Genomic DNA, 112,957 nt, shown 5'->3' on the forward strand with positions numbered 1-112,957 from the left:
TTCGGCGAAGTCGGTGCTGGCGGCGCTGGTGGCCCGCCACGGTGTGGAGTTGATCGCCGTCGGCAACGGCACGGCGTCCCGCGAGACCGACGCGCTGGCCGCGGAGCTGATCGCCGACATCCGGGCCGCCGGCGCCGAGGCGCCGGCCAAGGCGATGGTCAGCGAGGCGGGCGCCTCGGTCTACTCCGCATCCGCATACGCCGCGCGCGAGTTGCCGACGCTGGACGTGACCCTGCGCGGGGCGGTGTCGATCGCGCGCCGGCTGCAGGATCCGCTGGCCGAGCTGGTCAAGATCGAGCCGAAGTCGATCGGGGTCGGTCAGTACCAGCACGACGTGACGCCGGGGACGCTGGCCCGCAGCCTCGATGCGGTGGTCGAGGACGCGGTGAACGCCGTCGGAGTCGACCTCAACACCGCCTCGGTGCCACTGCTCGCCCGCGTGTCCGGCGTGTCGGAGACCCTGGCCGAGGCGATCGTGGCATACCGCGACAAGACCGGGCCGTTCCGCAACCGCAAGGCGCTGCTCGAGGTTCCGCGGTTGGGCGCCAAAGCATTCGAGCAGTGCGCCGGGTTCCTGCGGATCCGCGGCGGTGACGATCCGATCGACGCCTCCGGGGTGCACCCGGAGGCCTATCCCGTGGTGCGCCGCATCTTGGACCGCTCCGGGATCACGCTGGCTGAGTTGATCGGCAACGAACGCGCACTGCGGTCACTGAAGCCCGGCGAGTTCGCCGACGACCGGTTCGGCGTTCCGACCGTCACCGACATCCTCGCCGAACTCGAGAAGCCCGGGCGTGACCCGCGGCCCGCGTTCACCACGGCCACCTTCGCCGCCGGTGTCGAGAAGATCGCCGACCTGAAGGTGGGTATGGTGCTCGAGGGCGTGGTCACCAACGTCGCCGCGTTCGGCGCCTTCGTCGACGTCGGCGTGCACCAGGACGGCCTCGTGCACGTCTCGGCGATGGCCGACCGGTTCGTCTCCGACCCGCACGAGGTGGTGCGCTCCGGGCAGGTGGTGCGCGTCAAGGTGGTCGACGTCGACGTCGACCGCCAGCGCATCGGGTTGAGCCTGCGCCTGAACGACACGCCGCAGCGCGACAAGGCCAAGCGCCCAGAACGCGGAACACCACCACGGAAACCGCGTCGGGACAAGGACTCCGGTCGCCGGTCCACTCCGCCGGCGGGGTCGATGGCCGACGCTCTGCGCAAGGCCGGCTTCGGCAAGTGACGGGCTGCCGTCACAGGTCGGCGATGATGCGCTCGCGCTTCGCCGCGTACTCCTCCTCGCTGACGTCTCCTGCGGACCGCAGCGCCTCGAGTTCGTGCAGCCGTTGGGCCGTCGACACCGCCGCGGTGCGTGCCGGCTCGGGCTGAGCGCCGCGCACAACCGACGGATACTGCACGGCCACGCGCTTGATGTGATCCCGGATCTGTTGCCTGGCAGCCGGGTTCGCCCGTAAGGCGCCCTCGTCGGTCAGCGCGATGCCGTGCGACATCAGGATGCGCAACACGTCCATCAGCGGCTCGATGTGACCGCTGAGGTCGAAGGTGCGGTCGTCGTCGAGGAGGGTGAACTCCGCGGGCATCACACCGGTGAGCAGAGCGCTTCGCTGCCAATCGATATCGAACTTCTTGGTCGCCGGATCGACCAGCGCGGCCAGGTTGCGGTTGGTGATCATCTGCAGCTGCACGGGAGAGGCGGTCACCCGCGTCCGGCTGACGAACGGCTCGAGGCCGGGGCCCGAGAAGTTGAGCTCGAGTTTGAGCAGCGGCCGCTCGTTGATGTAGGTGCCGGTCTCCTCGATGCCGGTGACCTCGGCCAGGGCCAGCACGCCGGTCTTCTCGAGGCCGGCGATCCGGGTGGCTGTGCGTTGGCCCTTCATGACGACCGTGACCGAATACACCACGGTGAGCGCGGTGACGGCGAGCCCGGACCAGAAGAACCACACCAGGAACGGGTCACGCCCGGACGCGAAGTACAGGATCATGAACAGCGGTCCTACTGCGCCGCACAGCAATGCGAACGACTGCACCTTCAGGTATTGGCTCAACATGGGTTGTCCCCTTCTGTCGGCCGAACACGCACCCCTCGTCTGACGTGTTCGGTGTTCCTAATGAGGCACCGGTCCCTGCACACCGGGCGGGCACGGCGACGGCAGGAACAGGCCCCAGCACCAGCCCGGCGGGATCGGTGGCGGCGGGCGGAAACCCTGCCCCGGCGGGGGTCCCGGCGGGTTGGGTCCGTCCCAGATGTTCTGCGCGACGTTGCCCTGGCCGTGGTAGACGAACCAGTACTCGTGGCAGATGCTCTCGTCCCAGCGCACGGGATTGAACTTCTTGTTTCCCGTTTCCACCGGCGGATCGCCGGGACACCAGGTGAACGGGCCGCCGGGCGGAGTCTGCGCCGCAGCGACACCCGGGGCGACGCCGGCACCGAAGGCCGCGACGCCCAGCGATATCAGCGCCCCGGCGAAGATCCTCGAGGCCTTCGAAGCTGTTCTCATGAATGTTCCTTCTCGTCACCCGCGACCGGCGTCGCGTCGGTAGGCCCAGTACAGGGCTGCCCGACGGCTACCGATCCCAAGAACATTCACAGCTTCGCGCAGCAAACGGCCGCGCGCGTGAGGTGATCACCTCATATTTGGCCGATCACGGCCGCGGGCGTTCAGCGCTCCGATTCGAGCCAGACGCCCGCGGCGACGAATGCGACCGCGAGCAGCGTGCCCGGCAGCAGGCGCCGGGCGGGCACGGGGCCGAGCGCGACGAGCGAGCCCGCGACGTCGCCAAGGTCGGCGACGACCCCCGCGCGTGACCATGACGTGTCACCGGACGGCGCAGCCAGCAGCCCCGCGCCCAGCGCGACGTCGCGCGCCCCGATGCTGCGGAACAGCAACCCGACCCCGGCGTTGTCGCCGTCGGGGCCGAGCCAGGCGCGGGCCGCGACGCGGGGCGTCGCGAACAGCACCGCGCCCAGGCCGACGCGGGCCCAGCCGACCACTCGACGCGCTCGCGTCCGATCCACACTCACCAGATTTCTCCTCAGCGGGTCGCTTTCTTTTCAGATGCTTCGGCGAAGCACCGGCATGACGTCGAGGTCCACGATCGCCGCGTTCGCCCGTTCCACACTCTTGGCGACGTTCTCCGGGGCCTGCAGACCCGGCCACACCAGCGTTATCGCCGCGGAGTCCCACGCGTCGAAGGCGAACAGGCACAGCGCATCCCAGGCTTGATCACGTGTCGGCACGGCGGGAACGCCGTTGCGCGCGAGCGTCTCGAGGTAGGTCTGCAGCAGTTCGTCGGTGTGCGCCCGGCGCACCTCCACGGGCACCGAGGTCACGAGGAAGTAGGCGACATCGCGCATACCCGGCGCCCGGTACAGCACCTGCCAGTCCAGCAGGCCGACGCCTCCGTCACCGAGCCCGAACGTGTTGCCCAGATGGGTGTCACCGTGGATGACGGTCTGCGGGCCCTTATCCCAGTTCGCGTGCAGCGCCCAGTCGTTGGCGTTGACGAACGCGGCCATCTCGCGCACCTCACGCGGCAGCTCGTACTCGGCCGATTTGAGCAGCTTCGAGCGCACCTGCCGAAACTGCCGCAGCAGCAACGGAAAACCCGGCCGTTCCCGCTCCGGGCGGACGAAATCGAGGTCACCGCGCAGCCGCGGTGAGTCCCAGAACGTCGCGTGCAGTTCGCCCAGGGTGACCATCATCGCCCTGGCGTAACCGGCGTCGACGTCGTCGCACAGCGCCTTGGGCTCCCCGCCGCGGTCCGTGAGGTCCTCCAACACGAGCAGGTGCCGCGCACCCATGCCCGCGTGCGCCGAGAAGCAACGCGGAGCGCTCCGCTCGCTGAGCGCGGACCGGGCGTGCCGATAGAACAGCGCCTCGTTGCGGGCCAGCGCCAGCGCCGCGACCATCGTGCGGTTCTTGGCGCTCGTGGGGGTGCTCTTGATGAACACGTGCCGTGGCAGGTCGCCGCTGTCGCGGTCCCAGCTGAGGTCGAGCCGAACGCGATCGGTCGTGCCGCTGGTACCGCCCACCGGCCGCGCGGCGACCACGGTGGCCCCTCCGGCGACGTCGCGCAGCGCACGGGTGAGAAAGCCGGGGTCGACGTCCGCGGCGGTGAGCGGGAAGTCCGCCCGCACCCAGCGCAGCGGCAGCACCGCTGCTGCGGCTTCGGCGAGCGCCCGGCCCGTCCGCACCGCACCGTCGATTCCGGCGGTTCGATCGGTGACGACGTCCACGCGGCCTCCAAGGTGAACTAGGGGACCCCGCCACCATACAGTGAAGCATCCTTCACTAAAAGGAGACGGTCAGGCGGTGCGGCCGTCGGCGACCCGTGGCACGCGATCCTCGGCGGCGGCGTCCAGCACCATCGCCGCCACCCGGTCCCGGTGCTGCTCGGCGCTGCCCAGCAGCACCGCGTCGGTCGTGGCGCGCTTGTAGTAGAGGTGCGCCTGGTGCTCCCACGTGAAGCCGATGCCACCGTGCACCTGGATGGTGTCGGTGGCGACATGGGTGAGCGCCGCCGAGCACACCGCCTGAGCGATGCTGGTCGCCAGCGCGGGATCGTCCGAGCCGTTCGCCAATGCCCACACCGCGTGATACGCAGTCGATCTGGCATGTTCGACATCCACCAGCAGATTCGCGAGGCGGTGCTTGACCGCCTGGAAGGACCCGATCGGCCTGCCGAACTGCAACCGGGACTTCGCGTACTCGACGGACAGATCGAGCAGATGCTGGGCGGCGCCGACCTGTTCGACGGCCAGCAGCGCCGCGCCGACCTGGAACGCATGCTCGACCACCCGCGGCGCCTCGTCGGCGCCGGCGATCAGCCGCGCGGGCGCGTCGGCGAACGTGACGTCCGCCTGAGAGCGGGTGAGATCGAGGGTGGCCAACGGTGTGCGCTGCACCCCGGCGTTGTCGGCCTCGACCGCATACAGGCCGATGCCGTCGGAGCCGCGCGCCGCGACCAGCAGGACGTCGGCGATACCGCCATCGACCACGCGGTCGACCGTGCCCGACAACGTCTCCCCCGCCGCGGTGACGGTGACCGCGTCGGCGTCGAAGGCCGCGGCCCGGTCCTGCGCCGCGACCGCCGCCGTGCGTCGACCCTCGACGAGGTCGGCGAGGAGTTCGTCGCGAACTGCACCCGCCGGGGCGGCGACGAGCGCCGGGATCGCCAGATACACCGTGCCGAACAGCGGCCCGCACGCCAGCCGCGCGCCGAGTTCCTCGATGGCGACCGCCTGGTCGATCAGTGTGCCGCCGACACCGCCGTCGGCTTCGGGCACCGACAGACCGAGCACTCCGAGCTCGCCGCCGAGCCGGGACCACACCTTCGCGTCGAACGGCGGGTCGGACTCCATGAGCTCGCGGACCTTCTCCTCGGAGAAGTGCTCGGCGCTGAATTTGCGTACCGCGTCACGCAATTGGGCCTGCTCGTCGGTGAACCTGTACTCATACTGGTCAGCCACATTGTCGGGCTGATCCGCAAGCTCCTCAGCCACGCGGGATCTCCTTCCACGGCATACCCGAATCGGCCCGCAGATCGCCGGGCAGCCCGAGGATCCGTTCGCCGAGGATGTTGCGCATCACCTCGGAGGTGCCGCCCTCGATGGTGTTGGCGCGGCTGCGCAGGAACCGCTGCTGGATCGGGCCCTGCCAGTCTCCGTCACCGGTACCCCGGCCCTGCTGGTACCCGTGGTACAGAAGGCCTTCTGGCCCAAGAAAATCCATGCACCACTGGTAGATGTCCTGGTTGAGTTCGGCGCCGACCAGCTTGCCGATCGAGCCTTCGGGGCCGGGTCCGCCGACGGTGGCCGCCGCGCGGGACCGCTCCGAGGTGAGCCGCTGCGCCTCCGAACGCAGCCACAGCTGGGTCAGCCGGTCGCGCAGGACCGTGGTCCGGCGTTCGGGCCGTGACGTCCACAAGCCGGTGGCGTCGGCGATCGTGCCCGCACCGCGGCGACTTCCGCTGCCGCCGAGCGCGGTTCGCTCGTTCATCAGCGTGGTCATCGCGACGTTCCAGCCGTTGCCGACGTCACCGAGGCGGTGCTTGTCGGGGATGCGGGCGTCGGTGAAGTACACCTCGTTGAACTCGGCCTGACCGGTCATCTGCCGCAGCGGCCGGGTCTCGACGCCTGGGCCGTGCATGTCGATCACGAAGTACGTGAGCCCCTTGTGCTTGGGCACGTCGGGATTGGTCCGCGCCAGCAGCAGGCCCCAACGGGCGCGATGCGCGAGGCTGGTCCACACCTTCTGGCCGTTGATCACCCACTCGTCCCCGTCGCGCACCGCCGAGGTGGCCAGTCCGGCGAGGTCGGATCCGGCGCCGGGCTCGGAGAACAACTGGCACCACAGGTCTTCGGTGGTGGCCAGGGGCCGCAGCCACTGCCGTTTCACGTCCTCGGTCTGCGCGTGTTCGCGGATGGTCGGCGCGGCCATTCCGTAGCCCATCGGGTTCAGCCCGAGCGGGACCGGTCCGCCCGCGCCCTGCAGGATGCGGTCGGCGACCGCCTGCAGCCCGCGGGAGACGCCGAGCCCGCCGAGTCCTTCGGGGAAGTGCACCCAGGACAGGCCCGCGTCGTAACAGGCCCCAAGGAAGTCAGGGATCGGCACCGTCTTGGGGTCATGCCCGGTGACGACTTCACGCGCCAGCCCGGCGACCCGTTCGGCGTCAGCGTCGTCGCTCATACCCGTCACCATAGAAGGTGCGTCAGGCGGTGCTGCGGCGGGCGATGTTGTAGAACCGCACCTCCTGGTATTCGTCGAGTCCCTCGCTGCTGCCTTCGCGGCCGATGCCGGACTGCTTGGTGCCACCGAACGGCGCCGCGGCGTTGGACGGCACCCCCTGGTTGATTCCCACCAGCCCGGTCTCGAGGCGGTCGGCGACGTTGAACGCCCGATCCAGGCTCTCGGTGAACACGTAACCGGCCAAACCGAATTCGGTGGCGTTGGCCCGGGTGATCGCCTCCTCCTCGGTGCGGAACCGCTGCACCGCGGCGATCGGCCCGAAGATCTCGGTGGTGGCGGCCAGCGAATCGGGGGCTGACCTCCGACAGCACCGTCGGCTCGAAGAAGTGCCCTTCCGACGGCAGCCTCGATCCTCCTGTCCGCACCGAGGCGCCCCGGTCGCACGCGTCGGCGACCAGCCGCTCCATCGACGCGACCGCCCGGTCGTCGATCAGCGGTCCGAGCCCCACCTGTGGGGCGAACCCGCTGCCCACGACGACCGCCGCCATCGCCTCGACCAACCCTTCGACGAACGCGTCGTGGATGCCGTCCTGCACGAGGATGCGGTTCGCGGCGATGCAGGACTGTCCGCCGTTGCGCATCTTGGCGTTGAACGTTCCGGTGACCGCCCGCTCGAGGTCTGCGTCGTCGAAGACCAGCAGCGGTGCGTTGCCGCCGAGTTCCATCGAGGTTCGTAACACGTTGTGCGAGGCCAGGTTCAGCAGGGTCCGACCGACCGGCGTGGAACCCGTGAACGACACCTTCCGCACCCTCGGGTCGCGCAGCACCGTCTCGCGGAACGCCGCGGGCGCGTTCCACGTCGGCCGGGGACCCGTGCGGGAGGCACTCAAGCGACTCACCGAGCAGGGTCTGCTGGTCTCCGAACGCAACCGCGGGGTCTTCGTGCCGGTGTTGTCGACCGCCGACGTGGAGGACATCTACCGGCTGCGTGAGGCGGTGGAGCTCGCGGCGCTCAAGTACCTCGTGCAGAACCCCGACCCGCAGGTGTTCGCCAAGCTGTGGGACATCCTCCGGCAGTACCGGGAGAACCTCGCGATCCAGGACTGGGACAACGCCGACGAGAACGACATGGCGTTTCACCGCGAGCTCGTGCATGCCACCGGCAGCCGACGGCTCATCCAGGCGTTCGACACAGTCGTCGTCGAGACACGAATGTGCCTGCGAGCGCTGGTTTTTCACCATCCCGACCATCCCGATATGGAAAGTTGGCACGCCGACATCCTGCGGGCCGCCGAGCGGGGTGATCTACCCGCGGCTCAGCACGCGCTCGAGTTCCACAACTCGACGGTCATCGCCGATATCAAGCGCGGCCACGAGACGGGCGCATAAGTCCTTCAGCGACGGTACTTTTCGACCTTGTCGGCGAAATCGTCGAGTATCCGCAGAGATTCGTCGAGCGGTTTGGTCGGCAGCAACAAGTTGGCCTGCCGGTAGCCCAGCGTCTGCAGGCTGTCCCAGTACGACGGGTTCGCCGGGGTGCCGAAGGTGGTCAACGGGACGTCGTGCTCCGCGCCGGCGCGCATCTGCTCGATACGTTTGGTCAGCCGCTCCACCGGCAGCGGGTTCGACATCCAGCCCGCCCGGTGCCGGATCACCCGCTTGACCGTCGCGTCGGAGTCACCGCCGATCAGGATGGGCGGGTGCGGCTTCTGCACGGGCTTCGGCCGCAGATAGGACGGATCGAAATCGACGAACCGGCCGTGGTACTCCGCGGGTTCGTCGGTCCACAGCGCCTGGATGGCTTCGATGCGTTCGTCGAGCAGCGCGCCGCGGGTCTTCGGGTCGGTGCCGTGATGCCGCAACTCCTCGATGTTCCAGCCCGCGCCGACACCGAACACGAAGCGGCCGCCGGAGAGGAGGTCGATGCTGGCCGCCTCCTTGGCCGTGATGATCGGGTCGCGCTGGATGAGCAGCGCGATCCCGGTGATCAGCTCGATGCGCGACGTGACCGCCGCGGCGGCGGCCAACGTGACGAACGGGTCCAACGTGCGGTAGTAGATGCTGGGCAGTTCACCGCCCATCGGATAAGCCGATTCCCGACTGGCCGGGATGTGGGTGTGCTCGGCGATCGTCAGCGCGTGGAAGCCGCGCTCCTCGATCGCCTTCGCCAGCGAAACCGTGTCGATGGTGTCGTCGTTGACGAACGTCGAGATCCCGAATTCCATGTCCCTACCTCACCGTGGTGTTTCGGCGCAGTCAACGTGTGCGCAGCGGGGGCTATTCCTCAGCCCAGCGGTCGGCCCGCCTTGGTCAGGACCCGCCATTCGCCGCCGAACATGTCGAGGCCCTGGCCGTTGGCGTCGATGTCCAACGTGTCCCCTGCGTAGCGGTACAGCGGAATGCCCCGGTAGGTCACCTGGCTCCCGCCGTCGCGCCGGGCGGTGGTCTTGGCTGCGGCGGCGTCGATTCCGATACCGCCCGCGGGATCGCTGTCGGACAGCAGCGGCATCCAGGTCGCGGCGCAGTCGCCGTAACAGGTGGGCTCGTTGGCCGGGTCCTTGGAGAACGCGTAGACGGTGCGCCCGCTGCTGTCGACGATGATCTCGCCGAGGTCCCCCCTGTCTTCGATCGCCAGCGACACGTCACCCGTCGGCGGGATCTGCTCGGTCGACGGCGGCGGATTGGGCGCGGCGGTGAGCGGTTCGGTGCGCGGCGCCGTCACCGGGCTCTGCGTGCTCGTGGCGTCGGAACTGTTCGCGTTCTGGTTCTCGACTGCGGCGCATCCGGTCAGCGCCAGGACGCCGAGCACCAGAACCGAACCGGCGGCTGTCGGTCTGAGCATGCCTGGTTCATTTCCGCCGACGGCGACGCTCAAACGACGGTCTGCTTGAAACCTCGGTGAGCTGGGTACGAGACGTGGGCGCCGTTACAGATCCGTCCACGACTGTCGCGTGCGCTGACCCTCGAACCACACGGAGGATGACCGATGTCGCCTGATGAACGTCCAGACGAGACCGAGGAAGTGCTGACCACGCCGGCGACGCCCGGCGCCGAGGCCCTGCCGACCGAGGCCGACGACGAGGACGAGTCCTAGTACCCGGCGTTGCGCGCCAGCTCGACCACGTACTGGTTGACGAAGTCACCCGCGGGCGGATCACCCTTGCCGCAGGTGCCGTCGGATTCGCCGGGACGCTTGATCCACAGGTAGGCGTCGGCGTGCGGGCCCGCGGTCACCGAGGTGGGCGGGACGCCCAGCGCGCGGCCGCTCGGGTTGCACCAGTAGAGCTCACCTTCCGCGGGTCCGGCGCCGTTGCGCGACGTGTCGATCACGTAGTTCTTGCCGCCTGTCAAGCCGGAAATGGCTTCGCCGTAACCGATCTCGTCCTCGGTGGTGAAGAAGTTCGCGACGTTGAGACTGAAGCCGCGGGCGCGCTCGACGCCGGCCTGACCGAGCCGGGCCGCCATCTCCTCGGGGCTGTGCCACTTGAGGTGACCGGCGTCGACGTACACCGCGGTGGCCGGATTGCGGCTCAGCGAGTCCACGGCGTAGCGGATCAGATCGAACCGCTCTTGACGCTGATCTCCCGACAGGCAGTCCGCCATGGCGAGCGCATCGGGCTCGAGGATGACGGCGGCGGGGACCGGGCCGATATCGGCGGCGATGCCGTCGATCCACTGGCGGTAGGCCTCGCCGGATCCGTGACCGCCGGCGGCGAAGCTGCCGCAGTCGCGGTGCGGGATCCCGTAGATGGCGAAGACCGGTATCGCGCCCGCGGCCTGCGCGTCGCCGGCGTACTTGGCGACCGTCGATGCCGACGAGCCAGGGACCAGCCAGTAGGCCTGCGGTGTGTTGGCGACCGCGGTCAGTTCCGGGCTGGGCGGGTTCGCGGCCTGCGCGGCGCGCATCGCCTTCGACGCCGGGTTGACATAGAACGGCTTGCCGGCGAACGGGTTGGCCTCACTGGTCAGGCGCACGGCCGGAGCCGGCCCGGCCGGAGTCGGGTCGGCGGCCACGCCCAGCGCGGCGACGGCGGCCAGGGCGACAACGGGCGCGGTCCACCGCGCGACTGCACGTGCAGCTGAGGACATCACTCCAGGGAAATTAATGGTTCGCTCTGGCGGGCGCCAATCCGCCCCACGGCTGGGTCTACTCCCCCGACGGATCTTCCTCGCCGCCGGCGTCGGTCGATTCGGTGTCGGGGGCCGAGACCTCACCGGCCGGCGCCGTGACCTCACCAGCCTCGGCGTTCTCGTCGTCGCCGCTGTCGGCCGCTGCGCCCTCGGTCTCGGCCGCCGCGGCGGGCTCGACTTTGTTGCCGTCGGTCAGATCCGTTGCGCCGTTGCCGGATACCGCACCGTCCACGGAGGCCTCCGGCTCGCCGCCATCCGGTTGGGCCTCGATCGAATCAGCTTCGGGCGACGCCGAATTCGTGGTCAACGTGACCGTTCGGGCGGCGGGGGGCAACGACGAGGACGCCGAATCGGAGCCCGCGTTGTCGACAGCGACCGACACCCGGGCTTCGGGCTGATCGGGCGGCGCCGCGAGCGCACTGAAAGGCAGGGCGCCGCCCAAGGCACCCGCGATCTTCTCGATCGACTCCAGCGCCGATGCGACCGCGACCGATACCGCGTCGATGACGCCGGTCAAGGCGGCCACCGGCGACAATCCGTCGTCGATGACCTGGGCGAACAGGGAAAGCACGGTGGTGCCTGCGACGAACGGTGTGTTGATGGCGAGTTTGAGGAACTCGTTGATCACGCCGCTCGTGGTGCCGAACGGCAGCGGCAACGCGTTCATCACCGCGACCGCGAACGGGGCGATGGGCGTGAGCGTTCCGGTGTAGACCGTGTTGGCCGCCAGTACCGCCAGGTGCGCGAACTTGCCGGCCGCCACCAGGGACAGCGCGGCGGCGGGTAGCTGCTCGGTGAACACCTTCACGGTCTCGGTGATCGCGGGTCCGAACGCCTTCACGAGTTCGACTGCGAGCGTTTCGAGTTCGGCGGGCAACGGCAGCGGCTGAAGGACGGTCTGCAGGACGAGGCCCGCGACTTCGGGAACCGCCGCGATCAGAATGGGCGGTCGGTGGGCCACCTGGAGTTGTTCTTCGACCTCGTGTTCGTGTACGCGATGTCGCAGGTCACCCACCTGATGCTCGAGGACATCTCCTGGCAGGGATTCGGGCGGGGTGTGCTGGCTCTGCTCGCCGTGTGGTGGGCGTGGGTGTGCTACGCCTGGCTGACCAACACGTTCGAAACGGCGCGGGTGATCCAGCGGACTTTGATCATCGTCGCGATGGCGGCGATGCTCATCGCGGCGATTGCACTGCCGACCGCGTTCACCACCGGGGCCCTGGTTTTCGGGCTCGCATTGCTCGCCGTGCGCCTCATCAACGCCGGTATGTTCCTCGACTCGTCGTCGCGAGACGAGGATGGATTGGCGTCGGCGATCCGCCGACTGGCGCCGGGGCTGCTCGTCGGGCCGGCCCTGATCGTTGCCGCCGCATTTGTGGCCTCCCCCTACCGTGAGTTGCTGTGGGTCGTGGCGGCGGCGGTCGACTTCGGCAGTCCCCTGATAGCGGGAATCAGCGGACTTCGGGTCGTACCTTCGTATTTCATCGAGCGCCACGGTTTGGTCATCATCATCGCGCTGGGTGAGACGATCGTCGAGCTGGGAGCGGGGGCAACCGAAAACCTGCGCCATCCCGGTGTCCTCGGCGCGGTGGTTCTCGGGGTGCTGATCTCGGCCACCTTGTGGTGGACCTACTTCGGCCTGACCCCCGGCGCCGAAGAACGTATGCAGCGGACATCCGGTGTCGATCGGGCGCGGTTGGCGCGCGACGCCTACAGCTACCTGCATCTGCCGCTCGTCGCGGGGATTGTCTTCTTCGCCCTCGGGGCGCGGGTTTCGGTGGAACACATCGATGAGCCGCTGGCGCCGCTGGCCGCCCTAGCCCTCACCGGTGGGGTGGCACTGTTCTACGCCGCCGAGGTGGCCTACCGATGGCGTGACCACCATCAGCTCACAGTCGATCGGCTCCTCGCCGCCGCCGCGGCGCTGCTGGTGTATCCGGTGGCGGTTTCTGTCCCCGCCGTCTTGTCGCTGACCGTTCTTACCGCGATCGGAGTCCTGCGACTCGCATGGGAACTGTGGCGGCGCCCCCAGATCGGCGCCGGCACAGCGGGAACCGTGCAGTGAGAACGACTCCCGCCGAAGCAAGCACCGCCTAGCTGACAGGTCGTTCGGGGGGATCAGACACGTCCACACCTTCGCGGGGCAGGATACTGATCATCCCATTGGGCTCCAGGTAAGTCCGCGCGACCTCCGTGGGGTCCGAAATGCCGTGCAACCGTAGCTGAGACAGCACATCGTCCTCGGTCATGAACTCGCGTCTCATCAGCCGGCGATTGAACTGCCCGTCTGAGATCAATGGTCGTGGCCGCGCCTTTATCAACCCGGCAACTCGCGGGCAGCGGTATGCCACCGCGTCGAGCACAACGCTCCAGAACACCATGGTGATCACCACGACGAGACCGTCGGCGATCGTAGTGGCGTCACCGATGAGCCCCGCACCCGCCGCCTCGGCGACCAATACGACCACGAGAATATCGGTGAGCCCGAGGCCACCCGACTCTCGCTGACCCACGACCCGAATCAGCAGGCCCAAGGCCAGGTACATGACGCTTCCGCGGACGATCAGCCCAACCAACGCCGTGCTCGGCAGCACGACTTCGTTCCAGTCCATAATCGCCTCGACCTTGTCGACGGGCGCACAACCGCCTATTCGGCGGGAGTATCCGCCAGGCGGGCCGGAGAAACATCAGGAGCTGGGCACATGGCCGAACGTGACTGCGACGAACGGCCGCCCCCGAAGCGCCCGCCCGCGCGACGCTCTGGGTCGACCGTTACCGCAAGGGAGTACGGGCATTCCGCGTATCCCGAATGAAAGGTTCCCCAGTTTCCATGTTCGGGGTCGTGTCTGCTCACGCCGAGAGCACCGGTCGACCGAGCGTCGCCTCAGGACGCAGTTCGACGGCCAGCTCCGCGCCGAGGGCTGCCTGCGCGAGCGCTTGGCCGAGCCCGGGGGCCTGCTTGAACAGATTGTGACCGGCGATGAAGTAGATGCCGTCGGCCTCCCAGATCGCCACTCCGTCCTCACTCCAGGGCAGGTCGGTCACCCAGCAGTGGCGGTAGTCCACCGGCTCGGGATCCAGCCCCGGCAGAGCCCGGCGCACGTAGTCACCGGCCCGGTCGGCCAGCGCGGCGAGCTGGGCCGGATCGACGAAGCTGCCGTCGTCGCGCAGGCCGAGGGTCTCACTGAGTCCCACCGCGTACTGCCGGTTGCCGGGCATCGCCGCGGCGTAAATGCCGGTCTCACCGAAGTCGCCGCTGCTGTCCTGCAGGCATGCAAGTCGCTGAAACCGCTCGCGCACATCGAAGGTCACCCGTACGTGCGCAGCCGAGCGCACCGGAAGCGATATCCCCACCCCGCGCGCGAGCCGCGCGGTGCCCTGGCCCGCGCACACCACCACCGCTGCGTGTTCGACCCGTTCGCCGCCGGTCTGGACCTCGATGGTGCCCCGCCCGGTGGGCGCTACCGATAGCACCTCGTCAGCCACCAGAGCGTCCCCGATCCAACTGACGAGCCCATCGATCGCGGCCCGCGTCCGGATGGCCCCACCCGCCTCATCGAGCATCGCCGGGCCGTCGTAGCCGGCCAACAGCGGCATCCGCTGCGCCAGTTCGTCGGGCTCGATGCGACGCGCGCGCACCCCACCGACCCGCTGCAGGATCGTCAGCCGCTGCTCAACGCTGGCACCGATCGCGACCACGCCGTCAGCCGAGATCAGCTCTCGGCCTAGCCGCTGCGCCCATTCGTCCCAGATGGCACGGCTGTCCCGGGCCAACGCCACCAGCCGCGGGTCGTCATGGGCATGGCGAAAGATTCGAGCTTCACCGCCAGACTGGGCATTGCCCGGCAACCCCCGTTCGTACACCCGGACCGACTCGCCCGCGCTCAGCAGCGCGTAGGCGGTGGACAGCCCGACGATGCCCGCGCCGATGACCCCGATATCCGCAGCGTTCATGGTGGTCTACACCTGCGCCCGCCACATCCAGTGCAGCTGCTCGAGGCGCGCCGTGACGGGCGATGAGCAGGTCCTGTGTGTCTTTCGTCCACCCTTCGCCGAATCCCTTTGCATTCGTATCCTGGCCACGGTGGCCGCCCGGCCATTGGGGCTCACTCCGATCGCGGTGGCACGTTCGGCGGCGTCGTCAGTGAATTCGCGTGCGGCGCTGACCAATTCGTCCAAACCCAGGTGCACCGATCGGAAGTTCGTGCCGATGACGTTCCAGTGCGCGTGTTTGGCGATGAGGGTCAGGTCGATGAGGTCGACGAGCGTCCCTTGCAGGGCTTCTCCGGCGACCCTCTGTTGGGTGGCATCCAGTGTGCTGGTGTTCGGATTAACCGTGACGCACTCCTCGTTTCCGATTCGGTTCGGACGCTATTTCGGGAGCTTGTGGGCGAGGACGTCGACGTTCTCGATGGCCGGCGGCTCGCTGAACAGCTCGTCGGCGCGTTGCATCAACGCTGTGCCTACCCCGCCCGACAGGTGGGCCTGGCGGCCGTCGTCGTCGGGGAAAGCGTCGAAGATGCCGAAGCTGGACGGGCCGAACCGCACCGCAAACCATGCCACCGTGGCCGGTTCGCCCTCCACGATCGGCAGGCCGTCCCGTAGGAACCGCTCGACCTCGTCCTCCTTGCCGGGTTTGGCTTCCACCCGGACCAGCAGCGCGACGTTGACCATATGAGTTCTCCTTGGGTGTGTGGGTTGACGCTGATCCATTCGAGGTTTCTCAGAACGCCGCCGCGGCGGCGCCCACTACGTCGCCGTTTTGCTGGAGCGGGATGCCTCCGGCGAAGATCATGATCCGGCCGCCATTGGAAGCATGGATCCCGAAAAACTGCTCGCCTGGCCCCGCGTCGGCGGCAAGATCCTTCGTCGCGATGTCGAGCGCCCGGCTCGTAAATGTCTTGTTGATCGAGATGTCGATGCTGCCGATCCACGCGCCGTCCATTCGGACGTGAGCCACCAGGTTGCCGCCGACGTCGACGACCGCGATGTTGGAGGGTTGCCCGTTCTCCTCCGCCTGGGCTTGCCCGGCGGCGATCACACGTTGGGCATCGTCGAGGGAAACAGACTGAAGCTGCGTGGTCATGATGCACCGGCCGGTGTCTTGGCGAACTGCTCGACGATCGTCGCGCAAAACGCGGGCAGGTCGTCGGGTGAGCGGCTCGAAATCAGATTCCCGTCGATGACGACCTCCTCGTCAACGACGTCGGCTCCGGCGTTACGCAGGTCGGTTCGCACACTCGGATACGACGTGAGCGTGCGACCCCGGGCGACGCCGGCCTCGATCAGCGTCCACGGGCCGTGGCAGATCACCGCGACCGGCTTGCCGGACTGAACAAAATCACGGACGAACGCGACCGCCTGCTCATCTATCCGCAGCTTGTCGGGGTTGACGGTCCCGCCGGGCAGCAGCAGCGCGTCGAACTCGTCGACCGATGCGTCTCCCACCGCCTTGTCGACGCTGAACGTGCCGGCCGGATCGAGGTCATGGTCCCGAGCTTGGATCTCGCCGGTCTGCACAGACAGCACTTCGGTTTGGCCGCCGGCCTGCTGCACCGCCTCACGGGGTTCCTCGAGCTCGACTCGCTCCACGCCGTCGGCGGCGAGGATCGCAATCCTTTTGTTCTGCAATGTGTTTGCCATGGCAGATCCTTTCGTCGTTTGCAGCGACGTCGCTGTCAGGATGCGGCCAGCTGCGGTTTCAGGACGACCTTGGTCCAGCCGTCTTCGCGCGCGTCGAAGTGCCGGTAGGCGTCCGGGGCCTTGTCCAGCGGCAGCTCGTGCGAGACGATCCAGGACGGCTTGGCTTTGCCAGCGTGAATGAGCGCGCGCAGTTGGCGGTTATAGCGCTTAACAGGGGCTTGGCCGTTGCCCAGCGTCTGGCCCTTGAGCCAGTGCAGGCCATAGTCGAACGCGATCTGGCCCTGTTTGCCGAGTTCGTCAGAGCTGCCGGGATCCTGGGGCAGGAACACACCGACCGAGCCGATACCGCCGATAAACTTCACCGACTGAACGAGGCTGTTCATGGTCAGATTGGGGTTTTCCTGCCCCTGCGGATCGTGCGCCTGATAGCCCACGCATTCGCAGCCCCGGTCGGCGCCGACGCCGTCGGTATGGTTCAGCACTTGCTCGACGGGGTCGCCCTTGGAATCGTCGATGGGAATGGCGCCGATCTCCTCGGCCAGCCGCAGACGATCGGGGTGACGATCGACGACCATGATCTTCTCCGCGCCCTTGATCGAAGCGGAAAGCGCCGCCATGAGGCCCACCGGCCCGCCGCCATAGATCACGATCGATTCACCCGGCTTCATGCCGGACATCTCGACGGCGTGCCAGCCGGTCGGGAAGATATCGGAGAGCATCGCGTAGTCGTTTTCCTTCTCGCGCGCGTCCTCAGGTAAGCGCAGGCAGTTGAAGTCGCCGTAGGGCACGTGCAGATACTCGGCCTGCCCGCCGTCGTAGGGGCCCATGGCGGCGAAACCGTAGGCCGCGCCGGCCATGCCCTCATTGGGCTGCATGGTGATGCAGTAGTTGGTAAAGGTGGTCTCGCAGTTCCGACAATGACCGCAGCCGATGTTGAACGGCAAAGCGACCATGTCGCCGACCTTGATCTTGTCGACGCCGTTGCCGATCTCGACTACCTCGCCCAGATTTTCGTGGCCGAAGATCCGGCCCTTCTCGAAGTCGGTGCGGCCTTCGTACATGTGCAGGTCGGAGCCACAGATGTTGGTGGTTGTCATCTTGACGATGAGGTCGGTTGGCCGCTTGATCTCCGGATCGGGCACGTTGTCGACGCTGACGTCGCGTGGCCCGTTGTAGACGACTGCTTTCATGGCGATCCTTAATTGGGAGTTCGGGTTCAGGTGAATATCGCGAATGGGTACCCACTGTGCTGACGGGTAATCCCTGTGCTAATCGGAATCTGAGCGACGCATGGTCGTCCGTCGCTAGTCGAGACTCGTAGTCGGCGAGGACCGGGGTGCGCCATCACCTCTGGCGGGCGCGCTGGTGTTCGCCGGTCTTAGCCACATGTTCTGGGGCGGCGAGAGTTTTCAGCCTCATTCGCCTCGCCATCGTCGTTTGTCTGCGCGTTCTGCATGATCTGGGCGATGGTGTCGATGGACACCGGGGCGAGGTTCCATGCGTCGAGGCCGACGTGGATCGACTTGCCGCGGCGTCGGATTGAATCGTGGCTGTGGCCGTGCAGCAGCCAGGCTCCCATCCCCGGTAGGCGCCATTGGTCGAATCTGCTGTCGGTTTCGACGTATGGACCGAGTGCGGCAGTGCGGTAGGGGAAGTGTGAAAGCAGCAGCGTCTGGCCGGCCAGCTTGCGCCGCGCGGACTGCTGCACGGAAGCGAACACCTCCAAGTATGTCGACAGCATCTTGTGGGTGTCGATGTGCATGGGATGAACGCTGTCGTGGTTACCAGCGATCAGATGCTTCACCCCGGGTCGTTCCGACAGCCACTCCAGTGCGCGCCGCTGCCCCCCGCGACCACCGGCCGAGATGTCGCCGAGCACCCACACGGTGTCCCCGGCGCTCACGTCGTTGTCCCACCGCCTGGCGAGTTCCGCGTCATGATCGTCCGAGTCGTCGAAGCCCCGCAGCCCCGCGATCAAGCGGTGCCCAATATGCAAGTCCGATGTGTACCAAACCTGCGCGCGGCGAGGCTGCCGCGTCAGGTTGGCTCCATCGAGCTGGCCGGTCATCCTGCAACTCTGACTACGCCGAGGCGTCTTGGCAACGGACTTCATGCTGGCTGCACGATGCACGGCGTAGCCGAGCCACCGCTGTGTTCCGGTACTGCGACAAGCTCGGCGATGTTGCGGATCGCTGACAGCATCGCCCAAGCTCGACAATGGTGGCAGGTATCGCCACTGCGTGTGCAAACCCAGCTTGGCTCCGTCGTCACGAAAATGCGGCCCCCACCTCCCAAAGCGCCAGCGGGCAGGCGCACGGCAGCGCCCAGCTCATTTAGCGCGATCCCAGCTAGCCACTGTGACCACCTCGGGAACAAAAAGGCTTTCTGGTGCTGGTTCAGTCAGTCGGCAGCACAACGTTGGCCCACAAATTGCACTCAGACCCGATTGAGTGGGCGGCGCGGGCAAGGATTCTCGCCTCCCGAGACAGGTCGTGGGGGAACGTTCTATCGGCGCCATTGGCGAGATGACTGTGCATGTCGGCCAAGTCGCCCAGCCTGACTCCCCGCGTCCGGTCTTTGCGAAGTCGCCGCGCGGCGAGAATGGGTTTCGAAATCGCCCAAAAACGGATTTCGGCTTCGATGTCGCCGAGTAGCGCCGCCATGGACTGCGAACGTGCGTCCTGCGGCGGGAGCTTCAGAAGGGTCACAGTGACCAGATCCTGAAGGTCGGCACGACGGTAGACGGTAGCCCCCGCGGCTCCCTGATTGAACCCTTCCGCCGAGTCGGTCACCCCTGGAGTTCAAGGAGGCCGCCACGTCAGAGGGCCGCTGGGCCGTATGCCATTTGCGGTGGCCATGAGTTCGTAGGCGTTCCGAAAGGACGAATTGTGCTTCTCATCGATCCGCAGGCGCATTGTTGGCCAGGCTGGAAGGTGCTCGGCCGGAATCGCGTATGGCGAAGCCGCGTAGCGGATGTCACCTCCGGTGAAGAGCTCCCAGTAGCGGCGCACGACGTTGTGGAACTGCTCACGGCCCATCGTGCGGCTGTTGGCACCCGCACGATTCAACGCCCGTATCAGTCGTCGTGGATCGTCGGCGATGATGCGCCGCTGCTGGTAGTCGATCGGGGGTGGGTTGTGGCGAAGCTGTTCCTTCAGATTCGTCAGCGAGGCAAGGGCGTCGGTCCAGTGGCCGTTGCGGACGACCCAACGCCAGTACTGCGTCACCGGCAGTGCGATGCCTTTCGGCGGGCCGATATCCAGGGCGATGATCGTCCACGGCCGCGTATCGCCGATCTTGCTCACTGCCATCGCCTGGGCCGCAGCAGCGAGCGCGGTGGTGTCTCCGTGACCTGCCCACACGACGCCGGGCCAGAGCACCTGTGGGATCCGTGCGGGGTCGAGTTCGGGCAACACGGGGTGGTGCCATCTCGTTGGCCAGGCCCTTGAGGTGGTTCGACACGTCGATGCCGTGGCGGTGCTTGAAGTCCACGAAGTGCAGGTCGTCGATCACGATCAGCCTCGTCGCGCACGACGTCGCGCAGTCGACGGCCAACGCGCCCAGCTTCGACGTGGAGGCCCGATCGACGGCGGGATGCCCGTAGAACCGCAGGATCTGCTGGTTGAGGCCCTTCAGTGTGATGCCGGCGCTGAGCGGGACGAACGCCACCGGGAGTCGTTGATGGCCTTCAGGGGTGCGCGGGCCTTCGCGTCGGTAGACGCGGCGATGAAAGTCGCGGGCATATCGGATCGCGATGGTGGTTTTGCCCAGCCCGGGTTCGGCGTCGATGACCACTGCGCCGCGCAGCTTGTCCCCGTCCCGGTGACTTGAGGCCATGACCTGGTCGATGATCCCGTAGGCCATGTCCAGCTGCATCGTCTTGACCGTCGGCAGGTTGGCGTTCCAGACGAACCGTGCCTGGTTGTAGTCCTCGAGTTCTTCGGCGGATAACTCGGCCATCTGCGGGCGGGTCAACACCTCCAACGATTGCCTGGGTGCGGCGTTGACGAACGCATCCCAACCTTGTTTGCGTGACAGCTGATAGCGCGCAGTGCCGTTGGCCGCCAGCCACCGTGCCCACGGGTTGCTCACTCCTCGAACACCTCCAACCCAGCGGTGTCGGGGTGCTCGACGAAGTACCGCTCGAACACGTCGATGTCATCGACGACCTCCAACGCAGCGCGTCGTTCGCGGCGCTCCAACAGATCGACCACGCCGGGAAGCGAAGCGACCATCCTGGCGTCCTCGGTCGGTTCGTCCTCGCCGGGTTCGGGAGCGACGATGGAGGCGCGTTGAGCGCTCAGGCGGCGCGCGAGGCTGCGTTCGCGTCGGGTTTCAACCTCGCCGCAGCTCCACTCGGTCAGCAGATCGTGGACCGCTTGAGCCGGGTCGACATGCCTGTTGCGGCGCAAACACAACTGTTTGACGTAGTCCACCGCGTCCTGGCTGAACGGCTGGTGCAACGCGGCGGCATGCTCCCAATCCAGACGATGCCAGCCCCGGGAGTCGGGGTCCTGGAACCAGGCATGGCGGACATCGTGAACGTCGACGAAGATCGGCCACTTGCCGGCGCGGATACCGCCGTAGGCGGAGCGGCGGCCGCGGTAGCGGAGCGGTTCAACGCCGCGCCGTCATAGCGCAGCCCGTCGACCTCAACACCGTAGTGCTGGATGGTGCGCCACCGGACATCAAGAAACTCGAACGCCAGATCGGGGTTCGACGGAAGTAACAGACCGCCAGCCTTGGCGATGCCGATCTCGAACATCTCCATCGGCGCCAAGCCCACCCCTGGCAGCTCCGGAACGCAGAGCCCGGAATGCTTGGTGCGGTGGTACACCGTGGCGACCCATTCGCGGATGATCTGCTCGAGCTCGCTGACGTAGTAGAAGGCCTGGCCCTCGACATCCTTTCCGCGCGAGTACACATCCGGACCCTTGTACGCCGGAAGATACTGCAACAAGGATTCGCGCAGCGTGCGGAAAAACCGCTCAACTGTCGGCTTGTCGGTCGGCTTATTCGGAATGGCCGGCTGCACCGTAATCCCCAGCCGATTACAGGCGCCCAAAATGTGCGCCGACAGAAACGGGCGGCCGTGGTCGACGACGATGGTCTCCGGCACTACCGCCGGAGCACCCGCAGTTGCGGGGGGATTCTCGCCGCCGATCAGCACCATTTTGGGTACGCCATGAAACGGCCACCCGTGGTCTGGTTGCGAATGGGTTGTCACGCACTGGTACAAGACGTTGGCCACGTCGATCGACTTGGTCGACACCGGGGACAGCCGCAAGCCCAACACACAACGGTCGAACAAATCCATCGCGACGGTCAACTCGACACCCACCCACCGCAACGTGACCGGCTCCATCGCGAAGACGTCCAGCGGGGTCGAGTCCAAGACGACGTACTCGCCAGGGCGTGTGCCGTGTAACCGCCCGAACGGGCCCGGCGCCCGATTGTCGACCGAGCGGCGGGCCTTGGCGCTGCCAAACGAGTACTTGCCCCTGGCCAACTCGTCGACCCGACGATAGGCGGTCGCCCGCGACGGTATCGGCACCACCGCCGGGCCGTGTTCGGCTTCCACCCGGCGCGCGACGGCGGCGATGATCGCACCCTTGGTCGGTGTCGATCGGTCGGTGTGGCGGCGCAGCTCTGCCAGACATGCCTCATCCCACAACGGATCCACCGCGCTACGGATCCCCCGACGCAACCGCGCGTCCACCAGGCCGGCCACCCCGGCCGCGTCGTAGGCGGCCTTCCAGCGTCGAACGGTCTTCTCCGAGACCCCGAGTTCGGCCGCTGTCGCCGCGATCCGTTCGGTCGCTTCACGGGCACCGGTGACCGGTTCTGAGAGCCGACGCATGTGAGCGGCCTTGGCTTCCAACTCCCGCAACACCTCGGCGGGCAAGCTGCTCAACACCACCGGGACCGGATCTGAATCCGGCCGGTCCAACTGCGCGGTGTCCACAGGTTGGGCATGCCGAGCCAAATGAGCTGTCGACACCCGGATCAATCGGTCACCGGACACCAGCACGGCATCACCGCCGTCAAACTGGTGAACGGTCCAGATGTCGCCGTCCATCCACAACTTGGTTCCCGTCGTCACGCTCACGCTGCCGGGCAAGGTGACACCTTCCCCAGCGCCAGCACCGACGAGCGGTCCAGCGGACGAGTCAGGTCGGCTTGCCACCTCGCGCGCCACAACATTGCGGCGATCACCGCACCGGCGGCCCGGCATCCTGCAGCCGCGAGGTCATCAGCGACTTCGCTCCACGGGCGGCCCGCCGGGTCCAAATCCGCGGCCGTCCGCATCTCATGCTCCGGAACCAAGTAGTCGCGACGGGCATAGGCCAAGTGACGGATGTTCGCGAGCAGCACATCATCACCACCGCCGTACACCTCGTAACGCCAGCCCTTCGCCGCGCACGCGCGTGACGTCCAGTCGAGCACCGCCGCCACGTCCGGATCGGACTGGAACTCGGTCGGCTTGACGTCCACAACGACGAACTCGCCCGACGCCAGCTTCAACATCACGTCCGGCACATGGCGCCGACGAGTTCCCCCGTCCTCGCCGCACAGCCAGAACGGTTGCGTCGCGATCCACACCACGTCGGAATCGAAGTCCGCCAACCAGAGTCGATCCAGCTCCAAGCGGCTCTCGTAGACCACACTGCCGCCCGTCGTGGCCGACCAGAACCAGCCGCAGTAATTCCGCTGCCCAGCATGACTGCGGACACGCCGCACCGGCAGGCCCCGCACCACGCGATCCGCGGTCACCGATTCCAGCGTCGTCTCCACAACCACGCCGTCATCAGCCTGGTAGCTGACCGCATTATCCAGCAGGTGCCGCCTACCCACGACCACACGCTGATACGAGGACAACAAGATGAGACGCGGACACGCCGGGACACAAACATGAGAAAAGGACAAGTTGGATGAGAACCGACAGCGAGCGCGGGCGTTACTGTGCTTGGGTCGGCCTCAGCGACAAGCCGGCAGAAGAGTTGAGCAGACGTATGACAACTTCCGCAGAGACCTCGGCGCTGGAAGCGCGGGTCGGCCACCACTACCAGATGGACGGCACCTACCTGGTGGGCCGCGAGAAGCTGCGCGAATACGCCCGCGCCGTGCAGGACTACCACCCCGCGCACTGGGATGTCGCCGCGGCGGCCGAACTGGGTTATCCGGACGTCGTCGCGCCGCTGACCTTCACCTCCGCCCCCGGGATGCAGTGCAACCGGCGCATGTTCGAAGAGATCGTGGTCGGCTACGACACCTACCTGCAGACCGAGGAGGTCTTCGAGCAGCACCGCCCGATCGTCGCCGGTGACGAACTGGTCATCGACGTCGAACTCTCCTCGGTGCGCCGCACGGCCGGGCGCGAATTCATCACCGTGACCAACACGTTCACCGACACCCACGGCGAGCGGGTGCACACGCTGCACACCACCGTCGTCGGGGTGACCGCCGAGGACATCGACGCCGGAGTCAAGACCGCCGTGCAGAACGCGATGATGCACGACATGAACATCCTCGACATCGGCGCCAACGCCGCGGCCTACGAGAAGACCGTGCGCCCAGAGGGTGCGATCACGATCTCCGAGGGCGGGCTGACCCGCACGCCGGGCACCCGCTCGTTCGACGAGGTCACGGCCGGTGAGGAACTGCCTGCCCACCACGCGCGCCTGGCCCGCGGCGACCTGGTGAACTATGCCGGCGTCGCCGGTGACGCCAACCCGATCCACTGGGACGAGGACATCGCCAAACTCGCGGGGCTGCCGGACGTCATCGCCCACGGGATGCTCACGATGGGCCTGGGTGCCGGGTTCGTCTCCGCGTGGTCCGGCGACCCCGGTGCCGTCACGAAGTACTCGGTGCGGCTGTCACAGCCGGCGATCGTGTCGGCCAAGGAAGGCGCCGACATCGAGTTCAGCGGCAAGGTCAAGTCGTTGGATCCGGAGACCCGCTCCGGGGTCGTCATCGTCGGCGCGAAATCCGCGGGCAAGAAAATCTTCGGCCTGGCCACGTTGCAGATCCGCTTCCGCTGACGAACGCGTCAGGTCAGCACAGCTTGATGACGGCGCCGCTCACGATGTCCATGGCGACGCCGACGTTGACCTCCAGATCGCGCATCACCATGCCCGCGGCATCCGGCGACAGCGTGCCGGCGTCGGTGACGGCGCAGACCCGGTAGCCCGCGTCGAGCAGCTGCTCGGGCGTCAGGAACCGGTACCGATCCTGCAGCTCGTGCAGATAGTCGCCCTCCTCGGCCGACGCGCCCGGCGCCGTCATCACCGCGGAGATGGCGAGGGCGGCCAGCGCACGCATGATCGTCGACATACGAACCTCCACCGGGTCGGGTTCCCCTGTGAACCTAGGCCGATGGTAGATCTACAGATGTTCGCTCAAGGGCATTTCAGCAAACAGGCTGCCGGGCCTTGCTGATACGTGGCGGTACTGTAGCTCGATGACTACAGCTGGTGGTGGCACGGCTGCGGGTGCGCGTATCCGGCCAATCGTGCTGTCGCATGCCGCAGACCTGTTCGCCGACCGGGGCCCGGCAGCAACATCGCTGCGCGACATCGCCGCTCGCTCCGGGGTGAACGCGGGGCTGATCTTCCGGCACATCGGCAACAAGGACGCGTTGGTCTCGGCCGTGCTGGACTACCTGGCCGACGACCTGGCGTCCGCGCGTGACGCCGACGCGCCGCGCGCGGTGGTGGAGGCGCGCGCCGAGCGCAGTTGGAAGGTGATCGCCCGCGCGCTGTTGGACGGCTTCGATCTCGGCCGGCTGCAGCACCGTTTCCCGAACGTCGAGCAACTGGTGGCGGCCGCTGGAGGGGGTGACCCACACGCGGCTCGTCTCGCCACCGCGGACGCGTTGGCTCTGCACCTCGGTTGGCGATTGTTCGGCCCGTTCCTGAAGGCCGCCACGGGTCTGTCCGACGACGACCCGCGACCCTTCACCGACATCGCCGACGCCCTGGCGGCGCTGCTGGGCGGCGGCGACACGACTCGGTGAGCGCCGGTCACTCAGGGCAGCCCGGCGGCAGCGGCGTGGCGTCGAAGAGACCGTGCGGGTCGAATCTGCGCTTGATCGCGAGCAGCCGTGCGGTGTTGGCGCCGTACGCCTGCGCGATCTGGTCCGGGCTTTCCGGTCCGAGGAGATTGACGTATCCGCCCGGCATCGCGTAGGGCTCGAGCGCTGCATGCACGTGCTCGAGCCATCGTTGGTGGGGGGTGTCGACCGTGTCGGCAGGCCGACTGTCGTTGTCCCACAACGCGATCAGCTCGGCCATGGAGTGCGGTTCGCGCAGGGCGAATGCGGTGGCGTCCAGCGGCACGCGGGTGGGAGCACCGTGGAACTGGTGCAACAGGAGCGCCGAGAACGGTGAGCTGAAGTTGCGTGCCGCCCGTTCGAGGACATCGCCGACCGGCTCGGAGATCCCCGGGAGCATGCGGGTGCGGATCGCTCCTCTCCGCCCGAAAGGAAACATGGCGGTCGTCGCCGCGAGCGGCACGGACCGGGCGACCGGCGCGATGTCGGCCAACACCGGTGTGCCGAGCCGAGTGAGCGTGTGCACCGGACCGCCTGGTGCATCCCCTCGCCGAACGTCACCCGACCAGGTGGGCGCGACGTACACCGTGGGTGATCCGTCGGCGCCGGGCAGGAAACCGACGTCGACCGTCAACTCGTCCGGCGCGCCGGCGAGGATGTCGTGCAGGCCGGCGAGGACGCTGCGCGCCTGCGTGACCGGGTAGAGGATCGTGCCGCTCACGACGACCGGCACCGGGTGCAACTGGATGCGCGCCGAGGTCACCACCCCGAAGTTCCCGCCCCCACCGCGCGACGCCCACAACAGATCCGGCTCGGTGTCGGTGTCGACGAGCGCACCGTCGGCAAGGACGACCTGCGCGCCGAGCAGGTTGTCGGCCGCCAGGCCGAAACGTCCGGTCAACGGGCCGTATCCGCCGCCCAGCGTCAATCCGACGATGCCCACGGTGCCGACGGTCCCGGTGACGGCAGTCAGTCCGGCTTTCTCCGCGGCGCGCACCACATCCGAGGACAGCGCGCCGCCTTCGACGGTCGCGATCCGCCTGTCCTCGTCGACCCGGACCGCGCGCATCGCGGACAGATCCAGCACCAACCCGTCGCTGCGTAGTCCACGTCCCCAGAAGTCGTTGGCGCCGCCGCGGACCGATAACGGGATGGTGTGTTCCCGGGCCACGCGGATCGCAACCTGCACGTCAGGGGCGGACTCGCATCGGACGACGACGGCGGGCCGGATGTGGACCGCACCATTGAACTGGTGCAGCGCCGCGTCGAATTCCGGGCCGTCGACGAGCACGCGGTCGGGCGCGATCGCCGACCGCAGGTCGGTCAGGATGGTCATACTTCAGCGCACCGGTTGCGTCGCCGGCGAGGTCGGCGTGCCGACCTCGCGTCCGCGGCGCGTCAGCGCGATGGTCAACCAGACACCGGACACCACGAAGTAGAAGGCGCCGAAAGCGGCGTAGGGGGCGATGTCGGCGACGCCGGGTGTCTGCGGGGCTCCGGCCTTCTGCAGGAACAGTGCGCCGGCGGCCGCGGACTGCAGGCCACTGATGGCCATCAACCACTGCGCGCCAACGGATTTCCACCGGCGCACCGCGGTCGCCAGCTGAAGTAGCCCCGACAGCACCGCCCAGATTCCGAAGACCCCGAGAACGGCGTTGAGACTCGCAGCGAGCGCGAAGGCCACCGCGACGGTGGTCAGGCTGCTCGCGGCGGCGTTGACGGCTTGGGTCCGGTTGCCACGCAGGCCACCATTGCGCCGCGCGTCTGCCACATTGGCCAACGCGTCCCATGCGGGATAGATCAGCAGCAGGATGTCGGCGGCCACCTGCCATCGTGCGCCGATGGTCAGCGCCGCGGCGACCCACACAAGTGAGAATCCGCCACGCACCAGGTAGTAGGAGCGCAGCCAGCGGTCGGTGGTGACGGGTCCGTGGTTCGACATGTTTTCTCCTCGATCGGCGTTCGGACGGCAACGACGACGCCCTCGGGTGAACAGCAGGGGGCCGGTTGGCCCCGGCGGCTGTAGTCACGCGACTACAACCTACCGTAGTCGCGTGACTACATTGCGCGCACCGACGCTACCAGTTAGTTTGACGTTATGTCGATTTATAGTCGACAGCCCGTCGAATAAGGACCGCTGACGAGGAGGCATCCATGAAGACGTTTTTCATCACCGGCGTGAGCACCGGACTCGGCGCCGCGTTCGCCGCAGCAGCCGTCGAGGCCGGCCACCAGGTGGCAGGCACCGTCCGCCGACGTGAGGACGCCGCTGCGTTCGAGGCGCTGGAGCCGGGCCGGGCCCACGCCAGATTGCTCGACGTCACCGACGATGACGCGGTGCTCCGCACCGTGGCCGACGTCGAATCGACGGTGGGACCCATCGACGTCGTCATCGCCAACGCCGGTTACGGCGTCGAGGGCATCTTCGAAGAGACCGCGCTGTCGGATTTCCGAGCACAGTTCTCCACCAACGTTTTCGGCGTGGCGGCCACGCTGCAGGCGGTGCTGCCCTATATGCGACGACGCCGCGCCGGCCACCTCATGGCCGTGACGTCAATGGGTGGACTGATGGCCGTACCCGGGATGGCTGCCTACTGTGCGAGCAAGTTCGCGGTCGAGGGCATGCTGGACAGCCTGCGCCAGGAGGTCGCCGCCTTCGGCATCCACGTCACCGCCATCGAACCCGGCTCCTTCCGCACCGACTGGGCGGGGCGCTCGATGACGCGCGCGCAACGCTCGATCACCGACTACGACGCGCTGTTCGAGCCCATCCGCGCGGCACGCCTCGCGGCCAGCGGAAACCAGTTGGGCAATCCCGAGAAGGCCGCCCAAGCGGTGCTGTCGATCCTCGACGTCGAGGAGCCGCCGGCGCACCTGGTGCTGGGCTCCGACGCCCTGCGGCTCGTCACCGCTGCCCGTAGCGCTGTCGACTCCGACATCCGGCGGTGGGAGGATCTGTCCCGCAGCACCGATTTCCCCGAGGGAGCACAACTTGCCGCGAACTGAGGCACCCGGTATGCGCCGATGACGAAATCCTGGCCGTCGCGCCGCCGGGAGCCGCAGGCCGTGCGCAAAGGCGACGTCCGCGAACAGCAGATCCTCGATGCCGCCGAGAAGCTGCTGACGACACGGGGTTTCGTGCAGATGACGATAGCCGAGATCGCCGAGGCAGTGGGGATGACCCGCAGCGCGCTGTACTTCTACTTCGCGTCGAAGCAGGACATTCTGGTTGCTCTGGTCGCGCGGACGGTCGGGGCACTGCGGGAGGGTTCTGCTGACGTGCTGGCGCGTCCGGGTCCCGTCGCCGAGGTCATCGCGGCAGCGTTGGAGAACACCGCGCAGCAGTGGCGTGAGCACGGTGTGGTCATGCGCGCGGCTGTGGACTTCGGCTCCACCGTTCCCGAGGTCGACCGCGTGTGGACCGAGGCGGCACACGCGATCGCCGACGCGGTGGCCGCCCTGTTGGTGCGCGGCGGACTGTCGCCCGGCGACGCACCCGACCAGGCGGGCGCGGTCGCCCGCATGCTGTGCTGGATGGTGGAGCGCAGCTTCTACCAGGCGTCGCGGATCTCGGTGGAGGAGTTGGACGCCACCCGGCAGTCGTGCGAGTCGGTGTGGCTGCGCGTACTGGCCGCCGGATGACAGGCTGAGAGTTCGCTGTCAAACAGGCGGTATTGCAACAGCTTTCGTTACCATGGCTTGGTGATAACGCAGAGCCGGTGGCGAAAACCCGGAAGATGCAACATGTTCGGAGTTGGAGTACTGCTCACACTGGTGCCGCTGCAGGTGTCGACGGCGCCGCAAGCCGCCGCCACCGCGCCCGTCGGGGTCGACTCCACAGTGTTGTCGCAGCAGGTCCGCGACGGCAAGGACTACATCGTCGCCGACATCACGATCGCGCCGGGCGGGAGCACCGGGTGGCATACCCATCGCGGCGTGATCTATGGAATCGTCGAGGTCGGTGAGCTGACCCACTATTCGGCCGACTGCCGACAGGACGGGCTCTACCGGGCCGGTGACCCGATCACCGACCCCACCGGACCCGACCATGTCCACGACGCACGAAACCTGGGTACCACGCCGGTGGTGCTCGAGGTGACCTACGTCGACCCCGCCGGCGCCCCGACCTCCGACAGCGCGCCCGACCCGGGATGCGGCTTCGGGTGACGGGTCAGCCGGTGAACAACAGCACCGTCACGACGGCGAATGCGAAGCTCACCGTCGCGCCACCGAGCAGCAGCACCTCGCGGCGCGGGTCCACGGCGGCGGTCCGGATCCGGCGGGAGCGCCGATACCCCAGCGCGAGAACCACCAGCGCCAGCACCACCGCGATGGCCGCCAACAGTGTTCGCGCGTGACCCAGCGGACCGTGTTGACGGAGCAGGATCAGCGCCCCGCCGACGAGAAACCCGAATGAGCTTCGCTCCCATGACAATAGGGTGCGTTCGGCCGCCAGCCCGGGTTTCGTCGGTTCGCGCCGAGGCATCTCACTGCCCGGTCGGTGGCCAGATGACCAGCACTATCAGGACCACCACGGTGACCACGAACAGCGCGCCCCCGAGCAGGGCCGGCACCTGGGTCGGCGGCAGTTCCTCGTCGCGGCGCATCGCGGCCTGCACCTGGCGCCAGCGCCGAACGGCCAACGCGGCCAACACACCGCCGGCCGCGACCAGGGCGACGCTGAGCGCATGGCGCACGCCAGGAACACCCAGCGACGGCACGAACTGGACGACGGCGATCCCACCGGCGATCAACGCCAGCGAGGTGCGGATCCAGGCCAGGAAGGTGCGTTCGTTGGCCAACGTGAAGCGATAGTCCGGCTCTTGCTCGTCCATCGCCGATCAGCGTACGTTCTCGCGCTTCGAATTCCCGTGACCGCGACCGGTCCCCTACCGTGACTGCTGTGAACGACCCCCGGATCCGCCGAGCCACCGCCGGCGATGTGCCGGCCATCGAGCGCCTGGTGCGCGACGCGTTCGACATGTACGTGGCTCGCATCGGCAAGCCCCCGGCGCCGATGCTGACCGACTACGCCGACGCGGTCGCGACCGCACGGGTCTGGGTACTGGAGGCGGACGGCCGGATCGTCGGGGCGCTCGTCAACGAGGTCGGTGACGGCCACCTGCTGCTGGACACCGTCGCTGTCGCGCCGGGCACGCAGGGCCGCGGGTACGGGGCGCGATTGCTCGAGCGCGCCGAAGACGACGCACGCGAGCTCGGCCTGCCCGAGGTGCGGCTCTACACCCACCGTGCGATGACCGAGAACCAGACGTTCTATCCGCGCCACGGGTACCAGGAGACGGGTCGGGGCAACCAGGACGGGTACGACCGGGTTTTCTACCGCAAACGCGTCGAATTGCGCTGAGCGCGGGTCACCGGCCCCGCAGGCCGAGCGTGCGGCGCCCGGCCGCGATCAACTGCTCGCGCAGCGATGCCTCGTCGAGGTCGCCGTAGTCCGCGCCCGCGGCGGACGCGATCCCCGACATCACGAGCGCGGCTTTCACCTGCCCGCCCAGTCCGGGCGCGACTCCGGCCAACAGTGCCATCTGCCGTTCGACGACGGCGGCCCAGTCCGTTCGCGTCCGCAGCAGGGCGATGACGGCGGGATCACCGGTGAACAGCGGGATCAGCTCGCGGTTGGCGGCGGCGAGCGCGGCGTAGTCACGCAGCAGGTGATCGGCGCGGGCGTGCGGCCCGCGCCGGGTCTCGGCGGCGGCGACCATTGCGGCCACCTCGCTGATGAGCGGTTCCATCACCGCGGTGAGAAGTTCGTCGCGGGTGCGGAAGTGGTGGTAGATCGCGGACTTGGTCAGACCCAGTTCGTCGGAGATCATCTGCAACGAGGTACCGGCGACGCTGTGTTGTTTGAACAGCTCGACGGCCACGTCGATGAGTCGTCGCCGGGTCGGTCCGCCGGCCTCCGCCGGGTGGCTGCTCACGGCGCCGCCTCTCCGTGTGGGATTGCTGACATCGGTCACTCTAGCTGACCATTCGTACAGTTTTCTCCTGTACGTTTGGTCAGGAGATTCGCACGATAGAGGAGAACCGTGTCGTTTGACTTCGACCGCAGGGACCGCACGGCGTTCGACTTGTCCGGCAAGGTGGTCGTCGTGGTCGGAGCCGGGCAAAGCGCCGGACCGGGCATGGGCAACGGGCGGGCCATCTCGATCCTCGCGGCGCGCCACGGCGCGCAGGTCGTCGCGGTGGACCTGAACCCCGACGCGGTCTCCGAGACCGTCGACATGATCGCCACCGAGGGCGGCAGCGCCTACGCCGTCGAAGCGAACGTCGCCGACAAGGACGACTGTCAACGCATCTTCGACACGGCGATGGCGACGAGCGGCCGGGTGGACGGCATGGTCTACAGCGTCGCGACGAACCCGCCGTTCGACTTCGAGTCCAACTCGATGACCGTCGAGAACTTCAACTACGGCATCAACGTCAACATGCTCGGGTGTTATCACTGCAATCTCTTTGCCGCGCAATGCATGGAGAAGAACGCAGGCGACACCACCGGCAGCATCGTCAACATCTCGTCGATCGCGAGCGTCAAGAACGAGCTCGGGCTCAACATCGGCATCATGCCCTACGCGTTGGGCAAGTGCGGGTTGAACCAGATCACCGAACTGACCGCCGTGCAGTACGCGGAGATGGGCATCCGCGTCAACACGCTGATGCTCGGCCCGATCAACTCGGTGCTGGCCAATCGGGAATCCCAGTCGCTGTTCGGCCTGGATCCCGACGAGGCGACCGAACGGCACAACGAGGTCGTCAAGCTCAAGATGGGCCGCGGCACCGTGTGGGAATCCGCTTATGCCGCCGTGTATCTGCTCGCCGACGAGTCACGCTTCATGACCGGCCAGCAGATCCGCCTCGACGGCGGCGCCACCCTGGTGCGGTGACGCGAGTCAGAACCGTCAGGCGGCCACCACCCGGTCCCACACCCGGTGTCGCCCGAGCGCGTTGAGCAGATCCTGGGCCAGTGTCGCCGCATCGGAGCCGGAGAACACGCCCGGCCCGTCGGTCGGAACCGCTGCGGCGGTGGCCAGCTCAGTCCCCTCGGGCAGGACCGCGATCGCCTTGTGGTGCCGGAACGTCTCGTCGACAATCGTTTTCGCCTTGGCGTTATCCGGCGATCCCGCGATGAGGATCGCGTCGAACTCCACCGAACGGGCGGTCGCATAGGTGCGCGACACCGGGATGGTGCCGCCGTCGTGCTCCAGGGTGCCGCCGTGGGCGGCGACGACGAACGGCACGTTCTTGGCGTTGGCGATCGCCATGACGGCGGCCGCCACGCCGGCGAGGTCGGAGTCCGGGCCCGTGAGGATGCCGATCTGGCGGCCCTCCACCGGCCATTCCGCACCGACCTGAGACAACGCGGCACTGAGCACCTCGGCGTCAGCGGGGACCACGGTCGGAGTCGGCGCCTCGAGGCCCAGCCCATCGGCCACCTTCGCGCACAGGTCGGCGTCGATGTTGGCCAACGCCACCAGTTGACGCTCCTTGATGGCCTGCTCGTAGCACTTGCCGAGTTCGAAGGTGTAGGCCTCGGCGACGTGTTCCTGTTCGGCCGCGCTCAGGCTGCGGTAGAACATGGTCACCTGGCTGAAGTGGTCGTCGTAGGTGGCCGGTGCGTCGCGGCGCTTGGTGGATTCGGGCACGACGGTGGGCACCTCGATGAACGCGCCGGTGTCCGCGCCCGCGAGGAACGGGCAACCGCCGTCGAGGGAGTTCGGCTTGTACGGCGCCACGCCGGGATGCACACCGGACTGGTGGAATCCGTCGCGGAACATGTCGTTGACCGGAGCGTGCGGCCGGTTGATCGGGATGTGGCTGAAATTCGGGCCGGCCAGCCTGGTGATCTGCGTGTCGAGGTACGAGAAGAGCCGAGCGTGCAGCAGCGGGTCATCGGTGATGTCGATACCGGGCACCAGGTGGCCGGGATGAAAGGCGACCTGTTCGGTTTCGGCGAAGAAGTTCGTCACGTTGCGGTTGAGCTGGAGCGTTCCGATGACCTGCACCGGTGCCAGTTCCTCGGGCACGATCTTCGTCGGGTCGAGGAGATCGATGCCCTCGAACATCTGCTCCGGGGTGTCCGGGAACACCTGCACCCCGAGGTCCCACTCCGGGTAGACGCCCTTCTCGATCGCGTCCGCGAGGTCACGGCGGTGGAAATCCGGATCCACCCCCGCAGTGATCTGGGCTTCTTCCCAGACCTGTGAGTGCACACCGAGGCGGGGCTTCCAGTGGAACTTCACCAGCGACGTCGATCCGTCCGGCGCGGTCAGCCGGAACGTGTGCACGCCGAACCCCTCCATCATCCGGTACGACCGCGGAATTCCGCGGTCGGACATGTTCCACATGGTGTGGAACTGGGCTTCGGTGTGCAGCGACACGAAATCCCAGAAGGTGTCGTGCGCGCTCTGCGCCTGCGGGATCTCGCGGTCCGGATGTGGCTTGGCGGCGTGCACGACGTCGGGGAACTTGATGCCGTCCTGGATGAAGAACACCGGGATGTTGTTCCCGACGAGGTCGAAGGTGCCTTCCTGCGTGTAGAACTTGGTGGCGAAGCCGCGGGTGTCGCGTACCGTGTCGGCCGAGCCGCGTGAACCGAGCACCGTCGAGAAGCGGACGAAGACGTCGGTTTCCTCGCCGGACTTCAAAAACTGTGCCTTGCAGATCTTTTCGGCTGCGCCATTGCCGCGGAACACACCGTGCGCGGCGGCGCCGCGCGCGTGCACGACCCGCTCCGGGATGCGTTCGTGGTCGAAGTGGGTGATCTTTTCGCGAAGGTGGTGGTCCTGCAGCAGGGTCGGCCCGCGCTCGCCGGCCTTCAGGGAGTGGTCGGTGTCGTAGAGCCTCGCGCCCTGTGCGGTGGTGAGGTACGCACCTTGCTGTCCACGAGCGGTCACTGGTCCCTCGGCAGGAGCACCCGTCGCGGTGCGCAGTTCAGGCGCGACCTGATCGGCCTTCGGCGGCAGTGGGTCGCGCGGAGCCGTCGGCTCATCGATCGACGGCGCCTCCGGCCCGGGCGCACCGGGGATGTAGGACGGATTGTGTTGTTCGGCCTGGCCCTCGCGCTTGAGCTCTTCGTTGCCGATCAGCGTGCCGGCCGCCTCCTTGGCCTTGCCCTTGGCCTCCTCGACGATGCCCTTGACGGCTTCCTTGGGTGCGCGGTCATCCGCCATCGATCTCTCCCTATCGCGACTGTGTCGGTGCCGATAACCGTCATCGACGGCAGGCCTGCTCGCGACGGCGGGTTTCCCATCCGGAGCCGCTTGAAACGTTTCCGACGCATCTGTGGCGCCGAAGACCGCTACCGCGGCAGCCCACGGCAGTAGCGTGGTGCGCACCGAGCAACGGAGGTCGCCATGCCCTATGACGTCATCATTCGCGATGGCCTGTGGTTCGACGGAACAGGCGCGGCACCCCAGGTGCGCACGCTGGGCATCCGCGACGGCGTGGTCGCGACCGTCTCCACCGGACCGCTCGACACGACCGGCTGCCCCGACGTCGTCGACGCCGGCGGCAAATGGGTGGTCCCCGGGTTCATCGACGTGCGCACCCACTACGACGCCGAGATCCTGCTCGACCCGGGACTGCGCGAATCGGTGCGGCACGGCGTGACCACGGTGCTGCTCGGCATGTGCTCGCTGTCGACGGTGTACGCCGACACCGAGGACGCCGCCGACTTGTTCAGCCGCGTCGAGGCGGTGCCGCGCCACTACGTCCTGGGCGCACTACAGTCGCACAAGACGTGGTCGGGCCCGCGCGAGTACATCGAGGCCATCGACGCACTGCCGCTGGGCCCGAACATCGCGTCACTACTGGGACATTCGGATCTACGGGCATCGGTGCTCGGCCTCGACCGCGCTACCACCCCCGGTGTGACACCGACCGACTCAGAACTCGAAGAGATGGCCGACAAGCTCGACGAGGCATTGACCGCGGGCATGCTCGGCATGTCGGGCATGGATGCGGCGATCGACAAGCTCGACGGGGACCGGTTCCGTTCGCGCGCACTGCCGTCGACGTTCGCGACGTGGCGGGAACGCCGGCGGCTCATCAAGGTGCTGCGTGCCCGCGGCCGCATCCTGCAGAGCGCGCCCAACGTCGCCAAGTCACACGAGACGCTGAATTTCTTCCTGCAGAGCAGCGGCCTGTTCGGCCGCCGCCGCGGCGTGCGGATGAGCCTGCTGGTCTCGGCCGACGCGAAATCCTCGCCCGGCGCAGCGCAGGTGATCGGGTTCGGCACCCGGCTGTTGAACAAGGTCCTCGACGCCGAGGTGCGCTTCCAGCATCTGCCGGTGCCGTTCGTGCTGTATTCGGACGGCATCGACCTGCCGGTGTTGGAGGAGTTCGGCGCAGGCACCGCCGCGCTGCATCTGCGTGATCAGCTCGAACGCAACACGCTGCTCGCCGACCCCGAGTACCGCCGCCGGTTCCGCCGCTCGTTCGACCGCCGCAAGCTCGGACCGACGTTGTGGCATCGCGACTTTCACGACGCCACGATCGTCGAATGCCCGGACGAGAGTTTGGTCGGCAAGAGCTTCGGGCAGATCGCCGACGAGCGGGGCAGCCATCCGCTGGACGCGTTCCTCGACGTGCTCGTCGACAACGGTGAACGCAACGTCCGCTGGACGACGATCGTCGCCAACCACCGGCCCGAGGTGCTCGACAAACTGGCCCGCGATCCGGCCGTGCACATGGGCTTCTCCGATGCCGGTGCGCACCTGCGCAACATGGCGTTCTACAACTATCCGCTGCGCCTGCTCAAACGTGTCCGCGACGCACAGTCGGCCGGGCGCCCCTTCCTCACCACCGAGCGGGCGGTGCACCGGCTGACCGCCGAGGTCGCCGACTGGTTCGGGGTGAACGCGGGCACCCTGCGGCAGGGCGACCGAGCCGACTTCGTGGTGATCGACCCCGCGGGCCTCAATGCCGACGTCGACGCGTACCGCGAGGAGGCGGTGCCGTTCTACGGCGGATTGAGCCGCATGGTCAACCGCAACGACGACGCGGTCGTGGCGACCGGGGTCAACGGTGAGATCGTGTTCCGCAGCGGAACGTTCCGCGACGGCTACGGCGACACCGTGCGGTCGGGCCGATACCTGCGCGCTCAGGACGACGCAGGAGCCGACTCGTCCTCCTCTCGCAGCAGCGTGCGCACCGACGTCCGCGTCCCGTAGGGCCGCAGCATCCGACTGGCCGGCCGCGGCCGCACGTTGAGCGGCCACCAGAACCACCGCCCCAGCAGCGCCGCGATCGACGGTGTCATGAACGAGCGCACGATCAACGTGTCGAACAACAGACCAAGGCCGATCGTGGTGCCGATCTGCCCCAGCACGATCAGATCGCTGAAGACGAACGACGACATCGTCGCCGCGAACACCAGCCCCGCCGCGGTCACCACCCCGCCGGTGCCTGCCATGGCGCGGATGATGCCGGTGTTCAAGCCGGCGCCGACCTCCTCCTTGAACCGCGATATCAGCAGCAGGTTGTAGTCGGCGCCGACCGCGAGCAGCAGGATGACCGCCAACGCCAGCACGATCCAGTACAGCGGTATCCCGAAGATGTACTGCCACACCAGAACCGACAGCCCGAACGACGCACCCAGCGACAGCGCCACCGTGCCCACGATGACGACGGCAGCGACCAAGCTGCGGGTGATGAACATCATGATCAGCAGGATCAGCGCCATCGCGGCCAGCGCCACGATCAGCAGGTCGTACTTGGCCCCGTCCTGGATGTCCTTGTAGGTCGAGGCCGTGCCCGCCACGTAGATCTTGGCGTCGGACAACGGGGTGGCCTTGATCGCGTCGAACGCCGCGTCCTTGATCGCGTCGATGTGTGAGATCCCCGCCGGGGTGGCCGGCTTTCCGTCGTGGGTGATGATCATCCGGGCGGCTTTGCCGTCGGGTGACAGGAACAGTTTCAGGCCGCGCTTGAAGTCCGGATTGTCGAAGGCTTCCGGCGGCAGATAGAACGAGTCGTCGTTCTTGGCGGCGTCGAACGCCTGCCCCATCGCGGTCGAATTACGCAGCGCCTCATCACTTTGCGCGTTGGTGCCGGTCGTGGTGGCGTAGTTGGACAGGATGAGGTCGCGGTTGCGCTCCTGGATCGCGATCTGCGGCGGCAACAGCGCCAGCAGCTGCGGTTGCAGCGCGTCGAGCTTGTCCAGGCTCGCGGTGATGCTGCCGAATTGTTCGGCGAGCTGGCTGATTCCGTCGAGCGAGTCGAACACCGACCTGAGCGCCGAGCACATCGGGATGTCGAAACAGTGTGGTTCCCAGTAGAAGTAGTTGCGCAGCGGCCGGAACTGGTCGTCGAAGTTGGCGAGCTTGTCGCGGAGGTCGTTGACGATGGTGACCGTGTCGTGGAACGCCTGGGTCTGCTCATGGGTGGCGTCGGCACTGGCCTGCTGCAGCGTCACCTGCTGGCGGAGGATGTCGACGGTGTTGCTGATCTCGTTGGCCTGTTTGAGCAGATCGGCTCCGCGCGCCTGTTGGTAGCTCAGGTTCATGATCTGGCTGGCGCTCTGAGCGCTGATCTGAAACGGGATGGAGCTGTGGCTGATCGGCGTGCCCAGTGGCCGGGTGATCGACTGGACGAGGTTGATGCCCTTGGTGTGCAACACGCTTTTCGCGATGCGTTCGAGGATCAGCATGTCGGCGGGATTGCGCAGGTCGTGGTCGGCCTCGACCATCAGCAGTTCCGGGTTGAGCCGCGCCTCGGAGAAGTGGCGCTCGGCGGCGGCGTAACCGGTGACCGCGGGCGCCGAATCCGGAAGATAGGGCCTGGCGTCGTAACTGGTCTTGTAGCCGGGCAGCGCGACCAGGCCGACCAGCGCCAGCAGGAGCGAGACAGCCAGGATCGGCCCGGGCCACCGCACGATCGCGGTACCGATGCGGCGCCAACCGCGGGTGTTCGTCTTGCGTTTGGACTCCATCAGTCCGAACCGCGTCGCGATGAGCAGCACCGCGGGCCCCAGCGTCAGCGCCGCGGCCAGCGTCACGAGGACCCCGATCGCGGCCGGGATGCCCAGCGTCTGGAAGTAGGGCAGCCGGGTGAAGGACAGACACGCCACCGCGCCGGCGATGGTCAACCCCGACCCGACGATCACGTGCACGGTGCCGCGGAACATGTCGTGGTAGGCGGCGACGCGGTCCATCCCCTTGTGGCGCGCCTCGTGGTACCGGCCGACGACGAAGATCGCGTAGTCGGTGCCCGCCGCGATCGCCAGCAGCGTCAGCAGGTTCGTCGCGTAGGTGGTCAGGCCGATGAGCCCGTTGTCCGCAAGCATCGACACCACACCGCGCGCCGCCGACAGTTCAACGAAGACCATGACCAGCACGATCAGCGTGGAGACGATCGAGCGATAGACGATCAGCAGCATCACCGCGATCACCAGAAACGTGATGGCGGTGACCTTTTCGGTGCCTTCGCTGCCGACTTCGAAGTTGTCCGTGATCAACGGGGCGGCGCCGGTCACGTAGACCTTGAGCCCGGGCGGGGGCGGCGTGTTGTCGACGATCTCACGCACGGCATCGACGGACTCGTTGGCCAGCGCCTCGCCCTGATTGCCTGCGAGGTACAGCTGGACCAGCGCGGCCTTGCCGTCCTTGCTCTGCGAACCGCCCGCGGTCAGCGGGTCTCCCCAGAAGTCCTGGATGTGCTCGACGTGCTTGGTGTCTGCGGCCAGCCGGCGCACCAGCCCGTCGTAGTACTCGTGCGCCTCGGCGCCGAGGGGCTGGTCGCTTTCCAGCACGATCATGGCCGCGCTGTCGGAATCGTACTCGTCGAAGACCTGCCCGATGTGGCGCATCGCCATGATCGACGGCGAGTCGGCCGCGTTCTGCGACACGGACCGTTCGGCGCCGACGATCTCGAGCTGCGGGGCAGCGATGTTGGTGATCGCGGCGACGGCGAGCCACAGCAGCAGGATGGGCAGGGCAAGGCGACGGATGAGGCGCGCGGGCCGGGAGCCCTCGACCGCCGCGTCGGCGCGGTGCTCGCTCATGCGGTCTTGTCCAGGCACGAAATGTATCCGTTCAAGTTGTCGGTGGACCTTTCGTCCTTGACCACCCCGTTGACGGTGATGCGGCAGCCGATCGTGGCACCGTCACCCTGTGCGCGCAGGTCGGCGAACAGGGTCGGTTCGTCGGTGGTCAGTTCGTGCGACCACGGCAGCGGCACGTCGTCGACCCGCTGCGGTTGGGCGTCGGCATCGAGGTAGTTGATGGTGGCGACGGAGCCGGGGGTCCCGAAGACCTCGAACAGCACGTGCTTGGGATTGAACCCGGTGTTCTCCAGCGCCTCCGAACCGGTCCGCGACACCACGTTGTTCGAGCCGAAGATGCCGTGCAGCCGGTGGATGCTGAAGCCGACGATCGCCACCACGATGATCGCGACGATGGCGGTCCATCTCCGCCGCACCAGCTTGCCTACCGAGAAACCGCTCACCCGAGGCCCTTTCGCTCTCCGACCGACGGCTCCGGCCCTTGGAGAAATGCCCGCTCCACGCATGTGGAGACCAACAGGGAACGGTACGGTACCGTACTGCCCGTCGCAACCGCTACGTTGGTGGCGTTCGTCGAAGTGGGAGGAGGACCCGTGGCCGGATCGGGCAGCGATGTGCCGGCACGATCGCGGTGGTCCGCGCGGGAAGCCGAGTTGCTGGCGATCACCCTGCAGCTACTGCAGCAACACGGCTACGACCGCCTGACGGTGGAAGCCGTTGCGACACAGGCGAAGGCCAGCAAAGCCACCGTGTACCGGCGCTGGCCGTCGAAGGCGGACCTGGTGTTGGCGGCGTTCATCGAGGGCACGCGCCTGACCGTCGTCCCGCCGAACACCGGCTCCCTGCGCGGCGACCTGCTGGCGCTAGGCACGCAGGTGTGCCGGCAGGCGTGCGAACACGGCAGCACCATGCGAGCCGTGCTCAACGAAATGTCACACAATCCCGGGCTCAAAGAGGCGCTGCAGAACGAGTTCGTCCATCAGCGCAGGCTGGTTATCGACCAGGTCCTCGCAGACGCCGTGGCACGCGGGGAGGCCGATCCCGCCAAGTTCAACGACGAGATCTACGACCTGCTGCCCGGGTACCTCGTGTTCCGCTCCCTGCTGTCGGCGCGGGAGCCGACCGACGAGACCGTCCGCATCCTGGTCGACGAGGTCCTGCTACCCATCCTGCGGTGACCACCGTCGTCAGCCGCGCAGGTAGGTCAGCACGGCGAGCACGCGGCGGTGTTGTTCGTCGTCGCGCGGCAGCATCAGCTTGGTGAAGATGTTGCCGATGTGCTTCTCGACCGTGCCGTCGCTGACCACCAGGGTCCGGGCGATCTTCGTGTTCGAATGGCCCTCGGCCATCAGCGCGAGCACTTCCCGCTCGCGCTCGGTCATCTGCCGCAACGGATCGTCCCGGCGGCGGCGCACCAGCAGTTGCGCGACGACCTCGCGGTCGAGCACCGTGCCGCCCGCCGCCACCCGGACCGCCGCGTCGAGGAACTCGTCGATCGCGCTCACCCGGTCTTTCAGCAGATAGCCGACGGCGCCGGACGCGTCGGCGAGCAGGTCGTCGGCGTAGGAGACCTCGACGTACTGGGAGAGGATCAGCACCGGTGAACCCGGGACCAGGCGGCGCGCCTCGACCGCGGCGCGCAGCCCCTCGTCGGTGTGCGACGGCGGCATCCGCACGTCGACCACCGACAGGTCCGGCCGGTGCTGCTCGACGGCGCGCACCAGCGATGGGCCGTCGGCCACCGCGGCCACCACCTCGTGGCCGTTCTCGGAGAGCAGCCGAATCAGGCCCTCCCGCAACAGTACTGAGTCGTCGGCCACCACCACTTTCAGCACGGCATCTCCACCCCGATGGTTGTGGGCCCGCCCGGCGGACTGCTCACCGTCAGCCTTCCGCCGGTCGCCCGCGCCCGGTCGGCCAGGCCGGACAGGCCGTGGCCCTTCGCGACGTGGGCGCCGCCGCGCCCGTCGTCGACGATCTCGGTGCGCACGCGACCGGGTCCGTGCGCGACGGTGACCCAGCAGTTCGCCGCATCGCTGTGCTTGGCGACATTGGTCAGTGCCTCGGCGACCGCGAAGTACACCGCGGTCTCGACCGCCGCGTCGAGTCGGCCCTCGGGCGAGCCGAGGTCGGGATCGACGACGAGTTCGACCGGCACCGTACACCGAACAGCCAGCGCCGCAAGCGCACTGGGCAGTCCGCGGTCGGTCAGCACTGGCGGCGCGATACCCCGCGACAGCGCCCGTAGTTCGTCGAGGGTCTCCTGGGTCTGGTTGAGCGCCTCGTCGAGCGCCCCGCGCAGCGCGTCGGGATCGCGGTCGACGTGCCGGCGGGCGCGGCTCAGATCCATCGCGAGCCGGATGAGCCGCTGCTGCGGACCGTCGTGGATATCGCGTTCCAGCCGGCGCAACGCGGTGGCCTCGGCAGAGGCCGCGGCCGCCTTCTGTTCGGTCAGCACCGTGATCGTCTCGCGCATCTGCGCGACCCCCGTCAGCAGCAACCTGCTGAAGTACGCCGAGAACGCCGCGCACCCGCGCGCTACGACGGGAAGCGTGATCAGGCAGACCACGCCGATGGCGGTCTGCAGCCCGATGCGCGCGACGGCGCCGTCGCCGAGCCCGACCAACTCGGCGAGCGAACGGTTCTCGGGGCCCCGCGGGATCGCCCAGTCCCAGGCGATGGTCAGCGTGCCGCCGATCGCCGCGGCCCACCAACTGACGACGATGCAGAACGTCGTCACGGCGATCGGGAAGTACAAGACGGCGTGCAGGACGTCGAGCCAGAACTGAAACTGACCGAGCGGCAGGATGGTTCGCTTCCACCAACCGGCGTTCTCACCGGCGGTTCGGTACACGGGCCGGGTCACCGGTCGGCGGAGGACGGGGGCGATCCGCATGCGTTCGATGTCGGCGAAGAAGCGCGCGACCAGCAGCGTGCCGGCGAGGATGGGCACGCCGATGACGACCACCAGCGTGCCGAGCCCCGCCGACACACCCGTCACCACCAGGCTGAAACTCAAGGTGGCCAGCGGGAGGCCGAGCAGCAGGTAACCGGTGTCGGACACGAGCCGGTGAAGCAGGCTGGGCTGCGCAACGGCGGGCAACGCGCTGGCAGTGCTCATGCTCTCGACGCTAGGCATCCGCCGACATCGCTCCCATCCAGTGCGCCCGTGTCTTCAGGGTAGGGCTGTCCCTACCTTCGCGGGCCGTGATGTGGTTTCGTCGGCACCGTGACCACGCATCAGCCGAGCCCCGCTGTCGAGCGCCGGACGCTGACCAAGGTCACCCGCCGGTTGATCCCGTTCCTCGTCCTGCTCTATTTCGTCAACTACCTCGACCGGGTCAACATCGCGTTCGCCGGACCCAACGGCATGAACGAGGAGCTCGGGATGAGCGCCGAACTGTTCGGGTTCGCGTCGGGCATCTTCTTCCTCGGTTACCTGTTGTTGGAGGTGCCCAGCAACATCGCCCTGCACCGCTTCGGCGGACGGCGCTGGCTGGCGCGGATCATGATGAGCTGGGGAATCATCAGCGCCGCAATCGCATTCGTGCCCAACGCCGAGACGCTGATCGTGTTGCGGTTCCTGCTCGGCGTCGCCGAGGCCGGGTTCTTCCCCGGCATCATCCTGTATCTCACCTTCTGGTTCCCCGAGAAGCAGCGGTCGCGGGCCATTTCACTGTTCATGATGGCGGTACCGGTGTCGACGGCCGTGGGGTCGACGATCTCGTCGCTGATCATCGAATGGGGTCACGGGGTGTTCGGGCTGGCCGGCTGGCGGTTCATGTTCCTCGTCGAGGGTCTGCCCGCCGTCGTGCTCGCGGTCGTCTGCTGGTTCTACCTCACCGACCGTCCCGGCCTGGCGCCATGGCTCGATGATGACGAAAAGCGTTGGCTGCAGGCGACGTTGGATGATGAGCGGGCGGCCGCCGAGAGTGCCGGGCACTGGCCGCTGAAGCGGGCCCTGCTGCATCCGCGGATCCTCGCGCTGGCGTTCATCTACTTCGGCATCACCTACGGGCTCTACGCCGTCGGGTTCTTCCTGCCCACCATCGTCGCGGGCTTCCAGCAGGAGTAAGGAGTGCACCTCGACGTGATCGAACGCGGCCTGGTGACCGCGGTGCCCTACCTCGTGGCCGCCGTCGTGATGGTGCCGTGGGCGCGGCACTCCGACCGGACCGGCGAACGGGTCTGGCACGTCGCGATTCCGGCGATCGCCGGTGGCATCGCGATCCCCGCGGCGCTCTACATGACCAACGTGTACCTCGCGATGCTGGCGGTCACCGTGTGCACGTGTGCGGTCATGTGCGCCCTGCCGGTGTTCTGGTCGCTGCCGTCGGCGTTCCTCACCGGGGCGGCCGCGGCCGGCGGCATCGCGCTGATCAACTCGCTGGGCAACCTCAGCGGCTTCGGCGGCCCCTACATCACCGGTTGGCTGACCGACCTGACCGGCAGCAGCAAGGTCGCGCTGTGGGTGGTGGGAGCGCTGTCGCTGGCGGCGGCGGTCCTGGTCGTCGTGCTGGGCAGAACTCAGCCCCGGGCCGCCAGCGCCGACTCGAAGAAGCCCAACTCCAACCGCATCGCGCGCCGATAGGCCGTCCGCACGGCAGGGCTGTCACCGCCATGCTGGTCGAGCAGTTTCTCGAGCACGGCGGCCACCTCCTCGAAGCCGGGGTCGGCGTAGGTCTGCACCCACTCGGCGTACGGTCCAGCGCTCGCGGCGTCCAGCGTCGTCCCGATGTGCGCGTACAACCGCATGCACGGTGTCATCGCGGCGCACACCACTCCCAGGTCTGCAGTGGCGGCGGTGGCCAACAGGAACTCGGTGTAGGCCAGCGTCGCCGCTGCGGGCTCGACGCCACCCATGTCGATACCCCACGACGCGGCATAGGACGCGTGCAGTCTCAGTTCGTCGCGCACGCCGCCGAGCAACTCCGCGAGCGCCAGCAGCGTGGCCGTGTCGCCGCTGCGGGCGATCGCCAAACCATATGCGCGGGCGAAGGATTCGAGGAAGAACGCGTCCTGGGCGATGTAGCCGGCGAACAGGTCGCGGTCCAGCGAGCCGTCGCCGATGCCCCGGACGAACGGGTGGGCCAGCACGTCGGCCACCACGTCGGCGTTGTCGGTCCACAGCTGAGCTGCCAGCGTCATGCCCGCACTCTAGCCGCGGCCGGTTCGGCGGGTGGCTGCCCGCCCGGGTGGGTACCCGGTAGCCCATGGCAGACAAGGAACCCCGCGCCGACGAGTCCGATGACCGACCCGCGGTGGTCATCTTCGCCCCGTTACCCGTCCTCACCGTGACCGTCGAGGAGCGCTCCGGGGCAGCCGACATCCACGTCCACGCCGGCGGTCAGGGCGTCTGGCAGTCGCGCATGATGTCCTCACTCGGCGTGCCGGTCGTACTGTGCTCGGCGCTCGGCGGAGAGACCGGCGATGTCCTGGGGCACCTGCTGCCGATCCGCGACGTCACCGTGCGCACCGTGCCGGTCAGCGCGCGCAACGGCTCCTACGTACACGACCGCCGCTCGGGCGACCGGGAGGTCATCGCCGAGGCCGCCGGTAGCCCGCTGGACCGCCACGAACTCGACTCGTTGTACGAGCTCACGCTGACCGAGGGGCTGACGCACGGCCGAGTCCTGCTGTCCGGCCCCCAGGAAGACGATGTGGTGCCCGCCGACCTCTACCGCCGGCTGTCGACCGACCTCGCCGCCAACGGCTGCAAGGTCGCCGCCGACCTCGCGGGCGAGCGGCTGGAAGCGGTACTGGCGGGCAAGCCGGACCTGATCAAGGTCAGCCACGAGGAACTGCTCGACGACGGCCGGGCGAAATCGGAGGACGCCAAGGACCTCGTCTCGGCCATGCGCTCGATCCGCAAGGACGGCGCGAACACGGTCGTGGTGTCGCGGGCCGGTTCCGCGCCGGCGCTGGCCTTGCTCGCCGACAGCGACGATGTCGTCGAGATCTGCATGCCGACATTGGAACCCGCCGACTCGGCGGGCGCCGGAGACTCGATGACGGCGGGCATCGTCGCCGCACTGGCGGGCGGTCGCCCACTGCCCGAGGCGTTGCAGGTCGGCGCGGCGTGCGGCGCTCTCAACGTGGTGCGGCACGGGCTGGGTACCGGCGGGGCGCGGGCCGTCGAGACGCTCGCCGAACGGGTCGAACTGCACGCGTGGAAATGAAGGAGGGCGTTCCGTGCCGCTCGCACTGGTGACCAATGACGACGGAATCGACGCTGCCGGCCTGCACGCGCTGGCGGCCGCGGCGCTGGAGGCGGGGCTGGATGTGATCGTGGCTGCGCCGGCCGAGCAGGCCAGCGGGGCGAGCGCGGCGCTCAGCGCGGTCCGCCGCGACGGCCGCACGGTCATCGATCGCCGGGAGTTACCCGGCCTCGACGTTCCGGCGTGGGCGGTGCAAGCCCAGCCCGGGCACATCGTCGCCGCCGCACTCAACGGCTGGTTCGACCCGCGTCCTGACCTGGTGCTGTCGGGAATCAACCACGGCGCCAACGTCGGTCGGGCCATCCTGCACTCCGGCACGGTCGGCGCGGCGCTCACCGCCAAGATCAGCGACACCCGCGCGCTGGCCGTCTCGCTCGCCGTCGACCTGCACCCGACCGGCGTGCGGCATTGGAAGACCGCCGCCGGTCTGGTCGCGCCGGTGCTGGAGTTGCTGTTCGACGCACCCGACGGGACCGTGCTGTCGCTCAACGTTCCGGACCGGCCCGCCGCGGAGGTGGGTCCGCTGCGCCACGCGCGGCTCGCCCCCGGCGGAGCGGTGCAGACGCGGGTCGAGGAGGTCGGTGACGGCGGGGTGCGGCTGAGTGAGGTCGAGGTGCCCGACATGCCCGAGCCGGATACCGACAGCGCCCTGCTCGACGCCGGTCACCCGACGCTGACGGAGTTGCGGTCGGTCGAGGCGGACGACGGCGAGCTCGTGCAGAAGTGGCTCGCGGGCCGCGATTGAGGGCACTTCAGGTTCGTCGAAGAGCACGACTCGAGGGGCTGTGGCGCACGTGGTAGCGCGCCGCACTGGCAGTGTGGGGGTCAGGGGTGCAAAGACTGAAAACCTCACCGGCGCATGCCTCTGCCCCGGAGACTCTTCCGGTGTCTCCGGGTGAGAGGTTTCGGGCCGGCGGTCAGGCCGCTTCGCCGTCTGGTGGTGACGGTCCGCCGTGGTGGTCGGCGGGGCCAGCCCGGGTGGTCGTTTCGGTGTCGATCGGCGTTGTTGCTTCGGCATCGTCGGGTGGGCGTAGGAGGAGTTCGGGGCGGTGGTGGTAGTTGAGGCGGGCTTGGCCGGTGTCCAGTCGGGGCGGGGGATGCCATTCGACGTCGTGGCGCTCGCTCATGCGGGTGGTCCAGCCGTTGTCGTCGTCGACGGCGCGGTTATCGGCCCCGCAGGCCAGCCCGAGGTCATCAACGTTGGTGTTGCCGCCGTCGGCCCAGTCGCGGCTGACGTGATGGACCTGGCAGCCGTAAGCCCCGACGGTGCAGCCCGGTTTGGTACAGCCGCCGTCGCGGGCGATAAGCATGATCCGCTGCGCCGGCGAAGCGACGCGCCGAGCCCTGAACAGCTCGAGTGCACTGCCGGTGGCGCGGTCGAACACCGCCAGATAGTGATTGGCGTGCGCGGCCATGCGCACCACGTCACGGATGGGGACCACGGTGCCCCCGCCGGTGGTGCCCACCCCGGCGCGGGATTCCAGGTCTTGCAAGGTGGTGCGGATGATCACCGAGACCGGCAGCCCGTTGAGCTGACCCAGATCGCCACTCATCAGCGCAATGCGCCCGATCGCGATCATCGCATCATGCTGGCGCTGGGCCAGGCTGCGGTGATCGTTGTCGATCTGGGCCTGCGTCGGCGTCCCCGACACACACGGTTCATCATCGTCGGGGTTGCACATCCCGGGGGCGGCGTACTTGGCGAACAGCACTTCCCAGATCGCCCACGCCTCCGGGGTCAGCCTGGCCCGCAGCTCGATCATCCCGTCCTCGCCCTGTTTGGACTTGGTCACCGCCCGCTTGCGGGCCCGTTCGGTGTCATCGGGTTCGGGGCCGTCCTGATCCATCAGGAATAGCTTCAGATCCGCGCTGTCTTGCAGTTCTTTGGGCCCAGCCGCGGCCGCGGTGCGCACCAGGTCCAGTTCGAACCGCTCGCGGGTCGCGTTGTCGACGAACCCGGGCAGCTTGTTCATCGATTTGCGGATGACCTCGACATGCTCGCCGGTGATCAACCCGTGCGCCTGAGCGGCCGCGGTCGCCGGTAGCAGCGGTGGCAGCGCCGGACCCGTCACCGCTTGGCGCGGAGCCAACAACGTGGCCTCGGTCAGGCGCCGGTTTGCCTCACTGGTCGATATCCGCCACCGCACACTCAAGACCTGCCTCCAGGACTTGGCGCCCATCTGCTGCGGCGTGGTCTCGGTCTGCAACCGCGCCAACACCCGATGCCCCACAGCGGGCAGCCGACAGCCCTGGGTTTCCAGAGCGTCGAGGACCTCCACCAACTCAGGGGCGGTGGACAAGTCAAAATCGCAAGCGAGCAGGTCATCGACAGCAGCACGCAATGCCGCCACCGCCGCCTGCACCTGACCCTCTGACATATTTCGAACATACATTCGAACACCGACAAGTCCGGAATGGCCGGCAGATGCGGTCGACTCCGTCAGCAGGGCACGTCGACAAGCACCGCGTCGATGATCGCCGCTGCCGTGCGGGCGGCCTGCTCGCCGTCGCCGGCGGCGATGTGATCGATCAGCACACCGTGATCGACGACGTGCACCGCCGCCTCGTGCCCGGTCGCGACGCTGGCCGTGATCGCCTCCATCAGGCCCCGGTACAACTCGGTGAGCGTGGCGTTGTGCGAGCTGCGGACGACGGCGAGGTGGAATTCGGCGTCCGCGCGGGCGAATTCGTCGGCGTCCGCGCTCCGGCAGTTGTCGCGACGCGCCAGCAGTGCCCGCAGTGCGGCGAGGTCGTCGTCGGTGCGGCGCGCCGCGGCGGCACGCGCTCCTTCGACCTCGAGGGCGCGCCGGACCTGCAGCACGTCGCGCCACTCGGCGCCGCACAGCCGGCGCAGCGCACCCGACACCTCGCTGGTGGCCCGCACGTAGGTGCCGTCGCCTTGCCGCACCTCGAGGATCCCGGCGTGCGCGAGGGCGCGGACCGCTTCGCGCACCGTGTTGCGGCCGACGCCGAGCGACTCCACGAGGACGGTCTCGTTGGGGATGCGCCGGCCGACGGGCCACTCACCGGAGGCCACCGAGGTCCGGATCTGCTCGATGACCTGATCGACGAGACCCGAGCGGCGCGCGGTGACCAATGGCACAGAGACGTCCTTTCAACCAATCATGGGATGTATGGCAGATTAGCAAGGTGGCAGTCGGTCAGCAGGATGAACAAGCGGTGTCGACGGCGCCGCTGACCCGCGTCGCCGGGGGCGCGCTGCTCGCGGCCGCCGTCGTGCTGACCGCCCTGAACCTGCGGCCCGCGGTCACCAGCGTGGCGCCGCTGCTCGGCGAGATGCGCACCGACCTCGGGGTGTCGGCGACGTGGGCGGGCGTGCTCACCACCCTGCCCACGCTGTGCTTCGCGGCCGCCGGGCTCACCGCACCCCGGCTGGCCGCACGCCTCGGCCTCGGGCGCACCATCTCGATCGCGTTGGCGGTGATCACGGTCGGACTGCTCGGGCGGATCATCGACGGCCCGCATGTGGTGACCGCCGCGACGCTGGTCGCGTGCGCGGGCATCGCACTGGCCAACGTGTTGATCCCGGTCGTGATCAAGCAGTCGTTTCCGGCCCGGATCGGGCTAATGACGGGCATCTACACCGCGGCGCTGCAGAGCGGTGGCGCGCTGGGCTCGGCCCTGACCCCCGGCCTCGAGGGCCCGCTCGGGGGATGGCGGGGGGCGCTGGCCGCCTGGGCGGTGGTGTCGCTCATCGCGCTGATCGCGTGGCTGCCGACGTCGCGGCGGCACGGCCCACACTGGGCGGCGAACACCACGCCGATCAGCGGCAGGCGTTCGCTGCTGCGCAACCGGCTGGCGTGGACGGTGACGTTGTTCTTCGGGTGCCAGTCGATGATGGCCTACATCGTGATGGGTTGGCTGCCCCAGGTGTTCATCGACAACGGGGTCGGCAAGACGCAGGCGGGCCTGCTGGTCGGTCTGACGTCGCTGATCGGCGTGCCCATCGCGTTGGTGGTCGCTCCGTTGGCCGCCCGCAGCCGCGGCCAGAGCGGGTGGATCGTCGGGCTGGGCGTCGTGGGTCTGATCGGCACCGTCGGGCTGACCGTCGCGCCCGCGGCGCAACCGGTGTTGTGGAGCGTGCTGATCGGTATCGGTATGGGCGTGTTCGCCCTTGCGCTGGCGGTGATCGCGCTGCGCGCCCGCGACGCCGAGGACACCGCTCAACTGTCCGGGATGGCGCAGGGGTTCGGCTATCTGATCGCGGGGGTCGGCCCGTTCCTGTTCGGCCTGCTGCACGACGTCACCCACGGCTGGACGGTGCCGTGGACGATGTTCCTGGCCGTCTACGTCCTCCAGATCCTTCTCGGCGCCCAGGCCGGCCGCGCCCGGTACGTCTGAGCTGGAAGCCTCCACCTCTCAGCAGTGAGGAAACCGGTCGTATCCGGCCGGATGTCCGTTCCCGCAGGATCCGTTCTCAGAAGCGCACATCCGCTGGAAAGGACTCCTCATGAGCGAACAACCGAAAGTCGCCATCATCACCGGCGCGTCCCGCGGGATCGGCGCAGCACTGATCCCCGCGTACCGCAAACTGGGTTTCGCCGTCGTCGCGGCGGCGAGATCGATTGATGATCAACATGATCCAGAACTTCTCACCGTCTCGGCCGATGTGTCGGTACCCGGCGACGGCGCACGCATCGTGGACGCGGCGCTGCAGCGCTTCGGCCGGGTCGACACGGTGGTCAACAACGCCGGCATCTTCGTGGCCAAACCCTTCACCGAGTACACCGATGACGACTACGACGCCGTCACCGGGGTGAACCTGAGGGGCTTCTTCGACGTGTCCCGCAGCGCGGTCGCCGCCATGACCCAACAGGGCGGCGGCCACCTGGTCACCGTCTCGACCAGCCTCGTCGACCATGCCAACTCCGCCGTACCGTCGGCGCTGGCGTCGCTGACCAAAGGTGGCCTCAACGCTGTCACCAAGGCGTTGGCCATCGAGTACGCCGACCGCGGGATCCGCGCCAACGCGGTATCTCTCGGGGTGATCCGCACACCCATGCATCCCCCGTCCACCCACGCCGCCCTGGCCCGGTTGCATCCGCTGGGCCGGATGGGCGACATCGACGACGTCGTGGAGGCCATCATGTATCTCGAGCAGGCGCCGTTCGTCACCGGCGAGATCCTGCACGTCGACGGCGGACAGAGCGCGGGCCACTGATGACCGGAGGAGCAGCGATGAACAGTCCCTTGACGAATCTGAACGTGACGCTTCCGGTCATCGCCGCCCCGATGGCGGGCGGACCCACCACGCCGGCCATGGTCATCGCGGCGTCCGGGGCCGGCAGCCTGGGTCTGCTGGCGGCCGGATACAAGGCCCCGGACGCCGTGCAGTCGGAGATCGCGGCCGTCCGCGCGGCGTCAGTTCCGTTCGGAGTGAATGTCTTTGCGCCGAACCCGGTTCCGATCGATGAGCAAACCTACCGGCGTTACGCCGACGCGGTACAACGCGAAGCCGACCGCTTCGATGTCCGCCTGCCCGCCGGCCCGGTGGACGATGACGACGCGTTCCGCGCGAAGATCGAGCTGCTGCTGTCGGATCCGGTACCGGTCGTGAGCTTCACGTTCGGCCTGCCCGGCGACGACGTGGTCCGCGCGCTGCAAAAGGCGGGCACCACCGTCGTGCAAACCGTCACGACCGTCGACGAGGCGAAGGCCGCCGCGGCTGCCGGTGTCGACATGCTCGCGGTGCAGGCCTCGGTCGCCGGTGGCCACTCGGGCACGTTCACCCCGGACCGGTTACCGGCGCCGGTACCGCTGGCCGAGCTCGTCGCGCAGGTGATCGCCGCCGCGGACCTGCCCGTCATGGCGGCGGGTGGGTTGGCTTCCGCCGACGACGTCGCGGGTGTCCTGCATGCCGGCGCGGCCGCGGCGGCGGTGGGCACCGTGCTGCTGCGCGCGCAGGAGAGCGGCGCGTCGGCCACTCACCGGGCCGCGCTGACCGATCCGTCGTTCACCGAGACCGTCATCACCCGCGCGTTCACCGGGCGACCGGCGCGCGGGCTGCGGAACCGGTTCATCGACGAGTTCGAGGCGCGCGCACCGCTGGGCTATCCCGCGATCCACCATCTGACGAGCCCGCTGCGAAAAGCGGCGGCTGCGGCGGGCGAGCCCGAGCTGGTGCACCTGTGGGCGGGGACGGGTTACCGCCAGGCGCAGGAGAAGCCGACCGCGGCGATTCTGTCCGAACTCGTTGCGGCGGTGTGACTCTCACACGGTGAGCCGCAGCTCCTCGCCGCGGTGCGTGCTGAGCGTGACGACGACGGCGCCGGGACCCGTGGCGAACTTGGTGTTGGCGTAGCCGATGAAGCCGTAGTGGCCGTCGATCCTCGACACGGCGGTGAAGTCGCCGCTGCCCGACGCACCGGTGTCGAGGTTCGTCCAGTCGGCGGTCACGGTGAGAGCACAGGATCCGTCGTAGATCCCGGCGTCGTAGTGGACCGCCACGCGGACACCGTTCTCGTCGCGGTAGCCGTTCCGCACCGGGTCGACCTGCGCCTCCGCGCGGACGGTCCCGCCACACGTCGGCGAGGCGACCACCGGGACGGCCTCGAGCTGTGCGGCGCTCTGCGCCGAGGCCGGCGCCGCTAACACGCACGGTGCGATGAGCGCGGCAGCGAGCGGCCCGGTGGCACGCAGCGATGTCATGCCCTGGGTATCGCTCACCGCCGCCGCGGCGTTAACGCGCCGGTGGCGGCGCCGTGCGACGGCGGCGCCGAAACCGCGTGCTGCTGTTGGCCCGTCATGAACGCGACGATGGCGGCCCGGTCCTCCGGCGAGGGCAGCCCCATCCCCGCGGTATAGCCGTACACCTCGTGCAGCGGTGTGGATCCCGTTCGGCCGTCGAGGATGTCGATCGACTCCGTGCCGATCAGGCCGGGATGCTCGACGCCGCACGCCTCGGCCACCTTCACCAGATCGCGCCGCAGGGTCTTGATGTAGTTGGCCACCCGCACCGCCTTGACCTCAGGCACCAGTCCCCGGGCCAGCCAGGCGTTCTGGGTGGCGACGCCGGTGGGACAGGTGTCGGTGTGGCACTTCTGCGCCTGGATGCAGCCGACCGCGAGCATCGCCTCGCGCGCCACGTTGACCATGTCGCAGCCCAGCGCGAACGCCACCACGGCGTTGTCCGGCAGGCCCAGCTTTCCGCTGCCGATGAACGTGACCGCCTCGTGCAGGCCGCGTTCGGCGAAGATCCGGTACACCTGCGCGAAGCCGAGCTGGAACGGCAGCGAGACCGTGTCGGTGAAAATCAGCGGCGCCGCGCCGGTGCCGCCCTCGCCGCCGTCGATGGTGACGAAGTCGACGCCGCGCCCCGTGGTGTGCATCAACTCGGTGAGCTCGTACCAGAAGTCGAGGTCGCCCACCGCGGCCTTGATGCCGACGGGCAGACCGGTCTCGGCAGCCAACAGCTCCACCCAGTCGAGCAGGCTGTCGGCATCGGTGAACTCGGCGTGGCGCGAGGGGCTGACGCAGTCGCGGCCTTCGGCGATGCCGCGCGCGGCGGCGATCTCCGCGGACACCTTCGGCGCCGGCAGCAGCCCGCCGAGGCTGGGCTTGGCGCCCTGACTGAGTTTGATCTCCAGCGCCCGCACCGACGCGCCGGCCACCACGTCCTTGAGCTTGTCGAGGCTGAACCGGCCCTCGGCGTCGCGACACCCGAAGTAGGCGGTGCCGATCTGGAAGATCAGTTCGCCGTCGTGCCGGTGATAGCGCGAGATGCCGCCCTCGCCGGTGTTGTGCAGACAGTCGGCCATCGCCGCGCCGCGGTTGAGGGCTTCGATCGCGTTGGCCGACAGGGACCCGAAGCTCATCGCGGAGATATTGACGACCGAGCTGGGCCGAAACGCTCTGGCCCTGCCGCGGGCGGCGCCGAGGACCTTCGCGCTGGGCAGGTCGATCTCGTGTGACGCCGACGGGTTCGACTTCGGGGCAGCCCTGCCGAACGTGCTGTGCTTGATCACCGGATAGCCGGTCGCGTGCTCGATGTCGTTGTCGGTGCCGAACCCGAAGTAGTTGTTCTCCTTCTTCGCCGACGCATACACCCACCGGCGCTGATCGCGTGTGAACGGCCGTTCCTCGTCGTTGGCGGCGACGACGTACTGGCGCAGTTCCGGGCCGATCGCCTCGATGAGGTAGCGGGCATGCCCGACCAGCGGGAAATTGCGTAGCAGCGCGTGCTTGCGCTGAAAGACGTCGCGGGCAGCGACGGCTGCCATTGTCGAGGCCACCGCGGCGGCGAGGTGGCGGACCGTCTTGCTCATGCCGTCAGCGTTGCCACCCCGACAGCAGCCGAAACGGATCTAGCGCGACGGTGTGCTCTGCGCCAGCGCCTTGATGTCCTCGAACCGCACGATCGTGCCGCCGCCGCCCCACGTGCCCTCGGGCTGTTCGTGCACGAGCACCCAGACCCGCAGCGCGTCGGCGTCGGTGAGGCCGGTCGTCGCGAGCACCTGTTCGGTGACCTCCTTGACCAACCCCTCCTTGCGGCGGGCCGACAGCGCGCCCTGCGGCACGGTCACATCGACCCGGAACCGCGGCAGGTCGTCCTCGAGGGCGGCAAAGCGGTCGCCGGGCACCTCGTCGACCCGGCACCACGCCAGCGCACGAAAGACGGCGTTGTCCGGTGCGCCCTCCCACTTCAGCAGGGTGGCGGCCAGTGAGTTCTGCAGACCTTTGCGCGCGGTGTCGTCGAGCACTCCGGCGGGCGTCGTCAGCTGGATCATCGGCATGACCTTCTCCTTATAACGATCGTCATAACCAGGTCTGACGGTAGGCTATAACGGTCGTCATAGCAAGAAGGGGTTCGATGGCCGAGGATCGCAAGGGGCGCCAGCGCATGGTCGCCGGCGCGGCGGACATGATCAGCCGGCGCGGCCTCAACGCGACCAGCGTCCGCGAGCTGGCCAAGCACACGAACGCTCCCCTGGGGTCGACGTATCACTACTTCCCGGGCGGCAAGTACGACCTGGCCACCGAGGCGGTGCGCTGGGCCGACGGCGTCATCGCCGACGCCCTCACCGGCGAACTCGCGGCCGGACCGGAGGCGGGAGTGGCCGCCTTTCTCTCGATGTGGCGGAAAGTGGTGCTCGACAGCGACTTTCGGGCCGGGTGTCCAGTTCTGGCGGTCTCGGTCGAGGATTTGCCCGACGGCCACAGCGCGCCCCGCGACGCCGCGGCGGCGGCGTTTGCGCGCTGGACGTCGATGCTGGCCGCCTCGTTGCGGAACGCCGGGGCCGAGCCGGCCGCCGCCGAACGGCTCGCGACGCTCATCGTCGCCTCCGTCGAAGGCACCGTGGCGATCTGCCGAGCCCAGCGCGACATCGCCCCGCTCGATCTCGTCGCCGAACAGCTCGGCGGGCTCATCCGGGGTGCACTGGACAAAAGCCGCAGTTAGCGCGGGTTGACGGCGTCGCCCGGGGTTGAAACCATTGTGATCTAGGTCATAGGGCCGCTCGGTCCGATCGGCAGAGGGGCGGCACGCGCATGACGACACGGGACAGGTACACCGACGTTCCCGAGCCCTACTCATGGGAGGTTCCGAGCGCCGGCGACGCGCGCTTCAACTGGGAGTACGACGACGGACGGGCCCGGCTTCTTTCCTTGTACCAGAAGGGGAAAGACAAGCAGTGGGACGCGCAGTCGCGCATCGACTGGACCAAAGACGTCGACCCGATGAACCCGATCGGACTGCCCGACGAATTTCATCCGCTGTTCGGCAGCCCGATGTGGGAGACGGCCGACGAGGCGCGCCGAGCCGAGATGCGCCAGCACTCCCAGGCCTGGCAGTTCTCGCAGTTTTTGCACGGCGAGCAGGGAGCGATGGTCTGCGCCGCCAAGATCGTCGAGGTCGTACCGGATCTGGACGCCAAGTTCTATGCGGCCACCCAAGCCATGGACGAGGCCCGCCACGTCGAGGCGTTCTCGCGGTTCCTGCACGAGAAGGTCGGGTTGGTGTATCCGATCAACACGAACCTGACCGCGCTGCTGGAAGACACGTTGCGTGATTCCCGTTGGGACATGCCATATCTCGGCATGCAGGTGCTCATCGAGGGACTCGCGCTGGCCGCCTTCGGTGTGCAGCGCGACCTGGCGCAGCCGGACTCGGTGGCCAAACAGCTGCTGGCCTACGTCATGCAGGACGAGGCCCGGCACGTCGCCTTCGGCCGGATCTCGCTGAAGGACTACTACTCGGAGCTGACCGAGGCCGAACGCGACGAGCGCGAAGAGTTCGTCGTCCAGGCCTGCTACCTGATGCGCGACCGGCTCCGCGGCGACGAGGTCTTCGAGACCCTCGGCCTCGACGTCAAGGCGTGCGCCGACTGGGTCGAGACGTCGCCGATGATGCTCCAGTTCCGCTCGCACCTGTTCAGCCGCATCGTCCCGATCGTCAAGGACATCGGGTTGTGGGGCGAGAAGGTGCAAAAGGCGTTCCGGGACATGGGCGTGCTCGACATGGGCAGCTTCGACATCGAGACGCTGATGAAGGCCGACGAGGACCAGGCCGAGGCGCTCGACAAGGCGCACGCCGAGATGGCCGTGCGGGCCGGCGAGGTGGACGAGGTGATCGCCGCCGGGGCCAACTGACCCGACCGGTATCCGTCGCTGCGCCGTGCCACGCAGGTTGCACGGAGATGTCGTATGCGCCGTCTACGATTCCTGCGGCCCTCTCTCGGCATCGACACTAAGGACCAGCAGTGAGCTACACCGCCGCCGACATCACCGAACTCGACGATGTCCAGCACACACGCCTGCGGCCGGCCGTCAACCTGGGCCTCGACGTGCTCAACACCGCGCTGCGTGAACTCATCGACAACGCCATCGAGGAAGTCGCCGATCCCAGCCACGGCGGGTCCGCCGTGACGATCACCCTGCACGCCGACGGTTCGGTCAGCGTTGCCGACGATGGTCGCGGGCTGCCCGTCGACACCGACCCGACCACGGGCAAGAACGGCATCGTCAAGACGCTGGGCACGGCACGGGCGGGCGGGAAGTTCGACGCCCACGCCGATGCGACGGGCACGGGTGCCGGGTTGAACGGAATCGGCGCTGCGGCAGCGGTGTTCATCTCCGCCCGCACCGACGTGACGGTGCGTCGGGCCGGGAAGACCTACGTGCAGAGTTTCGGCCGTGGCTACCCCGGTGTGTTCGAGGGCAAGGAGTTCGACCCCGACGCCCCGTTCACCCGCGCCGACACCCAGAAGCTGCGCGGCCTCGGCAACCGCAAGCCCGACGCGCACGGCACCACCGTGCGGATCCTGTTCGACCGGGCGGTGGTGCCCGATTCGTCGATCGACGTCGGCGAGGTGCTGTTGCGCGCGCACGCCGCGGCCCGGATGTCCCCCGGCGTGCACCTGGCCGTGATCGACGAGGGCTGGCCCGGCGACGAGATCGCCCCCGCGCTGCTCGAACCCTTCGACGGTCCGTGGGGCACCGACACGCTGCTCGACCTCATGTGCACCGCCGCCGGCACCCCCGCCCCGGGCGTGCGCGCCGTGGTGGAGGGCCGCGGCGAGTACACCACCGGCCGCGGTCCGACGCCGTTCCGGTGGTCGCTGACCGCGGGTCCGGCCGAGCCGGCGACGGTGGCCGCGTTCTGCAACACGGTGCGCACCCCCGGCGGCGGGTCGCACCTGACGGCCGCGCTGAAGGGGCTGTCCGAGGCGCTGGCCGACCGCGCGTCGCGCATCCGCGATCTGGGCCTGGCCAAGGGCGAAGAGGGCCCGGAGGCCCAGGATTTCGCGGCCGTCACCGCGCTGGCCGTCGACACGCGCGCACCCGACGTGGCGTGGGACTCGCAGGCCAAGACGGCGGTGTCGTCACGCTCACTGAACGTCGCGATGGCACCGGACGTGGCGCGCAGCGTCACGGTCTGGGCGGCCAACCCGGCCAACGCCGACACGGTCACGCTGTGGACCAAGCTCGCCCTCGAGTACGCCAGGGCGCGGCGCAGCGCCGAGGGCGCCAAGGCGCGGTCCCGCGCGGCCTCGAAGGCCAAGGGCCTGGGAACCAACCTCTCACTGCCCCCGAAACTGTTGCCCTGCAGGGAAACCGGGCGCGGCTCGGGCGCCGAGCTGTTCCTCTGCGAGGGCGATTCGGCGCTGGGCACGATCAAGGCGGCACGCGATGCGACCTTCCAGGCGGCGTTCCCGTTGAAAGGCAAGCCGCCCAACGTCTACGGCTTCACCCTGAACAAGGCGCGGGTCAAGGACGAGTTCGACGCCATCGAGCGGATTCTCGGCTGCGGGGTGCGCGACAGTTGTGATCCGGAACAGTGCCGCTACGACCGCATCCTGTTCGCCTCCGACGCCGATCCCGACGGCGGCAACATCAACTCGAGCCTGATCTCGATGTTCCTCGACTTCTATCGACCGCTCGTCGAGGCCGGGATGGTCTACGTGACGATGCCGCCGCTGTTCGTGGTGAAGGCCGGCGATGAACGGATCTACTGTCAGGACGAGGCCGAACGCGACGCGGCCGTGGCCCAGTTGAAGGCCGCCTCCAAGAAGCGGGTCGAGGTGCAGCGCAACAAGGGTCTCGGCGAGATGGATGCCGACGACTTCTGGAACACCGTGCTGGATCCGCAGCGCCGCACAGTGATTCGCGTTCATCCCGACGACGCCGAACGCAAGCTGCACCACACGCTGTTCGGCGGACCCCCCGAGGGCCGGCGCACGTGGATGGCCGACGTGGCCGCCCGCGTCGACACCCTGGCGTTGGACCTCGACTAGGAGTATTTGGTGACCGCCACCCTCGATGTTCCCGAGCAGAACCCCGACCTGGTGCTCGAGCAGAGCGCCGACGACTACTGGAACCGCTATCAGCTGACCTTCGCGCTCTACAGCGTCAGCGACCGCGCCATCCCGTCGGCGTTCGACGGGCTCAAGCCAGGTCAGCGCCGGCTGCTGTACCAGATGCACGATTCTCGGCTGCTGCCCGGCAACAAGCCGCAGAAGTCGTCGAAGGTGTGCTCGGCGGTGACCGGCAACCTGCATCCGCACGGCGGCGCGTCGATGTACGGGGCCGCGGCGCTGATGGCCGCGGAGTTCCAGCGGGTCAAGGTCATCGACGGCCAGGGCGCGTTCCCCCGTATCCAGGGCGACATCCCGGCCGCCGACCGCTACACCGAGATGCGGCTGTCGGCGCCGGGCGCGGCGCTGACCGCCGAACTCGACGACCACGCGGTGCCGATGGTGCCGACGTTCGACGGCGAGTGGACCGAGCCGACGGTGCTGCCCGCCCGGTGGCCGGTGCTGCTGTGCAACGGCGCGGTCGGCATCGCCGAAGGCTGGGCCACCAAGGTGCCTGCGCACAACCCCCGCGAGGTGATGGCGGCCTGCCGCGCGCTGCTGAAGACCCCGAACATGACCGACGACCGGCTGGTCAAACTCATCCCCGGACCAGACTGGGGATCCGGCGCCCGCGTGGTCGGCACGGCTGGGCTGCGCGAGTACATCACCACGGGCAGAGGCCATTTCACCGTGCGGGGCACCGTGACCGTCGACGGCAAGAACTGCATCATCACCGAGCTGCCGCCCGGCGTCGCGAGTGCCACTGTGCAGGACCGGATCCGGGCGCTCGTCGAGTCCGGTGAAATGTCGGGGGTGGCCGACATGTCGGATCTGACCGACCGGCGCAACGGGCTGCGCATCGTCGTGACCGCAAAGCGCGGGCACAGCGCCGAGCAGATCCGCGAGCAGCTGCTGGCGCTGACACCGCTGGAGTCGACGTTCGCCGCCAGCCTGGTCGCGCTCGACGAGAACCGGGTGCCGCGCTGGTGGTCGGTGCGCGAGCTGATCGCGGCGTTCCTGTCCCTGCGGGACAAGGTGGTGCTGCACCGCAGCGAGTACCGGCTGGAGAAGGTCACCGCGCGCAGGCACCTGGTGTCCGGTCTGATGACGATCCACCTCGACATCGACGCGGCGGTCGCGGTGATCCGCGGATCCGACACCGTCGACGAGGCCCGCCAGGGACTCCAGGAACGATTCGGCATCGACGCCGTGCAGGCCGATTACGTTCTGGCGCTGCAGCTTCGACGGCTCACCAAACTCGACGTCATCGAGCTGCAGGCCGAGGCGGAGAAGCTCGACGCCGAGTTCGCCGAGCTGACCGAGCTGGTGTCCAATCCCGACGCCCGGCGCCGGGTGATCGACCAGGAACTGGTGGAGACGGCGAAACTGTTCAAGGGCCCGGAGTTCGACCGCCGCACCGTGCTGGACGCGGAGGCCACCCCGGTGACGGCGAACGGCGGCGAGGACGGCCCCCGCGAGCGCAAGGTCAACACGGCCTGGCGGCTCGACGATCGCGGCGTGTTCTCCGACAGCCACGGCACGCTGCTCACCTCGGGTCTGGGCTGGGCGGTGTGGACCGACGGCCGGATCAAGTTCACCACCGGCGGCGGGCTGCCGTACAAGACCCGCGACATCCCGGTGGCGCCGGACATCACCAAATTGCTGGTTTCCGGCGTGATGCCGGAGGGGCACCACCTGGCGCTGGTGACGCGGCGCGGGAAGATCCTGCGCATCGACCCCGCAGCGGTGAACCCGCAAGGCGTGGCCGGCAACGGCGTCGCCGGTGTCAAGCTCGCCGGCGACGACGATCAGGTGATCGCGGCGTTTCCGCTCACCTGCCAGAACGGTGAGGCCATCCTGTCGATCGCCGAGAAGAGTTGGAAGGTCACCGAAGTCGCCGACATCCCGGTCAAGGACCGCGGCGGTGCGGGCGTCGGATTCCATCCGTTCGTCAAGGGCGAGAACGCGTTGGTGTCGGCGACGGTGTCGGCGACCGGATTCGTCCGCGGCCGCAGGACCGTGCGGCCGGAGAATCGCGCCAAGGCCGCCGTCAAGGGACCGGGAAGCGACGTCACTCCGGCGGAGTGACACCGGCGTACGGACGCCACGCGTCACGAAGGCAAGACCGCCAACCAGATGTCGGCCAGCGTGTGCGCCGCGTCGGTGAGCGACGTGCCCTGCGTGAAGGCGCGGTAGAAGTACCGTTCGGTCATCAGCACCAGGGCGGTACTGATGGCCTGGGCGCCGTGGGGACCGTGGTCGTCGGGTACACCGGCGCGCACCAACACCGGCCAGGTGGCACCGCCCGCGGCCGCGAGCGCCGCCTGCCAGCAGGTCTCTATCTGGGGCACGCTGGGCGACAATTCGACCGCTGCCCGCATGACCGCGCCGTGCTCGGCCCACGCCCGTGCGGTCCGCGCGAGTCCCTGGCGCAGGGCTTCGCGCGGATCTTCGGGAGCGGACTGGTCGGCGTTTTCGATGGCGGCGACGACAGCGTCCGCCGTCCGCTGCACCAAGGCAGCCAACACGTCGTTCTTCGACCCGAAGTAGAAGTACAGCGCGCCGCGAGTGATGCCGGCCGCGGTGGCGATCGTCTCGACCGTGATGCGGTCAGCGCCGCGATCGGCGAGCTGCTGTTCCGCGGCGTCCAGGATCGCCGCTTCGCGGAGGTCGCCCTTGCGCGGCGCCGTGCGGCGCCGCGGTGACTGACCTTTCGGGGACGGCACGCGCCGATCGTACATCCCGATTTTCTACGGTGTGTTGATTTTTCTCATCGTGGCGTAGAGTAAATCCAGCACCGCATCGAAGCGGAGGAATCCGCAGGAAGAAGGACCTCATGTCCACAGGCACACTGCAGAACTATCGCGAAGCGATCGGCCGCGGCGACGTGACCAGCCTGAGCGCGGTCTTCGCCGAGAACGCACAACTGCGGGTTCCGCTGTTCAACGAACCCCTCACGGGCCGACAGACCATCGCCGAGATCCTCGGCCTGCTCTTCGGCGTCGCCGATTCCGTGCACCTCGGTGATGCCTTCACCGGATCAGACGGCGGCTATGCCCTCGCGCTGACGCTGAAGGTCGGGGGCGTGGAGTTGGAGGGCATGGAGTACGTGCACTTCGACGACGACGGTCTCGTCGACGTGTTGTTGGTGGCGTTGCGGCCGCTGGACGGTCTGATCGCCATGCACAACACCATCGCGCCGCTGCTCGGACAGCCGGCCGTGGAGCTCGTCGCTCAAGCGAGCTGAGCGACCTCGTCAGCGGGGCGTCGTCGTGACGTGCACGTGGTCGTAGTGCCCATAGCCCGATGCCTGCGGGCCGGAGGGCGTGTAGTACGTGCCGCGCCAGATCGCGTCCTGCAGCCCGAACCGGCCGGCATTGCTCAACACGAACGCAAGGATCTCGTCGCCGAGCGCGATGCCCTCGGGGCTCTCCGGATCGGGGATCATCACGTCGATCGCCAGTCCGCTCGGATGCCACGGCTTGGAGTCCGGCCGGACCCCGTCGATCGTGCCGATCTGCGGGAACCTCGCGCTGATGGCGCGGGCAGCCAGCACGGTGTTGGGCTGTAGCCCGGCCTCGCGGGCGACGCCGACGGGCAGGGCCTCCGGGATGTCGACGCGCGCGGCGGCGAGTAGCGGCGGCGGCAGGTCGCCGGGTGGCGGCGCGGGCATCGCGGCGATGGCCGGGTCGGGTACAGGTGCGTTCGGTGGCGGCGGTGGGACCGCGTTGACGACCGCCTGCTGTTGTGGGGTCAGCGCCGCGTACTGCGCCTCGGCGTCGGCGATCCGGCGCAGCAGTTCCTTCCATTTCCCGTCCAGGTCGGCGCGGACGGCGGCAGCCTGCTCGGCCTTGCCGCGAGCATCGGCGGCCGATCGCTCGGAGGCCTGCGCGGCGGCGGACGCGCGGTCACTGGCTTCCTTGTAAGCCTTCATCTGATCGACCGTCGTGGCCGCGACCACGCGCTGGAGCGAGAGCTGGTCGATCAGCTGTTGCGGGGCGGTCGCGGTCAGCACCGCCGCGAACTGCCCGGTGCGACCGCTCATGTAATCCATCGCCGCGATCCGGTCGACGGCCGCCTGATACGGCGCCAGCTGGGCGTTCGCCGCGGCGAGGGCTTCCATATCTGCGCGGTGGCGGTCTTCGGCCGCCGTCTGCTCGGCCAGTTTGGCGGCCGCGTCGCGCTGGGCAGCGGTGACGGCTTCGCGAGTCTTCAGCGCCTGACTGGACAACTCGTTGAGCTTGGCCAGTGCGTCCTCGGCGGGATCCGCGTGCACGCCGCTCATCGACAGCGCCAGCACCAGAAACGCAGCGACCGAACCGCACACCGCACGCCGAAGTGAATGGCGCACTTCGGTCATTCGGATGGTCACGATCCTTCGCTGCAGAGCGGTCGGGGTCGGCGATAGACGCCTCGGACAGGCTACGAACTGACCCAGACGATGTCCACTCGTCCCTACGCTTGTCCGCACATCGCCTTGGCGTGATGCGCGGCGATCTCGAGAATCCGCAGATATCCGGGCAACTGCCATGCGGCCCGTCCGATGAACAGCCCGGTGACGTGGTCGATGCCGAGCAGATCGCCGGCGTTGTCCGTACTGACCGAGCCGCCGTACAGCAATCCCATTGTGCACCCGCCATATTCGCGTCCCAGGTCGGCGAAGGGCTCCCGCAGTTCGTCGACCGTGGCGGGCCGCCCGTTCTCGCCGATGGCCCAGATGGGCTCGTAGGCGATGAGCACACGCCCCAGCTGCTCGGCGGTCAGGCCGTCCAGCGCGCCCGCCGCCTGCTGCAGGATGAAGCGGGACGATTCGCCGGCGCGTTTGACCTCGTCGCTCTCGCCGATGCACAGCAGTGGCACCAGCCCGTGTGCCAAGGCGGCGGCCACCTTGAGCCTGGTAGTCGCCACCGTCTCGCCGAAGTGCTCACGCCGCTCGGAGTGACCGATCTCGATGAGCTGCGCGCCGGCATCTTTGGCTTGGGCGACGGACACCTCGCCGGTCCAGGCGCCGTGGTCCTCCCAGTGCGCGTTCTGCGCGCCGAGCAGTACCGGCGAGTCGGGGCCGAGTTCGTCGCGGGTGGCGGCGAGCGCCGTGAACGACGGGATGATGAACGGCTGTACGCCGGGCGGGGCGGTTCCCGCGAGGTGATCAGCCAGCCCACGGGCATAGCGACGGGACTCGGCGAGCCCCTTGTTCATCTTCCAGCTGGTGCCGATCCAGAGTGGGGCGCCGTTGCGCGCCGCCGTGTCAGTCACCCTCGTAGGCGCAGATGTCGTTGACCTTGGCCGCCGACGAGGACTGCGGGTCGAACTCCAGACCCAGCCACTCCTTGACCAGGGCCCGCGCCAACTCCAGGCCGACCACCCGCTCGCCCATGCACAACACCTGCGCGTTGTTGGACAGCACGGAGCGTTGCACGGAGTAGACGTCGTGAGCTGTGACGGCGCGGATTCCCTTGACCTTGTTGGCGGCGATCGCGACGCCCAGCCCGGTACCGCAGATCAGCAGCGCCCGGTCCGCCTCACCTCGGGCGATCTTCTCTGCGGCGGCGACTGCGACGTTCGGGTAGGACGTGCTGTCCTCCACGTCCGCGACGCCGACGTCCTCCACCGCGGCCACCCGTTCGTCGGACTCCAGGTCTTTGCGCAGCGCCTGCTTGTAGTTGAACCCGGCGTTGTCGCCGCCGATGACGATCCTCAATGTCATGGTGTTTCCCTTCTCGAGTCTTTGTTCAGCGGGTCAGGTGCTCGCCGAGGGCGGCCATCAGCAGTGCGAACGACAGCGCACCCGGGTCGGGTGTCCCGACACTCTTCTCACCGAGTACCCGCGCGCGGCCCAACCGCGCCGCGATGTCTGCGGTCTTGTCGGCCGCTTCGCGGGCCGCGGGCGCCGCGGTCGTGATAGCCGCACCCGCGTCCATGTCGAACGCTTCCCGCAGGGCCGCGCGGAACGGCACGGCCGCGTCGACCATCGTCTTGTCCCCCGGTTGCGCACCGCCGAGACGCAGCACGGCGTCGATCCCGGCGCAGACGGCGTCGACGATCACCTCGTCGGTCGCGCCGTCGGTGTCGGTGAAGACGCCGCCGGCACTGGTGAGCGCCGCACCCCAGAGCGCACCCGAGGTGCCGCCCGCCGCGTCGGCCCACGCCTGCCCGGCCAGCAGCAAGGTCGTGCGGGCTCCGGCGTTGCGCTCCACTGCTTTTGCGGCCGCCTGCGCCGCGCCCCGGGAACCGAACGCCATGCCCTGGCCGTGGTCACCGTCGCCGGCGACCGCGTCGAGGCGCCCCAGTTCGGCCTCGCTCTCGGCGCACACCCGTTGGAAGGTCTCCAGTACCGCGGTGATGGCGCGAGCGCATTCCCGCGAGTCCTCGCTCGACTGCGGAATCTCCGCCTCGCCGGCATTCCAGATGTCTGCGCGCGGAATCCGGTTCGCCGCCGGCATGGCTCCGCGCCGGTAGGCCGGAGTCTCCACCGGCGCCGTCCACAGTGTCTCGAGCTCCTCGTCGAGAAACACGAATGTCAACGACAGGCCGGCCATGTCGAGACTCGTGACGAACTCCCCCACCTCCGGGCGGACGGCGGTGAACCCCTTTTCCTCGAGGCGTTCGGCGATGCGCGCGTAAACCACGAAGAGTTCTTCGTACTTCACCGTGCCGAGGCCGTTGAGGATCACGGCCACCCGGCCCTCGTAACCGTTCTCACCGCGCACTGGCTCTTCGGCCGTGACCGCGTCGAACAACAGGTCGGCCACCTCCGAGGCGCTGCCGAGCGGGCTGTCGCGGACTCCGGGCTCGCCGTGGATGCCGAGTCCCTCGCCCATCCGGCCCTTCTCGACATGGAACAACGGCTCATCGGCACCCGGCAGGGTGCAGCCCTCGAAGGCCAGACCGAACGACCGTGTCGCGTCGTTGGCTTTCCACGCCACGCGCTCGGCCTCGTCGAGATCCGCGCCTGCTTCGATGGCCGCACCCGCGATCTTGAAGACCGGTAGGTCACCGGCGACGCCGCGGCGATCGCGATGATTCTCCGGCGAGTTCGAGGCGATGTCGTCGCTGACCGTCACGATGCGGACGTCGATTCCTTCATGGCGAAGCTTCTCCGCGGCCAGCCCGAAGTGCAGGACGTCTCCGGCGTAGTTTCCGAAGCCAAGGATGACGCCGCCGCCGTTCTCGGCGTTTCGCACCACGGAGTACACCTCGGATGCCGACGGCGAAGAGAAGATGTTGCCGCACGGCGCCCCGTGGCCCATTCCGGGCCCGACCCATCCGGCGAAAGCCGGGTAGTGCCCGGACCCTCCGCCGATCACCAGCGCGGGCTGCCCCTCCGGGGTCTGAGTCGAGCGGGCAACACCACCGGGAACCTCCACGAGGAGCTCGGGATGGGAGGCGACGAGGCCGCGAACCGCCTCGTCGGCGAAATTGTCCGGAGAGTTCAGGAGGTACGTCATTGTTCCGCCCTTCGGGATGCCCGTCAGCCGCGGAAATCATGCGGCGCGGTGTCCGGGTTTCCCCAATCCTATAGGATTCGCGCGGCCAGTTCAGCTTCTTGAACGGAGTGCAGCGTCGTGCGCCAGACCCGAGTCCGGCGTCTGCGCCCCACGCTCAGCCTGGGCGTGTTCCGCCAGAGCGCGTGCTTTCACGCCGTTGATGTGCGTGTGCATCGTGCGGTAGACCTCCGGCGCATAGCCCCGCCGAAGCGCCGCCAGTATCGTGCGATGCTCGGCGATCGCGTGCTCAGCATCTTTGACGCCCACCCCGACGAACAGACGGAAGCGTTGGCCGTGGCCACCGAGCGCGTCATACGCCCGGAGCAGCGCATCGTTGTCGGCGTGTTCGGCGATCAGCCGGTGAAAGCGCTCATCCGCGCGATGGTAGGCCGTGATCGCCGCGACATCCGCCGTGTGCGGCGCCCGCGCCTGATCTTCGATGGCGGTTTCGAGCGCTGCCAGAAACTCGGAATCCGCTCGCGTACAGGCTAATTCAGCCAGGTGCGACTCGATGAGCAGGCGGGCATCCATGATGTCGGCGATCTCTTTGGCGCCGGGCATCTCGGGCACGCGGTACCCGCGCATCGCCACGCGAACAACGTTGCCCGTGGACTCCAGCCGAGCCAGTGCTTCGCGCACCGGCGTCGGCGATACGCCCAGGTGACGCGCCGTCCCATCGATGCTGATCGGGTCTCCCGAATGCAGAGTTCCGTCGAGGAGCAGCTCCATCAGGCGTTCGTAGACCTGGTCGACCAGCGTGCTGCGCACCGGCATCGAGTGCTCGTCGTCCCCCAACCTCGTGCCCTTCCCGCATCCCGACAGCGTTTGCGCCCGCCGCCTGCGCCGGGCCCTTTTCGGACGCCGCCTGATACGACGCCCTGTTCAGGAGGCGAATCCTACCCAGCGTTGACAGCGGCCACCCGTCGGCCTATATCCTATATTGTGATGCCGACCACTTTTGAGGTTTCCGATGTACTCAGCTAACACTTGGCCGATCGCCGCGAACATGCTCGGATTTGGCAACCGGGCACACGACGGGGGCCACATCAAGGACGCGCCGGCCGCCGTATGGGCGTCGCAGTTGCGCCAGGTCCGCGAGCTGGGCTTCGACTACATCGACCCGACCGATGCCTGGGTTCCGCTGGCCGCGCTGTCGGACAGCCGGATCGAGGAGTTCCGCACCGTGCTGAGCGACGAGGGGTTGGCGATCTCCTCGATCTCGATGACCCGCAACTCGGTCGTCGACGTGAACAACGGCGAGCGCAACGTCGCCGACGCGCACCGGCTCATCGACCTGGCCCCGTCGTTCGGGGCGACGATCGTCAACACCGGATTCATGCAGGCCGTCACTCCCGAGCAGAGCGAGCAGATCTGGTTCTGGCTCGTCGAGGGTCACGTCGACGACCCGGCCCTGCGCGATTTGGCCCTCGAGCGAATCCGCGAACTCGGTGACCACTGCCGCACCAACGGGATTCAGCTCAGCCTCGAAATGTACGAGGACACCTACATCGGCACACCCGACGAGGCCGTCCGCTTCATCAAGGACGTCGACCACGACGCGGTCGGACTGAATCCCGACCTGGGCAACCTGATCCGACTGCACCGGCCGATGCCGCATTTCAGCGAGATGTACGCCCAAGTGCTGCCGTACTCCAACTTCTGGCACATCAAGAACTACTCACGCGATTTCGATCCGGCCACCGGCGCCTACAGCTCCGCACCACTGCCGCTCAAGTACGGCTACATCAACTATCGCCAGATGATCCGTCTGGCATTGGAACTCGGCTACACGGGACCGTTCTGCTGTGAGCACTACGGTTCCGACTCCCTGGGCGTGTGCGCCGAGAACCGGGAGTACATCAAGCAGGTTCTCACCTCCGCACTCGCCTGACCCCAACTCGAAGGACATCTCATGCGCAAGATCAACACCGTCACCGTCGTCGGGGCGGGTTACATGGGCGGCGGCATCGCCCAGGTGCTGGCACTCAACGGATTTCAGGTGAAGATCGCCGACGTCAACGCCGACGCCACCCGCGAAGCACTCAAGCGGCTGGAGCGCGAGGCGCGGGAGTTCGAGGAGCAGGGCCTGTTCGACGCCGGCAGCGCCGACACGATCATGGCCAACCTCACGGCGGGCGAGAGCATCGAGGACGCCGTCGCCGACGTCGACTACGTGATGGAGGCGGTGTTCGAGGACGTCGATGTGAAGAAGGAGGTGCTGGCTCGGGTCTGCGCAAGCGCCCGGCCAGACGCCATCATCGGCACCAACACCTCCACCATTCCGGTCAAGGTGCTCGTCGACGCGGTCACCAACCCCGAGCGCTTCCTCACCGTGCACTTCTCCAACCCGGCGCCGTTCATCCCCGGGGTGGAACTCGTTGCGGGCGAGGCCACCACGCAAGAAGTCATCGATGCCATCAAGGATCTCCTGGCTCGCGCCGGCTGTGAGGGTGCGCAGGTCGCCGACACCCCGGGTATGGCGCTGAACCGCCTGCAGTATGCGCTCCTCAAGGAGGCGACGCTGATCGTCGAGGAGGGAGTGGCCACCAAGGAGGACGTGGACACCATCGTCCGCACCACCTTCGGCTTCCGCCTCGGCTTCTTCGGTCCGTTCGCGATCGCGGACCAAGCGGGTCTCGATGTGTACGTCAAGGGGTTCCGCACCCTGGAGAACGAATTCGGTGAGCGCATGGCCACGCCGAAGCTCCTCACGGACAACGTCGACGCGGGCCGGCACGGCACCAAGAACGGCAAGGGGTGGACCGGCGACTTCGACGACGCCACCAAGGCCGCGGTGATCGCCTACCGAAACAAGGCGTACTCCCGCATGGGCGACCTGCTGCGTGAACTCGGGCCGGCACCGAAGGGCTCCTGACAACTCTCATCGCGGCGGCCCGACCCGCGGTCGCCTCCAGCGTCTGCCTCCCGGAAAGGGATCCTCATGGACGAAGTAGCTCTCGCTGAGCGGCCCGCCGCCGTGCTCATCCTCATCGCCGTCGTCGCGATAGCGGTGCTGCTGTTCCTGATCATCAAGGTCAGGCTGCACGCCTTCTTCTCACTGATCGTGGTGAGCGTGCTGACGGGTCTCGCCGCCGGAATCAGCATGGGCGATGTGGTCAGCGTCGTCATCGACGGTTTCAGCACCACCGTCGGCACCGTCGCGCTACTGGTCGGATTCGGCGCGGTCCTCGGTCGATTGGTCGAGATGACCGGTGGCGCACAGGTTCTGGCGGACCGGATGCTGGCTCGATTCGGTGAGCAGAGGGCGCCGCTGGCCCTCGCCGTCGCCTCGTTGTTCTACGCGTTCCCGATCTTCCTGGACGCCGGCTTCATCGTCATGCTGCCCATCATCTACACCGTGGCACGGCGCCTGGGCGGCTCGTTCATGCTGTACGTGCTGCCGTCCATCGGTGCGTTCCTGATGATGCACGCACTGACACCACCGCACCCCGGACCTACGGCCGCGGCCACCGTGATGGGGGCCGACGTCGGAATGGTGGTCATCATCGCGCTCCTCGTCGGGCTGCCCACGTGGTATCTCGCCGGCTACCGGCTCAGCCTGATCATCGCCAAGCGCTATCCGAGCATGCCGGTGCCCACGCTGCTCGGGGAGCCGAAGAATTACCCCGAGGACGAACGGCCCGGCTTCTGGACCGTCATCTTCGTCCTGCTGCTGCCCTTGGTGCTGATCTTCTTCAACACGGTGTTCTCGACCCTCGAAGCAGACGGCGTGGTGACAGAAGACAACATCGCATTCCAACTGTCCCGCCTGATCGGGACAACCTCGATGGCCCTGCTGATCAGCACCCTGCTGGCCATGGTGTTGCTGTTCGTCATGCCGCGCCGGGGCCGCGAACCGGTCGGGGGCCTGTTGGAGCGCCTGATCGACGATGCGCTGGCGCCCGTCTGCTCGATCATCCTGATCACCGGCGCAGGCGGCGCCTTCGGCAAGATCCTCACCGAGACCGGTATCGGCCAGACGCTGGCCGACGGACTGGAGGCACTGGGCCTGCCGGTCATCGTGGCCGGCTTCCTCATCGCGATCGCGTTCCGGGTTGCGCAGGGCTCCGCCACCGTCGCGGCGACGACGGCCGGCTCGATCATGGCGCCCGCGGTGACATCGATGAACCTCGGAGCGATCGCCCTGGCGGCGGTCGTCGTCGCCATCGCCGCAGGCTCGATCACGTTCTCGCACGTGAACGACTCGGGCTTCTGGTTGATCGGACGCTTCTGCGGCTTCGACACCGTGACCACATTGAAGACGTGGACCGTCATCGCGACCGCGATCGGCTTCCTGTCCTTCGCACTGGCTTCGGTGGTCTACCTCATCGCCAGCTGAGGTAATCGCGGCCACCGTGCGCTTGACGGATCGTGTCACTTAGCGACAGTGTGGAGCTGTCACTAAGTGTCAGGAGGTGTTCGGCATCGCGGGCCCGAGGCAGGCGCAGGCACGATTAGAGGTGTCCCGCCATGCGTGCGCGCTGTTCTGGGAGCGCGGTGTCGCCCAGACGAGCGGCGACGACATCGCCGCAGCCGCAGGACTTTCCACCCGAACAATCTGGCGGTACTTCCGTAACAAGGAGAGTTGCGTCGAGCCGGTGCTGGAGTTGTCGGCATGTCGCTTCATCGCGTTGGCGCACCTCTGGCCGGCCGAATTGTCGCTCGCCGAGCACATGTCGGCACGCATGGCGGCCAACCCGTTGAGCGAACAGGAGATCGCCGACGAGGTCAGCGCATTGCGGATCGCGACGATGTCGGCCGAGGAACCGGCGCTGCGGGCCGCCTACCTGATGGTGCACGACCAGATGGAATCCGGCTTCGTCCCCGTCGTCGCCAAGCGGCTCCGGCTGCCGGACGACGATCTGACCGTTCGCCTCTGCGCGGCGGCGGTCACCGGCGCGTTCCGGGTCATCGACGAGGACGTCGGCCGCCGCGCCATCCTCGAGAAGGAGAAGGTCACCCAGCAGGAGGCGCTCGGTCTGATAGACCGTGCGATCCGCGACGCCACCAACGGTCGGCTCGGAGGTCCCGTGCCGACCTGATATTCCGTTAATCCGCTGTCTCACAACCGAATACCTCGAACAACCGCCGAGCGACCGATCGCCGGCGGCCGGATGACTCATGCCGAAAACCGAGAGGACTGCCATGGCACTGCCCGACTTGCTGACCGTCGAGGACCTGTTCAGCCCACCCGTGCGCGCAGCCGCGACGATCTCGCCCGACGGGACGCGTATCGCGTTCCTGGCCCCCTGGAAGAACCGCCTGAACGTGTGGGTCGAGAACCTCGACGGCTCCACGGAGCCCCGGTGCGTGACGGCCGACGCGAACCGCAGCGTGATGCACTTCGAATGGACCGACGACCCGCGGTGGCTGATCTATCTGCAGGACACCGACGGCGACGAGAACTGGCACATCCACCGCGTCGACCTCGACGACCCCGACGCTCCCGCCGTCGACCTCACGCCGTTCCCCGGTGCGATGGCCATGCCGTTCCGCGAGATCCGCGACGGCAGGACCTCGGTGATGACCAACAACCGGGACGTCACGCTGTTCGACGTTCACGAACTCGACATCGCCTCCGGCGAACTCACGCTGGTCGCCGAGAATCCCGGCCATGTCTTCACCTGGCTGTGCAGTGAGAAAGGCGACCTGTTCGCCACCTCACTGACCCCCGACGGCAACGTCGAGCTGTCGAGGTGGGAGGTCACCTCAAACACGTTGCGCGTCATCACAATGTTCGATGCCAGCGGTTACCCCATGGGCGTCCACCCGATGGTCATCACACCAGACGGCACAGGCGTGTGGATGGGGTCCAATCACACGACGGACCGCACGCGACTGGTCCACGTCGACCTGGCCAGCGGCGAAGAGACCGTGGTCGACAGCCACCCCGAATTCGACCTCGACCCGCGGGCGATCGTCAGCCCCCTCATGCCGGCGCCCTTGATCCAGGACCGCCGATCCGGTGAGCTGCTCGGTGTGCGCTATCTCGGTGCGCGACAGGTTATTCACGCGCTCGACCCGCACTTCGCCGACGTGCTGGCCAATCTAGAGCAACTCTCCGACGGTGACATCGGACGGCTCTCCTCGGACGAGAGCGGACAACGCTGGATCGTCGGTTTCAACCATGACCGCGATCCGGGTGCCACGTACCTGTACGACCATCGCAGTGGCGAGAGCCGGCTGTTGTACCGGCCGCTGCCGCACTTGGACCCCGAGCAGCTGGCTCCCATGCACCCGGTCACCATCACCTCCCGGGACGGCCTGGCCCTGCACTCCTATCTGACGCTGCCGGTCGGCGTCGAGGCCACGGGACTGCCGCTGGTTCTCGTCGTGCACGGTGGGCCGTGGTATCGAGACAGCTGGGAGTTCAATGCCGGGGTGCAGATGCTCGCCAACCGCGGATATGCGGTGCTGCAGGTGAACTTCCGCGGTTCGATCGGATACGGCAAGTCGTTCACGCGGGCCGCGATCGGCGAGTTCGCGGGCAAGATGCACGACGACCTCATCGACGGAGTGAACTGGGCGGTCGAGCAGGGGTACGCCGATCCGACACGGGTCGCGATCCTGGGTGGATCCTATGGCGGTTACGCCGCGCTGGTGGGGGTCACGTTCACTCCCGACGTCTTCGCCGCCGCCATCGACTACGTCGGCATCTCCGACCTCGCGAACTTCATGCGGACCCTGCCAGCGATCGCGCGGCCGCACCTTGCCAACAACTGGCACACCTACGTCGGCGATCCTGACGACCCAGACCAGTTGGCCGACATCATGTCCCGCTCGCCCATCACCCGCGTGGCGGCCATCAAGACGCCGTTGTTGGTGATCCAGGGCGCCAACGACGTGCGCGTGGTGCAAGCCGAATCCGACAACCTGGTCAACGCGCTGCGCGCCCGCGACGTCGATGTGGAGTACCTTGTCCAAGGTGCCGAGGGCCACGGTGCCGTCAATCCCGAGAACGTGATGGAGATGTGGCACCGCATTGACCGCTTCCTGGCCAGGCATCTCGGCGGTCGAAGCGGATAGCGACCGCCCCGACGATACGTGCACTCCCGCTCTCATGACAGGGCCGGGATGGGGGCTTGCGGCACGGCCCGGGATCGGGCACGGAATCGCCACCTCTGCTCGTATCACTGAGGGGTTGTCGATGGGGACATGGCCGGACATGCCGGAGCGTTTCCTGGTGCATGAGTCGGGCAAGTACTCTCACGGCACCAAAGCTGACCTGCGGGTCGAGGATTTTCTGACGCCCGGTCATCCGTCGAACTACCGCGCCGGACACATCTCGAACTACGTCTACATGACCAAAATTCTCGACGGTGCTGTGCTGGCGGCCGAGATGGCCGTACGACTACCGATCCCAAAGACCGCGTCGCACGTGTGGTGATCGGATTGTCGGCAGTCGGCCGACTCCGGAGCATGAGGTATTCACCCCAACTTCGGCCCCCGAGCGATGTCAATACCGGCTGACCGGAAAAACGGATACCGGAAAACCGCGCGCGATATGGAGGTTAGCGGCCTCGACACCGGGGCCGTCAGCCGCAAAAGTTACCTCATCGACCGTCGCTCGCACACGAGGAGACCTGACGATGACCATCCCATTCCGGGTCTGCTCATGATGATGGTCGAGTGTCGCAGGGAGATCGACGTTCCGTCCGGTCACATGTCGACGGTGGTCGATAAACTCTGTGAGCTCTCCGAAAGCGAGCGCCGCGCAGCCAAACACCGACTCCGGCCGGGCACGGCCCTCGACTACACGGCATCGCTGAGGGTGTTCGACGTCGCCGCCACGGGCCGGGTGCTGGCGGTATGGATTGGCACACTGCATGTTTCCAGCTTGGATGACGCCACCCTGCTCGCCTACCGCGACGCGGCCTTCGCCGACTTCGTCGACCAGATGCGCCGCGAGTGGCCGGTGCTCGCCGAGCAGGCATCATGACGTCGACGATCGGCCGCGCGATACCCCGCGTGGAGGCGCGCGACAAGGTGACCGGCCGAGCGGTCTACACCGCCGACGTCGCGATACCCGGGCTCACCCACGCCGTACTGGTGCAGTCCGACATCGCCAGCGGCCGCGTCCGCGAGGAGTCGCTGCTGGCGGCCGCGGCCGTGGCCGGCGCCGCGCCGGGGGTACTGCACGTGATCACACCGCTGAACTGTCCGACGCTCAAACCACCACCGAGCGACATGAGCGATGACATGCCGCTCGAACGCAGGCCTCCCCTGTCGGACCTCACCGTGCAATACGTCGGCCAGCACATGGCCGTCGTCGTCGCCGACACACTCGAAAACGCATCGTATGCCGCATCATTGATGCGCCTCGACTACGACGAGCATCCGGCGGTACTGACCGCCGACGAGGTGCGCGCCGGCGGCGGGCGCGTCGACGAAGGGGACGGCCCGATCCGGCACGGTCTGTACTGGCCCGATCACTTCGTCAAACTCGAACACGAGAAACTGCAGGATCGGCGGGGCCCGCAGGACGCACCGCCCGGCGTCGAGGTGTCCGCTCGATTCACCACAGGCATCAACACGCACTACCCGCTCGAGCTGTCCGCCACGATCGCCGAGTGGGACGGCGCGCAGCTCACCGTGCACGACACCACCCGCTGGATCGCCGGGGAACGGCGCGCGCTCGCGTCCTACCTGGACATGCCCGAGGACGACATCCGGATCCTGGCTCCACTCGTCGGCGGGGCGTTTGGCTCGAAAAACTTCCTGTGGATGCACGTCGCACTGTGCGCAGTGGCAGCACGTGAGGTGCAACGGCCTGTCAAGCTAGTGCTCACCCGCCACCAGATGCTGACCTCGACCGGACACCGGCCACGCACCGACCAGCACGTCGCGTTGGTCGCCGACAATGACGGCGCTATCGCCAGCACCGAACACCACACGCTGACCGAGACGTCCACGGTCGCGCACTTCTGCGAACCGGTCGGGCTGTCGGCCCGCTTCCTGTACCGCTCCGCGCGCATGGTGGTGTCCCACCAGGTCGCCCGCATCAACATGGCGACACCGTGTTTCATGCGCGGGCCGGGCGAGGCGCCGGGTTTGTTCGCTCTGGAGGTCGCCATGGACGAGCTGGCGTACCAGACGGGCATTGATCCGGTGGAGCTGCGGATCCGCAACGACGTCGACGTCGACCAGCCCAGCGGGCGGCCGTTCGCGGGCAGGCATCTTCGACAGTGTTACGAGATCGGCGCCGAAAGGTTCGGCTGGTCGGAGCGGCCGATGACACCGCGGTCGATGCGGCGCCGCGGCGTACGGGTCGGCTGGGGCACGGCTACGGCGAGCTATGCCGGTCGCCGGATGCCGGCGTCGTGCCGGGTCACGACGTTCGTCGACGGGACCGTCGAATTCGCGTCGGCGACACATGAAATCGGTACCGGTGTGCGAACCGTCATGAGCCAGATCGCGGCCGACGCCGCCGGACTGCCGCTGTCGCGGGTGACCTTTGCCTCTGGCGATTCCTGGTTCGCGACAGCGCCTTACAGCGGGGCGTCCCAGACGACGGCCAGCGTGGGATCGGCGGTGCACGCGGCCGCGCGGGAATGGCGCAGCCGGGTCGACGGCGGCGCGTCGGATCCGGCCGATCTGTCGTTCACCGTCTCGACCGGTGGCGTCGACGACGCCGGCCCGCTGTCGCAGTCGTTCGGAGCGCACTTCTGTGAGGTGGAGGTCGACGAGCAGATCGGCCGCATCGCGATCACTCGTTGGGTGGCCGTGATGGATTGCGGCAGGGTGCTCAACCCGACACTCGCCCGCAGCCAGGTGGTGGGCGGCATCGTGTTCGGACTCGGGATGGCGCTGATGGAGTCCGCGCCGTATGACCCGCGGACCGCCCGGCCGATCGGCGAGTACTACGTGCCGACCCACGCCGACGTCCCGGCCTTCGACATCGACTTCATCGACACGCCCGACTCTGCGCTCACCGAGATCGGAGTGCGCGGAATCGGTGAGATCGGCGCCTGTGGAGTACCCGCGGCCGTCGGCAACGCGCTCTTCCACGCCACCGGTCGGCGACTACGGGATCTTCCGATCACACTGGAGCACCTGATGATTCCGTTCGACGAGGAGAACGCCGATGACTGAGATCGCCACCGGACGCACGACTCTGACGCTGGTGATCAACGGCGCACCGACGGAGGCGGACGTCGATGTCCGGACGACGCTGCTGGACCTGCTGCGCGAGCGGCTGGGCATGACCGGCACCAAGAAAGGGTGTGACCACGGGTTGTGCGGCGCGTGCACGGTGACGGTCGACGGTGAGCGGGTGCTCAGCTGTCTGACCCTTGCCGTGACGGTCGCTGGCCGCACCGTGGGAACCATCGAGGGCGTGTCCGACGGTGAGGAGCTCAGCGACCTGCAAGCGGCGTTCGTCGCCTGCGACGGATTGCAGTGCGGCTTCTGCACGTCGGGTCAGATCATGTCGGCCGCCGCGATGCTGCGCGAGCACGCCCGTGGTGATCTGTCGGCGGCATCGTTCGAAGCCGACCGGGCACCGGCGCGCTACCCTCGCGTTCCGCTGACATCTGCCGAGATCCGGGAGCGCATGGCGGGCAACATCTGTCGCTGCGGAGCGCACCCCAACATCGTCGACGCGATCACCGACGTGGCGGCCCAACGCGGGTCGACGGAGATGCCATGAAGACTTTCACCTATGAACGCGCCAACACCGTCGACGACGCGATCCGGGTCGTGGCAGAGACCGGAGGCAGCTACTACGCCGGCGGGACGAATCTGCTCGATCTGATGAAGAACGGCGTCGCGACGCCGGACGTACTCATCGACGTGACAGGGCTCGGACTCGACGCAATAGCCGAGACCGACGACGGCGGCGTGATGATCGGCGCGAGCGCCACCAACACCGCCGTCGCCAACCATCCGTTGGTGCGCACCCGGTACCCCCTGTTGTCGCAGGCGATCCTGTCCGGTGCGACCACGCAGCTCCGCAACATGGCGACCGCGGGAGGCAACTTGTTGCAGCGGACCCGCTGTCCCTATTTCATGGACGCGGCCGTCGCCGCATGTGACAAGCGTCTGCTTGGCACGGGATGCGCGGCGCGCGACGGCCTCAACCGCGAGCACGCGCTGTTCGGTGCGCGCGACACGTGCGTGGCGGTCCATCCGTCCGACATGGCCGTCGCGCTGGCCGCCCTCGATGCGCGCGTCCATGTCCGCGGCCCCGACGGCGGTCGCGTCATCGACATCGGTGAGTTCTTCAGGCTGCCCGGTGCACACCCGGAGCGCGACAACACCCTTGGCGCCGGGGAGTTGATCATCGGCATCGAGGTGCCGTCGTCGACGTACGCCGAGCACAGCTGGTACCTCAAGGTGCGCGACCGGCACAGTTATGCGTTCGCGTTGGTGTCGGTGGCCGCCGCGCTCGACATCGTCGATGGGCTGATCGCATCTGCGGCCGTCGCGATCGGCGGCGTGGCCGCCAAGCCGTGGCGCATTGCCGCGACCGAGGAAGTTCTCACCGGCCGCGCGCCCACCGTCGAGGCGTTCCGTGCGGCCGCCCGGGCCGCGATCGCCGGCGCGGAGCCGTTGAGCCAGAATGGCTTCAAGGTCGACCTCGGTAAGCATGCGGTCGTGCGTGCGCTCAGCGTGGCCGCCGGGATCCTATGAAATCGTCACCGAGCTGGGATTCGCTACGGGAGCCGGCGGAGCGAATCGCGGCACCGTGAACGCGAACAGCACCAGCGCGACCGCGATGAGCAGCACCCCCACCCATGCGGTCGACAGGGCGCCGAAGCCGGCGGCCAGAGTCGCTGCACCACCGATTGCCCCGAGAGCGTTCGCGAGGTTGAGCGCCGCCAGGTTCAGCGACCCCATCAGCGTCGGCGCCTCCGGTCCGTAGTCAGTCAGCAGAACCTGAACGGTGGGGATCGCCATCATCGCCATCGCACCGACGCCGAAGAGCCCTATGCAGAGCACTAAAAGGTTGGCACCACCGGTGGCGATCAGCACTGAGAACGCCGCCGTGCCGACATATCCGAGGATCAGCCCTCGGAATCGGTGGCGGTCAGCGAGCACACCACCCACCTGATTGCCGACGGCCATGCCGACCCCGAAAACCGCTAGGCCGAGGGGAATGACGGCCGGGCTGTCACCGACAGCATCGACGACATAGGTGCCGATGAATGCGTAGACCGCGAAGATGCTGGCTATGCCGAAAGCCGCGACGGCACAGACGACCCACACCATTGGCCGGCGAAGTGCGCTCAACTCTTGAATGATCGGTCCGCCGTCCAGCTCTGCTGTGCGCGGAACCCACAGCAGCAGGGCTAATCCCGCGGTTGCGCCCAGCACCGCGACCGCCAGGTACAACGTCTGCCACCCGAAGCGCTGGCCGAGGAACGTCCCCATGGGCGAGCCGACGATGGTCGCCACGGTCAGCCCGGTCATGACAGCGGCGAACGCTTTCCCGCCTCGCCCAGGTCCGTACGCATGCGCGGCGACAACCGCGCCAGCACCGAAGTAGGCGCCCTGGACTGTGCCGGTGATGAACCGGGCGCCGATCAGCATTCCGATGGTGTTCGACAGAGCGGAAGCCAGGTTCCCGAGCACGAACAGGAGCACCAACGCCAAAAGCAAGGTTTTGCGGTTCAGTCTGGCGGCGGCGATGGTGATCGTCGGCGAGCCGATCATGACGCCGACCGCGTACGCGGTCACTGCGTATGTGGTGGTGGGCACCGACACGTGCAGATCCTCAGACAGGAGTTCGATGATCCCGTTGGAGCCGAATTCGCCTGTGCCGATGGCGAAGGTGCCCAGCGCCAAGGCGAACAGCGTGAGCTTGGTGCGGGCGTCGGTGCGGGGTGCCGTACAACGCAGTTCCTCGGCTGCGCACTGCGCGGCGAACGCATGGGTGTGCATCGCCATCAGGTCGATGGCTCCGGCTGGAGCCGTCCGAGGAATTCCCGGATCAGGCCGCTGATCTCGTCACCGTGCGTCTCGAGTGCGAAGTGGCCCGCGTCGATCAGATGGACTTCACCATCGGGTAGATCGCGACTGAACGCCTTCGCTCCCGCTGCGCCGAAGATCTCGTCATTGCGCCCCCACGCGACGAGCAGCGGCGGCTGGTGTGCGCGGAAATACTCCTGAAATCGCGGGTACTGCGGGAGGTTGGATTGGTAGTCCCAAAACAGCTGCAGCTGTATCTCGTCGTTTCCTTTCCGATCGAGCCCGGCCTGATCGAGCTGCCAGCACTCCGGAGCGATGCGATCCAGACGGTCAGCGGGAACTCCGTGTGTGTACTGCCACAGCGTCTTGTCGGCGGTGAGGTAGTCACGTACTTCGCGTTCGTGGGCCGCGCGGTCCTTGGCATGTGCGAAGAGGATGTCCCAGAACGGCGTGAAGCCCTCCATGTAGGCGTTCCCGCTCTGGCTGATGATTCCGGTGACCCGATCCGGCTCGTTGCTGGCGATGCGCAAGCCGATGGGTGCGCCGTAGTCGTGGATGTAGAGGGCGAAGCGGTCGAGACCGAGCTTGGTGATGAGCTTCTCGGTTATCGCGCTGAGATTGTCGAAGCTGTAGTCGAATTCGTGTACCGACGGCATGGAAGACTGTCCAAAACCGATGTGGTCCGGTGCGATGAGGTGGAACGTGTCGGAAAGCGAGCTGATCAGGTTACGGAACATGTGTGAGCTGGACGGGAACCCGTGCAACAGCAGCAGCGTTGGATTTGCTGGACTCCCGGCCTCCCGGTAGAAGACCGAATGCCCGTCTATCACGGTGGTCCGGTGACGGGTAGCATTCACGGTGTTACTCCTCAAATCTGTTGTGCAGGAACATCAACAACTAGAGTTCAGTTCGCCATCTTCTTCAGGTGCGCGACTTTCGCCGTCGCAAAGACCTGTTTGACCGGGTCCAGCGCTTGCACGAACTCCAGTTGTTCTCCCTCAGGGCCCTTGCAGTAGATGAGCGACCATCCGTTCGATGCGCCCTCCCGGATCTTGATGGTGTTGGCGCTTTGGGGCGCTGACCGTCGTTCGGATTCCGTCCGGACCGTGATCACTCTGTTCGCCTTGACCTGGTCCATGCCGCGACGGGCGCATTCGGCCTCCAGATCGGTGATGAACTTGTCGAAGTCGACGTCGTCGCGGATGTGGAAGCAGATGTGCATACTCCGTGGATATGCCGGGCTCATGCGGTCGCGCGGCTCCGCGAAGCTCTCGCCGCTTCCCTGTGGCTGATCGGCATCGCGGTACTGGAGCAGTTCGACGACGACGTTGTCGAACTGCACGAACCGCACGTCGAGCCGCTGAGAGCCCCCGGCGAGGTCCGGTACGCCGATCGACACGGGCGCGACGCCCTGTTCCGCGGCGAGAATCTCCTGATCGGTCAGGATGGTGTTGTGGATCTCCACGCCCCTGAAGTCGCCGTCACGCAACACTTCTGTTCCACCCAAGACCTCCGTGTAGAACTCGAATGCCCGATCCATGTTCTGTACGGTCACCCCGAAGTGCTGGATGCCCTGCAAGCGCAGTCCCAGCGGGGCGTCATTTCGCGAACCCGTCGCCGCCGCCGACGCAGCCGAACCGGCGAGCGCGGTCATCGACAGCGACAGCCCACCTGCTACTCGGATGGCATCGCGGCGTGAAATGCCGTAATTCATGAGACCTCTTCGCGAGGTCGAAGGAATTCAACTGTCCTGTCGGTCAGCAACGGACGGATACTCCCCACGACCAACTCCTGATAGTGGGGCGAGTTGAGGTGATCCTCGAGAGCGACCTCGTCACGGTAATGCTCGACGAGCACGAGATGGTTCGCGTCCGTGGTGTCCTGCAGGACTTCATAACCCAGGCAGCCCGGTTCCGCCAGCGACGCCGGGCGAGCCTGGGCGGCGAACGTGAGGACGTCCGACAAGCCCGCCCCGGTGGTCCACCAGTGCGCGACGACGACAACATCGGCATGGCCGGTCATGCAATGGCCTTGAGTGCCTCGACGAGCGCTTCGCCGACGAGCCCGCCGGATTGCGGATTCTGGCCGGTGATCAGCCGCCCGTCGACGACCGCCTTGGGCTGCCAGGGATCGGTCGACTCGTACAGCGCGCCCTCCTCCCGCAGTGCGGTCTCGAGGTCGAACGGCACGTCTTCATCGGCGTAACCGGCTTCTTCCGCAGTCGAAAAGGACGTCAGCCTGCGGCCTTTCACGAACGGATTGCCGTCGTCGAGGGTGACCCCGAGGAATGCGGACGGGCCGTGGCAGACGGCTGAGACGATCAGCCCGGCGTTCCAGGCGGCGACGACGACACCTTGCACCTCGGGGTTGCCGGTGATGTCGACCATCGGCCCGAGGCCGCCTGGAAAGAACACCGCGTCGTAGTCCAGCACGTCGACCTCCGAGAGTTTGCGACTCCGCGACAGCCTCCGGTACGCCTTGCTGTCGAGGAAGTCCGTCTGCTCGGAGTCAGTGCCGTCGAACCCGTCCTCGGGTGGTGTACCTCCGAGCGGTGAGGCGAATTCCACAGCGATGCCGGCCCGATCGAGGGTCCGGAAGGGGTGGGCGATCTCGGGGAAGAAGAAGCCGGTCGCGCGGTTGTGCGGGCCGATCACGGGGGCGTTCGTCGCAACGAAAAGTACGTAGGGGACGGTCATGGCGGATCTCCTTTTGAGTGGTTTGACATGGACGCTCAGCTGACACCGCGGTGTTTCATCCAGGACAGGACGGTGTCCGCGACGTCGCGCCAGCCGTGGTCGATCGTCAGCGAGTGCCCACGCCCATCGAATTCGTGGAAGTCGGTGACCGCCTCCGACTTGCGGTAGAGCCTGTGCGCCGCTCGCGCCGTCTTCAACGGCACGGTGTGGTCGGCGGTCCCGCCGGTGATCAGCAGCGGACCTCGCCGACTGTTGGCAGTGTCGACCTTGGCCGGGGATCGTGGCGCGAAGTTCGCGCTGGCGGCCTCGAACAGCGGTTTGCCCGGTGAGGGAATGGACCACTGCTCCCACAGGGTGTCGGATTCGTCTTGCGACAGGGCGTTACCGAACCCGTATCGCCACTGCGCGCGGGTCAATGCCTTCGCGCGTCCCTTGTTGAGGGGGTTGCCGAGAACGGGAAACGCCGACCGTAACTGGGCCCACGGCAACGGTTTCACGCCTTTGATCGGCGCCGGGTTGATGGCGACCGCGGCTGCGGCCGTGGCCTGGCCGAGTAACTTCTGGGCGATCAGCCCGCCGAAGGAATGGCCGATCACGACCGTCGGGGCGCCGATGCCTTCGATGATCCCGCCGAAGTGCTCGGTGAGTGCCTCGATGCCGTATCCGGCTTGCGCCTTGGCCTTCTCGCGTGTCGCCGTGACGGTATCCAACTCTCCTGGCCATGCCGGCGCGATCACGCGGTGCCCTTGCGCGGCGAAGTGGTCGATCCAGGGCTGCCAGGCGGTGTGTGAAACCCAAAGCCCATGGATGAGGACGATGTCGGTCATGGTGAAATCCCCTGCTTCCGAGGTCAGTCGAAGACGATGACGGCGCGCCCGACGATGTCACCGCGGCCGAGCGCTTCGAGGTTGTCGTTGACGTCGTCGAGTTTCACTGTGACCACGTTGTGTTTGATCTTGCCTTGGCTGGCCAGTGCGAGGACTTCTTGGAGATCGTTGTGATTCCCCCAGAAGGACCCGTAGTAGGACCGTTCGCCACTGACGAAGGGGAACAGCGGGAGTTCCACCTTCGTTCCCATCAGCCCGACCTGAGACAGTGCGCCTTCTGTGGCGAGTACGGCAGCGGCCAGCCCCAGCGAGTCGGGCGATCCGGCGCAGTCGAGGACGGCGTCGACGTCACGACGGTTGGTGAGGTCCTCCAGTTCGTTCTGCACGTCCTCCACGGATTTGCCGCGGACGTTGACGGTGTGGTCGGCACCGTTGTCGCGCGCCACGGCGAGTTTGTCGTCGCTTCTCGCGAAGGCGATCACGGTGGCGCCCGCGCCGAGCAGCTTCGCGTATTGGACGCCGTAGGAGCCGAGCCCGCCGATACCGTTCACCACCAGTGTGCGTCCCGGACCGAGTTTGCCGGCGGCGCGCAGTTTCTTTATTCCCCGATAAGGGGTGAGGCCTGCGTCGGTGAGGGGGGCGAGATACTGCGCCTCGGCACCGGCCTGTCGGATCGCGATGACGTGGTCGTAGGGCGCCAGCATGTACTCGGCGAACCCGCCGTTGGGGCCGAAGCCGACCAACTGCCCATTGCTGCACAGCTGCTGATTGCCCTCGTTGCACTGCCGGCAGGTTCCGTCGCCCCAGTTCGGATCGACGATGACGAGATCCCCTTCGCCCAGGTCAACGTCCTGCGGTACACCGCGGCCGAGCGCGGCGATGGTTCCCGCTACTTCGTGGCCGGGAGTAAACGGCAGGTCCACGGGTAACCCTGCCGCGAAGTATCCGTCAAGTAGTTGAAAGTCGCTGCGGCACATGCCGGTTGCCGAGACCTTGAGCAGAACCTGGTTCGGGCCGGGATCGGGGACCGGAATCTCGTCGATCTCGAGGGGCTTTTTGAACTCGTGAATACGAGCGGCTTTCATCTTCATGGTGCCTCTTTCGTTGGATGCTGCGTCTGACTGAACGCTAAGTAGGTGCTGTGGAGTGACAGTGGACAGATAGTGAAGCCGGCGGTCAGTGCGCGGTGCGGTGACATGAGAGCGGGATCTCCGGTGCAGGCGCCTGGAGTGGCAGTGTCACCGTGAACTCCGTTCGGCCGGGCGTCGAGGTGACCGACACGCTCCCCCGATGTCGTTGGACGATTCGCCATACCAAGTCCAGTCCCAAGCCGGCATTGCGCTCGGCGGTTTTGGTCGTGAAGAACGGCGCGAAGATGTGCTCGATGATGTCGTCACCTATCCCGTCGCCGTCGTCGGCGATGGTGACCGCAACCCTGTCGTCGTCCGCCAAGGCCGTCCGGACCGTCAGCGTTCCGGACATGCCCATGGCATCGACGGCGTTGTCGAAGAGGTTCGTCCAGACCTGGTTCAGATCCCCTGCGTAGCAGTGGATCTTCGGTAGAGACAGATCCCATTGGCGCCGAACGGTGATGCTGGCCCGCTGCATCTGCGGTGCGCACACCGTCAGGGTGCTGTCCAGCAGGTCGTGGACATCGGCGAGCTGGTAGTCGCCACGATCCATCTGTGAGTACCGCTCGGCGCTGGTCAGCAACGCCGAGATTCGCCGACTCGAGTTGGTGACCTCCGAGATGCAGGCGTCGGTGCGAATCAAGCACCGCAGCCAGTCCAGCGCATGCTGCTGATGGGTGGTGCACCGGTCAGGTGCAGAGCGCTCAGCGATGCGCGCGAGCAGGATTGTCAACCACTCGATCTCGAGCGCGGACTCGGCGAACACCGCTGCGAACTCAGGGCCGTCACGCAGGCCGCGTTGCTCGACCAATGCGCAGACCGCATCCTCGCGGTCGGCGATGTCCAGCGACGCGCGGGGCATCGGGGTCTCTGTGCCGGCGCCAGTATCCCGGACCGCCTGCTGCACCATGTGCACGATGGCGATGGCCTCGGGCCCGGTCTGCGCTGCGGCCAGGTCATCGACGTGTTTCCTGATGGCGGTGACGCTGTCACAGAGTTCAGCTGTCGCTCGGTCGATCGCCGCGGCAGGGTTGTTGAGCTGATGGGTCAGCCCCGCGGTGATGGCGCCGAGTCCCAGCAGGCGTAGCCGCTGACTGAGCAGCTGCTGTTGTCGCATCCCACCCAGGACGTGTCCGCCGATCAGGTGCACCGCGATGGGGAACTGCGCCTTCATGAAGTGCGCGAAGTCCGTTGCAGCGAGGACGAACAGCTCAGATTCGCGAGTCAGGCGCACCGACACCTCGTACCGTTGAGCGGCGCCGGATACGTAGGCATTCCATGCTCCGAAGTACGCGCCGCGTTGCGAGGTCTGACCGAAGCGACCTACGCCCTCGATGAACTGCGCGCCGACGGCGTCGTCGTCTTGGCGAACTCGGAGGGCACCTATCTTGGTGATCGGCGCTTCGACCCGCTGCTCGAAGAGTTGGATCGACGCGGCGCCGTGGTCTTCAACGCACCGTCGACGTCCGGCAAGGTGACGGTCGCCCAGAAGCCGAAGCGCGTCGGGTCAGCTCGAACAACGCTGGCGCAGAACTCGTTCAGTTCCCTGGCCAGCGAGGGCCGTCGGTCCACCGCGGCGGGCTCCACACCCGGCGTCGACACGGACAGGATCGCGGTTTCGACACCGATCTCGTCCATGAGGCGAAGCGAGTCGGCTGCGCTCCAGTCGGGGATCGCGCGACCGCCCGCGGATTCGCCGTGCGTATGAAGCCACTGCTGATAGAACGGCGGAACCACGTGGTGATGGACGTCGATTCGATTCGGATCCATGGCATCGTCCTTACTTATCTTGTTAATGACTATCTTGATAACGGTGCGGAGGCCTATGCTCTTCCCGTATGGGAGGCAAGCGGCCGAAAAAGATGCCGGCTCGCGACGACACCGGCGTCGACGAACTCGGCGAAGCCGCTGACCAGCTCTTCCTGTCGATGCGCCGGGCCCGCGGCAATCCAGCTGCTACCGGCGGGCTCTCACTCGCTCAGCTGACGTTCCTCGAGCCGTTGGTCGCGGGGGAAGCACTCACCGTCGGACAGCTCGCCGCAGCTGCGAATGTGAGCACGCCCAATGCAACGCGGATGATCCAACAGCTCGAGGCCAAGGGGCACGTCGTGCGCGAGCGGTCCCGAACGGACGAACGCAAGGTACTGGTCCACCTGACGGATACCGGAGCGAAGCTGCTGACGCGACTTCGCGCCAACCGGCGAGCGACCCAGGCCAGCGCCTATGCCGCCTTCACACCTGACGAGCGGGTCGAGCTGGCGTGTCAACTTCGCCGGCTGGCCGAGATCATCGACGGCACGGCATAGGGGCGGGCGTGGCCCGCAGGATAGGGACCTGAGTACGGCCGGCCCGGGACCGGTTGTGACGCAACGAATCGGACACGAACCCGCATCCGAGCCTGAGGTTCCCCCATTCACAACTGTCACTTTGGTAACTTCGCGCGGTGCAGGTATCTCGGCGTGACGCGCTGCGCTACGCCGCGACGCTGTCGGGGATCGCCGGCCTCGGTGCGGCAGCGGCAAGCGGCTCGGCGGCCGCGGCCGGCCGCCCCACTTTGATCGACTATGCGATGCGGCAGATCCCGGCGCAGGACATCCGGGCCGCCGGCCACGCCGGGGTGATAAATTACGTCTCCACCTCGCGGCCGGGGTCGTCTTTCGGCGCCAAACCGATCACGCTGCCTTACGCCCGGTCGTTGAACGCCGCCGGTCTGGTGATCGTCAGCAACTACCAGTACGGCAAGCCGGGCGGCACGGCGCCGTCGGACTTCACCCGCGGGTACGCCGGCGGCGTCGACGACGCCCGCACCGGCTGGCATCACCACATCGCCGCGGGGGGTGGTCGTAGTGCACCGATCTTCTTCAGCGTCGACGACGACATCGACCGCCAGGCCTGGCTCAACACGGTGCTGCCCTGGTTCCGCGGGATCAATTCCGTGATCGGAGTACAGCGAACAGGGATCTACGGCGGGATCAAGGCGTGCCAGTGGGCCGCCGCCGACGGGGTCATCGGCAGGTCAGGCTCGCCCGGACACGTATGGGCCTGGCAGACCCGGTCTTGGTCGAACGGTCAGATCTACCCGGCCGCCGTTCTGTACCAACGCATCATCGACACCGCCTCGAACCCGGGACCGGTGGTCGGCGGCATCCGCGTCGACGTCAACGACGTCCTGGCCCAGGACTGCGGCCAGTGGAACTTCCATCCATGACGCGGGCGTCGCGCTAGGAAATGGCGCCTCGCGAGTCTCTCCAACAGATGGTGTCGGATTCAGGATCAACCGCGGTTGACGCGGCCGAACCCGATTCAGCACAGAACTGAACATCATCCCCGGCGTCATTCCAGCGCTACGCCGAGCTCCTGGGCGAAGACCCGGATCATGTGTTGTACGCCGATTTCGTTGCGGCCGATGATCATGTGATCGTGCTGGCCGTGGCGGACGCCCTGCCCGCATTGGGGCAGCATGGCGAAATCCTCGTCGCGAACGGCGGCATGGACGCTTTCGTACACCTGGTCGTAGGCCGCGCGCATCTCGTCGTTGATGGCCGGTACCTTGCCCATCCAACTGTGCTTGACCGTGCACCGCGTGGGCGCGCCTGCGGGCAGGATGTCGATGATCTCCACACCGACCGGGCTGTTGGCCAATATCAGGTTCGGGTAGATCCAGTAGATCAGGCCCATGTTGGCCGAGGGGTCCCAACTACCGGAAGGATCCGCCTCGAGGTTGACGATCCAGTTGAACGGAAACCCCATCCGGTGGTGCATGCCGAATTCGTCGTGCACCGAGGTGTTGGCGAGGGTGTTCTGCCCGATCACGCTGTCTCCGTGGACGAATGGGAAGTGGTAGGCCTCGGCGAAGGCCTCCAGGGCTCCCTTCCAGGACACCTCGGATTCGAATTCGCGGTCGGTGTGATAGCCGTACGACGCGTAATTGAACTGCGCCAGTTCGGGTCCCATGGCGCCGAGGTGGGCATCGACGTCGATCGCGGCGTCAGCGCTGAGCACAGCCCAGATGAATCCGTGCCGTTCCTGACTGGGCAGCTCGACGAGCCCGTAGTCCGCTTTGTTCATCGAATCGAAGCCGCTGCTGCCGGGCACGGTGAGCAACTCGCCGGTGTTGCGGTAGGTCCACGCGTGGTAGGGGCAGGTGAACCGTGAGGCGTTACCGGCTCCGCAGGCGGGCATGGCTCCCCGGTGCCGGCAGTAGTTGAGGAACACATGACTGGCCCCATCGCGGTCGCGGGTTATCAGCAGCGAGTCCCCAAGCACGGATCGCACCACGTAGTCATTGGCGTTCGGGATCTGCGCGGAGGGCAGGACGGCCAGCGGCACCCGTCGCAGGATCTGCGACTCTTCGATCTCGGTGAGCTTCGGATCGCGGTAGTAGTGCAGCGGGACGCGCAGTTCGCGCTCGGCCATGTTGGTGGTCTTGTCGAGGGCGAGGCGCAGTGCCCGACGCGTGAGCGCTTCATCTTGACCACTCGTCACGGGGTCGATCGTCGAGGTCACTGCAGATGCTCCTCACGCACGGTGATCACTGGTAGAGCAGACGATACAGGTGGCCATTACTGTAAAGTCAAGAGGTGCGCAGACATGGGTGGGCCGGCGACATTCCAGCCGATGACGAGGAGGCCATCGCGCGCATCGTGGCGGCCGCGCGGCGGGTGATCGACGAAGACGGAACGGTCAATGTGTCGCGGGTCGCCGAAGACCTCGGCATCACCCGGCCCACCTTGTACCGGTACTTCCCGAATCTGGAGGCGCTGTTGCGCGCCACGGCCATGTCCGCGGTGTCGGCCTTCCTCGACAACCTCGCTGTACACCTGCAGACGTACACGGCACCGACCGACGCCGTGGTCGAGGGCATCGCCTTCACCCTCGAACAACTGCCACACGACCGCTACCTCGGCATGGTGATGCAGCCGGGCAAGGCCAGCGCGTTCACCGCGGGCGTCACCGGCGAGATCGCCATCACCTTCGGACGGTCCATCCTGAACCGATTCAACGTCGACTGGCGCGGAAGCGGATTCGACGACACCACCCTGACCGAACTCGTCGAGTTCATGCTGCGGACGCTGCAGTCACTGATCATCGACCCCGGCAGGCCCCCACGCCACGGGACCGATCTGCGCACGTACCTCCACGATTGGATCGCGCCGGCGGTACAGGCACACTGCCGCGCCGCAGTCCATTGATCGAGTCGGCCTGGAGCCGCGGGCGGTCGACTGTGTGTGGGCCTGGTGAGACGGTCACATCGCTTGCTGTTCGACAGCGTGGTGGATGGTGCGCAGGGTGGGCCGGAAGCCGAGCCGGCGTGCCAGCGCACCGTCCATCTGTAGATGCCAGGGATGCTCCAGCGCGTGCGACGACGGGTTCATGGTGCCGCAGGCAAGCGCGACGAGCTCGTACAGTGACGTCGGCGCCTCGTCGGTGATGTTGACGATGCGGCCGTCGAATGCTCCGGCGAGTGCGAGGCGGGTCGCGGTCGCGACGTCGCGGTGATGAACCAGGCTCATCCGCTGCGCTGGATGCAAGCCGGCGTCGGCGGCGTGACCCGGCAGCGCTTCCAGGTGACCATCGCCGTCACCGTAGACGAAGCCGTAACGCTGGACCGTCCATGTCAGACCGCTACTGCGCAGGGCGTTCTCGGCGGCAAGCTTGCTCGCCGGGTACGCCTGTTTCGGGTCGGTGGCGTCGTCCTCACGGCCCGGACGCGCGCTCTCCGCGCCGTAGACGTGCGCAGTGCTCGCCATGACGAAACGCACCTCGGAGGCATGCTCTTGCGCCGCGGCGATGAGATTGGCTGTGCCATCGCGGTTTATCTTCCAGATCAGGTCGGTGTCGCCTGTGCGAAACGCCGCCGCGAGATGGACGATTGCCTCGACACCGCGGACAGCGGCTGCCAGCGACTCGCCATCGAACAGGTCGCCGACCACCTCCTGCACGCCGGGAGACACCACTCCGCGTCGACGCACCAACGCGCGGCAGTCGTAGCCGTCTTCGACGAGGCGCGGCAGTAACCGCGCACCCACCAATCCGGTCGCACCGGTCACCAGAATTGTCATCACTGTTCCGTTCGTTGCCGTTGTTCGAGTCGCTCGGTTGCGGTTCGTAGCACCCGCAGCGCAGTTTCGACGTCATCGGCGTCGATGCCGTCGAAAGCGACCGCATGTATTCGGGTCAGGTCTGGCAGATCACTCCACAGCACTTCACCAATTTCGGTCAGGCGCAACAGCTTCTGTCGCTGATCGACACTGTCCGGGACCTGCTCGACGAGCTTCTTGCGTACCAGGGCGATGACGACTGCACTCAGCGTCGCGCGTTCGACCTGCAGGATGCGCTGCAGATCACGTTGCCGAGTAGGTCCGGCGTTCACGAGTTGGTACAGCACATACCACTGGGTGGCCCCGAGTCCGTAGGGCCGGAGCGCGTCCTCCATGGCTGCACGCCCTGCGAGATAACACCGCTTGGTCCACGCGCCGATCGTGTCGTGCTGAGCCGCAGCAATTTTGTCAGCCACCAGACAATACTGTCTGCTAGCAGACAAACTGTCAAGAGCCCGGCGCAATCGACAGGCGACGTCGTGTTTCGACGGATTTCGGAGGCAGCTTCTGCAGGTAGCACTCCTGGTGCTAGGAAAAGCACTGCCTGGGCAGCACTTTTCAGCGTCGCCAGGATGGCGTCATGAGCGTGCAGCCGATCGGCGATCAACTCGGGCAGACCCCGTTCATTCTGGGTGAATCGTTTTATCAGGATCCTCACGCGGTGTACGCCGAGCTGCGGCGCCGCGGCGCGGTCCACCGGGTACGGATATGGGGCGAAGTGGACGTCTGGATGGTCACAAGCTATGCCGAGGCACGAAGGTTGCTCACCGATCCCCGGTTGAAGAAGCACGGCCCGACCGCCAGCAGTCTCTTTCCTCCGAGCACCACCACCATCGGCTCGGTTGTGGGTGACAACATGTTGTTCCGAGATCCGCCTGACCACACGCGGTTACGCCGTCTCGTCACCGCGGCGTTCACGGCACATGCGGTGCGCGCGTTACGCCCGGCGATCGAAGGTGTCGCCGACGACTTGCTCGACGCGCTGAGCCGTCAGGTACCGGGACGGGTCGATCTCATGCAGTCGTTCGCGCAGCCGCTTCCGCTGCGCGTGATCAGCGAACTGCTGGGTGTACCCGAGGAATCGCGCGAACGGTTCTGCTCGCTCATGCTGCCGATCCTCGACACCAGCGCTCCGGACGAGATGTACCGCGCGCAGCAGGAGCTGACGCTGCTCCTGCAGTCGATCGTCGCCGCCAAGCGGACGGAACCGGTGCGCGACATGCTCGGCCATCTGGTCAATCTGCGTGACGACGGTGATCGCCTGACCGAAGAGGAACTACTGGGGACGGTGTTCCTGTTGATCGTCGCGGGCTACGAGACCACAGTGAACCTGATCGCCAACGGAGTACTGGCGTTGTTGCGGAACCCAACTCAGCTCGCGGCCGTACGCGCCGACAGATCGCTGATTCCCTCCGCGATCGAGGAGATGCTGCGGTTCGACAGCCCGCTCAACACCGCGACCGCGCGCTTCACCGCTGAGCCGGTCCGCGTCGGCGATATCGAAATCCCGTCCCGTGAACTGGTGATCATCGCGCTACTGGGTGCCAATCACGACGACGCGCAGTTCGACCAGCCCGACAGTTTCGACGTCTTCCGCACGGACAACCGTCATCTCGCGTTCGGCCACGGCATCCACCACTGCCTCGGGGCGCCGCTGGCGCGGATGGAAGGCGAGATCGCGCTCAATGCGCTGCTGTCGCGCTTTAGCCACATCGCACTGGCCGCCGATGAACCGCTGACGTACCGCCCGAGCACGTTGATGCGCGGCCTGGTGAGCCTGCCTGTCGACATCGGTGACCACCGCTGAACGAGCTGCGCCCACGCACTCGGCTCTTTCGAATTTCGACCACAGCGACGAGTTCGGCATGCGGCCGACCCAAGAGACTCGATCAGCGCAGTTCGACGGTGCGCAACTGGCGGCGAGATTTGATGGCGAGTTTGGCGTAGACGTTGCTTAGATGCCATTCGACGGTGTGGGCGCTGATGAAAAGCTGCGATCCGATCTCGCTATTGGTGAGCCCGGCCGCGGCCAGCTCGGCGACCTGAGTCTCCTGAGGGGTCAATGCAGTACCGGTGCGTGCGCGCTTAGCGGTGTTCTCACCTATCAACAGCAGCTCGCGGCCGGCTCTGTCGGCATACGCGTGCACCCCGAACTGTGTGAGCATCTCGTGCGCGAGGCGCAAGTGTCCGCGAGCATCGTTGCGGCGGCTCTTCCGTCGAAGCCACTCACCGTAAAGGAGGTGCGCGCGTGCGAGCTGCACCTTCACACGGCTTCGACCGAGGTGCTCGATGGCTGCGCGGTAGAGTGATTCGGCGTCGGCATCGTCGGCCAGTAACGCCGCGCTGCGGGCACAGACGCCCAAAGCCCACGGCGTGCCGGCGGCGCGGGTTCGTGCTTGCAATTTGGCGAGGGCGTCGGCGGCCGAGTCAAACTGCCCAGCGCGCGTAGCACATTCGACGAGTTCAGTGAGATTCCAGCCGGCAATACCGAGATCGTCGTATCCACAAGCGGGTTGCAGGGCCGCCAAAGCGGCTTCATACCGGCCCAGCCCGTTGTTGAGGACACCGATCGCGTACGCGGCCAGCGCGATCGTTCGGTTCTCGCCGCGCTGCACACCGTCGCGCAACGCGGCCTCGGCCATCGCTATGGTCTGCGCCTCGTCACCGGCCCACGACGCCAAGGTCAGCTTGTGGTACTGCAACGGCGCGTAACCGATTGCCGCGGATACGTCCTCGGCTTCGGCGATCAACAGCCGCGCGGCTGCCAGGTCGCCGGCCATGACCTTCGCCCCGGCGCGGCTGAGGAGCGCGGTAGGCAGGATCTGCAGGACGGCGGTGTCGGTCGCCAAGCGCACCGCGATCGCCGAGAGCCGTTCCCAGGCGTCGTCGTCCCAGATTTCGTGCACGGTCACCTCAAGCGCCAGTGGGAAGGCCTCCCACTGCCAACTGTGCTCGGTGATGGTCGAGACCGCGGCGCGCATCGCCGCCACCGCCGTTGCGGCGTCGGATATCACTCGTCGCGCGAGGCCCTGGGCGAGAAACCCGACCGGCTGTGCAGTGCCGCTGTCATCGCGATGGCGCACTGTCGCGCGGGCGATTTCAGCCAATGCGGCGGGCTCGCTCCCGCGTCCGGCGTAAACCAGCCCGCAGAGGGCCTCCAAGAACGCCTGATCAGCTTCGTCGGCGTCCAGGGGCGCCAGCCGCTGAGCTGCCTTGACCATCGAGGCCGCGTGTACGGCCAGCGGAGGGCCGTACTGGTTGGCACGGCGGCGGTGAAATGCCAACTGAATTGCCAGATGCAGTCGCCGGGCGTCGTCGAGGTCGTCGAGCGGCGCGAGTGCCGCTGCGGCGACGAGCTCCGTGGCGGCGTCGAAATCCGCTGCGCGACGCTTGGCCTGTGCCGCCTGCAGAGCCCTGATACCGCGCCGAGTCGGATCCGGTGTCAGTTCGAACGCCCGCGTGAGAAAAGCTGCGGCAGCCGCGATCCCGCCGCGTTGCTGGGCGCGTTCAGCTGCTCGAACCAGTTCCGCGGCGACCGACTCGTCGGGCCCGGAAGCGGCGAATGCGCGATGCCAGGCGCGCCGGTCGGGATCGGCCGCGGCGTCGATACTCTCCGCGAGCGCGGCGTGCGCTCGTTGTCGTCGGTCCGCGGCGGCGTCGCGGTAGGCCACCGAACGCACCAGCGGGTGACGGAAGCGCACCCGCGAGTCGATGTCGATCAACCCGGTGGCGCGCAATGCGGTGAACGCCGCCGCCTCGATCCCCAGACGCGCCGCAGCGCGGGTGAGCAGAGCGGGATCTCCGACCGGCTCGGCTGCTGCCAGCGTCAACAGCAACCGGGCATCGTCGCACAGCGTCGACATACGTTGCCGGTATCGCGACTCCACTGTCGCGGCCACCGAATGCGCGTCGGGTAGGTGGTAACCGCCGGCCAGGTCCGCCGACGCCAGATCACGCACAGACTCCAACAGCGCGAGCGGGTTTCCGCGCGCCTCGGCGACAATGCGGTCACGCACTCGCACATCGATGCGCCCGAGCAGCGCCGAGTCGAAGAGTTCGCGAGCATCGGGCACCGCCAGTCCCGAGACCGTCAGTTCGGGTAGTCCATGCAGTTCGACCGTCGACTCACGCGACGCGAACAACACCATCACGCGTTCGGCCAAAAGACGCCGCGCCACGAAACTCAGCGTCTGCGCCGACACCTGGTCCAGCCACTGCGCGTCGTCCACGATGCACAACACCGGGGAGTCCAGCGACGCGGTGGCAATCAAGCCCAAAACCGCCAGGCCGACGAGAAACCTATTCGGCGTCGGTCCCGAAGTCTGACCGAATGCGATGTCCAACGCCCGGCGCTGCGGATCCGGCAGCGCCGCTATGCCCGCGGTCAGAGGGGAGATGAGGCGGTGCACACCAGCGAACGGCAGCTCCATATCCGACTCCACACCTGCGGTGCGCAGTACACGAACCTCGGACGCGGCGGACACCAGGTGTTCGATGAGGGCGGTCTTGCCGATACCGGCCTCTCCGCGCAACACCACCACCGCACTGGTCCCGGCGCGCGCGGACTCCAACAACTTCTGCAAGCGGGACCACTCCGCCGCTCGGCCACGCAGAATGTCTCCGCTCACAGGTCGCTCCCCACCGATGCCGGGAATCGGCCATCAGCGGGGCGGTCCGGCCATCCTGCGCACACCTTCGCGGACATCCCTTCTCACTGCGGCGGCGCACGCGCACTCGCCGTGTCCGCCCGACGGCTTGGTAGCCCGTCGAACGTCGCACCCAACCCTAATATCGCTGCAGTCCGGCACCCCTGGAGCCGACGTTCAAACCCCGGGGGTTTTCCGGGGGGCGCGCAACGGTGCCCAACTGGCAGCGTTCAAAGCGTGCCCGCTAACAGCCGCGATGTCGCGCACGATGCCAGGCTGGCCGCGGGCTGAACATCCAAGCCAACCGCTTCACTGACGAGAGAGGCAGCACGGCGATGACCACGCCAACGAAAAAGATCACCGTCATCGGCGCGACCGGCCAGATCGGCCGCCAGCTCGTTTCCCTGCTAGGCAACCGAGGCCACGACGTCACCGCAGCCTCCCGTAGAACCGGTGTAGATCTGTTCACCGGGCAGGGCCTCGACGACGCCCTTGCTGAAGCTGAAGTTGTCATCGACGTGATCAATTCCGCCGCACCCGACGACTCCTCCGAAGCTTTCTTCAAACAAGCCGCGGCCACCCTCTCCGCTGCGGCCGCCAAAGCCGGCGTCGGACACTACGTCGTGCTGTCCATCGTCGGCGCAGACGAGATGGCCGCCGAAGCCGGATACATCCGCGGCAAGGTCGCTCAGGAGAACGCGGCCGAGTCCTCGGGGCTCCCATGGACGGTCCTGCGAGCCACACAGTTCCACGAGCTGGCTGAACCCATCACCGAATCCCTGATCATCGGCGAGGAAGTGCGCGCCCCGGAGGCACTCATTCAACCTATCGACTCTGTCGAGGTCACTGCAATCCTGGCCCGCATCGCGGTTAGCCAGCCGCTCAACACCATTCACAACGTCGGAGGCCCGCAGAAGATGACTTTCTCCGACATGGCCCGCGCCGTCCTGCGCCACCAGAGCCGGATGCTCACCGTCGTCGACGACCCATCGGCAACCTATAGCGGGCTGGAGATCGACTACACGACACTCGTCACCGACGACGAGGCCGAGCTCGGCACCCTGCGGCTGACCGACTGGCTGACGCGCCGCTGATCCGCCCGATTCCGAAAGGACCTGCGGACGTGTGTGCGATCGTCGGCTATGTGGGACACCGGCCCGCCCGCGACATCGTGGTGAACGCACTGCGCCGGATGGAATATCGCGGCTATGACTCGTCGGGAGTCGCATTACTCGATGGACACGGCGGACTGACCGTACGGAGACGTGCCGGCAGGTTGGCCAATCTCGAAATGGCGCTGGACGAAACCGTCGGCGACGTTCTCGCCGGCAGCACCGGCCTCGGCCACACCCGCTGGGCCTCACACGGCCGGCCCACGGACCGCAATGCTCATCCGCATCGGGATGCGAGTGGCAAGTTCGCCGTCGTACACAACGGCATCATCGAGAACTTCGCGTCCCTGCGAGCCCAGCTGGAGGTCGCCGGAGTCGAGTTCGCGAGCGACACCGATTCTGAGGTCGCCGTGCACCTGGTGGCGCAGGCCTACCGCAGTGGGGCGACGGTCGGAGACTTCGAGGGCTCGGTGCTGTCGGTACTACGACGGCTCGAAGGCCACTTCACGCTGGTGTTCGCGTTCGCCGACGAGCCCGGCACCATCGTCGCCGCGCGCCGCTCGACCCCGCTGGTGGTCGGTGTGGGTGACGGCGAGATGTTCATCGGCTCCGACGTGGCGGCATTCATTGAATACACTCGTGAGGCAGTCGAACTCGGTCAGGATCAGGCGGTGGTCATCACCGCCGACGAGTACCGGATTTACGACTTCGCGGGGAACCGGGCGGACGGACATGCCCGGCCGTTCTATATCGACTGGGACCTGAGCGCCGCCGAGAAAGGTGGCTACGACTACTTCATGCTCAAGGAGATCGCCGAGCAGCCGTCGGCTGTGGCCGACACGCTGCTGGGGCACTTCGATGACAACCGCATCGTGCTCGACGAGCAGCGGCTGTCCGATCAGGAACTCCGCGAGATCGACAAGGTCTTCGTCGTCGCGTGCGGGACCGCCTACCACTCGGGCCTGCTCGCCAAGTACGCCATCGAGCACTGGACCCGACTGCCCGTCGAGGTCGAGCTTGCGAGCGAATTCCGCTACCGCGACCCGGTTCTGGACCGCAGCACGCTAGTTATCGCGATCTCGCAATCCGGGGAGACCGCTGACACACTCGAAGCGGTGCGACACGCCAAGACTCAGAAGGCCAAGGTGCTCGCGATCTGTAATACCAACGGCAGTCAGATCCCGCGCGAAGCAGACGCGGTGCTATACACCCGCGCGGGACCGGAGATCGGAGTCGCGTCAACCAAGACGTTTCTTGCGCAGATCACGGCCAGTTACCTCGTGGGCCTGGCGCTCGCGCAGGCGCGCGGCACCAAGTACCCCGACGAGGTGGCGCGCGAATACCGCGAGCTCGAGGCCATGCCGGATCAGATCGAACGCGTTCTGGTCGGCGTGGATTCGGTGTCCGCGCTCGCCAAGCGCTTCGCGCTTTCGTCCGCGGTGCTGTTCGTAGGTCGCCACGTCGGCTACCCGGTGGCGCTCGAAGGTGCGCTCAAGCTCAAGGAACTTGCGTACATGCACGCCGAGGGCTTTGCGGCCGGTGAGCTCAAGCACGGCCCGATCGCGCTCATCGAGGGCGACCTGCCGGTCATCATCGTGATGCCCTCCCCCAAGAGTGCGGTCACTCTGCATGCCAAGCTGCTGTCCAACATCCGCGAGATCCAGGCGCGCGGTGCAGTCACCATCGTCATCGCCGAAGAGGGCGACGACACGGTCGCTCCGTACGCGGATCACCTCATCGAGATACCCGCTGTATCGACTCTTTTTCAGCCATTGCTGGCAGTGATCCCGATGCAAGTGTTCGCCGCCGGGGTGGCGCAGGCCCGCGGCTACGATGTGGACAAGCCGCGCAACTTGGCCAAGTCGGTCACCGTCGAGTGAACCCCGCACACTCTGATTCGGCGCCTGCGCCAGCACCGCCGTCATTGCTGCCTGGCGCAGTTGTTGCCCATTGAGTAGCCACAACAACTTGCGCGCCTTGAAGCGTCACTGGTCAGGGCCGCTGGTAGACGCCGGTCAGTGTGCCGCGCGCGGTCGCGTACTGCCGTATCGCCTGCAAGAGTCGACTTTTGGTCTTGATGGTGCCGGGCACCGGATTGTTCAACGCAAACAGGTGGAAGCGGTAGTGGTGGCAGCCGTGGCCGGGTATGGGGCGGGGCCCTGAGTATCCATGCCCAAGCAGTGTTTTGATGAACCGAAAATCGGTGCTGGGGGCTACCAGGGCGTCTTCGTCGATGTGGTCGCGTTGAGGCTCGAGGATCGCTATCGTGTGCATCAGCGGGCGGGGCAGCGGAACGTCATCGTCCTCAATGATCAGCACCAGCGCCTCTGTGCCCTGCGGAACCCCAGACCAGCGCAGCGCCGGAGATTGATTGTCCCCCACGCCTTCACCGGCATACTTGACCGGAATGGTTCCGCCATCCTGGAAGGCGCCGCTGGTGACGGTGATCGTGTCGGGCACGTCGATCCCCGCCAACAAGCTGCGGTCACCACCTGCCCGAACACTACGTAACAGTCGGCCGAGACTGGTCATGCGCCGCCACCCGATCCGGCTGCCGGTAGGTAACCCTGCTCGGCCAGCCGCGGCAGGACACCGCCGCTGGCCAGAATGTCGAGAAGCAGGTCAGGCAATGCAGGCACTTCGAGGAAATCCTCTAGGCGCGCCGGGATTCGGTGGTCGTAGACATCAGTCCAGTGCCCTTCCCGCCGGGCCGGAGAGCAGCTCCACCAGCGGTGCGACATCGTCGGCCTCCGGTAGCCCGAGGACCGCGTGCCGGATCGCGGCGGCACGGTCGTCGGATATGACAGCACTGACCAGGTTGTGGAACTTGGTCATGACCTCGTCGTTGGTGACGGGGTCGGATGGGTTGCCGTGCGGCGCGAGCACCGATGCCGTTTCGGTGCGGCCGTCGCTGAAGGTCAGAGTCAGGTGTGTCTGGAAGCGCTCGGTGGGCGCCGATTCGTCGATGCTGGAGTCTAATTCGACGTGTGTGCGATCCAGTAGCCGCCACACGTCGTCGGTGTCGAGGCGCTCAGCGGTGAACTGCTGCGGTAACGCGACACCGTCGAGCAGTGTCACCGTGGCGGCGTAGCCGATGTTCATCTGGGCGCCGATCGCCGTCAGCGGCCGTTGCGGCTGCCACCAGCCGTGGTGGTACACGACGTCGCCGACACGGATGTCGATGCGGTCGATCATGCGGCCGTTCAGGCGGTTTCGGAGGGTGCGCGCGGCCTCGACGACACCGTGCAGGCCGCCCATGACCGCCCAGGACTTCACCATGATCGCGGTGGTCTCCCAGCGGTCGCCGAGGTCGCGGGTGATCGCGGCGGCGTCGGGGTGGTGGCCCTCGCCGTAGACCGCCAGGAATCCGCCGTAGGGCCGCACGAGTACCTGGTCGATGCCGGTGTAACCGGACTGCGCGAGCGCGGCGGAGTAGAAACCGTTACGGGCGGCGAAGCCGTGTTGCATCCGCTTGCCCATCGCCTCGTACTGGGCCGACATCAGCCCCGCCGACTGGGTGGCGGCGAAGCCGACCGCGTCCTCGAGCTGCTCGCCGTCCAGGCCGCGGACCTTGCCGCACGCCAGCGCGGTGGCGATCCCGCCGAAGACCGGGCCGGAATGCCAACCGCGGGAGAGCATCTCGGCGCCTCCTAATGCGAGACCGATCCGCGGGCCGGTCTCGAAACCGACGATCGTCGCCAGCAGCAGTTCCCGCCCGCTCACCGGCCGGTCCAGGTGGGCCGCCGTCGCGAGCAGTGCCGGGACCACCAGCGAGGCCGAGTGCAGCGGTGCCAGGGGATGAAAGTCGTCGAGTTCGAAGCCCTGGATGAAGGTGCTGTTGAGCAGGGCGGCGCCGGCTGGTGTGGTCGTGCGCCCCGTGCCGATGACGGCGGCGGCACCGTGGCCCTCGATGCCCAACACCGCGTCGGTGGCGAGGCGCGACCACGGCAATTGCGCGCCGACCAGTGCGCAGCCGATGCCGTCCAACACCAGGTGGGCTGCCCGCACCCGGACCGGGTCGGGCACCTGGCGCCATTCGAGTGTGCGCACCCAGTTCACCAGCCGGCCCGTCGGGCCGTCGGGGGCGCTGGGGCCGTGGCCGGTGGCGTCCACCGTGTGCTCGGTCAATGTGCTCATGCACCCATTGCAGGGACCGGGTCCTCTAGACGCCAGCCAACTTGCGTAATCCGCAAGTACGCTGGTGGCGTGGCTACGACCGCGCTGCGCGGGCTGCAGATGCTGGAGACCCTCGCCGGAATGCGCCAGCCCGCGACGCTGCGCGACGTCGCGGCACGGGCCGGGCTCTCGGAGTCGAACGCGTTCCGCATCCTGCAGGCACTCGAGAACGAGGGCTACCTGCACCACCTCGGGCGGTCCGGCTACCGGTTGGCCAGCCGAGCGATGGCGCTGGCCACCGTCATCGGTCCACGACCGGCGATGCTCCGCCTGATGCACCCGGTCGTCGCCCGACTGGCCGCCGTCAGCGGTGAGGCCGCCGTGGTGCACCTGCGGGCCGGCGAGTTCCGGGTGTTGGTGTTGGGCGTCCCGGCGCCGTCGGACCCGCTGCTGGATCCGGCCGGCGTGCTCGGGGAACGCTCACCGCTGGCAGCCGGCGCCAGCGGCCGGATCATCCTGGCGTACCTACCCGAGTCGGAGCGCGCCGACGTCGACCTCCACGGCGTCACGCCCGAGCAGCTCGCCGCCATTCGCGATCGGGGCTACGAGACGTCCTACGGCGAGAACCACCCCGGCATCAACGGCATCTCCGTACCACTGCTGGCCACGCCGGACGATCCGACCGGCACACCAATCGTGTTGGGGTCCATGACGATTGCCGGACCGGCGGAGCGACTGACGCCGCACACGGTGGCGCGCTTGGTGGGCCCGCTGCAGGGCGCGTGTCGAGATCTCAGCCCGCGGCTGGCCGCACTGCTCGGACCCAATCCGGGCAGCACCATCGAAGCTCTCGATCTCTAGCGCCGGCATCGCGCCGAGTGTGGGGTCGACGCACACCGTCCGCGGGTTCAGCGTGCGGGTAACCCACGTTCGCCGGTCAGCCGGTGAAGCCCTCTCCCGCTGTCGAGCGGTCGTGATGGGTGTAGGTCAGGGGGATGTCCTTACCGCGGGCGATCTTGTTCAGTGTCGCGATGCGCTCACGCGCGGCCGCTCCGGTCCGCTTCCGGTGCTCTCGGATCGGGTTGGACCACGGCAGCCGGTCAGCCACCCGCGCGATGCCGACGTTGACCTTGGCGATGTTCTCGAACACGCGGATCCGCCGTTGGAAGTTGTAGCCCAGCGGCTCGAACAGGGTGCCCGCGACCATCGCCTCGATCTGGCGGTAGCCGAACACCACGCTGGCCGGGACCAGCGCGACGCTCGCGGTGAGCTGATTGACGTGTCGTGCCACCAGCTTTCGCGCCCAGCCGGGGAGGGTTTCGGTCAGGGTCATCAGGTGCGCCGGGCCGGCGATGGCGTCGACAAGTTGGGCACGCCACGGCGACGGGTTGCCACCGCGGGCCAGCACGTAGTTCAAGGACTTGATCAGCTCGAGACCGTCGGCGGAGTGCAGCCGCTCGGGCGCTCCCCAGAGCCGGCCCGAGAACGACGAGTACTCCGCCAGGTCTTCGAGTTCTTGGCGCGTGAGCTTCCGTCCGAATGCGTGGTCGACGAGTCGGCCGAGCAACATGCCGCTGCCGAATCCGAGCAGCGAGGTGACCGGAATCGGTTCGCCGAACTTGAGATAGACGTCGTCGCCCCATTTGCGGCGCAGCCCGCGGCTGACGATCGCGTGCATCAACCGCACCCGCACCACGTCCTGGAAGGCATCGGAGTGTCGGTCGAAGATGTCGGGCAGGGTGAACTCCGCGAACACCCGCGCGGTCTCGATGAAACGCCGGGGTCCGTCGTCGGCGAACCGGCCGGTGGCGCCGGTGGCCGCAGAGATGTCGCCGGTCATCGCGGTCTCGTAGAACGCCCACCCGCGGATGATCATCGTCGCCGCCACGGTGGCCGACATCGCCAGCATCCGGCCGCGTTCGGCGGCGGCGAGGTCGAACTGGCCCGGCAGTTGATCGAGGTGCTCGAAGAGTTCGACGAACTCTTTCGGAGGATCGTCGAGTGTTTCGATTCCCTGGGTCAACGCCTGTTCGAACAGGGCCCGGCCCTGCTCGTGGCCGATCCGCTCGAAGGCGTCGACCACGCCGATCATGTGCTCGTCGGCCTGCCAGAAGTAGTCATCGCGCAGGCGGGTGATGGTGTTCGGCTCGACCTCTTTGTCGATGTCGATCCAGTCACCGAAAATGAACTCGCGCATCTGGCGCCACTGGGTGGCGAAATGGTCACGGCCCGGCGGGATGGGCCGCAGCGGCCGGTCGGGGTGGTCGCGTCGATTGAACTCGACGTCCTCGAGGGAGATCTCTTGACGTTCACCGGTCACGGTCATGAAGTGCGTCCATTCGCAGAGGGCATCAGCGTCGAAGCTATCTCAGGATGCCCGGTTATGTGAACGGTGGTTCCGGCTCGGCCGCGGTTTCGGGTCACAATGGACGACGTGGATGCCGCCTTCCCCGACACCTCGACGTTGGAGCGCGTCCTCGACCTCGCAGCAAATGCGCCGTCGGCGGGTAATGCGCAGCCGTGGCGATGGCTCGTCGGCCGTCGCGGTGTGCAATTGGCCGCCGACTGGCAGCGCCGCCGCGGTGACAGCAGATCCGACCGCGGCGATGTCCTCCTGAGCTGTGGTGCTGTGCTGCACCACTGTGTGGTCGCGCTCGCCGCCGCGGGCTGGGCGAGCCGGGTTCACCGGTTCCCCGAGGCCGAGGTGCTGGCGTCGATCTCGCTCGACCCGCGGCCGGCCGGGGCCGGCAGCCTTGAACTGGCCGAGGCGATTTCGCGTCGTCGCGCGGACCGCCGGCCCTTTCGGGGCACACTGCCTGCCGGCACGATCGAACAGCTCGTCGTCCGCGCGGCGCGGTTCGACGTCGAGGTTTCTGTGGTGCCGACCGCTCGCTGGGCCCGGCTCGGGGAGGCCGAGTATGCGTTGCGGTACGACGACGATGGGGCGCAGCAGCTCGACGAGGAGGCCGCGATGCTGGTGCTGGCGACCGGAACCGACAACGACCTGGCGCGGCTGCGTGCGGGCGAGGCGCTCAGCGACCTGACACTCGCGGCGGCGGCCCTCGGACTGGTGACGTGTCCGCTGACGGAGCCGTTGCGGGATCCGCGCAGCCGGTTGGCGTTGGCGTGCGAGGTTTTCGACGGCGCCGCGTATCCACAGGCGTTGATCCGGCTCGGGCAGCAGTCTGTGGGTGAGCCGCTTCCGCCGCCGGGGCGGCGGCCGGTCGCAGAGACGACCACGTTCGCGCTGGGATAGCGGAGCACGAACGTCTCAGACGGAGACGGTAAAGCCGGCACCGCTGAGGGTGTCCAGAACATCCTGTCGATGGGCCGGACCCCGGGTTTCGACGGTGAGCATCACCTCGACTTCGTTCAGGGCCAGTGTGGGCGTCGTGCGGGAGTGCACGACGTCGAGCACGCTTGCGCCGGTTTCGCTGACCACGCCGAGCAATCGACTGAGCCCGCCGGGGCGGTCAGGAATGGTGACTCGCACCGCCAGATACCGGCCGGCGGCACGTAGACCATGCGTGAGCACATGGGTGAGTACCAGCGGGTCGATGTTGCCGCCGGACAGAACGGCGCACACCGGGCCGTGCAGCTCGAGGTCGAGGGCCGATGTCATCAGCGCCGCGACAGCCGCTGCGCCGGCAGGCTCGACGATCAACTTCGCACGCTCCATGCAGAGCAACAGGGCGCGGGAGAGTGCTTCTTCGCTGACGGTCTGGACCGAGTGGGCGAATTGTTTGACATGCGCATAGGGAACCACCCCCGGCAGCGCGACAGCGATACCGTCGGCCATCGTCTGCATCGACTCCGCGCGCACGGGTTGTCCGGCGGCCAACGAACTGGGCCAAGCGGCAGCACTCGCGGACTGGACCCCGATCACTTGGACCTGAGGCGCCAAATAGTTCGCGGCTGAGGCTATTCCGGCGAGCAGGCCGCCTCCGCCGGTCGGCACGACGATGGTCGCGACATCCGGGATCTGTTCGATGATCTCCAATCCGACGGTGCCTTGGCCGGCGACCACGTCGGCATGGTCGAAGGGGTGGATCAAGACTGCTCCGTGGTGTTCGGCGTACTCGCGGGCAGCGACCAGGGCGTCGTCGATCGTCTCGCCGGCCAGGTGGACTTGCGCGCCGTAAGCCTTGGTGGCCACCAGCTTTGGCAGCGCGACGTTGACCGGCATGAAGACTGTCGACGCGATCCCGAGCTCTGTCGCGGCCCATGCGACTCCCTGCGCGTGGTTGCCGGCGCTGGCGGCGACGACGCCGCGCTCCCGTTCGTCGCGGGATAGGTTCGCGATCCGGTTGTATGCCCCCCGCGGTTTGAACGAGCCTGTGCGTTGCAGGTTTTCGCACTTGAAGTACACCTGTTGGCCGATTCGCTCCGACAGCACGCGCGAGGCGATGACCGGCGTGCGTCGAACCACCGGACCCAGACGTTCAGCGGCCGCCGCTATCTGTTCCCTCGAAATCAGCTGCGTCACTTCACCTCTTGTCTGGGCGCCGGTTGATCGCGTCGAGCAACCGATGTTCGGCATCTTCGCCCGGCTCGATCCCCGCCGGGATGCGCAGCAGGAAGACTACGCCGAGCAGCCACCAGGCACCGAACAAGATCCACGGTTGAGGGTCGAGGAACGCGGGCATCCCCGGCAGGTAGAGGCTCAGCAGCCCGACGCAGAGCACGACGGCCGCGCCGCCGATCACCAAACCCGCTTTCCCGCGTCCGCCGACCCGCAGCGGCCGGTCCATCTGCGGTTCGCGTCGGCGCAGGATCAAGAAGACGATGGATACCAACAGATAAGCGACGACGATGCTCGGCGACCCGGAGTCGACGAGCCACCCAAGCATCGCCTCACCCAGGAACGGGGCGAGGACGGACAGCCCGCCGATGAACAGCAGCGCGTTGATCGGGGTGCGGAACCGGGGATGCAACTTACCGAACCAGGCCGGCAGCATGCCCGAGCGCGCCATCGAGTACATCAACCGGGAGGCGCCGAGTAGCAACGAGTTCCACGACGTGAGGATTCCGGCGATCCCTCCGGCGATCAACACCTTGGCCATGAAGTCGTTGCCGAACAGCACTCCGAAGGCGTCCGCGGTGGCGATGTCCATCTCGGCCAGTTCGCCGGCGGGCATCGACGATGCGGTGGCCACGATCGTGATGAGGTAGAAGATGGTCGCGAGGATCACCGCGATGACAACAAGGCGCCCGACCTGACGGGCGGGGACGTTCACCTCTTCTGCGGACTGCGGAATGACGTCGAATCCGACGAAGAGGAACGGCACCACGACGAGCACCGCGAAGAATCCTGCCGTTCCGCCTGTCACGAACGGCTGCATGTTCTCGGTTGATCCGCCGGTGAAGGAGCCGACGACCAGCATCAGCGCGATGACCAACAGCAGCACGACGACGAATGTCTGTGCCACGCTGGCCATTTTGACGCCCAGGATGTTGATGGTGGTGATGACGACCGCTGCGATCGCGCCGACCAGCGCCCACGTCAGATACACCTCGCTTCCCGCGACGTCCCACAACCGAACCTGATTGAGACCAGGGAAGAGGTACAACGCTGTTCGGGGCAGGGCCACGGCCTCGAACGCCACGATGGTCACATAGCCGCCGACAATCCCCCAGGACCCGATGAACGACCAGCGCGGCCCCATGCCACGAAGCAGGAAATTGTGTTCTCCGCCCGCCTTGGGGATGGCGGCAGTGAGTTCGGCGTAGGTCAGGCCGACCATCGCCATGATGACGCCGCCGGCGGTCATAGCCAGCACGGCTCCGAGGGTGCCTGCAGAGCCGATCCAGTCGCCGGTGAGCACCACCCAGCCGAAGCCGATCATCGCGCCGAAGCCGAGGGCCAGCACGTCCCAGTTGCCGAGGACCTTCAGCAGAGACGTGTCCTCAGGCTTTTCGACCGTTCTTCCCATACGAACGCCTTCCTGACTCTCGAAGGGGCTAGGGCGAGGGATGAGATCAAGCTAGCCGCTGCGGTCACAGTCGGTCTGCTGAATGGTTTCCGCGTTACCCGCAGCGCGCCCGGTGAGTTCTCGGCTTCAGGCCGGTCCAAGTTCGTGACACCTGCTGAAAGGACACCGACATGGCGGAGCTTCTGGTCGACTTCATCACCTCCCTCGACGGTTACGCCTCGGGCGAGGGATGGCCGGGTTTCTGGGGCCACGAGGGGCCGGAGTACCTCGCATGGCTTGGCGAGCAACCGGAGGTCACCTACTTGATGGGGGCCAATACCTACCGCCTGATGTCGGGCTTCGCCGCCGGGGAGGTTCCGAATGGCCAAGACGAGTTCAGGCCCGAAGAGGAGGAATCCGTTGACGAGCTCACGCAAGCCCCCAAGGTGGTGTTCTCGTCGACCCTCGAGGAACCGCTGACGTGGGCCAATTCGACGCTCGTCCGCGACGACGCCGTCGAGGCGGTCCGCGCCATGAAGTCGAGTGGCTCGGGGCTGCTCAGCACTATCGGAAGCCTGAGTCTGTGCCGGTCCCTGCTGCGAGCAGGACTGGTTGACCGCTTCCGGGTCGTGATGTTTCCGGTGATCACCGGAGCGACGGGCGCAGAGCGCATCTACGACGGCTATCCAGACGTCGCCCTCGACATGATCGAGCACCGCACCTTCGACGGCCGCATCCAGTTGGTCGAGTACCAGCCTCGAGTGCTTGAGCATCCGCCGCTCGGCGCGCCCGCGTGAAGTCGCCTGTCTCGGGGATCTAGGAACCTACAGCGCAAGTGACTTGATCGTGGCCTCGATTTCATCGAGGGCGGGTGCTACGTCGGTGTTCCATGCCTGTTCGATCTCTTCGCCGAAGTTGGGGTCCTCTGCGGCAACATCAATGTTTTCCGTGAGGCGACTAACGCCAGCGCGGAAGGCGCCCAAGGCCGGGCTCAATTCAGTTCGGATGTCGAGGATTTCGGAGGTAGAGGCGTACGGGAACAACGGAAGGCGGTCGAACAGTCCATCCGCCATCAATGCATGTTGACCAAGCCGTTTCGCAACTGGCGTTCGCGTGAATATGCCCATCTCCAAGCCACCTGACACGATGCTGCTGGCGTTCGCGTCGAACAGAGGATATTCGTTACGCGTGTCGAAAAGCTTCTGAATCCGATCTAAATACCCGAGCACCATCGTGTCATCGCCATCGCTGATCGCAGACACATCGACGCCGGCCATGCGCTCGATGCTAAGAATCCCCGCATCCACTGCTAATTGAAGTTGATCGAAGCCTGTTTGCGCGTTCAGCGCGTGGGCTTGTTTGCGCAGTTTGTCGCTGATTGGGCTGAACTGCTTACTGGCTTCCACGACGACAAGTTCGTACTCACGTTGTTCACGTGCACTCCACTGCGCCCGAGGGGGCAGATTGTCGATTGTGCGCTTGAAGGCGAGCAGCTCCTTCGCTGCGTCAGGAAAGTATTTGGGCGCGACCTTGGCGAGTTCGAGAAGCAAATCAACACCCACGCGGTTCCCCACATCGTCCGCCGACTGCATCAACGCAACCGACGGACTTACCAGTGTCACCTTATCGGCATACAATAGAGCGGCATGGGTCTGCTGAACGGCAACACTAATCACATCGTTGAGTGAGACTTCTGAATTCCTCTGTCCTATAACAGCATTGACCACTGTCATGTTCAGCTCGGTCTTGCGCTCATCCCGTCGGACTCTGCGAATGCGCTTGGCGTCAGCCTTCTTTCGGAGCTTCGCCGCCCGCAGTTCCCGTCTCTCACGGCCCATCGAGCTTTGCTCCTTCCAGGAAAGCAACCGCTACTACGGACTACTAGCCATCCCCGCACATCAGGCTAGAACACGTCGTCGCCACGCGTTGCGGGGCCGAACGCCCCGAGGATCGACGTTCGTCGCCTTGTCCAGGCGAATCGCTCCCGACTGGCACTACTGAACGACTGATTCCCGCATCATATGCACGGCTGCGGCTCCACGAGAGCCTGCCACGCCTTTCGCGTGCTTGCACTCCCACTGGACACCTCGACCACCCCTCCTCGGCTTTCCTGCGTGATCCCGGACGACGGGCGGCTCCACATCATCTAACTCTGTGTGGCCCTTCGGGAGGATACGACGATTTGACGAGCTACCGGGACATCGCCTCCGCGGACCACCTCTCCAGTCCGAGCGCATCTGGGATTGGCCCATACAGCTAAGCGAATCCGCTATCTTTCGTTGAGCGCATCCCTCGCCGATACAGCGCGCCGCCCCGTGTAGACGTTTGCGCAAGACCGCCTAGGAGCTGTAATGCATCTCAACTACGGTATGCACAAGGAAAAAAGCGACTCCTTCTTTGAGTCGCCTGCGCTATCCTTCCGGTCCCAAGAGGATCTGCATTCGCTGTTCGACCTCCTGCTGGACACGGAAGCTGGCTTCACCCTAGTGGTAGGCGCTGGAGTATCACTCGATGCGGGACTGCCGAGTTGGGGGCAGCTCATTGCGAACATGGTTAACTCATCTCAGTTTGAGGATCGTTGGCGAGAAGCGGCCGTACTGGACGACGCCGATTTAATCCGTAAGGCTGAGACCGTCTTACAGATGATCCTTGCCAAGCGCGCATCAACTCGTAGCCAGATTGTCCGTGACGCCCTTTATACTGATCGCGGCGGTAACGACAGGCCGATCACCCCCGGCCGTCTCGCAGATGCGATCGCACGGTTCTTCCTCATGCTCAAACAGATGGGCAAGGCCGTAGGGCTCGTCACGACAAATTACGACACCGTCCTCGAGACCGCAATCAATGGGTACGAAATTGCGAAGGATCCTGAAGGAACCGGCGAGGGAGATACTTTCATCGTCAGTCCACACGTACTAGCCGATTCCAAAGCCGAGGACGGTGATGACGACTCTTGGGATCCAGGCTCATCAGTCATGCACCTGCACGGCCTATTGCCTCCTGGGGATGAGGCTCGCGGCAAGTTAGTGCTCACCGAAAGCGACTTTCTGTCGGTCGGTCCTCGCGTGAAGCAATTCCTGCTGGCTCGAATGCGGAAGACGGTCACGATTTTCATTGGTGTAAGCCTCACCGATCCAAACCTCGTCGGCCCGTTATGGCAACGTCAAGAGGACGACAACGACTCAGGAGAAAGGACGTTCGTTCTCTCTGTATGCACTTCCAGAAATGCAAGCGCTCACAACGGCATTGACCCTGATACAGCCGAGGCGTATGAAATCAAGAAGGTGGAAGCGTTGGCTCGGGTGCTACCTGTCACACCGATCCTGCTGAAATCGTACGGTCAACAGATTCAGCTCATGAACGAACTTGCATACGTCCTACAGCTCCAACAGGACGAACGCGAAGAGGCGTACATGGACGACGACGAACCTTCGACGTCTGAACGTTACGGGCATCGGTTGACTCGAGTTCTGGAGGCCGCCTATACCAACATCAACTGCTCGCCAGACGAGGATTTCCCCTCGGGTGATCATGCGAAGACCCTCTCGGATCGACTGTTCGCGCCACTAGATGAAGACCAGGACGGCGAGCTAGCCAAGCTGTTAAAAGAAGCGCGGTTCGAACTTCGCGACTCCCACTCGTTACATGAGCGCAGAATCTTCAGGGAGTTCCACCAGGCTTTCGAGGACGAACGGTTTGGGATCTTCCTCTGGCTTCGGTCGCGGACAAACAGCGGCGCCTTTCGTGCCGACTACTCGCTGAGACTGGTGGGAACCTCGGTCTACCAGCATCGTCATGAGTGGTCACTTGACAGGACAGCACCGGTGCGCGCCGGTAGTAGGTTTCCTGCTGCTCGTGCGGAATTCAACGGCACGTTCGCACTTCAGGATGACGAGAAAGATTCGGATTGGCAACTCTGGCGATCGATCCTGGCTGTACCGATCAGTTGCAATATCACCGACATAGAGCGAGGCGGCGAAACAACATCACGGCTGCTTGCCGACGTTCCCATCGGCGTCATCACCCTCAATTCAAGACTGCTCGCGACCCGCTCCGTTTGGCAGCGCGACGACCCGCGCTCGATATTGTCAGCGATGTACGCTCCGACGTTCGACCGACTTACAGCTCTACTGCATGCAGTCGCGATCGCCGCTATTTCGAGTGAACAGCCTTAGGCTGATCGCGGGATCCCTGTATATATCTCTTGAAGGTCTCTTTGCCATGGATAGGTGCTGGTCCGACGATGACCGACGTCTTGCCGACGGTCTCTCGGCGCGAGTACGTCGCCGTGGTTGGCTTATCGGCCACGTCTAACCTCACATCCCTCAAGCTGTCTGTTCGTCAGGATAGCCTGGCGCATTGGGGCCCCGAGTGTGGCCCTATCTCCGCGGCTCGACACCATTGTTACCCACGTTGCTGAGCTGAGCGATCGAGTTCGGTTCCGAACCTAGTAATCTCCGACACTTCCGAAGGCCGCGGGCCACGCCGACAAGCGTAGCGACAAAGTAACACTGATGTGTTTACGCAGATAGTCGGCGTGTCGCGGACGTCCGCGCTAGAGGCCGTCCGCCATGACACGCGCACGGGTTGAGGCGTGAGCGGCCTCACCAACACTTTGCGGGCCGCATCGGACCTCGGATACCTAAACACTTCAGCGCTTGCCCCATCTACAAAGAGAAAGGAGCCGCGGTTCGAAGTGAACGCCGAAGCCTGTCGACGACGGTCGAAAACTAGGCCAGAAGCGACGGTGAAAAGTAGGCCACGTGGTCGTGGTTATTGTGCCGTGTTGTCGGCTCTGGCGGAGGGCAAGGTGTCGATTCCGGTGTCTTTGAGGCGGTAGCTGGAGCCTTTGAGGGTCAGGACGTCGGCGTGGTGGACGATGCGGTCGATCATCGCCGCGGCTACGACTTGATCCCCGAAGACGTCGCCCCAGCGGGCGAAGGGCAGGTTGGAGGTCAGGATCAGCGAGGCGTGTTCGTAGCGGCTGGAGACCAGTTGGAAGAACAAGTTCGCGGCATCCTGCTCGAACGGGATGTAGCCGACCTCGTCGACGACGAGCAATCCGATGCGCCGCAGTTTGGTCAGCTCGGCGGGCAGGCGCCCGGCGTTGTGGGCGGCCTTGAGGCGAGCGACCCAATCGACCGCGGTGGCGAACGCGATGCGGTGCCCGGCCTGAGCGGCCTTGACCGCCAACCCGATGGCCAGGTGTGTCTTGCCAGTTCCGGGCGGCCCGAGCAGCACCACATTTGATGCCTTAGCCAGGAAAGCACCGGTGCCCAGGTGGGCGATCATGTCCCGATTCAATGCTGGTTGATGATCGAAGTTGAAGTCCTCCAACGACTTGCGAGTCGGGAACCCGGCCGAGCGGATACGAGTCGCCGCACCCGAGGCCTCACGGGCCGAAACCTCCCGCGACAGGACTGCGGCCAAATACTCTTCGTGAGTCCAGTTGGCGTCGCGGGCTTGCTCGGCCAGTCGGGCCGCCGAGTCGCGGATGCGGGGTGCTTTGAGTGCTTGGGCGTAGTGCAGGACGGCTTTGATCGGTTCTTCGGCCATGCTCATGCCACCTCACCATCGGAGGTCGCTGTGCCAGTGGTGAATTCGACGCCGAATGCGCGGTCGTAGTCGGCCAGATCGCGAACCAGGTGATCACCTGCGGTGGGTGGCTGGCCGGTTTGGAACTGCTGTCGCAGCGCTGCGGCGGCGGCGACGTGGGCGGGATCGGTCAGCGTTTGTCGCGCCGCCCAGCAGCGGTCATGAGCCGCCAGCAGGCGGCCGCCTCGGGCCACCGTCACCTGGGCAAGGGTGGTGGTCACCTCGACGAGTTGGCCGATCGCACCCGGGTCCACGGAGTAGTCGTTACCGGCCACCCGCACGTAGTAGTCACGTCCCAGCCGCACCGAGGAAACCGACTGCACGACCGGCGGCACCGGCGGCAGCGCCAACATGTGGGCTCGATCGGCATCGATGAAGTCGACCGGGCGACCATCGAGGACCCGCACCCGACGCGCGTTGGCAGTCCGAAGCCATTGGTCGAGTTGACTGTTGAAATCCTGCGGTGAGATGAAGAAGCGGCCGGGCAGAAACGACGTCTCCAGATATCGGTTGGCTCGCTCGACCATGCCCTTGGATTCGGGGTCATAGGGTTTGAGTTGCACCAGCCGCGACCCCAGCGTCCCCATCAATGCCGTGACCGACTCGGTCAACCGGCCGCGCCGTCCGATCCCGGCCTCGTTGTCCCACCACAACTCGTGCGGTATCGCGGTGAAGTTCTGCGAGAGCAGCTGCCACATCCCGGCCACCAAGTCCATGGTTTGGCGTGAGGGCAGCATCACCGCGGCGATGAAGCGGGAGAACGCTGCCACCATCACCAGCACCGGCAGCATCGTCTCCTGGTCGAAACCGACCGGGATCTTGGGCGCCGGGAACCACAGGTCGCACTGCACCACCCGTCCCTGCGGATGCTCGAGGCGGTCGACCGGATCAGCCGGCAGGTACTCCGGGCGGATCGCCCGGACCCGCTCCCGGAACCAGGAGATCGAACCGGTCCACCCGACCCGCTCGGCGATCACCGTCGCCGGCATCGTCGGGTAGGCCGTCAACAACGCCCGGATTCGGGGCTCCACCTCGTTGATCGCCGACGGCGCCGAGGCCCGCTCGTACTTCGGCGGACCATCACTTGCCACCGCGGCCGCCACGGTGTCTCGCGCGATGCCGAGTTGCCGTGCGATGGCCCGCTGCGATAGCCCTTCGCTGCGGTAAAGATGCCGGATCAAGGCCCAGTCTTCCAAGGAGATCACCCATCCAATCTGATCGGGTGGCCTACTTTTCAACCGTCGCGACTGGCCGGATCTTCAACCGTCGTCAACAAAGCCGCTCGGTGTCACCGTCGCCAGGCTCCGAACCGTGCGCGAGCGCCCCCCTCCCGCCGATAACACCCAACACGTCGACTGCCGCCGGCTCAGCCATGCGGCGGGCGTGGCCTGTTGTGCAGGGATCAGTCGTTGAACGCTGCCTGATACGCCTCGGCTTCTGAAGCTTCAGCTTGCCACTGACCCGTAGCAACAGGTTGGCTTTCAGGGTTTGGTACTCGGCGCCGACGATAGCAGCCCCTTGATGTAGCTCTCTCGCTGCTAAGCTGCTGGCTCGTGAGGCCACTGCTCGATTCCTGCGCCACACACGATGCCAACCTTCGCTATGTCGCAACCTTCTCCTATTCGGGAATCGACGAGCACCGTGGCTGCAACGTATCCATTGACGCGGCCAATCATGTCGTTGGCGTCGTTGTTTCCAGTGATTTCGATCAATCTTGTGACCTCGGTACACCGACTTGGATCCTCTCCGCGAGGCCCTGGGCGGTGAAAGATGGAACGCCGGACGGTGCCTCCACTGTTGTGGTGAGTTCGACCTGGGCAGGAACTCCGCTCGTGCTCTCCTGCGACCCGCA

General features: G+C 67.0%; 109 protein-coding genes and 6 pseudogenes (1 of these 115 running past the window's edge). 45 read left to right on the top strand and 70 right to left on the bottom strand.

The window, feature by feature from the left end; all coding sequences use genetic code 11:
* Positions 1–1,228, top strand: partial view of a Tex family protein gene (locus BLW81_RS05460; RefSeq protein WP_083406336.1) — the 3' portion only. The gene continues 1,097 nt to the left of window position 1, outside the view; only the last 1,228 of its 2,325 coding nucleotides appear in the window; its start codon lies off the left edge, out of view; its stop codon occupies positions 1,226–1,228.
* A 10-nt stretch (positions 1,229–1,238) separates the two neighbouring features.
* On the opposite strand, the gene BLW81_RS05465 is transcribed toward BLW81_RS05460, so the two are convergent.
* From BLW81_RS05465 to BLW81_RS29840, 8 genes and pseudogenes are all read right to left on the bottom strand, one after another.
* A complete protein-coding gene (locus BLW81_RS05465) occupies positions 1,239–2,054 on the bottom strand; it encodes an SHOCT domain-containing protein (protein WP_083406337.1) in 816 nt (271 codons plus the stop codon).
* Positions 2,055–2,111: 57 nt separating this feature from the next.
* Positions 2,112–2,504: a hypothetical protein gene (locus BLW81_RS05470; RefSeq protein WP_083406338.1), complete on the bottom strand. Its 393-nt coding sequence runs from the start codon at positions 2,502–2,504 to the stop codon at positions 2,112–2,114.
* A 161-nt stretch (positions 2,505–2,665) separates the two neighbouring features.
* Entirely contained in the window at positions 2,666–3,028 is a 363-nt protein-coding gene (locus BLW81_RS05475) for a hypothetical protein (protein WP_235632186.1), read from the bottom strand.
* A 30-nt stretch (positions 3,029–3,058) separates the two neighbouring features.
* Positions 3,059–4,243 carry a phosphotransferase gene (locus tag BLW81_RS05480; RefSeq protein ID WP_235632187.1) on the bottom strand — a complete coding sequence of 395 codons (1,185 nt, stop codon included), beginning with the start codon at positions 4,241–4,243 and terminating at the stop codon, positions 3,059–3,061.
* A 69-nt stretch (positions 4,244–4,312) separates the two neighbouring features.
* Entirely contained in the window at positions 4,313–5,509 is a 1,197-nt protein-coding gene (locus BLW81_RS05485; protein WP_235632188.1) for an acyl-CoA dehydrogenase family protein, read from the bottom strand.
* A complete protein-coding gene (locus BLW81_RS05490) occupies positions 5,502–6,695 on the bottom strand; it encodes an acyl-CoA dehydrogenase family protein (RefSeq protein WP_083406340.1) in 1,194 nt (397 codons plus the stop codon). Before BLW81_RS05490 ends, BLW81_RS05485 begins: the two co-directional genes overlap by 8 nt.
* A 22-nt stretch (positions 6,696–6,717) precedes the next feature.
* Positions 6,718–6,999: an aldehyde dehydrogenase family protein gene (locus BLW81_RS29835; RefSeq protein WP_407662316.1), complete on the bottom strand. Its 282-nt coding sequence runs from the start codon at positions 6,997–6,999 to the stop codon at positions 6,718–6,720.
* 106 nt (positions 7,000–7,105) lie between these two features.
* Positions 7,106–7,594: pseudogene (locus tag BLW81_RS29840) on the bottom strand (aldehyde dehydrogenase family protein); the annotation flags it as partial.
* Here BLW81_RS29840 and BLW81_RS05500 point away from each other — a divergent pair.
* Entirely contained in the window at positions 7,485–8,084 is a 600-nt protein-coding gene (locus BLW81_RS05500) for a GntR family transcriptional regulator (protein ID WP_235632189.1), read from the top strand. The pseudogene BLW81_RS29840 and the gene BLW81_RS05500 sit on opposite strands and share 110 nt — an antisense overlap.
* A 5-nt stretch (positions 8,085–8,089) precedes the next feature.
* On the opposite strand, the gene BLW81_RS05505 is transcribed toward BLW81_RS05500, so the two are convergent.
* The 4 genes from BLW81_RS05505 to BLW81_RS05520 form a co-directional block, all read right to left on the bottom strand.
* A complete protein-coding gene (locus tag BLW81_RS05505; protein ID WP_083406341.1) occupies positions 8,090–8,920 on the bottom strand; it encodes an LLM class F420-dependent oxidoreductase in 831 nt (276 codons plus the stop codon).
* Between the two features lie 59 nt (positions 8,921–8,979).
* Positions 8,980–9,537 carry a COG4315 family predicted lipoprotein gene (locus BLW81_RS05510; protein WP_083406342.1) on the bottom strand — a complete coding sequence of 186 codons (558 nt, stop codon included), beginning with the start codon at positions 9,535–9,537 and terminating at the stop codon, positions 8,980–8,982.
* 248 nt (positions 9,538–9,785) lie between these two features.
* Positions 9,786–10,787, bottom strand: a complete 1,002-nt coding sequence (locus tag BLW81_RS05515) for a glycoside hydrolase family 6 protein (RefSeq protein WP_235632190.1) — start codon at positions 10,785–10,787, stop codon at positions 9,786–9,788.
* 55 nt (positions 10,788–10,842) lie between these two features.
* Positions 10,843–11,787: a hypothetical protein gene (locus BLW81_RS05520; protein ID WP_162277385.1), complete on the bottom strand. Its 945-nt coding sequence runs from the start codon at positions 11,785–11,787 to the stop codon at positions 10,843–10,845.
* On the opposite strand from BLW81_RS05520, the gene BLW81_RS05525 reads away from it, so the two are divergent.
* Positions 11,779–12,891: a low temperature requirement protein A gene (locus BLW81_RS05525; RefSeq protein ID WP_235632191.1), complete on the top strand. Its 1,113-nt coding sequence runs from the start codon at positions 11,779–11,781 to the stop codon at positions 12,889–12,891. The two genes, BLW81_RS05520 and BLW81_RS05525, sit on opposite strands and share 9 nt — an antisense overlap.
* A gap of 28 nt (positions 12,892–12,919) precedes the next feature.
* Here BLW81_RS05525 and BLW81_RS05530 read toward each other — a convergent pair whose 3' ends face one another.
* The gene (locus BLW81_RS05530) at positions 12,920–13,438 is read right to left on the bottom strand and encodes a DUF421 domain-containing protein (RefSeq protein ID WP_083406344.1); all 519 of its coding nucleotides are present in this window, start codon (positions 13,436–13,438) and stop codon (positions 12,920–12,922) included.
* 90 nt (positions 13,439–13,528) lie between these two features.
* Here BLW81_RS05530 and BLW81_RS29845 point away from each other — a divergent pair.
* Positions 13,529–13,640: pseudogene (locus BLW81_RS29845) on the top strand (DUF309 domain-containing protein); the annotation flags it as partial.
* Positions 13,641–13,676: 36 nt separating this feature from the next.
* Here BLW81_RS29845 and BLW81_RS05535 read toward each other — a convergent pair.
* From BLW81_RS05535 to BLW81_RS05585, 13 genes and pseudogenes are all read right to left on the bottom strand, one after another.
* The gene (locus BLW81_RS05535; RefSeq protein ID WP_083406345.1) at positions 13,677–14,780 is read right to left on the bottom strand and encodes an NAD(P)/FAD-dependent oxidoreductase; all 1,104 of its coding nucleotides are present in this window, start codon (positions 14,778–14,780) and stop codon (positions 13,677–13,679) included.
* A 6-nt stretch (positions 14,781–14,786) separates the two neighbouring features.
* Positions 14,787–15,185, bottom strand: a pseudogene (locus BLW81_RS05540) (Dps family protein).
* Between the two features lie 12 nt (positions 15,186–15,197).
* Positions 15,198–15,500, bottom strand: coding sequence for a putative quinol monooxygenase (locus BLW81_RS05545; RefSeq protein ID WP_083406346.1), 303 nt, complete (start codon positions 15,498–15,500; stop codon positions 15,198–15,200).
* 49 nt (positions 15,501–15,549) lie between these two features.
* Entirely contained in the window at positions 15,550–15,912 is a 363-nt protein-coding gene (locus BLW81_RS05550; protein WP_083406347.1) for a GlcG/HbpS family heme-binding protein, read from the bottom strand.
* Entirely contained in the window at positions 15,909–16,469 is a 561-nt protein-coding gene (locus tag BLW81_RS05555; protein WP_083406348.1) for a type 1 glutamine amidotransferase domain-containing protein, read from the bottom strand. The genes BLW81_RS05550 and BLW81_RS05555 overlap by 4 nt, the downstream gene beginning before the upstream one ends.
* Positions 16,470–16,504: 35 nt before the next feature.
* A complete protein-coding gene (locus BLW81_RS05560; RefSeq protein WP_083406349.1) occupies positions 16,505–17,659 on the bottom strand; it encodes a glutathione-independent formaldehyde dehydrogenase in 1,155 nt (384 codons plus the stop codon).
* A 188-nt stretch (positions 17,660–17,847) separates the two neighbouring features.
* A complete protein-coding gene (locus BLW81_RS05565) occupies positions 17,848–18,537 on the bottom strand; it encodes a metallophosphoesterase family protein (protein ID WP_083406350.1) in 690 nt (229 codons plus the stop codon).
* Positions 18,538–18,865: 328 nt separating this feature from the next.
* Entirely contained in the window at positions 18,866–19,261 is a 396-nt protein-coding gene (locus BLW81_RS05570) for a hypothetical protein (RefSeq protein ID WP_083406351.1), read from the bottom strand.
* A gap of 9 nt (positions 19,262–19,270) precedes the next feature.
* Entirely contained in the window at positions 19,271–19,882 is a 612-nt protein-coding gene (locus tag BLW81_RS29540) for a hypothetical protein (protein ID WP_162277386.1), read from the bottom strand.
* Between the two features lie 58 nt (positions 19,883–19,940).
* A pseudogene (locus tag BLW81_RS29850) lies at positions 19,941–20,429 on the bottom strand (ATP-binding protein); the annotation flags it as partial.
* A 128-nt stretch (positions 20,430–20,557) separates the two neighbouring features.
* The gene (locus BLW81_RS29855) at positions 20,558–20,881 is read right to left on the bottom strand and encodes a hypothetical protein (protein ID WP_235632192.1); all 324 of its coding nucleotides are present in this window, start codon (positions 20,879–20,881) and stop codon (positions 20,558–20,560) included.
* Complete coding sequence (locus BLW81_RS05580) at positions 20,830–22,668, bottom strand: TnsB C-terminal domain-containing protein (RefSeq protein ID WP_235632193.1); 1,839 nt, start codon at positions 22,666–22,668, stop codon at positions 20,830–20,832. The genes BLW81_RS29855 and BLW81_RS05580 overlap by 52 nt, the downstream gene beginning before the upstream one ends.
* Positions 22,575–23,324, bottom strand: coding sequence for a TnsA-like heteromeric transposase endonuclease subunit (locus BLW81_RS05585; protein ID WP_083410350.1), 750 nt, complete (start codon positions 23,322–23,324; stop codon positions 22,575–22,577). Before BLW81_RS05585 ends, BLW81_RS05580 begins: the two co-directional genes overlap by 94 nt.
* A gap of 158 nt (positions 23,325–23,482) precedes the next feature.
* Here BLW81_RS05585 and BLW81_RS05590 point away from each other — a divergent pair, with 158 nt between their 5' ends.
* Entirely contained in the window at positions 23,483–24,514 is a 1,032-nt protein-coding gene (locus BLW81_RS05590) for a fused (3R)-hydroxyacyl-ACP dehydratase subunits HadA/HadB (RefSeq protein ID WP_083406352.1), read from the top strand.
* Between the two features lie 13 nt (positions 24,515–24,527).
* Here BLW81_RS05590 and BLW81_RS05595 read toward each other — a convergent pair whose 3' ends face one another.
* Positions 24,528–24,806, bottom strand: a complete 279-nt coding sequence (locus BLW81_RS05595; protein ID WP_083406353.1) for a DUF732 domain-containing protein — start codon at positions 24,804–24,806, stop codon at positions 24,528–24,530.
* 127 nt (positions 24,807–24,933) lie between these two features.
* On the opposite strand from BLW81_RS05595, the gene BLW81_RS05600 reads away from it, so the two are divergent.
* A complete protein-coding gene (locus tag BLW81_RS05600; protein ID WP_083406354.1) occupies positions 24,934–25,488 on the top strand; it encodes a TetR/AcrR family transcriptional regulator in 555 nt (184 codons plus the stop codon).
* Positions 25,489–25,495: 7 nt separating this feature from the next.
* Here the strand turns inward: BLW81_RS05600 and BLW81_RS05605 are convergent, their stop codons facing one another.
* Both BLW81_RS05605 and BLW81_RS05610 read right to left on the bottom strand, forming a co-directional pair.
* The gene (locus tag BLW81_RS05605) at positions 25,496–26,860 is read right to left on the bottom strand and encodes an FAD-binding oxidoreductase (protein ID WP_083406355.1); all 1,365 of its coding nucleotides are present in this window, start codon (positions 26,858–26,860) and stop codon (positions 25,496–25,498) included.
* Positions 26,861–26,863: 3 nt separating this feature from the next.
* A complete protein-coding gene (locus tag BLW81_RS05610; protein ID WP_083406356.1) occupies positions 26,864–27,466 on the bottom strand; it encodes a DUF308 domain-containing protein in 603 nt (200 codons plus the stop codon).
* A gap of 212 nt (positions 27,467–27,678) precedes the next feature.
* On the opposite strand from BLW81_RS05610, the gene BLW81_RS05615 reads away from it, so the two are divergent.
* The 3 genes from BLW81_RS05615 (at position 27,679) to BLW81_RS05625 (ending at position 29,691) form a co-directional block, all read left to right on the top strand.
* Entirely contained in the window at positions 27,679–28,530 is an 852-nt protein-coding gene (locus BLW81_RS05615) for an oxidoreductase (RefSeq protein ID WP_083406357.1), read from the top strand.
* An 18-nt stretch (positions 28,531–28,548) separates the two neighbouring features.
* Positions 28,549–29,166, top strand: coding sequence for a TetR/AcrR family transcriptional regulator (locus BLW81_RS05620; RefSeq protein ID WP_083406358.1), 618 nt, complete (start codon positions 28,549–28,551; stop codon positions 29,164–29,166).
* Between the two features lie 102 nt (positions 29,167–29,268).
* Positions 29,269–29,691: a cupin domain-containing protein gene (locus tag BLW81_RS05625; protein WP_083406359.1), complete on the top strand. Its 423-nt coding sequence runs from the start codon at positions 29,269–29,271 to the stop codon at positions 29,689–29,691.
* Between the two features lie 4 nt (positions 29,692–29,695).
* On the opposite strand, the gene BLW81_RS05630 is transcribed toward BLW81_RS05625, so the two are convergent.
* Both BLW81_RS05630 and BLW81_RS05635 read right to left on the bottom strand, forming a co-directional pair.
* Positions 29,696–30,010 (bottom strand): DUF202 domain-containing protein, encoded by a 315-nt coding sequence (locus BLW81_RS05630; RefSeq protein WP_083406360.1) that lies wholly within the window; start codon positions 30,008–30,010, stop codon positions 29,696–29,698.
* A 1-nt stretch (position 30,011) separates the two neighbouring features.
* Positions 30,012–30,359 carry a YidH family protein gene (locus BLW81_RS05635; protein ID WP_083406361.1) on the bottom strand — a complete coding sequence of 116 codons (348 nt, stop codon included), beginning with the start codon at positions 30,357–30,359 and terminating at the stop codon, positions 30,012–30,014.
* A gap of 68 nt (positions 30,360–30,427) precedes the next feature.
* Here BLW81_RS05635 and BLW81_RS05640 point away from each other — a divergent pair, with 68 nt between their 5' ends.
* On the top strand, positions 30,428–30,889 hold the full coding sequence (locus BLW81_RS05640) for a GNAT family N-acetyltransferase (RefSeq protein WP_083406362.1): 462 nt from the start codon (positions 30,428–30,430) through the stop codon (positions 30,887–30,889).
* 7 nt (positions 30,890–30,896) lie between these two features.
* Here the strand turns inward: BLW81_RS05640 and BLW81_RS05645 are convergent, their stop codons facing one another.
* Entirely contained in the window at positions 30,897–31,463 is a 567-nt protein-coding gene (locus BLW81_RS05645) for a TetR/AcrR family transcriptional regulator (protein WP_083406363.1), read from the bottom strand.
* Between the two features lie 108 nt (positions 31,464–31,571).
* Here BLW81_RS05645 and BLW81_RS05650 point away from each other — a divergent pair, with 108 nt between their 5' ends.
* Positions 31,572–32,426, top strand: a complete 855-nt coding sequence (locus BLW81_RS05650; protein WP_083406364.1) for an SDR family NAD(P)-dependent oxidoreductase — start codon at positions 31,572–31,574, stop codon at positions 32,424–32,426.
* Between the two features lie 15 nt (positions 32,427–32,441).
* On the opposite strand, the gene BLW81_RS05655 is transcribed toward BLW81_RS05650, so the two are convergent.
* Entirely contained in the window at positions 32,442–34,712 is a 2,271-nt protein-coding gene (locus BLW81_RS05655) for a catalase (RefSeq protein WP_083406365.1), read from the bottom strand.
* 183 nt (positions 34,713–34,895) lie between these two features.
* Here BLW81_RS05655 and BLW81_RS05660 point away from each other — a divergent pair, with 183 nt between their 5' ends.
* Positions 34,896–36,713 carry an N-acyl-D-amino-acid deacylase family protein gene (locus tag BLW81_RS05660; protein WP_083406366.1) on the top strand — a complete coding sequence of 606 codons (1,818 nt, stop codon included), beginning with the start codon at positions 34,896–34,898 and terminating at the stop codon, positions 36,711–36,713.
* On the opposite strand, the gene BLW81_RS05665 is transcribed toward BLW81_RS05660, so the two are convergent.
* Positions 36,644–39,544: an MMPL/RND family transporter gene (locus BLW81_RS05665; RefSeq protein ID WP_083406367.1), complete on the bottom strand. Its 2,901-nt coding sequence runs from the start codon at positions 39,542–39,544 to the stop codon at positions 36,644–36,646. The two genes, BLW81_RS05660 and BLW81_RS05665, sit on opposite strands and share 70 nt — an antisense overlap.
* Positions 39,541–39,987 carry an MmpS family transport accessory protein gene (locus BLW81_RS05670; RefSeq protein WP_157897600.1) on the bottom strand — a complete coding sequence of 149 codons (447 nt, stop codon included), beginning with the start codon at positions 39,985–39,987 and terminating at the stop codon, positions 39,541–39,543. Before BLW81_RS05670 ends, BLW81_RS05665 begins: the two co-directional genes overlap by 4 nt.
* Before the next feature lie 150 nt (positions 39,988–40,137).
* On the opposite strand from BLW81_RS05670, the gene BLW81_RS05675 reads away from it, so the two are divergent.
* Entirely contained in the window at positions 40,138–40,722 is a 585-nt protein-coding gene (locus tag BLW81_RS05675) for a TetR/AcrR family transcriptional regulator (RefSeq protein ID WP_083406369.1), read from the top strand.
* Positions 40,723–40,731: 9 nt separating this feature from the next.
* Here BLW81_RS05675 and BLW81_RS05680 read toward each other — a convergent pair whose 3' ends face one another.
* Positions 40,732–41,376 (bottom strand): response regulator transcription factor, encoded by a 645-nt coding sequence (locus BLW81_RS05680; RefSeq protein ID WP_083410351.1) that lies wholly within the window; start codon positions 41,374–41,376, stop codon positions 40,732–40,734.
* A complete protein-coding gene (locus BLW81_RS05685; RefSeq protein WP_083406370.1) occupies positions 41,373–42,665 on the bottom strand; it encodes a sensor histidine kinase in 1,293 nt (430 codons plus the stop codon). Before BLW81_RS05685 ends, BLW81_RS05680 begins: the two co-directional genes overlap by 4 nt.
* Positions 42,666–42,773: 108 nt before the next feature.
* Between BLW81_RS05685 and BLW81_RS05690 the strand changes: the two are divergent.
* Positions 42,774–44,135 (top strand): annotated as a pseudogene (locus tag BLW81_RS05690) (MFS transporter).
* Here BLW81_RS05690 and BLW81_RS05695 read toward each other — a convergent pair.
* Positions 44,072–44,692: a TenA family protein gene (locus BLW81_RS05695; RefSeq protein ID WP_083406371.1), complete on the bottom strand. Its 621-nt coding sequence runs from the start codon at positions 44,690–44,692 to the stop codon at positions 44,072–44,074. The pseudogene BLW81_RS05690 and the gene BLW81_RS05695 overlap by 64 nt on opposite strands.
* 65 nt (positions 44,693–44,757) lie before the next feature.
* Between BLW81_RS05695 and BLW81_RS05700 the strand changes: the two genes are divergently transcribed.
* Both BLW81_RS05700 and surE read left to right on the top strand, forming a co-directional pair.
* Positions 44,758–45,723, top strand: a complete 966-nt coding sequence (locus tag BLW81_RS05700) for a 1-phosphofructokinase family hexose kinase (RefSeq protein ID WP_083406372.1) — start codon at positions 44,758–44,760, stop codon at positions 45,721–45,723.
* A gap of 13 nt (positions 45,724–45,736) precedes the next feature.
* On the top strand, positions 45,737–46,507 hold the full coding sequence (surE, locus tag BLW81_RS05705) for a 5'/3'-nucleotidase SurE (RefSeq protein ID WP_083406373.1): 771 nt from the start codon (positions 45,737–45,739) through the stop codon (positions 46,505–46,507).
* A 172-nt stretch (positions 46,508–46,679) separates the two neighbouring features.
* Here the strand turns inward: surE and BLW81_RS05710 are convergent, their stop codons facing one another.
* Together BLW81_RS05710 and BLW81_RS05715 are read right to left on the bottom strand one after the other, a co-directional pair.
* Complete coding sequence (locus tag BLW81_RS05710; protein WP_083406374.1) at positions 46,680–48,155, bottom strand: HNH endonuclease signature motif containing protein; 1,476 nt, start codon at positions 48,153–48,155, stop codon at positions 46,680–46,682.
* Positions 48,156–48,202: 47 nt separating this feature from the next.
* Positions 48,203–48,865, bottom strand: coding sequence for a FadR/GntR family transcriptional regulator (locus BLW81_RS05715; protein ID WP_083410352.1), 663 nt, complete (start codon positions 48,863–48,865; stop codon positions 48,203–48,205).
* Between the two features lie 47 nt (positions 48,866–48,912).
* On the opposite strand from BLW81_RS05715, the gene BLW81_RS05720 reads away from it, so the two are divergent.
* From BLW81_RS05720 to BLW81_RS05730, 3 genes are all read left to right on the top strand, one after another.
* On the top strand, positions 48,913–50,124 hold the full coding sequence (locus tag BLW81_RS05720) for a CynX/NimT family MFS transporter (protein ID WP_235632194.1): 1,212 nt from the start codon (positions 48,913–48,915) through the stop codon (positions 50,122–50,124).
* Positions 50,125–50,233: 109 nt separating this feature from the next.
* On the top strand, positions 50,234–50,944 hold the full coding sequence (locus BLW81_RS05725) for an SDR family NAD(P)-dependent oxidoreductase (RefSeq protein WP_083406376.1): 711 nt from the start codon (positions 50,234–50,236) through the stop codon (positions 50,942–50,944).
* 17 nt (positions 50,945–50,961) lie between these two features.
* Positions 50,962–51,990: a nitronate monooxygenase gene (locus BLW81_RS05730; RefSeq protein ID WP_083406377.1), complete on the top strand. Its 1,029-nt coding sequence runs from the start codon at positions 50,962–50,964 to the stop codon at positions 51,988–51,990.
* A gap of 3 nt (positions 51,991–51,993) precedes the next feature.
* Here BLW81_RS05730 and BLW81_RS05735 read toward each other — a convergent pair whose 3' ends face one another.
* From BLW81_RS05735 to BLW81_RS05745, 3 genes are read right to left on the bottom strand one after another with little or no spacing between them, the layout of a single operon-like run.
* Positions 51,994–52,431, bottom strand: a complete 438-nt coding sequence (locus BLW81_RS05735) for a hypothetical protein (RefSeq protein ID WP_083406378.1) — start codon at positions 52,429–52,431, stop codon at positions 51,994–51,996.
* Between the two features lie 14 nt (positions 52,432–52,445).
* Positions 52,446–54,047, bottom strand: a complete 1,602-nt coding sequence (locus BLW81_RS05740; protein ID WP_083406379.1) for an FMN-binding glutamate synthase family protein — start codon at positions 54,045–54,047, stop codon at positions 52,446–52,448.
* A gap of 39 nt (positions 54,048–54,086) precedes the next feature.
* Positions 54,087–54,515 (bottom strand): tautomerase family protein, encoded by a 429-nt coding sequence (locus tag BLW81_RS05745; protein ID WP_083406380.1) that lies wholly within the window; start codon positions 54,513–54,515, stop codon positions 54,087–54,089.
* Positions 54,516–54,592: 77 nt separating this feature from the next.
* Between BLW81_RS05745 and BLW81_RS05750 the strand changes: the two genes are divergently transcribed.
* The 4 genes from BLW81_RS05750 (at position 54,593) to BLW81_RS05765 (ending at position 60,662) form a co-directional block, all read left to right on the top strand.
* On the top strand, positions 54,593–55,180 hold the full coding sequence (locus BLW81_RS05750) for a TetR/AcrR family transcriptional regulator (RefSeq protein WP_083406381.1): 588 nt from the start codon (positions 54,593–54,595) through the stop codon (positions 55,178–55,180).
* Between the two features lie 89 nt (positions 55,181–55,269).
* The gene (locus tag BLW81_RS05755) at positions 55,270–56,370 is read left to right on the top strand and encodes a ferritin-like domain-containing protein (protein ID WP_083406382.1); all 1,101 of its coding nucleotides are present in this window, start codon (positions 55,270–55,272) and stop codon (positions 56,368–56,370) included.
* Positions 56,371–56,480: 110 nt separating this feature from the next.
* Complete coding sequence (locus BLW81_RS05760; protein ID WP_083406383.1) at positions 56,481–58,514, top strand: toprim domain-containing protein; 2,034 nt, start codon at positions 56,481–56,483, stop codon at positions 58,512–58,514.
* A 9-nt stretch (positions 58,515–58,523) separates the two neighbouring features.
* Positions 58,524–60,662 carry a DNA gyrase subunit A gene (locus BLW81_RS05765; protein ID WP_083406384.1) on the top strand — a complete coding sequence of 713 codons (2,139 nt, stop codon included), beginning with the start codon at positions 58,524–58,526 and terminating at the stop codon, positions 60,660–60,662.
* A 23-nt stretch (positions 60,663–60,685) separates the two neighbouring features.
* Here BLW81_RS05765 and BLW81_RS05770 read toward each other — a convergent pair whose 3' ends face one another.
* Positions 60,686–61,300, bottom strand: coding sequence for a TetR/AcrR family transcriptional regulator (locus tag BLW81_RS05770; RefSeq protein ID WP_235632195.1), 615 nt, complete (start codon positions 61,298–61,300; stop codon positions 60,686–60,688).
* A 110-nt stretch (positions 61,301–61,410) separates the two neighbouring features.
* Here BLW81_RS05770 and BLW81_RS05775 point away from each other — a divergent pair, with 110 nt between their 5' ends.
* Positions 61,411–61,821 (top strand): nuclear transport factor 2 family protein, encoded by a 411-nt coding sequence (locus BLW81_RS05775; RefSeq protein ID WP_083406386.1) that lies wholly within the window; start codon positions 61,411–61,413, stop codon positions 61,819–61,821.
* 9 nt (positions 61,822–61,830) lie between these two features.
* Here BLW81_RS05775 and BLW81_RS05780 read toward each other — a convergent pair whose 3' ends face one another.
* From BLW81_RS05780 to BLW81_RS05800, 5 genes are all read right to left on the bottom strand, one after another.
* Positions 61,831–62,934 carry a coiled-coil domain-containing protein gene (locus BLW81_RS05780; RefSeq protein ID WP_083406387.1) on the bottom strand — a complete coding sequence of 368 codons (1,104 nt, stop codon included), beginning with the start codon at positions 62,932–62,934 and terminating at the stop codon, positions 61,831–61,833.
* A 95-nt stretch (positions 62,935–63,029) separates the two neighbouring features.
* Positions 63,030–63,830: an L-erythrulose 1-phosphate isomerase gene (lerI, locus tag BLW81_RS05785; RefSeq protein ID WP_157897601.1), complete on the bottom strand. Its 801-nt coding sequence runs from the start codon at positions 63,828–63,830 to the stop codon at positions 63,030–63,032.
* On the bottom strand, positions 63,823–64,281 hold the full coding sequence (gene derI2 / locus BLW81_RS05790) for a D-erythrulose 4-phosphate isomerase DerI2 (RefSeq protein WP_083406388.1): 459 nt from the start codon (positions 64,279–64,281) through the stop codon (positions 63,823–63,825). The genes lerI and derI2 overlap by 8 nt, the downstream gene beginning before the upstream one ends.
* A 25-nt stretch (positions 64,282–64,306) precedes the next feature.
* Positions 64,307–66,022: an L-erythrulose 1-kinase gene (gene lerK / locus BLW81_RS05795; RefSeq protein ID WP_083406389.1), complete on the bottom strand. Its 1,716-nt coding sequence runs from the start codon at positions 66,020–66,022 to the stop codon at positions 64,307–64,309.
* Between the two features lie 90 nt (positions 66,023–66,112).
* Entirely contained in the window at positions 66,113–66,835 is a 723-nt protein-coding gene (locus BLW81_RS05800) for a GntR family transcriptional regulator (protein ID WP_083406390.1), read from the bottom strand.
* Positions 66,836–67,067: 232 nt separating this feature from the next.
* Here BLW81_RS05800 and BLW81_RS05805 point away from each other — a divergent pair, with 232 nt between their 5' ends.
* The 10 genes from BLW81_RS05805 to BLW81_RS05850 all read left to right on the top strand — a co-directional run bounded on the left by BLW81_RS05805 (position 67,068) and on the right by BLW81_RS05850 (position 77,692).
* Positions 67,068–67,952 (top strand): sugar phosphate isomerase/epimerase family protein, encoded by an 885-nt coding sequence (locus BLW81_RS05805; protein ID WP_235632196.1) that lies wholly within the window; start codon positions 67,068–67,070, stop codon positions 67,950–67,952.
* Positions 67,953–67,973: 21 nt separating this feature from the next.
* Positions 67,974–68,936: a 3-hydroxyacyl-CoA dehydrogenase family protein gene (locus tag BLW81_RS05810; RefSeq protein WP_083406392.1), complete on the top strand. Its 963-nt coding sequence runs from the start codon at positions 67,974–67,976 to the stop codon at positions 68,934–68,936.
* Between the two features lie 66 nt (positions 68,937–69,002).
* Positions 69,003–70,400, top strand: a complete 1,398-nt coding sequence (locus BLW81_RS05815; protein WP_083406393.1) for a GntP family permease — start codon at positions 69,003–69,005, stop codon at positions 70,398–70,400.
* Positions 70,401–70,521: 121 nt separating this feature from the next.
* Positions 70,522–71,103 (top strand): TetR/AcrR family transcriptional regulator, encoded by a 582-nt coding sequence (locus BLW81_RS05820; RefSeq protein ID WP_083410354.1) that lies wholly within the window; start codon positions 70,522–70,524, stop codon positions 71,101–71,103.
* Positions 71,104–71,206: 103 nt separating this feature from the next.
* On the top strand, positions 71,207–73,087 hold the full coding sequence (locus BLW81_RS05825; RefSeq protein ID WP_083406394.1) for a S9 family peptidase: 1,881 nt from the start codon (positions 71,207–71,209) through the stop codon (positions 73,085–73,087).
* A gap of 121 nt (positions 73,088–73,208) precedes the next feature.
* Positions 73,209–73,448: an NAD(+)--rifampin ADP-ribosyltransferase gene (locus BLW81_RS05830; RefSeq protein ID WP_407662317.1), complete on the top strand. Its 240-nt coding sequence runs from the start codon at positions 73,209–73,211 to the stop codon at positions 73,446–73,448.
* A gap of 228 nt (positions 73,449–73,676) precedes the next feature.
* On the top strand, positions 73,677–74,000 hold the full coding sequence (locus tag BLW81_RS05835) for a hypothetical protein (RefSeq protein WP_157897602.1): 324 nt from the start codon (positions 73,677–73,679) through the stop codon (positions 73,998–74,000).
* The gene (locus BLW81_RS05840) at positions 73,997–76,153 is read left to right on the top strand and encodes a xanthine dehydrogenase family protein molybdopterin-binding subunit (RefSeq protein ID WP_083406396.1); all 2,157 of its coding nucleotides are present in this window, start codon (positions 73,997–73,999) and stop codon (positions 76,151–76,153) included. The genes BLW81_RS05835 and BLW81_RS05840 overlap by 4 nt, the downstream gene beginning before the upstream one ends.
* Entirely contained in the window at positions 76,146–76,709 is a 564-nt protein-coding gene (locus BLW81_RS05845) for a (2Fe-2S)-binding protein (RefSeq protein ID WP_083406397.1), read from the top strand. The genes BLW81_RS05840 and BLW81_RS05845 overlap by 8 nt, the downstream gene beginning before the upstream one ends.
* Complete coding sequence (locus tag BLW81_RS05850) at positions 76,706–77,692, top strand: FAD binding domain-containing protein (RefSeq protein WP_083406398.1); 987 nt, start codon at positions 76,706–76,708, stop codon at positions 77,690–77,692. The genes BLW81_RS05845 and BLW81_RS05850 overlap by 4 nt, the downstream gene beginning before the upstream one ends.
* Here BLW81_RS05850 and BLW81_RS05855 read toward each other — a convergent pair.
* The 8 genes from BLW81_RS05855 to BLW81_RS05890 all read right to left on the bottom strand — a co-directional run bounded on the left by BLW81_RS05855 (position 77,687) and on the right by BLW81_RS05890 (position 84,857).
* Positions 77,687–78,949 carry an MFS transporter gene (locus BLW81_RS05855; RefSeq protein ID WP_197680354.1) on the bottom strand — a complete coding sequence of 421 codons (1,263 nt, stop codon included), beginning with the start codon at positions 78,947–78,949 and terminating at the stop codon, positions 77,687–77,689. The genes BLW81_RS05850 and BLW81_RS05855 overlap by 6 nt on opposite strands.
* Positions 78,949–79,827 (bottom strand): alpha/beta fold hydrolase, encoded by an 879-nt coding sequence (locus BLW81_RS05860; RefSeq protein ID WP_197680355.1) that lies wholly within the window; start codon positions 79,825–79,827, stop codon positions 78,949–78,951. Before BLW81_RS05860 ends, BLW81_RS05855 begins: the two co-directional genes overlap by 1 nt.
* 47 nt (positions 79,828–79,874) lie before the next feature.
* Positions 79,875–80,684 carry a VOC family protein gene (locus BLW81_RS05865; protein ID WP_083406400.1) on the bottom strand — a complete coding sequence of 270 codons (810 nt, stop codon included), beginning with the start codon at positions 80,682–80,684 and terminating at the stop codon, positions 79,875–79,877.
* The gene (locus tag BLW81_RS05870) at positions 80,681–80,992 is read right to left on the bottom strand and encodes a putative quinol monooxygenase (RefSeq protein ID WP_083406401.1); all 312 of its coding nucleotides are present in this window, start codon (positions 80,990–80,992) and stop codon (positions 80,681–80,683) included. The genes BLW81_RS05865 and BLW81_RS05870 overlap by 4 nt, the downstream gene beginning before the upstream one ends.
* Positions 80,989–81,624: a type 1 glutamine amidotransferase domain-containing protein gene (locus BLW81_RS05875; RefSeq protein ID WP_197680357.1), complete on the bottom strand. Its 636-nt coding sequence runs from the start codon at positions 81,622–81,624 to the stop codon at positions 80,989–80,991. The genes BLW81_RS05870 and BLW81_RS05875 overlap by 4 nt, the downstream gene beginning before the upstream one ends.
* Positions 81,625–81,701: 77 nt before the next feature.
* Positions 81,702–82,493, bottom strand: coding sequence for an alpha/beta hydrolase (locus BLW81_RS05880; protein ID WP_083406403.1), 792 nt, complete (start codon positions 82,491–82,493; stop codon positions 81,702–81,704).
* A 23-nt stretch (positions 82,494–82,516) separates the two neighbouring features.
* Positions 82,517–83,584: an NAD(P)-dependent alcohol dehydrogenase gene (locus BLW81_RS05885; RefSeq protein ID WP_083406404.1), complete on the bottom strand. Its 1,068-nt coding sequence runs from the start codon at positions 83,582–83,584 to the stop codon at positions 82,517–82,519.
* An 85-nt stretch (positions 83,585–83,669) separates the two neighbouring features.
* Complete coding sequence (locus tag BLW81_RS05890) at positions 83,670–84,857, bottom strand: sensor histidine kinase (protein ID WP_157897603.1); 1,188 nt, start codon at positions 84,855–84,857, stop codon at positions 83,670–83,672.
* A gap of 15 nt (positions 84,858–84,872) precedes the next feature.
* Between BLW81_RS05890 and BLW81_RS29765 the strand changes: the two genes are divergently transcribed.
* The 3 genes from BLW81_RS29765 (at position 84,873) to BLW81_RS05905 (ending at position 86,831) form a co-directional block, all read left to right on the top strand.
* The gene (locus BLW81_RS29765) at positions 84,873–85,331 is read left to right on the top strand and encodes an amidohydrolase family protein (RefSeq protein ID WP_083406406.1); all 459 of its coding nucleotides are present in this window, start codon (positions 84,873–84,875) and stop codon (positions 85,329–85,331) included.
* A 130-nt stretch (positions 85,332–85,461) separates the two neighbouring features.
* Positions 85,462–85,929 carry a MarR family winged helix-turn-helix transcriptional regulator gene (locus BLW81_RS05900; protein ID WP_083406407.1) on the top strand — a complete coding sequence of 156 codons (468 nt, stop codon included), beginning with the start codon at positions 85,462–85,464 and terminating at the stop codon, positions 85,927–85,929.
* A 137-nt stretch (positions 85,930–86,066) separates the two neighbouring features.
* Positions 86,067–86,831: a DUF1906 domain-containing protein gene (locus BLW81_RS05905; protein WP_083406408.1), complete on the top strand. Its 765-nt coding sequence runs from the start codon at positions 86,067–86,069 to the stop codon at positions 86,829–86,831.
* 125 nt (positions 86,832–86,956) lie between these two features.
* On the opposite strand, the gene BLW81_RS05910 is transcribed toward BLW81_RS05905, so the two are convergent.
* The gene (locus tag BLW81_RS05910) at positions 86,957–88,117 is read right to left on the bottom strand and encodes an aromatic ring-hydroxylating oxygenase subunit alpha (RefSeq protein ID WP_235632291.1); all 1,161 of its coding nucleotides are present in this window, start codon (positions 88,115–88,117) and stop codon (positions 86,957–86,959) included.
* A gap of 86 nt (positions 88,118–88,203) precedes the next feature.
* Here BLW81_RS05910 and BLW81_RS05915 point away from each other — a divergent pair, with 86 nt between their 5' ends.
* A complete protein-coding gene (locus tag BLW81_RS05915; protein WP_083406410.1) occupies positions 88,204–88,815 on the top strand; it encodes a TetR/AcrR family transcriptional regulator in 612 nt (203 codons plus the stop codon).
* 54 nt (positions 88,816–88,869) lie between these two features.
* Here the strand turns inward: BLW81_RS05915 and BLW81_RS05920 are convergent, their stop codons facing one another.
* Positions 88,870–89,673 (bottom strand): NAD-dependent epimerase/dehydratase family protein, encoded by an 804-nt coding sequence (locus BLW81_RS05920; protein WP_235632197.1) that lies wholly within the window; start codon positions 89,671–89,673, stop codon positions 88,870–88,872.
* Between the two features lie 11 nt (positions 89,674–89,684).
* Positions 89,685–90,140 (bottom strand): MarR family winged helix-turn-helix transcriptional regulator, encoded by a 456-nt coding sequence (locus tag BLW81_RS05925; RefSeq protein ID WP_235632198.1) that lies wholly within the window; start codon positions 90,138–90,140, stop codon positions 89,685–89,687.
* 164 nt (positions 90,141–90,304) lie between these two features.
* On the opposite strand from BLW81_RS05925, the gene BLW81_RS05930 reads away from it, so the two are divergent.
* Positions 90,305–91,531 carry a cytochrome P450 family protein gene (locus tag BLW81_RS05930; RefSeq protein ID WP_083406413.1) on the top strand — a complete coding sequence of 409 codons (1,227 nt, stop codon included), beginning with the start codon at positions 90,305–90,307 and terminating at the stop codon, positions 91,529–91,531.
* Positions 91,532–91,613: 82 nt separating this feature from the next.
* Here the strand turns inward: BLW81_RS05930 and BLW81_RS05935 are convergent, their stop codons facing one another.
* Positions 91,614–94,352: a helix-turn-helix transcriptional regulator gene (locus BLW81_RS05935; RefSeq protein ID WP_083406414.1), complete on the bottom strand. Its 2,739-nt coding sequence runs from the start codon at positions 94,350–94,352 to the stop codon at positions 91,614–91,616.
* A 353-nt stretch (positions 94,353–94,705) separates the two neighbouring features.
* On the opposite strand from BLW81_RS05935, the gene BLW81_RS05940 reads away from it, so the two are divergent.
* Both BLW81_RS05940 and glmS read left to right on the top strand, forming a co-directional pair.
* The gene (locus BLW81_RS05940) at positions 94,706–95,464 is read left to right on the top strand and encodes an SDR family oxidoreductase (protein WP_083406415.1); all 759 of its coding nucleotides are present in this window, start codon (positions 94,706–94,708) and stop codon (positions 95,462–95,464) included.
* 29 nt (positions 95,465–95,493) lie between these two features.
* Entirely contained in the window at positions 95,494–97,362 is a 1,869-nt protein-coding gene (glmS, locus tag BLW81_RS05945) for a glutamine--fructose-6-phosphate transaminase (isomerizing) (protein ID WP_083406416.1), read from the top strand.
* Positions 97,363–97,474: 112 nt separating this feature from the next.
* Here the strand turns inward: glmS and BLW81_RS05950 are convergent, their stop codons facing one another.
* The 3 genes and pseudogenes from BLW81_RS05950 to BLW81_RS05960 form a co-directional block, all read right to left on the bottom strand.
* Positions 97,475–98,014, bottom strand: a complete 540-nt coding sequence (locus tag BLW81_RS05950) for a YbhB/YbcL family Raf kinase inhibitor-like protein (RefSeq protein WP_083406417.1) — start codon at positions 98,012–98,014, stop codon at positions 97,475–97,477.
* A pseudogene (locus BLW81_RS05955) lies at positions 98,011–98,121 on the bottom strand (3-isopropylmalate dehydratase); the annotation flags it as partial. The gene BLW81_RS05950 and the pseudogene BLW81_RS05955, both read right to left, overlap by 4 nt.
* A gap of 46 nt (positions 98,122–98,167) precedes the next feature.
* The gene (locus tag BLW81_RS05960; RefSeq protein WP_083406418.1) at positions 98,168–99,619 is read right to left on the bottom strand and encodes an MmgE/PrpD family protein; all 1,452 of its coding nucleotides are present in this window, start codon (positions 99,617–99,619) and stop codon (positions 98,168–98,170) included.
* A gap of 69 nt (positions 99,620–99,688) precedes the next feature.
* Here BLW81_RS05960 and BLW81_RS05965 point away from each other — a divergent pair, with 69 nt between their 5' ends.
* On the top strand, positions 99,689–100,459 hold the full coding sequence (locus BLW81_RS05965) for an IclR family transcriptional regulator (protein WP_083406419.1): 771 nt from the start codon (positions 99,689–99,691) through the stop codon (positions 100,457–100,459).
* A gap of 76 nt (positions 100,460–100,535) precedes the next feature.
* Here the strand turns inward: BLW81_RS05965 and BLW81_RS05970 are convergent, their stop codons facing one another.
* A complete protein-coding gene (locus BLW81_RS05970; protein WP_083406420.1) occupies positions 100,536–101,924 on the bottom strand; it encodes an oxygenase MpaB family protein in 1,389 nt (462 codons plus the stop codon).
* 99 nt (positions 101,925–102,023) lie between these two features.
* Between BLW81_RS05970 and BLW81_RS05975 the strand changes: the two genes are divergently transcribed.
* Positions 102,024–102,854 (top strand): nitroreductase family protein, encoded by an 831-nt coding sequence (locus BLW81_RS05975; RefSeq protein ID WP_083406421.1) that lies wholly within the window; start codon positions 102,024–102,026, stop codon positions 102,852–102,854.
* 15 nt (positions 102,855–102,869) lie between these two features.
* Here the strand turns inward: BLW81_RS05975 and ilvA are convergent, their stop codons facing one another.
* Together ilvA and BLW81_RS05985 are read right to left on the bottom strand one after the other, a co-directional pair.
* Positions 102,870–104,084, bottom strand: a complete 1,215-nt coding sequence (gene ilvA / locus BLW81_RS05980) for a threonine ammonia-lyase (RefSeq protein ID WP_407662318.1) — start codon at positions 104,082–104,084, stop codon at positions 102,870–102,872.
* Position 104,085: 1 nt separating this feature from the next.
* The gene (locus BLW81_RS05985) at positions 104,086–105,531 is read right to left on the bottom strand and encodes an APC family permease (protein WP_083406423.1); all 1,446 of its coding nucleotides are present in this window, start codon (positions 105,529–105,531) and stop codon (positions 104,086–104,088) included.
* Between the two features lie 170 nt (positions 105,532–105,701).
* Here BLW81_RS05985 and BLW81_RS05990 point away from each other — a divergent pair, with 170 nt between their 5' ends.
* Complete coding sequence (locus tag BLW81_RS05990) at positions 105,702–106,307, top strand: dihydrofolate reductase family protein (RefSeq protein WP_083406424.1); 606 nt, start codon at positions 105,702–105,704, stop codon at positions 106,305–106,307.
* Positions 106,308–106,334: 27 nt separating this feature from the next.
* On the opposite strand, the gene BLW81_RS05995 is transcribed toward BLW81_RS05990, so the two are convergent.
* Positions 106,335–107,348, bottom strand: coding sequence for a hypothetical protein (locus BLW81_RS05995; protein ID WP_157897606.1), 1,014 nt, complete (start codon positions 107,346–107,348; stop codon positions 106,335–106,337).
* A gap of 513 nt (positions 107,349–107,861) precedes the next feature.
* Between BLW81_RS05995 and BLW81_RS06000 the strand changes: the two genes are divergently transcribed.
* Positions 107,862–109,685 carry an SIR2 family protein gene (locus BLW81_RS06000; RefSeq protein ID WP_083406426.1) on the top strand — a complete coding sequence of 608 codons (1,824 nt, stop codon included), beginning with the start codon at positions 107,862–107,864 and terminating at the stop codon, positions 109,683–109,685.
* A gap of 598 nt (positions 109,686–110,283) precedes the next feature.
* On the opposite strand, the gene istB is transcribed toward BLW81_RS06000, so the two are convergent.
* Positions 110,284–111,066, bottom strand: coding sequence for an IS21-like element helper ATPase IstB (gene istB / locus BLW81_RS06005; RefSeq protein WP_456093745.1), 783 nt, complete (start codon positions 111,064–111,066; stop codon positions 110,284–110,286).
* A gap of 2 nt (positions 111,067–111,068) precedes the next feature.
* Complete coding sequence (gene istA, locus BLW81_RS06010; RefSeq protein WP_083406428.1) at positions 111,069–112,310, bottom strand: IS21 family transposase; 1,242 nt, start codon at positions 112,308–112,310, stop codon at positions 111,069–111,071.
* Between the last annotated feature and the right edge of the window lie 647 nt (positions 112,311–112,957).

It is taken from the genome of Mycolicibacterium rutilum (assembly GCF_900108565.1).
Classification (GTDB): domain Bacteria; phylum Actinomycetota; class Actinomycetes; order Mycobacteriales; family Mycobacteriaceae; genus Mycobacterium; species Mycobacterium rutilum.

What these genes read in the sequence shown, in the direction of transcription:
- BLW81_RS05465 (WP_083406337.1), bottom strand. Translation starts at nt 2,054, where the DNA reads ATGTTGAGCCAATACCTGAAGGTGCAGTCGTTCGCATTGCTGTGCGGC.
- BLW81_RS05470 (WP_083406338.1), bottom strand. Translation starts at nt 2,504, where the DNA reads ATGAGAACAGCTTCGAAGGCCTCGAGGATCTTCGCCGGGGCGCTGATA.
- BLW81_RS05490 (WP_083406340.1), bottom strand. Translation starts at nt 6,695, where the DNA reads ATGAGCGACGACGCTGACGCCGAACGGGTCGCCGGGCTGGCGCGTGAA.
- BLW81_RS05505 (WP_083406341.1), bottom strand. Translation starts at nt 8,920, where the DNA reads ATGGAATTCGGGATCTCGACGTTCGTCAACGACGACACCATCGACACG.
- BLW81_RS05510 (WP_083406342.1), bottom strand. Translation starts at nt 9,537, where the DNA reads ATGCTCAGACCGACAGCCGCCGGTTCGGTTCTGGTGCTCGGCGTCCTG.
- BLW81_RS05530 (WP_083406344.1), bottom strand. Translation starts at nt 13,438, where the DNA reads ATGGACTGGAACGAAGTCGTGCTGCCGAGCACGGCGTTGGTTGGGCTG.
- BLW81_RS05535 (WP_083406345.1), bottom strand. Translation starts at nt 14,780, where the DNA reads ATGAACGCTGCGGATATCGGGGTCATCGGCGCGGGCATCGTCGGGCTG.
- BLW81_RS05545 (WP_083406346.1), bottom strand. Translation starts at nt 15,500, where the DNA reads ATGGTCAACGTCGCGCTGCTGGTCCGGGTGGAAGCCAAACCCGGCAAG.
- BLW81_RS05550 (WP_083406347.1), bottom strand. Translation starts at nt 15,912, where the DNA reads ATGACCACGCAGCTTCAGTCTGTTTCCCTCGACGATGCCCAACGTGTG.
- BLW81_RS05555 (WP_083406348.1), bottom strand. Translation starts at nt 16,469, where the DNA reads ATGGCAAACACATTGCAGAACAAAAGGATTGCGATCCTCGCCGCCGAC.
- BLW81_RS05560 (WP_083406349.1), bottom strand. Translation starts at nt 17,659, where the DNA reads ATGAAAGCAGTCGTCTACAACGGGCCACGCGACGTCAGCGTCGACAAC.
- BLW81_RS05565 (WP_083406350.1), bottom strand. Translation starts at nt 18,537, where the DNA reads ATGACCGGCCAGCTCGATGGAGCCAACCTGACGCGGCAGCCTCGCCGC.
- BLW81_RS05590 (WP_083406352.1), top strand. Translation starts at nt 23,483, where the DNA reads ATGACAACTTCCGCAGAGACCTCGGCGCTGGAAGCGCGGGTCGGCCAC.
- BLW81_RS05595 (WP_083406353.1), bottom strand. Translation starts at nt 24,806, where the DNA reads ATGTCGACGATCATGCGTGCGCTGGCCGCCCTCGCCATCTCCGCGGTG.
- BLW81_RS05600 (WP_083406354.1), top strand. Translation starts at nt 24,934, where the DNA reads ATGACTACAGCTGGTGGTGGCACGGCTGCGGGTGCGCGTATCCGGCCA.
- BLW81_RS05605 (WP_083406355.1), bottom strand. Translation starts at nt 26,860, where the DNA reads ATGACCATCCTGACCGACCTGCGGTCGGCGATCGCGCCCGACCGCGTG.
- BLW81_RS05610 (WP_083406356.1), bottom strand. Translation starts at nt 27,466, where the DNA reads ATGTCGAACCACGGACCCGTCACCACCGACCGCTGGCTGCGCTCCTAC.
- BLW81_RS05615 (WP_083406357.1), top strand. Translation starts at nt 27,679, where the DNA reads ATGAAGACGTTTTTCATCACCGGCGTGAGCACCGGACTCGGCGCCGCG.
- BLW81_RS05620 (WP_083406358.1), top strand. Translation starts at nt 28,549, where the DNA reads ATGACGAAATCCTGGCCGTCGCGCCGCCGGGAGCCGCAGGCCGTGCGC.
- BLW81_RS05625 (WP_083406359.1), top strand. Translation starts at nt 29,269, where the DNA reads ATGTTCGGAGTTGGAGTACTGCTCACACTGGTGCCGCTGCAGGTGTCG.
- BLW81_RS05630 (WP_083406360.1), bottom strand. Translation starts at nt 30,010, where the DNA reads ATGCCTCGGCGCGAACCGACGAAACCCGGGCTGGCGGCCGAACGCACC.
- BLW81_RS05635 (WP_083406361.1), bottom strand. Translation starts at nt 30,359, where the DNA reads ATGGACGAGCAAGAGCCGGACTATCGCTTCACGTTGGCCAACGAACGC.
- BLW81_RS05655 (WP_083406365.1), bottom strand. Translation starts at nt 34,712, where the DNA reads ATGGCGGATGACCGCGCACCCAAGGAAGCCGTCAAGGGCATCGTCGAG.
- BLW81_RS05660 (WP_083406366.1), top strand. Translation starts at nt 34,896, where the DNA reads ATGCCCTATGACGTCATCATTCGCGATGGCCTGTGGTTCGACGGAACA.
- BLW81_RS05665 (WP_083406367.1), bottom strand. Translation starts at nt 39,544, where the DNA reads ATGAGCGAGCACCGCGCCGACGCGGCGGTCGAGGGCTCCCGGCCCGCG.
- BLW81_RS05685 (WP_083406370.1), bottom strand. Translation starts at nt 42,665, where the DNA reads ATGAGCACTGCCAGCGCGTTGCCCGCCGTTGCGCAGCCCAGCCTGCTT.
- BLW81_RS05695 (WP_083406371.1), bottom strand. Translation starts at nt 44,692, where the DNA reads ATGACGCTGGCAGCTCAGCTGTGGACCGACAACGCCGACGTGGTGGCC.
- BLW81_RS05700 (WP_083406372.1), top strand. Translation starts at nt 44,758, where the DNA reads ATGGCAGACAAGGAACCCCGCGCCGACGAGTCCGATGACCGACCCGCG.
- BLW81_RS05710 (WP_083406374.1), bottom strand. Translation starts at nt 48,155, where the DNA reads ATGTATGTTCGAAATATGTCAGAGGGTCAGGTGCAGGCGGCGGTGGCG.
- BLW81_RS05725 (WP_083406376.1), top strand. Translation starts at nt 50,234, where the DNA reads ATGAGCGAACAACCGAAAGTCGCCATCATCACCGGCGCGTCCCGCGGG.
- BLW81_RS05730 (WP_083406377.1), top strand. Translation starts at nt 50,962, where the DNA reads ATGAACAGTCCCTTGACGAATCTGAACGTGACGCTTCCGGTCATCGCC.
- BLW81_RS05735 (WP_083406378.1), bottom strand. Translation starts at nt 52,431, where the DNA reads ATGACATCGCTGCGTGCCACCGGGCCGCTCGCTGCCGCGCTCATCGCA.
- BLW81_RS05740 (WP_083406379.1), bottom strand. Translation starts at nt 54,047, where the DNA reads ATGAGCAAGACGGTCCGCCACCTCGCCGCCGCGGTGGCCTCGACAATG.
- BLW81_RS05745 (WP_083406380.1), bottom strand. Translation starts at nt 54,515, where the DNA reads ATGCCGATGATCCAGCTGACGACGCCCGCCGGAGTGCTCGACGACACC.
- BLW81_RS05750 (WP_083406381.1), top strand. Translation starts at nt 54,593, where the DNA reads ATGGCCGAGGATCGCAAGGGGCGCCAGCGCATGGTCGCCGGCGCGGCG.
- BLW81_RS05755 (WP_083406382.1), top strand. Translation starts at nt 55,270, where the DNA reads ATGACGACACGGGACAGGTACACCGACGTTCCCGAGCCCTACTCATGG.
- BLW81_RS05775 (WP_083406386.1), top strand. Translation starts at nt 61,411, where the DNA reads ATGTCCACAGGCACACTGCAGAACTATCGCGAAGCGATCGGCCGCGGC.
- BLW81_RS05780 (WP_083406387.1), bottom strand. Translation starts at nt 62,934, where the DNA reads ATGACCGAAGTGCGCCATTCACTTCGGCGTGCGGTGTGCGGTTCGGTC.
- derI2 (WP_083406388.1), bottom strand. Translation starts at nt 64,281, where the DNA reads ATGACATTGAGGATCGTCATCGGCGGCGACAACGCCGGGTTCAACTAC.
- lerK (WP_083406389.1), bottom strand. Translation starts at nt 66,022, where the DNA reads ATGACGTACCTCCTGAACTCTCCGGACAATTTCGCCGACGAGGCGGTT.
- BLW81_RS05800 (WP_083406390.1), bottom strand. Translation starts at nt 66,835, where the DNA reads ATGCCGGTGCGCAGCACGCTGGTCGACCAGGTCTACGAACGCCTGATG.
- BLW81_RS05805 (WP_235632196.1), top strand. Translation starts at nt 67,068, where the DNA reads ATGCTCGGATTTGGCAACCGGGCACACGACGGGGGCCACATCAAGGAC.
- BLW81_RS05810 (WP_083406392.1), top strand. Translation starts at nt 67,974, where the DNA reads ATGCGCAAGATCAACACCGTCACCGTCGTCGGGGCGGGTTACATGGGC.
- BLW81_RS05815 (WP_083406393.1), top strand. Translation starts at nt 69,003, where the DNA reads ATGGACGAAGTAGCTCTCGCTGAGCGGCCCGCCGCCGTGCTCATCCTC.
- BLW81_RS05825 (WP_083406394.1), top strand. Translation starts at nt 71,207, where the DNA reads ATGGCACTGCCCGACTTGCTGACCGTCGAGGACCTGTTCAGCCCACCC.
- BLW81_RS05830 (WP_407662317.1), top strand. Translation starts at nt 73,209, where the DNA reads ATGGGGACATGGCCGGACATGCCGGAGCGTTTCCTGGTGCATGAGTCG.
- BLW81_RS05835 (WP_157897602.1), top strand. Translation starts at nt 73,677, where the DNA reads ATGATGATGGTCGAGTGTCGCAGGGAGATCGACGTTCCGTCCGGTCAC.
- BLW81_RS05840 (WP_083406396.1), top strand. Translation starts at nt 73,997, where the DNA reads ATGACGTCGACGATCGGCCGCGCGATACCCCGCGTGGAGGCGCGCGAC.
- BLW81_RS05845 (WP_083406397.1), top strand. Translation starts at nt 76,146, where the DNA reads ATGACTGAGATCGCCACCGGACGCACGACTCTGACGCTGGTGATCAAC.
- BLW81_RS05850 (WP_083406398.1), top strand. Translation starts at nt 76,706, where the DNA reads ATGAAGACTTTCACCTATGAACGCGCCAACACCGTCGACGACGCGATC.
- BLW81_RS05855 (WP_197680354.1), bottom strand. Translation starts at nt 78,949, where the DNA reads ATGGCGATGCACACCCATGCGTTCGCCGCGCAGTGCGCAGCCGAGGAA.
- BLW81_RS05865 (WP_083406400.1), bottom strand. Translation starts at nt 80,684, where the DNA reads ATGAATTACGGCATTTCACGCCGCGATGCCATCCGAGTAGCAGGTGGG.
- BLW81_RS05870 (WP_083406401.1), bottom strand. Translation starts at nt 80,992, where the DNA reads ATGACCGGCCATGCCGATGTTGTCGTCGTCGCGCACTGGTGGACCACC.
- BLW81_RS05880 (WP_083406403.1), bottom strand. Translation starts at nt 82,493, where the DNA reads ATGACCGACATCGTCCTCATCCATGGGCTTTGGGTTTCACACACCGCC.
- BLW81_RS05885 (WP_083406404.1), bottom strand. Translation starts at nt 83,584, where the DNA reads ATGAAGATGAAAGCCGCTCGTATTCACGAGTTCAAAAAGCCCCTCGAG.
- BLW81_RS05900 (WP_083406407.1), top strand. Translation starts at nt 85,462, where the DNA reads ATGGGAGGCAAGCGGCCGAAAAAGATGCCGGCTCGCGACGACACCGGC.
- BLW81_RS05930 (WP_083406413.1), top strand. Translation starts at nt 90,305, where the DNA reads ATGAGCGTGCAGCCGATCGGCGATCAACTCGGGCAGACCCCGTTCATT.
- BLW81_RS05940 (WP_083406415.1), top strand. Translation starts at nt 94,706, where the DNA reads ATGACCACGCCAACGAAAAAGATCACCGTCATCGGCGCGACCGGCCAG.
- BLW81_RS05950 (WP_083406417.1), bottom strand. Translation starts at nt 98,014, where the DNA reads ATGACCAGTCTCGGCCGACTGTTACGTAGTGTTCGGGCAGGTGGTGAC.
- BLW81_RS05960 (WP_083406418.1), bottom strand. Translation starts at nt 99,619, where the DNA reads ATGAGCACATTGACCGAGCACACGGTGGACGCCACCGGCCACGGCCCC.
- BLW81_RS05970 (WP_083406420.1), bottom strand. Translation starts at nt 101,924, where the DNA reads ATGACCGTGACCGGTGAACGTCAAGAGATCTCCCTCGAGGACGTCGAG.
- BLW81_RS05975 (WP_083406421.1), top strand. Translation starts at nt 102,024, where the DNA reads ATGGACGACGTGGATGCCGCCTTCCCCGACACCTCGACGTTGGAGCGC.
- BLW81_RS05985 (WP_083406423.1), bottom strand. Translation starts at nt 105,531, where the DNA reads ATGGGAAGAACGGTCGAAAAGCCTGAGGACACGTCTCTGCTGAAGGTC.
- BLW81_RS05990 (WP_083406424.1), top strand. Translation starts at nt 105,702, where the DNA reads ATGGCGGAGCTTCTGGTCGACTTCATCACCTCCCTCGACGGTTACGCC.
- BLW81_RS05995 (WP_157897606.1), bottom strand. Translation starts at nt 107,348, where the DNA reads ATGGGCCGTGAGAGACGGGAACTGCGGGCGGCGAAGCTCCGAAAGAAG.
- BLW81_RS06000 (WP_083406426.1), top strand. Translation starts at nt 107,862, where the DNA reads ATGCATCTCAACTACGGTATGCACAAGGAAAAAAGCGACTCCTTCTTT.
- istB (WP_456093745.1), bottom strand. Translation starts at nt 111,066, where the DNA reads ATGGCCGAAGAACCGATCAAAGCCGTCCTGCACTACGCCCAAGCACTC.